The following is a 109,897-nucleotide window of genomic DNA, read 5'->3' on the forward strand; positions in this document are numbered from 1 at the left end:
GTCTTCGAGTTCGACCGGGTTCCCCTCGTGGAGTCGCGAGAACTTCGGGCCGACCGGCACGCCGAGTTCCTCGGCCCGCTCGCGGTCGAACCGGCCCTTGCGGTCGTCCTCGACCAGCGCGTACCCCACCGACGTGGTGCGGTGGTCGGTCCGGAACGTCCGTATCTCGTAGTCGTCGCGCCGGGCCGCGACCTCGCCGGGTTCGACCTCGTAGACGTGGATCGGGAACGAGGGCCGGTTGCCCGCGGCGTGGACGAGGTCGTCGATATCGTCGCCGGTTCCGCGGGGCGTGTAGATGGAGAGCGGTTCCTCTCGGTCGTTGAAGTCCCACGTCTGGACGAGGCCCGGTAGTCCGAGGACGTGGTCGCCGTGGAGGTGGGTGATGAACACCTCCGAGACCGTGAACCCGGTCCCGAAGCGCATCATCTGTCGCTGGGTCCCCTCGCCGACGTCGAACAACAGCCGGTCGCCTTCTCGGTTCACCAGCACGGCGCTCGGGTTACGCTCGGTGGTCGGTACCGCGCCGCTGGTTCCGAGAAACGTCACGCGCATCGACATCCTCGTTGGGGTTCGGGCGGCGAGGCGGAAAGCGCCTTCGAAACGCCGACCGAAGTACGCGCGATTGAACCCGCGGAAACACCGTGTTACGAACCGAACTCGACAACGAGAACTCGGGGATAGGTCCGACTTAAACCGACGTATCTGGATGTTACGCGCGTGAACAGTCGCTTCGGTTTATTCGCAGACTCGTTGTCCGATACTCTGCAGACTGGGGGTTACAAATGACACGAGACAGCAGGACACTTAGCGCCGTCTTCATGGCGGTGCTGTTGATTCTGGCGAGTGGGACAGCCGTCTCACTCGCGGTGACGGATAGTGGGAGTACAGTTGCAGATTCGAACGCATCAGTTCAGGACGAGACGACGACTGAGGCGGTAGAGACGACCGAAGACGAGGAGGAAACGGAGGTCGATGACGAAACGGAGACCACCACGAGGGAGGCCGACGAACCCGCGGAAGGTGACCAAGCCGACGTCACGATCAACGAGCAGGAGTCCGACGGCGAGCAGGTCGTCATCGAGTCGGCGACGTTGCCCGAGGGCGGTTTCGTCACCATCCACGACGAGACGCTCCTCGAAGGCGACGCGCTCGGGAGCGTCGTCGGGGTTTCGACTTACCTCGAAGCCGGAACTCACGAGGACGTGACCATCACGCTGGGTCGGCCGCTGGCAGAGACCCAGACGGTCATCGCGATGCCGCACTACGACGACAACGAAAATCAGGTCTACGACTTCATCATCTCCGGCGGTGGGGTCGACGCGCCCTACACCTCGGACGGTGAAGCCGTGGTCGACGACGCGACGGTGACCGTCGACGGCGTCGAAGAGACGACCGAAGAAGTCGAGGAAACCACGACTGAAGAGGTCGAGGAAACGACGACTGAAGAGGTCGTCGAGACGACGACTGAAGAGGTCGAGGAAACCACGACTGAAGAAGTCGAGGAAACCACGACTGAAGAGGTCGTCGAGACGACGACCGAGGAAGAAGACGAACTCGAAGAGACCACCACCGAGGAAATCGAGGAACCCGCCGACCAGCAACAGTTCATCTTCAAGGTCGAGCAGATGAACATCGACCGGTGGTCGTTCGTCCTCGGCGACGAGGAGGAACCCGACCGGACCGAGACCGTCAGCGACATCACGGTCCAGGACCGCCGCGTCGAGATCAACCTCACCGAGCTCATGCAGGAGCAGGCCGAGATGGAGGACGGCGAGCAGCTCACCACGCCCGGCCCCGAAGCTCAGGAGCAACTGGAGGAGAACCTCACCGGTGACATCGAGACGGTCCGATTCGTCATCGAGAACGTCAACGTCGAGAACGTGACGTTCGTCATCACGGCTCCCGAGGACATGGAGATGCCCGAGCCGCCGATGACCCCTGAAGAGACGACCACCGAGGAAGACGAGGTCATCGAGGAGACCACGACCGAGGAAGAGGAAGTCGAGACGACGACCGAGGAAGAAGAAGTCGAGACGACGACTGAGGAAGAAGAAGTCGAGACGACGACTGAAGAGGAAGTCGAGGAAACAACCACCGAGGAAGAGGAAGTCGAGACGACGACTGAAGAAGAGGACGAATTCGAGACGACGACTGAAGAAGAGGACGAATTCGAGACAACGACTGAGGAAGAGGAAGTCGAGACGACAACTGAGGAAGAAGACGTCGAGACGACAACTGAGGAAGAAGAAGTCGAAACGACCACCGAGGAACCTGACGAGGAACTCGAATCGTTCGACGTCACGGCACTCAACGCGCCTGAGAGCGCCGAGATCGGTGACACAGTCAACGTGAGCGCGGTCGTGACGAACCCCAACGACGCGGAGGCCACGCAGGACGTGGCGTTCCGCCTCGATGGGACCGTCATCGCGCGTGATACGGTCACGCTCAACGGTAGCACCGCGACCACCGTGTCGTTCGAAGTCGACACGACCGACGTGCCGCCCGGCGAGTACGTCCACGGCGTGTACACGCAGGACTTCGGCGAACTCGCGGTGATTATGCTGGAGGAACCGACCGCCGAGGAGACGACTGAAGACGACGACGAAGAGACGGTCATCGAGACCACAGCGGCTGAAGACGACGACGAAGAGACGGTCATCGAGACCACGACGGCCGAAGACGACGACGAAGAGACGGTCATCGAGACCACGACGGCCGCCGAAGAGGAAGACGAAGAGGAGTAGGGCAGAGCGACCGCGGCACGTCGCCGCACCCAACGATTTTTCGACCGGTCCGACACCGCGGCGCGAGCAACCGACCGATTCTTACCGCCCGACTCCCTAGGCGGGGGTGATGGACGCGCCGCTCTGGACCGAGAAGTACGCGCCCGGCCTCCGAGACCTCCCGCAGGAGGACGTCCGCGAGTACCTTCGGAAGGCAGTCGACGAGCCGATCAACCTCGTCCTCTACGGCCCCTCGGGTGCTGGCAAGACCGCCGCGGTCCGGGCGCTGGCCCGAGAGGCCCACCAAGACCCCGACAACGACCTCGTGGAGATCAACGTCGCCGATTTCTTCGGCATGACCAAGAAGGAGATCGCCGACGACCCGCGGTTCAGTTCCTTCATCGACTCCAAGCGCAAGCGCAACTCCTCGAAGGCCGACCTCATCAACCACGTCCTCAAGGAGTCGGCGAGCTACTCGCCGGTCTCGGGGACGTACAAGACCATCGTGCTCGACAACGCCGAGGCCATCCGCGAGGACTTCCAGCAGGCGCTTCGCCGGGTGATGGAGCGCCACCACCGGACCACCCAGTTCGTCGTCACCACCCGCCAGCCCACCAAGCTCATCCCGCCCATCAAGTCGCGGTGCTTCCCGGTCGCGGTCCGCGCGCCGACGCCCGACGAGATCGCCGCGGTGCTGGAAGGCATCGTCGAGGCCGAGGGCGTCGAGTACGACGAAAACGGTCTGGAATACATCGGCGGATACGCGGGCGGCGACCTCCGGAAGGCCATCTTGGGCGCACAGACCACCGCCGAGAAGGAGGGCGAGGTCACGATGAACGCCGCCTACGAGGTGCTGGGCGACGTGGGCGTGACGAGCGAGATCGAGGAGATGCTCGACGACGCGGAAGCGGGCGAGTTCCAAGACGCCCGCAAGACCCTCGACGACCTGCTCGTCGACGAGGGCTACAGCGGCGAGGAGGTCCTCCACGAGATACTCGAGGTCGCCCACGCCGGTCGGTACACCGGCGAGGACCTCGCGGAACTCACCGTTCTGGCGGGCGAGATCGACGCCGACCTCGCGGAGGGGACGAGCGACCGGGTCCACATCGGCCACCTGCTCGCGGAACTCGGGGCCGACGCGTAGTTCAACAGAGGAAGAAGAACAACCACGCGGGGATATGGATTATTCCGTCATCCTCCTTGAGTTCTTCGGCATTGTTGACTGCCAGACCGAACTCTGCATCCGTCTCTTCGACGAAGTTCCGAAGTCCGCGCAGGTCAGCTTTGGTCGAATCGCCATTCTTGACCTCGATTGGGAGGACATAATCTGTCCCTGACAGAACGAAATCGACTTCTCCGCGTCGGTCCCAGTACGCGATATCCCCGCTTTGAGCGTTAGAGAGGTAAAACTGGAGCCTTCGCGCGTGGTCACATACGGCAGTTTCGAGGACCGGACCCATTTTGTTTCCATCTCGTAGCGTCTTCGACGAGAGCGTTCCAGCGAGCGTATTGTAGAGTCCAACGTCCTGTACGTACACCTTCGGACGGCCACCCGAATCGTACTCCGAGGTCGTGTGTTTCGGGCATTCCGTTATCAAAAAGAACTCCTCCAGATAGTCGAGGTATCGCTCGACGGTGTCTCGACTGATACCGATAGTATCTGCGATGTTCTGAACGTTGAGTTTTGCCGCCGTCGAATCGGCGACGAGCGAAAGCACCCGAAGTACGTTTTCCGGAGACTGGACGTTGAAAACGGTCGCTAAATCGCCGATAACTGTGTATCGTAAATCGGTATCGAGGGTCGTGTACGCATCGACCGGTTTTTCCTCGATTACGCCGGGATAACCGCCTTTTAGGAGTCGTTCGTCTTTCAGCGCATCGAGCCGAGGTCTCGCGTCGTTGTAGCTCCCGTAGAAACGGGTCAGTGCTACCGTGAGCGCCCCGGTATCGCCTTGCTCTAGGCTTTCGTCGAGAGCGCTCCGAAGCTCCGTGGATTCGCTGGCGGTGTCGCCATCGAGAGCCCCGTGATAGGCAACGTAATCCCGATATTTCATCGGCATCATGATGTGCTCGGCGAGTCGCCCAACGAGGGTTTCACTCGCATCGGATTTTATAAGCGTACTCACCGAACCTGTCGTCACGAAGCGAAGGTTCGAATACGTATCCACGTAGTACTTGAGCTTCGAGGCCCAGCCGTCGATTTTTTGGACTTCGTCGATGAACACGTAGACCTCCGAATCCACGTTCCTGAACGACTCCCGCAACACGTACTGCTCGTACACTTCGAGCGAGTCGGTGATGATGTCGTCCGGTCCCGATAGAATCTGATTGTTCTCCGCAGTAAAATAGACGATTCGTTTTGCGGGAACTCCGCGATTTAACAACGATTCGATCAACTGTCCACACAGGGTCGTTTTCCCGACCTGTCTTGGGCCGCGAATCGTGAGAATACGTCTCTGCGCGTCGAGTTTGTCGCGTACCACGTAGAAGTCACTCCGGCGATACGGTGCCTTCCGTAGCGTCTGGGGAACGGGGTCGTCGTCCCACCAGACGTTGATTCTGTTTAGGAGTTCGAACAACCGGGTCTCGTCCATGTCAGTACGATGTTATCCGGTATCAATAAAACTTGGTATAGATACCCAGTTTCTAGGTTATATATTTGGGTCAGATACTGAACTTTACAGCCAAAAATTTGGCATCGATACCGAATTTTCGGTGAAAATCTCGGTGTTCGATACCCAACTGTCGACAGCAAAACCGGTTTCCGAACCCTCCCCGGGCTACTGAAATCTGGTGGACAACTACTTCCCACTTCGCTATGCATTATCGGTTATGCCAACCCTCTCGGACACCCACATCCGGAACCGCTATCGCGTCCAGCCGAACGACGCCAACAACTACGAGACGCTCCACGGCGGCGAACTCATGAAGTGGATGGACGAACTGGGGGCGATGGCCGCGATGCGGTTCGCGGGCGAGACCTGTGTGACCGCGGGCGTCGACGACTTCGGGTTCCACCGGCCGATTCCGGTCGGCGACACCGCGCTCGTGGACGCCTACGTCTATCGGGCCGGGAAGACGAGCGTCACGGTCCGACTCCGGGCGTGGCGCGAGGACCCCCGGACCGGCGAGACCGAGCGCACCACGGGGTCGAGTTTCACCTTCGTCGCCATCGACGAAGACCGGAATCCGGTTCGAGTACCCGAGTTGACGGTCGAGACCGACGAGGAAGAGCGATTGCTCCGGGAAGCCCTCGAAGCCGAATCGTAGCGACTCCCGTCAGTCGAGGACGACCACGTACCTGTCGAGCGACCGGTGGACTCGGCGCTCGAACTCGGCCTCGACCGCCCAGCCGACCGCGCTGGCCTCCCTCGCCCACGAGCGGTCGCCGACCACGACGCAGCGGTCGGCGACCCTCCGGGCCTCCGCGAGCGCGCCCGAGACGAGGTCGTCCAGTTCGAGGTTGGCTATCTTCGACTGGCGGCCGTAGGGCGCGTCGAACACCACGGCGTCCACGGAGTCCTCGGGGAACGGGAGGTGGGTCGCGTCGCCCTGCAGGGTCGCCCACTCGCCGGTCGCGCGGTCGTCGTCGTCGAGGTATTCGGCGAGGTTCTCGGCCGCGCCGCGGGCCATCTTGCGCTGGGCGTCGGCCCCGTAGACGGTCGCGCCCACGAGTCCGGCCTCGATGAGGACGCCGCCGGTCCCGCACATCGGGTCGAGCAGGGTCGCGCCCGGTCGCGCGCCCGCGAGGTTGACCAGCGCCCGAGCGAGCAGGGGGTCCATCCCGCCGGGCTGGAAGAAGGGTCTGTCGGTGGGCTTGCGGCTGCCGTAGTCGCGGACGCTCTCGGCTTCGAGCCACCCCAGCGCGCAGGTGTCGTTCGAAAAAATCGCCCGGAGTTCGTGGTCGGGGTCGTCTAAGTCCACCGGAAAGCCCCTGTCCACGAGGACCTGTCCCAGCGCGCGTTCCGCGCGCTGGGTGTCGGTTCCGGCGGTGTCGCGCACGGTTCGGGCCCGAACTGCCACCGTCCCCTCGCGGTCGAGGTCGGCGGCGTCGAGCAGGACGCGCGCGCTCTCGACGCTGGCGTCGGTCCGGCCGACCAGTTCGCTCGCGCGACGGGTGTAGGCGAGGTTCCGAACGCGGTCGGTGATGGCCCCGGCGGTGGCGAGACCGGGCGCGACCACCTCGACGCCGGTCGCGGCGCTCGCGGCCTCCGCGGCGGCGAACCGGTCGTCCTCGCCCCCGAGTTCCAGCGCGTACACGAGTCACCGGACTCCCCCCTCCGTCTTGGGGGTTTCGTCTCGGCGAGGTGGACTCGTCGGTCGCCGTCCCCGGAGACCGCCCGCGGGCGGTCTCCGGGATACATAAAACCCGACGGCGACGTGTCAGGGGAGAGTACCAACCTTTATAAACCTTAAATACGACATTTAAGTCGCACATGACTGACCCAAAGGAGACCATCAACATTGAAAACGTGGTCGCCTCCACCGGTATCGGCCAGGAACTCGACCTCCAGAGCGTGGCGATGGACCTCGAAGGGGCCGACTACGACCCCGAGCAGTTCCCGGGACTCGTCTACCGGACCCAGAATCCCAAGTCGGCGGCGCTCATCTTCCGGTCGGGCAAGATCGTCTGTACGGGCGCCAAGAGCACGGCCGACGTGCACGAGAGCCTCGAAATCGTCTTCGACAAGCTCCGCGAGCTCCAGATCGACGTGAACGAGGACCCCGAGATCGTCGTCCAGAACATCGTGACCTCGGCCGACCTCGGGCGTAACCTCAACCTCAACGCCATCGCCATCGGTCTCGGTCTGGAGAACATCGAGTACGAGCCCGAGCAGTTCCCGGGCCTCGTCTACCGCCTCGACGAACCCGAGGTCGTCGCGTTGCTGTTCGGGTCGGGCAAGCTGGTCATCACCGGCGGCAAGAAGCCCGAGGACGCAGAGCAGGCGGTCGACAAGATCGTCTCGCGGCTCGAAGAGCTGGGCCTGCTGGAGTAGCAGTTCGGTTCAGCCACGACTCGTTTTCGACGATTCCCGAGGACCTTCGATGGCGGTGGCTTTCGCGGCCCCCCGTCGTCTACGCACGAATCCACACAAGATTTAGATTATTAATTTATTTCTAGATTAGTAAGATAACTATATGTATTCGGTGTATGTAGGATAGTCTGCATGTCCGAAGACAACGATATCAATCGACGTTCGGTCCTTCGCGGGTTCGGCGCGGCGGCGATGTCCGTCAGCTTCATCGGCACGGCGACCGCCGAATCGGCCGACTCCGCGGCGACCACCCGGACCGACCCGTTCCGCGAGTTCGCCAGCGACGTCTCGACCGAGGTCGACGAGGGGACCCGTGCCGAACTCGTCGGCCGGTACGACGACCCCGAATCGGTGCGCGAGGAGTTCGCGGCCGCGGCTCCCGTCCTCGACGAACTCGCGGCGCGAGGCCACCTCGAATCCGCCTCGCTGTCGGCGTTCGCTCTCGACGAGGTCGAGACCGACGTGGCGCTCGAACCGTCCGACGCCGCCACCGGCGCGGGCGTCACCGCGGTCGGTCACACCGAGGGCGCGACCGCCCACCTGACCGCGACGACCGAGTTGGCCGACCACCGGGTCGCACTCTACCGGAATCCCGAACTCGACAACACTCACGCGTTCGTCGAGACCGACGACGGCCAACTCGTCGTCCACGACATGGGCGACGACGAGGTCACCACCACCAGCGGCGACTGCGCGTGGGAAGCCGTCAACTGCACCAACGATATCTGTCAGACCGGCGACCCGGCGTCCTGTACCGAGGAGCAACACTACTGCTGTTACGGCCCGAACTACGAGCGCGAGTGCTCGGACGTTCGGTGGGTGTGCGGGTGCACCTGCTAGGGTCGTTGCAGTTCGACCGAACCGCCATTTTTCGCGGTGGGACACCCGTTCGGAGCAGGCGCTCTCGTCGCTCGCGGCTCCCGGGTCTCCCAACCTCGGCTTGGGGTGAATCGGCAGGCACAAGCGCCCCCCGTCCCAACCCCCCGACATGGCGGCTCCCGTCGTTGCACTGATCGGCACGTTCCTGATAGCGGTCCTGTTCTACGCCGTGACCGCGCACATCGCAGCCCGGTACGTCCTCGGTAGCGTCCCTATCGGCCGGGCGCTCGCGGTGGGCGTCGTCCCGGCGGTCGTCTCGTTCGCGTTGCAGGCGTATCACCCGATATACGTCATCCCCCTCGCCGCCGGTGCCGACTTCTTCGCCATCCGGGCGGTCTACCGCCTCCGGTACCGGACCACGGGGCTGGTCGCGCTGGCCCACTACACCGTGAGCGCGATTCTGGGCATCACGATATACAACCTCGTCGCGTTGCTTTCGACCGCGCCGACGTGAACGTTGCTGTTGTACGAGGGACGCCACCCGTACGCTGGTGGGTCCGATGCGCTCTACTACGAGGGCTCAGGAGGCCTGACGGTGAACGTCGTCGGTCCGAAGTGACGTTCGACTACGACGGTCGAAACGGGTTCACTGGGGCGCTCAATCGCGTGATTCCCTCGAATCGGTCGAAATCGTCGTCGAAGCTGTAGATGTACTCGATACTTGTCCGGCGCATGTGCGCCACTGTCATCGCGTCCGAGAGTTCGACTCCCACGGACTGGCGAAAGAGTTCGCGGCCACGAACGAAGTCGCTCTGGGCGAGATAGCGGACTCGAAACCCGGCACTCCGTTCGAGAAACTCCAGCGTAGCAACCGCCGGGTCGTGACCCACGCGCTTCTGAATCGGGCTTAAAATCTCCGACAGCGTGGCGTTGGTTACCCGTCCCCGCGGAAGTTCGCCGTCGTCCATCGACCGAACGATTCGGGTAGCCGAGTCGTGCCACTGGTCTCTCGGCATCCGAAATCCGTACACGACGTTCGCGTCGATGAGGACCTCGCCCATCAATCGACCTCGTAGGCGAGTTCTTCGGTGTCTACGACGGCATCGGTCTCCTCCTCGATGTCGATAGGGTCGAGTTCTTCGGCGACACCGTACCGTTCACGAACGATTTCGCCGAGGAGTCGGCCATCGTTCGTGACGGTCCACCGGAGTCGATTCCCGGGTTCGAGGTCGAGACGCTCCCGGAACTTCGCCGGTACGGTGACCGCGTAGCGCTCGTCCAGTATCGTTTCGGCGTCGTTCGAATCTCCCACGGTCATGTGTCAGATTTGCTCGCTATCACTTAAATAATTACGCGGCAACGTCGAGACGCCCTCGGAATCGCAAAACAGTCGGACTACTCCACCAGTCGCTCGATCTCGGTCACCAGAATCCCGCTCGCACCGACCGCCTTGAGGTCGTTGATGGTCTCGAACACGTCGCGCTCGTCGACGACGGCGTGGACGGCTACCATCCCGTCTTTCTCGCCGCCCTCGCCCTCGACGTTCATCACGGTCGGGCCGCCGAGCCCCGGAATCACGTCCCGGACCTCGTCGAGGCGGTCCTCGGGCGCGTTCATCATCAGGTAGCGCTTGCCGTCGGCCGAGAGGACCGACCGGAGCGCCATCACGACCTGCTCGACCTTCTCGTTCTCGACAACGTCGTCGCGGGCGAACAGGTAGACCGAGCTTTCGAGCACCTCGTCGATGATGGCGAGTCGATTGACCTTCAGCGTCGTCCCGGTGGAGGTGATGTCGATGATGGCGTCGGCCATCTCGACGTGGGGCGTCAGCTCGGTCGCGCCGCTGACCTCCACGATGTCGGGCTCGACGCCCCGTTGCTCGAAGTACCGCCGTGCGACGTTGGGGAACTCGGTGGCGACGGTCCTGCCCGCCACGTCCTCGACCGCCGTGATGTCGCCGTCCTCGGGCGCGGCGAGCACCAGTCGACACCGGCCGAACCCGAGGTCGAGCAGCTCCTCGACGTTACCGGGGTCGGCCTCCCGGACCTGATCGAGGCCCGTGATGCCGACGTCGGCCGCGCCGTCGCTGACGTACTCGGGGATGTCGGCGGCGCGCGCGAACAGCAGAGTGACCTCGGGGTCCACCGTGTCGGCGTACAGCTTTCGGTCGGCACCGTCGACGGCGTGCAGGCCCGCGCTTTCGAGCAGTTCCATCGCCGGGTCGTGGAGTCGGCCCTTGTTCGGGACGGCGATTCTCATGGAGTTGCCTTCTCGTTCCCGGCGGAATTACCTTTCGTCCCGCCGCGATACCCGGTTTCGCCTTCCGACCGAGGGTTCAAGTACGAGAACGGACCCAACCCCGCCCGTGACCTGATTCAGGCCGGAGCGTGCCAGCGGTCGCGCGGCGCGCAACGTTCCGGACGACGCCTCGCGCGCCGCCAGTCAGCCACCCGAACCCCGCGTGTTCCGAGTCCAGCGACCGTCTCGAACGCGCGTTCGATTCCGGCGACCGTCTCGGGCCGGTCGGCGGCGCGCCGCCGACCGGCCCGGACCCAGATTCGGCCCCGAGGCGTTCCCCTCACGCAGGAGAGTCGGAGCTTTGAGGCACCCCGGGGGCGAACGTCCGGCCATGACCACGCTCCAAATCGCGGGCGGGCAGGTCCTCCGCCCCGACATGACCGTCGAGCGCGCCGACGTACTCGTGGACCGAGACGATGGCATCATCCTCGCTGTCGGCGACGACGTTCCCGAAGGCGACGACAGACTGGATGCCGAGGAGTCGCTGGTGATGCCGGGTCTCGTCAACGCCCACACCCACGCCGCGATGACCCTGCTCCGGGGGTACGCCGACGACAAGGAACTCGACGCGTGGCTCGCCGAGGACATCTGGCCGGTCGAGGCCGCGTTCACCGCCGAGGACGTTCGCGCTGGGACCGAACTCGGCCTGCTGGAGATGATCCGGTCGGGTACGACCGGATTCGCAGACATGTACTTCCACGTCCCCGAGGTCGTCGAGGCCGTCGAGCGGGCGGGCCTGCGTGCCCGACTCGGCCACGGCGTCGTCACGGTCGGCAAGGACGAGGACGGCGCGCGCGAGGACCTCGAAACCAGCCTCGAAGTCGCCCGCGAGTTCGACGGCGCGGCCGACGGCCGGGTGAAGACCGCGTTCATGCCCCACAGCCTCACGACCGTCGGCGAGGAGTACCTCCGCGAGTACGTCTCGCAGGCCCGCGAGGAGGCAATTTCGCTCCACTACCACGCCAACGAGACCGAAGACGAGGTCGACCCCATCGTCTCCGAGCGCGGCGAGCGGCCCCTCGAATACGCCCGCGACCTCGACATGACCCGCGACTCGGACTTCGTCGCCCACGGCGTCCACGTCGACGAGACCGAAATCGACCTGCTCGCCGAGACGGGAACCGCCGTGATTCACTGTCCGGCCTCGAACATGAAGCTCGCGAGCGGCATCGCGCCGGTCCAGCAGTTCCTCGACGCGGGCGTCACGGTCGGTCTCGGCACCGACGGCGCGGCCTCGAACAACGACCTCGACATGTTCGACGAGATGCGCGACGCCGCGATGGTCGGCAAACTCGCAGAGAGCGACGCCAGCGCGGTTCCCGCCGAGGCCGCGGTCCAGATGGCAACCGTCGGGAGCGCGTCGGCGCTCGGGTTCGCCAGCGGTCGCGTCGAGGAGGGAGCGAACGCCGACCTCGCCGTCGTCGACCTCGACTCCGCGCACCTCACGCCCCGCCATGACCTGGTGAGCCACCTCGCGTACGCCGCTCGCGGGTCGGACGTGCGCCACACCGTCTGCGACGGGCAGGTGCTCATGCGCGACCGCGAGGTGACGACGCTGGACGCCGACGCGGTGCGCGCGAAGGCAGAGGAGCACGCGAGGGCCGCGGTCGAGCGCGCCGACTGACGAGTCGGCGCGCTCGGGGCGCTCGGAATGGTCAGAGATACTGTAGGAAATGACGCGTTGAAGAATCGGATTAAACGATGAGCGGGGGCTTTAAACCTTCTTGGACGATTAGCTCCCGCAGTACGTTCGGATGAACTCCGCGAACCGAAGTGGACGGCAATCGGGGTTTAACGTGGCATTTCCCCTACGAACGAGTGCATGAGCTCAAAGAAACGAACCCTTACGCTCGCGATGACGGCGGCGATGGTCTTCGCAGTCGTCGCATCCGCGGGCGCAGTTGGAAGCGTTGCCGCGAACGATTCGGCCGCCAACGACTCGCTTTCGGTCGACGTCGAACAGGCAGGGAACGACGTGACCGTATCGGTCACGAGCAACGAATCGGCGGTCGACGGTGCGAACGTCACCGTCGAAACCACCGACGAAAACGCCACGTACGCGGGCGTGGGCAACTACTCGACCGACGAGAACGGAACGGTCGGACTGGCCGCCCCCGAGGAGAACGCGACGGTCGAGGTCACCGCGACGTCCGAGAACCGGACCGCGTCGACGACCGAGACGCTGATCGCCGCCGACGAAGACGAGGAGGAAGCCGACTCCTTCGGCCAGCGAGTCTCGATGTTCGTCCAGGACATGCTGAACTCCGGTGACGACGACGGCCCCATCGGACAGGCCGTCTCGGAGTTCGTCACGTCGAACAACCCCGGTAACGCGTCCGAGAACGCTGGCGGTCCCGACGAGACCGGAAACTCCGAGAGCGCCAAGCCTGACGACGCTGGGCCGAAGAACGCCTCCGACAACGATGACGACCGCGGCCCGCCCGAACACACCGGACAGGACGATAGCGATGAGGACGACACCGAAGCCAGCGACGAGGAGGACGACGGGAACGACGAAGCCGACGAGGAAGACGACGAGGACGATGACGACGACCGCGGAAACGGCAAGCAGAAGGGTAACGGCGGCGACAACGGCAACGGCAACGGCCGATAACTGATCTCCTTTCTCGCTGGCACTCGACGCCGCCAGCCGCCGCTCTCCGCTGGCGCGTCGGCTCGGCCTCCCGAGCGTCCTCCGCTGACCGTTCGGTTCCGGCTGACTTCCGCGCCCGCCTTCGGTAGCGTTTTGGGCGCGGTACCCGTCTTCTCGCGTATGGCAGACTATCCGACCATCAGCGAGCAGGTCGACGATCTGGAGACCGCTCGCGAGGATGGTCATCGGAAGATGGACTGGGCGCGCGAACACATGCCGATTCTGACCGCGATGCAGGCCGACTTCGACGAGAACCGCCCCTTCGAGGGCGAGCGCATCGGCATGGCGATGCACGTCGAGGCCAAGACCGCCGTGCTGGTCGAGACCCTCGCGGAGGCGGGCGCGGAGGTCGCGGTCACGGGCTGTAACCCCCTCTCGACCCACGACGACGTGAGCGCCGCGCTCGACGAGCATCCCAACATCACCTCCTACGCCAAGCGCGAGGTCGACGACGAGGAGTACTACGCCGCCATCGAGGCGGTCATCTCCCACGAGCCGACCATCACGGTCGACGACGGGATGGACCTCGTCGCGGCCATCCACGAGGACTACCCCGAACTCATCGACTCCATTGTCGGCGGGGCCGAGGAGACCACCACGGGCGTCCATCGCCTGCGGGCGATGGACGCCGACGGCGCGCTGAAGTACCCCGTGTTCGCGGTCAACGACACGCCGATGAAGCGCCTGTTCGATAACGTCCACGGCACGGGCGAGTCTTCCCTTGCTAATATCGCGATGACCACGAACCTCTCGTGGGCGGGCAAGAACGTCGTCGTCGCGGGCTACGGCGACTGCGGCCGGGGTGTCGCCAAGAAGGCTTCGGGGCAGAACGCCAACGTCGTCGTCACCGAGGTCGAACCGCGACGCGCCCTCGAAGCCCACATGGAGGGCTACGACGTGATGCCGATGGCCGAGGCCGCCGAGATCGGCGACGTGTTCCTCACCACGACGGGCAACCGCGACGTAATCACCCGCGAGCACTTCGAGAAGATGCAAGACGGCGTCCTGCTCGCCAACGCGGGCCACTTCGACGTGGAGGTCAACCTCGACGACCTCTCGGACCTCGCCGTGAACGAGCGCGAGGCCCGCGAGGGCGTCCGGGAGTACGAGATGGAAGACGGCCGCAGGCTCAACGTCCTCGCGGAGGGTCGGCTCGTCAACCTCGCCAGCCCAATCGCGCTCGGCCACCCGGTCGAGGTGATGGACCAGAGCTTCGGCGTGCAGGCCGCCTGCGTCCGCGAACTGGTCGAGAACGGCGAGCAGTACGACGCCGGAGTCCACGAGGTGCCCGACGAACTCGACGAGGAAATCGCGGAGATAAAGCTGGACGCCGAGGGCGTCGAGTACGACGACCTGACGCCCGAGCAGGCCGAGTACATGGGTAGCTGGCAGCACGGGACGTAGATTCGGTAGCTATTTGTTGGGATTTCGCCCTGCGATTAGTCGCAGGGTAACAATCTACACAAAGCATTTATCTTTCAGGACGCACAACCTGCACATGCGCAGGTGGCAAGGAAGACGATGATCCCTCAGTGAAGGGGTATGAGACTTCCAGCGCCACCTGCTTGACGGTGTGTGGTCGATGATCCCTCAGTGAAGGGGTATGAGACCTCTATCTCCGTCAAGTGGCGTTTTGTAGGCATCTATCCACGATATGATCAGCGGCATCTGCACAGGAACCGTCTTTCGTATAGCTTCTCCACGAGTACGCGACTAAATCTGCGATTTGAATGCCCGGAATTCGGCTACTGTCTCCCGTCTCGACGTTGATTTCTGGCCCATCGAGTTCTTCGAGCAGGGCACAAACGTTCTCCGCTGGGGTTTTCCAGACCTCTGCATCCGGAACAAGATGGATTTTATCTACCTCCTGTGTATTGACGAGGTCCGCCTCCGTTAGAGGACTCAAGATTCTTGCAAGAGATAATCGTTGGAGAACGTGTGGTGCATCCGTTTCAGACATGTAGTTGGACAGAATCCGCGTTCCTAACTCGGGATTGAGACTGTGGTAGGAGTATTGAACGGGAGTGTTCCGTTGCCATGGATACGGTGGGTCGGCAACCGTTCCGTCTTCGTATGCAAAGTTTTCCAACGTTTCGAGAAACGTACCGAGACGGTCTTTGGGTAGTTGGCTTCCCTTTAGTTCTCCTACGTCGCCAAGACCACGAGTGCCGGAGATATGTTTCGAAAGTTCAGCACGAGCGTTATCTAGTACGTACTGGGGAGAGTTGTTCGATAAACACCAGCAACTAGCGACCGTATAGTGTTCTCCCCGTGCGTGATGACCGCTCTCGTCGACGAAAATATAGAGGTCGTCCACCATATTCAGACGGTTCGTGTGTCGACTGTCGCCGCTTTGAGTTAATAATGACTACGAAGAGAGGTGGCGATTTTTCTACCCAACGGCCGAAGACACGCTCATGCCCCTCGACCACGCCGCCGACCCGAGCACCGAGGCCGAACCCTTCCTCGACGCGCTCGCCGACCTCTGCGACCATTACGACGCGACCGCCGAGTCCAGTTACGTCACTCTCCCCGACCCCGCCAGCAAGGTTCACTACCTCACCGCGGGCGAGGGGCCGCCCCTCCTGTTGCTCCACGGCCTCGGGAGCACCGCGCACGTCTGGGTGCCGCTGTTCGACGCGCTGACCGACCGCTTCACCGTCTACGCCCCCGACCGTCCCGGTCGGGGGCTCTCGACCGCGGTGGACTACCACGAGACCGGCTTCCGGGAGTTCGGCGTCGAGTACGTCGCCGACTTTCTCGACGCGCTCGGAATCGAGGAGACCGCGGTGATGGGCAACTCGCTCGGCGGGTTCCAGTCGCTCGCGCTCGCGGTCGACCGCCCCGAGCGCGTGCGTCGGCTGTGTATCGTCGGCGCGCCCGCCGGGCTGTCGCGGTCGATTCCGCACCTGTTCCGGCTGTTCGACCTGCCGGTGGTCGGCGACCTGTTGTTCGACCTGTTCGCGGTCGAGACGGTCGCAGACGCTCGCCGACAGTACCGCCGAATCAACGTCGAAGACGACTCTGCGCTGCCCGACGCGTACTTCGAACCCGGCGTCGTCGCCGAGGGCCTGCCCGGCCAGCGCGAGAGCCTCCGGTCGCTGATGGAGACGTTGGGGTCGTTCCGGGGGATGGCCCCCGAGTTCGACCTGCGCGGGGACCTCGACTCGGTCGAGGTCCCCGCGCGGTTCGTCTGGGGGACCGACGACTACTTCTGGGAACCGGAGGTCGGCCGCCCGGCGGTCGAGCGGATGGGCGACGCCGAACTGGTCGAACTCCGCGACCACGGCCACATGCCGTGGCTCGAACCGGGCGACGACGCCGAGCGCGCCGCGGTCGAGTTCCTGACCGAGTGACCGCCATGTTCACCGCGCTCCCGGGGGACTTAACATCCGGAAGGAACCACGATGGAGTATGACCGATGCGACGGGATCGCGGGGGTGTTCGCGTGTCCAACGCCAAGGGTAACCGCCGGGAGCGCGAACTCGTCAATCGCCTCGACGAGGCCGGATTCGCGGTGATGCGCGCGCCCGCCTCCGGTGCGGCGACCGAGCGCGAACTCCCGGACGTGCTGGCGGGCGACGGCGACGTCTTCTACGCCATCGAGGCCAAGTCGAGTTCGGGCGACCCCATCTACCTCACCGGCGAGGAGGTCGAGGCGCTGGTCTACTTCTCGCGGAACTTCGGCGCGAAGCCCAAGATCGGCGTGCGGTTCGACCGCGAGGACTGGTACTTCTTCCACCCCGCCGACGTTCACCAGACCGACGGCGGCAACTACCGCGTGAAGAAGGAGGCCGCGCGCGAAGGCGGCGACCCGATGGACGCCCTCCGGGACGACGGGGACGCCGGGGCCGACGCCGACGACGGACACGCCATCCGGGACGTGCTGGTCGCGGTCGAGCAGGGCGTCCTCTCGGTCGACGAGGCGGCGTCGATGCTCGAATAACGCCAATCCATATCAATATCTGGGGAAATGCCCGGTGATGTAGTACCTAAGAGTGGTTGCATCTAATCACCGATAGCGCGTTGACGAACCCTTTTAACTCTTGGACTGAAATCAAAAAGTAGCGTCTATGAGAGGAACTCTCGACACGTTCAATCGCCGAGAGAGTTGTCGGGCGATGTTCTGCTGGCGCGAGTCTCCTACTAATGGGGGCGCGCGAGGCCTGGTAACCCTCGCGTCTATCGGAAAGGACAATGAACGTCAACATACAATCGGGCCCCCTTGGTATGGGGGTCCTTGTTGGAGCAGAGTTGATAAGAACGGGGCTTGTAACCGGTAATATTCATGTTGCCGGTGCAGGTGCGATAATCTGCGGGTTGAGCTTGGTACTCGGCTACGTAGTAGCGAATTCCCGTTCGAAACAAGCCGAACGCCCGAAGGACGTGAAAGCGAAGTAGGGCGGATCGGTGTCGCTCTTCAGAGCGGCCAACCAACCGACTAATTTATCGATAAATAACTCTGATGAGCTTGAATTACGGAAATCGGAAAGGATGAACGCCAACTGTCATCACGACCGGTGGTAAGTCGGCCGCTCGTTTGTTGGACAGTCGATGGTAAGCCGACTGCTCTATTTGTCAGCCATTGGCGGAACGAGTTGGCATTCTGTCTTACACACGGACAACCCTAACCCCAGCCTGAGGTACGTTGTCCAATTTGGCCTAAGACCTTATAGTCCCTAAAGCTTACGGTGGCGTAACATTGACTGTAATTCCCCTTTTTAGACGCCTACGGAGCTAATTTCTGACCTATAATTCTGGATATATATAGCCCCCGCGAATTATTATCGACATCTAACTCTCTCAAAATATGCTTCCAATTACAATCCGCATTCAATGTGGCTGAGATTATTTTCTAGACTTATTTTCACTCCACGACCGCGAAGTCGGCCAGTTCCGACTGGTCGTCTGTGACCTCCCCGCGGCGGGCGAGTCGCCCCCGGGGGAACGAGTAGCGCCGCAGGTGGTGTGGCTTGAGGTCGTCGGGCCCGAGCCCTGCCGGGACCGGGTACATCGCCTCGACCACCGCGTCGTCGGCGCGGTACCCCTCGTTGGTCGAGTAGTCGGCGACCGTGACGCCGATTCCCGAGATTTCGACCTCGTCTGCGCGCCGGTCTGTGGTTCGGACCACGACGAGCAGGTCGCCGGTCTCGCGGTCCACGACCGGCTCGCCGGGTGCGAGCCAGCACGTCTCGCAGAAGTGTGGTCCCGGCGCGTTCTCCTCGACGAAGGTCTCCCCGCCGCAGTTCGCGCAGGCGACCGCCTCCTCGCCGGGCGGCGGGACGAGCCCCTCGTTGACCTCCATGGCGACCCGCCGGAGGTGCTTGCACCGGACCTGCCGAAACGTGTGGTCCGGGCAGGTACACCGCCCGCCGGGGAGGTCCACGGAGTAGACGTTCCCGCTCTGGCTCTCGACCTCGTAGACGCCGCCGCCGAGCGGCGTGACCGCCATTCGCTCCATGCGGGCGCGCTGGGACCTGACGTCGGTCAGGCTGGCCGCCGGAGCGAGCGATGCTCGCGTTCGTTCGGAAGCTGTTGTGTGTCCCATGGGCTTCCCTCTCTGGTGCGGTGACCGCGTCGACAGAATCGGCTTCTCCCACCCCCAGTCGTCGCGTCTGCAGTCGTTTCCGCGTGTCAGTTCGTAGGGCCCGGACGAACCTAAGTCTTGCACCTGTCGGAATCGCTAGACCGGTTCGAGAGGGCGTCTCGGCTCTGCCAACGGTCGAACGATATTCGCGGCGTTCCCGGAGAGGCGACAGCGAGCGAAGCGAGCGTCCCCGGAGATGCGGCGGCTTCGCCGCCGCATCTCCGAGAGAGGAGGTGGAGCCACGTTTCGACCGAGCGCTTGCCAGCGAACAAGCGCTTGCGGCGCTTCTGAGCGCAGGAAACGGTTGCGCTGAGCGGGCGTTCCGAAGCGCTTTTGCGGGTGCCCCGGAAATCCCCGGCCATGAACATCGAGCGGGAGACGTTGCGCGACATCGCCGTCTCCGTGGGCGCGGTCGGGCTGTTCGTCGCCTTGCTGTACTGGGTCGGAACGAACTACAGCAACGACGGACTCTCGGAGACCGGCGCGATAGCCGTCGTGGCCGTCATCGTCTTCTTCGTGTTGCTCATGACGGGAATCGGCGTCTGGATGGCGTATCAGGAGTAGTCTCGACCGAATCCCTTCTACGCTACTCTCGCCAGTCGTCGACTCCATCGGCCTCGGCCAGCGCCTCCTCGTAGTACGACAGCGGGTGCGAGATGGTCTCGCACCGCGGGTCGGCTATCGGGGCGGTCTCGTCTGCCACCGGGCACTCGCCGTAGGCCTGCATCGTCGCACAGGAGGGCGGAGCGTACTGGGCCCCGGCGTCGTCCCCGACGCGGTCGGCCCGGTACCGGAGTGCCGTGGCCTCCTCGGGGTCGTCGACGCCCCGGAGCGCCACCATCTCGTCGGGGTCAGCCCCGATACTCGCCAGGAAGGAGACGAGCGCGAACTCCGCGCGGGCCGGGAGGGCCTCGCCGTCCCGGGCGCGTTCGAGCAGGTCGGCCACGCACGGGGGGAACTGCCCGGGCGCGAGCACGTCGATGTCCCGCGAGAACTCGACCTCCGAGAAGGCGTCCTCCAGTTCGGCCATCTCGTCGGTCAGTCCCTCGCGAATCTCGTCGGGAACGCGGGTCGGCAACCCCTCGGCGACGCGCTCGCGGACCGCCTCCCGGAGGAGTTCGTGGAGTTCGTCTCGCGTCACCGTGACCGCTCCGTCGGCCAGTTCTCTGTTGACGAGTCGCCACGTTTCGCTCTCGAACTCCGAGGAGAGCGTTAGATACGCAGACACCGCTATCGAGAACCCCGACCCTCTCGGGGTGACTCGACTCGACAGGTCGAACTCGCTCAGGAAGTACCGGAGCGGGACCTTCCCGTCGTCGGGTCTGCGCTGGTCGCCGTCCAGTAGCTCGAAGTCGTCGGTGAACCGCTGGTAGGCCGTTCGGGCCTCCGCAGACGCGTACTTGTCCACCGCGCCCGGCACGTCGAGAACCGAAACGAGGACTCGCGCCACGGGGTAGGAGAGGAGTTCGGCCTGCACGCCCGGATGGGAGCCGTCGTCCGGAACGTCGATAGTCCCGTCGAGAAGCGCACGCTCGACCCGCTGGACACCCCGTTCGACCGCCGGGTGGCGAGTTTCCCCGCCTCGGTCTGCGGTTATAATCTCCGCGAGGCCGATGTCGGCCTCGCGGACCGCCTCTCGGGAGGAGTCGAGAAACGGGTAGTTCGCGTGAAACGGGTCCATACGACCCCAATCTGGGCGGACCCCGATAAACGCGACGAAGACCGACGGGGTTGATGGGGACGGGGGTCCTCGTCTCGCCCATGAGCGAAGCCACCGCGCTGGCCTACTACGACGCCATCGACGCGGGCGACTACGAGGGATTCGCCGACCTGCTCGCGCCCGGAGTCGTCCACGACCGGCCCGACCGGACCATCGAGGGCCGCGAGACGCTGGTCGAGTTCATGCGCGACGGCCGACCGAACACGGGGACATCGCACGAGGTCCGGGAGGTGTTCGGAGACGGAGCGGTATCCACGGACGGAGACACCGACGACGAGAGCGACCGCGCCGCCGGTCCGGAGACCGGCGGCGCGGTCGCCGTGGAGGGTCGCCTGTTCGATTCGGATGGAAGCGAGCTGTTCGGCTTCGTGGACGCCTTCGCGTTCGAGGACGGGAAAATTGCGGAGATTCGGACCTACACACGATAACGCTTTAGAACTCCATCCCACCACGTTTGCGGACGTACTCGGAAACCTCGTCTGGTTCGGTCAGCCAGACGGCCTGTTCGGCTTCGGTGACGTATTCGAGCGGACAGTCGTGGTCGGTAGCGAGGTCGTCAATCAGTTGGGACACGTCCTCGCGATCCGATTCCGCGAACCATGGACGGACCGTTTCGAGGCTGATTACCTTCTTTGGCCGATAAATTCCTCGGAGCGCGAGTTCGCGGAGGAGGTCGTGTTGCATATTCCTCCACTCGGTCTTCGTGTATCCGGACGGCATGGGGGTCCGTGCATTCTTTCGTTCGTCATCACTCATAAACTCTCGTCGAGAGCGAATTTGCCACGTCCATACATTAAAGTACGAACGAGTTCGTAATTCGGGTGGATGGCAACGGAACGACGCCGACCGAGCACAAGCGACGACGCCTACGCCGACAACGCGATGACGTGGCTCCTCGGCGACCACCCGAAGGCGAGGATGCTGACCGTCTTCGTTGGCAAGGAATACCGCGATTTGACCGCCGATCAGGTCTGTGACCTCGCGGGAATCCAAGGCGCGACGTTCGAGAATCACATCGGCGACTTGCTCGACTTTGGCGTCGTGGAAGTGCGCGAGTCGGCCGACTCGCGCACTTACCGACTGAACTCCGAAAGCGAACTCGCGGAGGACCTCAAAGAGCTACAGCTCGACCTTATCGAGGTCGTCGGAAAGAGCTAGTCCCGCTCGCCCGCGCCGAGCGCGCTCTCACCGACCTTCTCGTGGCCCTCGATGACCTCCGTGCCGCCCATGTAGGGCCGCAGGGCCTCGGGCACCGTGACAGTGCCGTCGTCGTTCTGGTAGTATTCGAGGATGGCGACCATCACGCGGGGCAGGGCGAGGCCCGACCCGTTGAGGGTGTGGAGGTACTCGGTCGACTCGTGGCGCTCGGGCCGGTAGCGCAGGCCCGCGCGCCGGGCCTGGAAGTCCTCGAAGTTCGAGACCGACGAGACTTCGAGCCACCGCCCGCCCTCCTCGGGACCGTCGTCCATGTCGTCGCCCGGTGCCCACACCTCGATGTCGTACTTCTTGGCCTGCGTGAACCCGAGGTCGGCGGTACACATCTCCAGAATCCGGTAGGGGAGGTCGAGGCGGCGCAGGACCTCCTCGGCCTCGTCGAGCAGGCGGTCGAAGGCCTCGTAGCTCTCGTCGGGTTCCACGAAGTTGACCATCTCGACCTTGTTGAACTGGTGGACCCGGACGATTCCGCGGGTCTCGGTGCCGTGTTCGCCCGCCTCCCGCCGGAAGTTCGGCGTGTAGGCCTGATGCTTGATGGGGAGATCGTCCTTGAGCAGGATGTCGTCGCGGTACATGTTGGTGACCGGTACCTCCGCGGTCGGGCAGAGCCAGAGGTCCTCGTCGCCGTACGGCTCGTCGTTCGACCCACCGAGTCGGTAGGCGTCCTCGACGAACTTCGGGAACTGGCCGGTCCCCTCCATCGACCTGCTGTTGACCGGAATCGGCGGGAACAGGTCGACGTACCCCTGCTCGCGGTGGAGGTCGAGCATGAACTGGAGGAGGGCGTACTCCAACTGCGCGCCCTCACCCTTCAGGAAGTAGAAGCCGCTCCCGGTCGTCTTGGCCGCCCGCGCCTCGTCGATGATGTCCAACTCCTCGCCGAGGTCGTAGTGTGGCGTCACCTCGTCGGGAAGCTCTCGGAGGTCGTCGAACCCCTCGCGTCGGCGCTCGACGTTGTCGTCCTCGCTGTCGCCGACCGGCACCTCCTCGTGGGGAATCTGGGGGAGTTCGAGCAGGCGCTCGTCGAGTTCGGCCTCCAGTTCGTCGGCGCGCTCCTCGACCTCCTCGATTTCGGCCTTGAGTTCCTGGGAGGTCTCGATAGCCTCCTCGGCCTCCTCGTGGTCTCCGGCCTGCTTGAGTTCGCCGATGCGGTCGCTGACCTGATTTCGCTCGTGGCGAAGTTCGTCGCCGCGGGCCTTGAGCTCGCGCCACTCCTCGTCCATCTCCAGAATCTCGTCGAAGTCCACGTCGGTCACGCCCTTCTGTTCGAGCGCGGCCCGGACCTCGTCGGGGTTCTCGCGGATGTAGTTCCGGTCTAGCATTCCTACTCTCCAAATCCCGCTCCCGGCAAAAAACCGTATCGTTCGTGGGATAACGGTTGGCAAGGGGTGACGGGGGTTCGGGCGGCGCTTGTGGGCTCGCAGGCCCGGTCACGCGGTGTTCTCGGGGCAAACTTTGATACACAACTGGAACGATTGTGTACACATGAGTCAGAAGCACGTGACCACCCGCGTCTCCGAGGACCTGTACGAGAAGATAGAGCGTATCCGCGAGGAGGAACAGACCGACCGCTCGACGGCTATCAAGCGACTGCTCGAACGCGGCGTCGGCGATTGGCAGGTCGAGACTGCCGTCCAGCGGTACCGAGACGGGGACGTTTCCGTCGGCCGCGCGGCGGAGTTGGCCGACCTCTCGGTGTGGCGTTTTCTCGACGTTCTGGAGGAACGAGGCGTCGAGATGAACTACGACGAGACGGACCTCGAAGCCGACATCGCGGCGGTACGCGACGATGAGTGAGGCCGTCGTCACCGATGCGACGGTCCTCATCTATCTCGCCAAACTCGGGGACCTCTCCTTTTTGGACGAACTGTTCGACGACACGTACGTTTCCGACCGTGTCTACGAGGAAGTCGTTACTCGCGGCAGGGCGGAGCAGTACGCCGACGCGCTCCCGGTCGAGGAAGCGGTCGAGAACTTCCTCGACGTGCGGAGCCTCTCGACGGAATTGACCGAGCGCGTAGACGAAATCCAGCGGTCGGCCGGTCTCGAACGCGGCGAATGCACGGCCATCGCGTTGGCAGAGGCCGGGGATGCACGCTGTCTCACCGACGACCACGCCGCACGCACGACCGCCGAATCGCTCGGCGTCGCGGTCGGTGGCACGATTTACGTCTATCTGGAGTCGCTCGACCGCGGTCGCATCTCGTACGAGGAGTACGTCGATACACTCGACGACCTCACGGACAACGGGTTCCGGATGAGCGCGAGTCTGTATCGGCGCGCGGTCGATGCGGGCGAGGAACTCACGGACTGAATCGCCGAGGGCGAACCCCTTTTGTTCCGCCCGCCCGCACTTCCGACCATGACGAGAGGCGACCTCCGCGAAGTGACGACCGGCAGTTGCTCGGACCTCTACTACCTCGACACCGGGATGTACGACACCGACGAGTACGGCGCGGTCTACGTCTACGACGCCGCCCGGCCCGCCATCGTCGAGACCGGAATCGGCACCCACCACGACCTGATTCTGGACGCGCTCGACGAACTCTCCATCTCTCGGGAGGACGTGGCGGTCATCGCGCCGACCCACGTCCACCTCGACCACGCGGGCGGGGCAGGCTTCCTCGCGGAAGCCTGCCCCAACGCCGAGGTGATGGTCCACGAGATCGGCGCGCGTCACCTCGTGGACCCCTCGCGACTCGTCGAGGGGACCAAGCGGGCGGTCGGCGACCAGTGGGAGTTCTACGTCGAACCCGAACCCGTCCCCGAGGAGCGCGTGGTCGAACTGCAGGCGGGCGACGAGATAAACCTCGGCGACCACCACCTCGAAGTCTACCACGCGCCGGGCCACGCGCCCCATCAGGTCGTCTACTACGACCGCGACGACGACGCCCTCTTCACCGGCGACGCGGCGGGCATCTGGGTGCCCGAACGCGGAGAGATCTTCGAGACCTCCCCGCCGCCGAACTTCGACCTCGAGGAGTGTCTCGCCGACCTCGAAACCGTCCGGGACCTCCACCCCGAGGCACTGTTGTACACCCACTTCGGCCCCCGCGAGTACGAGGTCGGCGCGATGGACGAGTACGCCGACGTGCTGACCGAGTGGGTCGAGCGCGTGGAGGAGAAGGACGAAGAACTGGGCGACCGCGACGCTGTCGTCGAGTTCTTCGCCGACCAGACTGACATGGCCGACGTGTGGGGCGAGCGCAAGGCCCGCGAGGAGGCGAAACTGAACGTTCGAGGGGTTCTGACGTACCTTCGAAATCGGGACGGCGAGTAGAGGGTCGAGTTTCTATCTAGTGCAGTCTTCCGGGCGAGGCCTGCGGTCGCGGTGCTGTGCGGTTGCGGTTTTCATCGGTGCCGGACACCGCTGGCGTCTCGCCGTTCGAATCGGTGCTTTCGGTTGCTCTCGACGAGTACGTCTCAGAAAGCCCCCGCCCGCTCGCCACCGGAGGACAAACCGCGTCCTCCGAGGCCTCGTTCGCTCCGCTCACGAGACGGTCGCTGACGCGGGATATTTCCGCGCCTCTCTGCACCGCCCGGCGCGGAAATAGCAGCCCGCGCAGACGACCACGGGCCTACGGCCCGCGAGCGGGCGGCCCCTTTCAGTCCCGCCCCGGTGGACTGATTCCCGGTCGATTTCCGGTGGAACGTCTCACCGACGATTTTCCGGTGGAAGTCTCACCGGCCGATACTCCACTTCCGCGACCGTCAGCGGTTTAGGCGTCGGCGACGACTGTCTCTCCGATTCTCAAATGGGGGAGGACAACGCTCGAACGGACGGGGACGAGGCGGTCCGAATCGGCATCGTCGGCGCGGGCAACCGGGGCCGGAACCACGCGCTCCGCTACGCCCGGATTCCCGGCGCGGAGGTGGTCGCGGTCGCCGACGTGGACGAAGCGAAGGCCCGCAACCTCGCGGACTCCCACGGCGCGGAGAGCTACGCCAGCCACGCGGAGATGCTCGCCGACGCCGACCTCGGTCTCGACGCCGTCAATCTCTGCGTCCACGCGCCGCTCCACGCGCCCATCGGGGTGGACGCGCTCGAAGCCGGAACCGACGTGTTCTGCGAGAAGCCGATGGCCGACAGTTACGCCGCGGCCCGACGACTCTCCGAGGCGGCCGAGCGGACCGGCCAGCGACTCGCGGTCCAGAACCAACTGCTCTACACGGTCGAGACGCGGGCCGCGAAGGCGGTCGCCGACGCTGGCGAACTCGGCGAGGTGTACCACGGCGTCGCTGGCCGGTCTCGCGGGTGGGCGTTCGACGTCGAGAACACCGAGGTGGCGATGGGCGCGCGCAGGCGGGGCACCCCCTACGTCGACGGCTACGGGTCGCCCGCGTTCGCCCGCGAGGAGTCGGCGGGCGGCGGCGCGGTCTACGACCTCGGGAGCTACACCATCGGCCAGATACTCTATCTGATGGGCTCGCCGACAGTCGAGCGCGTTCGCGGCGAGACGTTCCGGACCACGCCAGCGCGCGCTCGCGCCGCCGAGGACGACGAGTACCGCCGACGCGTCGAGCAGAGCGGCTACGACGTCGAGGACGTGGGCGTCGGACTCGTCACCTTCGAGGACGGGTCGGTGCTGTCGGTCCGGGCGAGCTGGTCGCGCTATCAGGAGGACGAGTCGAGCGCGGTCGTCGGGACCCGGGGCGGCGTCCGGCTCGACCCCTTCGAGTACTACTCGACCGTCGGCGACGTGGAGATGCGCGCGAGCGCCGACCTCGAAGAGTTCCGCTTCCGCCAGCAGTACCTCGACGGCGAGCGCGGAGAGATGGCCTACAGGTCGGGACTGGCGGCCGACCCGCTCTACCACTGGGTCGAGGGACTCGCCGGGAGAACCGACCCCCTGCCGACCGCCGAGCTGGGACTCGAAGCGATGCTCGCGATGGACGGCATCTATCGGTCGGCCGGACTCGGTCGGGAGGTCACCCGCGAGGAGGTGGTCGAGGACGCCGACCCGACCCCCGAATAGGCCGCCACTCGCCCCCCGATAAACCCGGATGAACGGCCCGAGAGTTCGGCAGTAGCTTAATATCGTCGGGTTCTGATGGAATGGTATGACGTGGCGTGACGCCGAACGGGCGTACGACGACGAGGTCATCGGACGGTCCACGCTGTCGCGCATGTTCGAGGAGAGCGCGGCACGGCACGCGAACCGCCCGGCACAGCAGTACAAGGGCGGCGTCTACGACCGGTCGCTGGTGGGGAGCGCGCTCGCGGCCGCTCCCGACGGCGAGTTCCGGGCCATCTCCTACGCCGAGATGCGCGATGTCGTCCGGTCGCTCGCCGCCGGATTCCGCGACCTCGGCGTCGGGGCCGACGACCGGGTGGGAATCTTCTCGGCGACCCGGATGGAGTGGGCCCAGTGCGACTTCGGCCTGCTGGCGGCGGGCGCAATCGTGACCACGGTCTACCGGGGCTCGTCGCCGAACCAGGTCGCACACCTGCTGGGCGACCCCGACGCCTCGGGCGTCGTGGTGGAGAACGCCGACCTGCTGGAGCGGGTGGTCCGAGTGCAGGACTCGCTCGACCTCGAGTTCGCGGTCCTGATGGACGACCCCGGCGACGGCGTCGAGTCGGGAGCGGGCGACGGCGGCGGGTCAGAGGCGGGCGACGGCGTCGCGTCCGAGGGGGCGGCCGCCCCCTCGGACGCGGAATTCGACGTGTACACCCTCGGCGAGGTGTACGAGCGCGGCGCGGCGGCGTTCGACGAGACCGAATACGAGTCGTGGCTCGACGCTCGGGACCCCGAGGACCTCGCGACGCTCATCTACACCTCCGGGACGACCGGCACGCCGAAGGGCGTCCGGCTCAGTCACTGGAACTTCCGGTCGAACGTCAATCAGTGTCGGCGGCGGTTCGGTCCCCGCCCCGACAAGGGCGACCTGCCGGTCATCGACGAGGGCTCCAGCACCGTCTCGTTCCTGCCGCTGGCCCACGTCTTCGAGCGACTCGCGGGCCACTTCCTCATGTTCGCCAGCGGCGCGACGGTCGCCTACGCCGAGAACCCCGAGACCCTCCGCGAGGACTTTCAGGCTATCGGGCCGACCACCGGAACGAGCGTCCCGCGGGTGTACGAGCGGATGTACGACGCCATCCGCGAGCAGGCCGAGTCGTCGGCGGTCGGCGAGCGACTGTTCTCGTGGGCGACCGACGTGGGACGGCGGTACTTCGAGGCCGACTCGCCCGGCCCGGCCCTGCGCGCCCAGCGCGCGGTCGCCGACAGACTCGTGTTCCGGAAGGTCAGGAACGGTCTCGGCGGCAACGTCGATTTCCTCATCAGCGGCGGCGGGAGCCTCTCGCCCGACCTCTGTGCGCTGTACCACGGCATGGGCCTGCCGATTCTGGAGGGGTACGGCCTGACCGAGACCTCGCCGGTCATCGCGGTCAATCCGCCCGAGGAGCCGAAGGTCGGTACCATCGGCCCGCCGGTCGCCGACGTGGAGGTCCGGGTCGACGACTCGATGGTGGGCGAGGAGTTCGCAGACGCCGAGGGCGAGGTCGGCGAACTCCTCGTGAAGGGGCCGAACGTCACCGACGGCTACTGGGAACTCCCCGAGGCGACCGAGCAGGCGTTCACCGAGGAGGGTTGGTTCCGGACCGGCGACATCGTCGAGATTCGCCCCGACGACTACGTCGCGTTCCGCGAGCGAGCCAAGGGAATCCTCGTGCTCTCGACCGGCAAGAACGTCGCCCCCGGACCCATCGAGGACGCGTTCGCCGCGAGCGAACTGGTCGAGCAGTGCATGGTGGTCGGCGACGGCCAGAAGTTCGTCTCCGCCATCCTCGTGCCGAACTTCGAGGCGGTCCGCAAGCGCGCCGACACCGAGGGCGTCGACCTGCCCGACGACCCCGAGGACCTCGTCGGCGACGACCGGGTGAAGGCGTGGCTCGACGAGGAGGTCGAGTCGGTCAACGAGCGGTTCGAGTCCCACGAGCAGATAAAGCAGTACCGGCTCGTCCCCGAGGAGTTCACCGAGGACAACGACCTGCTGACCCCGACGATGAAGAAGAAGCGCCGGAACATCCTGGAGCGGTTCGCCGACGAGATAGACGAGATATACGCGGCCCAGTACGGAGACGCCTGACGGACGTCCCCCCGATTCCGGTCCGACGGGACGTGTGCTGCTCGGGTCGCCAGCGCGTCGGTCGAAGGCGTCCGTTCTCGGAGAGAGCGACGACGCGATAGCGTTTCGACCGTACCTCGATACCGAACTCTAATCAGTGATACAAATATTATTTTATATAGGTAGTAGCAGATACTAAAATTTATCTAACAGTAATTTATTTTGTTACTTGATGGCTCCTGATAAACCCAATCGTCGTGACGTGCTGAAAGGTGTGAGCGGTGCCGGAATCGCTGGCGTGGCCGGGATGTTCTCCGTCTCGGTCGCCGCTGCGGAGGGCCCCGAGGACGAGCCCATCACGATGCTGGAGAAGGGTCGGAAGATGGCGCTCGCTCGACAGCTCTCGAAGACCGAGCAGTTCGAGACCCTCCTCGAAACGGCGAACGAGAGGGGCTACGAGTTCTCTTGGGACCTCGACGACCTCGACGCCGCGCGGGTCGAGGCCGGGGAGTTCCGGCGGGAACTCGTGGCGTACAACTTCGACACCGAGGGCGACCACCGCGCGGCCATCGTCATCGGCCGCGACCTCGACACCGACGAGGTCGAACTCGCGCAGATGGACTTCGAGTACTACCGGAGCGACGGCGTGCTCGACCGGACCGAGCGGTACGAGGCGGCGACCGACGTCGAGACGACTCAGCTCGGCCGGACCACCCCCGACTCGGGCGTCCGCCGTCGGACCATCGAACCCGACCCCGACGCGATCACCGCCTTCGTCGACCGAGACGCCGGTACCGCTGGCTGGACCGACTTCCCGGACTACCTGAACATCAGCTACTGTAGCGGCTGTTACTGGGCGACCAACAGGACGTGTCGGCTCCTCTGTAGCACCGTCGGCGCGTTCGCGTGCGGTGCCCTCGGTGTCACCGTCGTCGGTGCGGTCTCGTGTGTCACCTTCGTCAAGGCCGTCTGCTACGTCGCCAACTACACGAGCGGCTGCGGTGACGACCTCGGCGCGACGATCTGCAAGCATCCCGTGGTCGACGTCTGCGACGACGACGAGTCCGGCGACATCATCGACGTCGACATCCCGTACTTCTGACCGGCGACTCGGGCGGTCCGACGCTCGATCCGCCTTCGTCTACGAGATCGCGATCAGTGCGACCCCGAGGACACAGAAGACGAGCGCGACGGCGAGCGGAAGCGCGGCGGCCCGAAGCCGACGTCCGACGACCGCTCGCGGCGACCGGTCGGTTATCACGAGCGCTCCCGTGAGGACCGTTCGGCCGTCGGTCCGCTCGGGACGCCCCGCGATTACGTGGGGTTCGTCGAGGTCGATGCGCCGCTCGACGTACCGGCGAGTGCCGATACCGAGGACCGAGAGCGGTCCCGCCGACGCGGGCCCGACCCCCTCGCGCACCGCGAGGAACGATTCGATGCGCTCGGGCGGCCGTTCGCCCGCGGGCACGACGACGGTCTCGGGCTCCGTATCGAGCGCGAACCGCCGCGATTCGGGCTCGACGCGGACGCGGTCGCTGTCACCGCGCAACTCGAAGGGGACCGTGGCGACCCCGTCGTCGAGGTCCCGCCATGTGAACGGGACCTCGGACGGCGTGAGCGCCCGCTCGGCGATCTCGTACTCGACGCCCAGACAGGGCTCGCCCGTGAACGGCCCGTCGAGCGACTCGCCGACCGATTCGGCCCGACCGCGACAGACCACGAACCCCGAGTCGGCGGACACCTCCGCGGGAGCGACGACCTCCGACCGCAGGAGACGCGGGAGCACGGCGAGCGGCCTGAGGGCGTACCAGCCGAACCCGAGGCCCGAGACGACGAGAACGACGCCCAGCACCACGATTGTTGCCATGTGTGCCCGTTTTCCACCGACGAATCAAATAGCTTGTTCCCGTAAAAAACTCGCCGGTGGGGTCTCGCCCATGCAGGGGTGGGGTCTCGCTTGCGCCCGGGACGTCCCATCCCTCGTGTTTATTACTCGAAAAACGGAACCACTACCCATGATACACAGCGAGGGACCGCTTCTCGTCGTCGACGTCGGCGAGCGCGAGACCCACACCGAGGACATCGACGACGTGCTCGAATCGTTCGTCGGCGGCCGGGGCGTCGGGACGAAACTGGCCCACGACCGGGTCCCGTTCGACGCCGACCCGCTCGGGCCGGACAACCGCCTGTTTTTCACCACGGGGCCGATGCAGGTCTCGACCATGAGCTTCACGGGTCGGATGAACGCCACGGGCGTCTCGCCGCTGACCGAGGGGCTCCTGTCGTCGAACGCGGGCGGGTTCATGTCCCGGCACTTCGCCGACACCGGCTACGGCGCGGTCGAGATTGCGGGCGAGAGCGGCGACCTCCTCGCGGTCCACGTCACCGACGACGGCGTCGAGTTCGAGGAGGTCCCGGACCTCGACGGCGCGACCGTTCCCGAGACCTGCGAGTACGTCGAGGAGAGCCGAGGTCTCGACGCCGAGCACGTCGCCTGCATCGGTCCGGCGGGCGAGAACGAGGTCCGGTTCGCCTCCGTCATGACCACCGAGGAACGGGCGTTCGGCCGCGGGGGACTGGGCGCGGTGCTGGGCGCGAAGAAGGTCAAGGCGGTCACGTTCGAGGGCGACTCCCGGCCCGAGGTCGACATCGACCCGATCCAGACGGACGTCCACCGCGAGGCCGCGACCGCCGACCACGTCATGAAAGAGCAGGGGACGGTCGCGGTGATGGACCTCGCCAACGAGATGGACGGCCTGCCCTCCTACTACTTCTCCGAGCAGTCGTTCGAGGGCGCGGAGGGCATCAACGGCTCGGCGGTCGCCGAGAAGAAGTACAAGAAGGGGACCTGCTCGGCGTGCGCGTTCGCGTGCAAGCTCCCGACGCGCGACGAGGAAGCTGGCGTCGAGACCGAGGGGCCGGAGTTCGAGACCGCGATGGCGTTCGGGTCGAACTCCGGCATCGACGACATCGTGGACGTGATGAAGTCCAACGAGCGCTGTGACCGCTACGGCATGGACACCATCTCGGCGGGCAACACGGTCGCGGCCTACCTCGCCAGCGAGGACGCCTTCGGCGACGAGGAACTCATCCTCGACCTCCTCGATAAAATCGCCCACCGCGAGGGCGTCGGCGACCTGCTCGCGGAGGGCATCGACCGGGTTCACGACGAATTGGGCGTCGAGAACTGGACGGTCAAGGGCATGGACTTCGCGGCCCACGAGGGCCGAATCCTCCACGGACAGGGCCTCTCCTACGCGGTCGCCAACCGCGGGGCCGACCACATGTACGCGACCTTCTACTCGGTGGAGTACCCGCTGGTCGGGAAAGACGAGGCGATGGAGCCTAGGGGACTGGAAGGCAAGCCCGAGCGACTGGTCGAGCGCGAGAACCTGATGGCGCTCAACGACTGCGGGGTCGTCTGCAAGTTCTCCCGGGACTTCATGAGCCCCGAACGCTACGAGGCCCTGCTCGACGCCGACTTCGAGGACCTGCTCGCGGTCGGCGAGCGCACCGTCGAACTCGAACGCCACTTCAACAACCGCCGAGGTATCGACCGCGGGGCTGACCGCCTGCCCTACGACCTGCCGGGCTTCGAGGACGCGCTCTCGGAGTACTACGCGGTCCGGGGCTGGAACGACGACGGCACGGTGCCCGACGAGAAGGTGTCGGGCGGATTCGGAGACCAGGGTGCGGCGAGCGCGGACGACTGACTTCCGGTCTCAGCGCTTCACCAATTGGTGACGCCTAGTATCGCGTCGCAGTCCGGACAGACGAGTACGCCCGACCGCTCGTCGAACCCGACGCGTGTATCCCGAAAATCGCAGTAGGGACACCGCATTTCTTTCGATGCCATATCTCAGGCTCGTCGCCCGGACATGATGAACGTTGCCAAAAAGGCGGAACACCCGGCGCTATTCCAAGAAGGTCGGCTCGACCGCCTTCTCCGCGACCTCCCCGCCGAGGTGGTCGCGGAACGCCTCGATGGCCACGTCCTTCTCCTCGCGCTCCTCGCGGTCGCGGACCGAGACGGTTCCGGCCTCCTCCTCGTTGTCGCCGACGACGAGCATGTAGGGGACGTTGTCGTCGTGGGCCTGCTGAATCTTCTTGCCGACCGTCCACGACCGGTCCTCGATTTCGACCCGGAAGTCGCCCAGATAGCGGTTCTGGAGCTGTTTGGCGTAGCCGAGGTTGTCGTCGCTCACGGGGAGGATGCGGACCTGCTCGGGCGCGAGCCACGTCGGGAAGTTGCCATTGAAGTGCTCTATCATCACGCCCATGAAGCGCTCGAACGACCCCAGCAGGGCGCGGTGGACCATCACCGGGCGGTGGTCCTCGTTGTCCTCGCCGGTGTAGGTCAGGTCGAGGCGCTCGGGGATGTTGAAGTCGAGCTGGACCGTGCCGATGGTCCACTCGCGGCCGATGGCGTCGACGGCGTTGATGCCGACCTTCGGGCCGTAGAAGGCGGCTTCGCCCTCCTCGATTTCGTAGTCGAGGCCCTCCGAGGAGAGCGCGTCCTTGAGGGCTTCGGTCGCCTCGGTCCATATCTCGTCGCTACCGACAGCGTCGTCGCCCTTCGTCTCCAGCTTGTACTTGACTTCGAGGTCGAAGTGACCGTAGATGTCGTCGATGGCGTCGAGGACGCTCACGATCTCGTCGCGAATCTGGTCGCGGCGGATGAACGCGTGACCGTCGTCCTGGGTGAACCCGCGGACCCGGAGCATGCCCGAGAGTTCGCCCGACTGCTCGTTGCGGTAGCAGGTCCCGAACTCCGAGAACCGGACCGGGAGGTCCCGATACGACCGGCTCTGTCGGTCGAAGATGTGGGCGTGGTTCGCGCAGTTCATCGGCTTCAGGCCGTACTCGGTGTCGTCCTGTTCCCACGCGAACATCTCGCCCGCCTCCTTGAAGGTGTCGTAGTGGCCGGTGGGCTTCCAGAGTTCGGCCTTGTTGAGTTCGGGCGTCCACACCTCGTCGTAGCCCAACTCGTCGTTCTTCGACCGGATGTAGTCCTCCAGCTCGCGCCGGATGGCCATCCCGTCGGGGTGAAAGTGGACGCACCCCGGCGAGTGGTCGGGGACCGAGAACAGGTCCATCTCTCGGCCGATCTTGCGGTGGTCGCGCTCCTCGGCCTCCCGTCGGCGTTCGAGGAACTCCTCCAGTTCGGCCTCGGACTCGAACGCGGTGCCGTACACCCGGGTCAGCATCTCGTTTTCCTCCTCGCCGCGCCAGTAGGCCCCCGAGATGGAGAGGAGGGCGAACCCGCCGATTTCGCCGGTCGACTCGACGTGGGGACCCCGACAGAGGTCCTCGAACTCGCCCTGCCGGTAGAACGAGACCGACTCGGCGTCGGCGGCTTCCTCGTCGAGGATCTCGCGCTTGAAGGAGTTGTCCTCGTACACCTCGAACGCCTCCTCGCGCGAGCGCTCGAACCGCTCGATGTCGAGGTCCTCCTCGATGACGTCGTAGGCTTCGGCCTCTATCTCTTCGAGGTCCTCCTCGTCGAGGTCGACGCCGTAAACGTCGTAGTAGAACCCGTCGTCAGTCCACGGACCGATGGTCAGCCGGGCGTCGGGGTAGAGCCGCTGGAGGGCCTGAGCGAAGACGTGGGCCGCCGAGTGGCGAAGCACGTCGCGGTACTCGTCGCTCGACGGGGTGACGATCTCTATCTCGACGTCGCCGTCGAGCGGCGTCGCCTTGTCCACGAGGTCGCCGTCGACGACGCCCGCGACCGTGTCCCGGCCGAGGCCGGGACCGATCTCGTAGGCGACGTCCTCGACGGTCGAACCCGCCGGTACGTCGAGCTCTGACCCGTCGGGAAGCGTTACGACTATCTCACCGTCTGCGGTTTCGGACATGATGAAACACCTCTGAGAGTGCGCTGTCGGGGTGACCGAGCGACGACAGTAGGTGGATAAATAGCGGGCTCACGCCCGGCCTGTAAAGTGGTCACCTACTGCCATAGTCATCGACTGGTAGCCGACCCAGGTATTTAGGCGTACCGATGCGGGCGACGCGAGGGAAATCCGGCGATGCGGGACGAGTCGGTCGGGAGGGCCGAATCGAACCTCGCCCCGAATCGGGGGTCGCTCGCGAGCGACCCCCGATTCGGCGTCCGGCGGAGACCCGGGCCTCGACCCTTCCCCGCTCCCGTAGATTTATAATCAAGTGTAAAGTAGACTTTACTGTAAAGGACGCTTTACAGATGGTGTCCTCGACGTGATACCCATGACGGCAACCGAAACACGCGGTCGAATCACGTACAGGCGGGCCTACGCTGGCCTGTGGATACTCGCTGGCGTCCTGTTCGGGACCCTCATCGGGTTCGGGTACGAACTCTGGGCGGTCGCGGCGTTCTTCGCGCTCGCTGGCGCGACTCTCGTCCTCGAACGCAGCCACACCGGGACGCTGTTCGACGAGCGCGACGAGACCATCCACCGAATCGCCAGCGCGAAGACCATCGGCTTCTACGGCGTCCTCTCGGCGGTCGTCTTCCCCGCGCTGGTCGCGCTCGACGCGCTCGGAATGTACGAGTGGGGACCGATGGCGGCCGGAGTCGCGTGGGCGGTCGCGGTGCTGTACGTCACCTACGCCGCGATGACAGTCGTCGCGGGCCGCAAGCGATGAAGACCCGCCTGCCGGAACTACGCGACGAACGCGGCCTGAGTCAGGCCGACCTCGCGGCCGACGTGGACGTGACCCGCCAGACCATAAACGCCATCGAGCGCGGGCGCTACGACCCGTCGCTCGAACTCGCGTTCAAGCTCGCCGACCGATTCGACTGCAGAATCGAGGACGTGTTCGACCCCGAATTCGAGTGAAGCGGGCGGGACGCTCGCTCCGCTCACGGTTCCACCGTTCGCAATTCCGCGGCGCGTAGCGCCGCGCTCCGCTCGCGGCGATTACCGGCGCTCGAACGTGATGGCCGCACCTTGGCCGAAGCCGACGCAGAGCGTCGCGAGTCCCTTCTCGGCGTCGCGCTTCTGCATCTCGTGGACGAGCGTCACGGGCAGGCGCGCGCCCGACGCGCCGAGCGGGTGGCCGATGGCGATGGCCCCGCCGTTGACGTTGAACTTCTCGGGGTCGACGCCGAGCTCGTCTCGGGAGTAGACGCACTGACTGGCGAACGCCTCGTTGAGTTCCACGAGGTCGAACTCCTCTACGGACTCGCCGGTGCGTTCGAGCAGGCCCCGCGTGGCCGGAACTGGGCCGATGCCCATCACGGTCGGGTCGACGCCCGCGACGTTGTTGTCGCCGACGTAGGCCAACACGTCGAGGCCGTGGTCCTCGGCGAACGCCTCGCTGGTGACGAGCGTCGCGGCCGCGCCGTCCGAAATCTGGGAGGCGTTGCCGGGCGTCACGGTCCCGTCGCCCTTGAACACGCTCGGAAGCTGGGACAGCGCCTCCATGCTGGTGTCCCGGCGGATGCCCTCGTCCTCCTCGACGAGTCCCTCGTCGGTCTCGATGGGGACGAGTTCGTCGTCGAACCGACCCGAGTCGGTGGCCTCGGCGGCCCGGCGCTGGCTTTCGAGCGCGTACTCGTCCTGTTGCTCCCGAGTGATGCCGTACTCCTCGGCGACCTTCTCGGCGGTCATCCCCATCTGGAGTTCGCCGACGTTGTACAGCTCCGCGAGCCTCGGGTGGACGCTGCTGTAGCCCTGACTCATCGGAATCCGGCTCATGTTCTCGACGCCGCCCGCGATGATGGCCCGTCGCTGGCCCGCGCGGACGGCGTCGCTGGCGCTGATGATTGCCTGCATCGAGGAGGCACACCACCGATTGATGGTCGCGGCGGGCACGCCCTCCCCGAGGTCCGAGAGCAGCGCGATGACCCGCGCGACGTTGTTGTCCTGCTCGTCGCGCTGCTGGGCGACGCCCCACATCAGGTCGTCTATCTCCTCGCCCGTCAGCCCCGTCTCGTCGAGGATGGTGTCGACGAGCGGGACCGAGAGGTCCTCGCTGCGCACGTCGGCGTACACGCCGTCTTCCTTGCCCTGCGGCGTCCGGACGGCCTTGGCGATGACTGGAGTGGTGTCGCTTCCCATACCACTCCTTCGGGTCTCGACGGTCTTAAAGGACCGTAGAACTCCGCCCGCGTCGAGACGAGTTTCCGAGGGCGTGCGACGCCGACGCGTCGGCGTCGCACGTCGGGTCAGTCGACCCTCCGAACGCGTCGGTCCAGAAACTATTTGTCCGGACCGCGGGCAATAGCGTGTAATGAGTCCCCTCTCTCGCGTCGTACACAGATCGACTCCCGCCCGTCGCCCGGTAAGCCATGGCTTCGGAAACTGAGTCCCCCGTCTCGACCCGGAAGGCCCGCGAGACCCTGACCGGCTACGCCTCCCGGGCCGAGTTGGCCGTCGTCGGCGTCACCCTGTTCGCGCTGGCGGTCCGCTTCGTCGGCCTCGGCACTCGAATCGCGCATCAGGACGAGGCTCGGGTCGCCTACTGGGCGGCACGATACCTCGAGACCGGCGTCTACGAGTACCGACCCATCGTCCACGGGCCGTTCCCCCAGATCGTGAACGGCAACCTCTTCGGCGTGCTCGGGCCGTCGGACTTCACGATGCGGCTGGTCGTTGCGGTCCTGAGCGGCCTGTTCCCGCTGGTGGCGCTCCTCCTGCGCGACCGCCTGCGCGGCTCGGAGATGGTGGCGCTCGCGCTCCTGCTCGCGGTCAACCCCGTCGTGCTCTACTACTCGCGGTTCTACCGCAACGACGTGTTGCTCGCGGGGTTCATGCTCACGGCGTTCGCCTTCTACGTCCGGGCCTACGACACCCGGAAGGCCCGCCACCTCTATCTGGGCACCGCCGCGTTCGCGCTGGCGTTCACCACCAAGGAGAACGCGCTGGTCTACCCGGTCTGCTGGGCGGGCGCGGCGGTCCTGCTGTGGGACCACCGACTGCTCGTCGAGCGCGCGGGCGACCGGGGCGTCCTCGGACTGCTCCGAGAGGACATCGCGAACCGCCTCCGTGGTCTCGCTCACTGGGTGCCACACCTCGCGCTCGCGGCCGTGGAGTTCCTCGCCATCGTGGTGTTCTTCTACGCGCCGCGGAACACCGACCGACTCGCCGACAACGACACGCCCGGTCTCTACGAGGCGCTCGGGAATCCGCTCTTGCTCCCCGCGGTCGTCGAGGAGGCGCTCGTCGGGTCGTGGGACGCGTTCGCGGGCCAGTGGGGAAGCGGGAGCGAGGACTCCTACCTGACGATGTTCATGGACCTCGTGCCCGCGTACGTCGAGGGCGCGAGCGTCCTGCTGGTGCTCGCGCTCGCCGGGTTCGTCGTGGACCGCTACGCCGACTCCCGGCCCCGCGACGTGGTCGCGTTCGCGACCTACTGGGGGGCGTTCAGCATCCTCGGCTACCCGGTCATCGTCTCGAACCCCTTCCCGTGGGAAGTGCTCCACGCCGTCGTCCCCCTCGTGGTTCCGGCGGCGGTCGGCCTCGCGCTGGTCGCTCGGCTCGGACTCGCGAGCGCGGTCGACGGCGACGCCGTCGCCGCGACCGCCGCCGCGCTCGTCCTGCTCGTCGTCGCCGCGCAGGTCGGTGCGACCGCGTACGCCACGTCCTTCGAGAGCCCCCAGAGCGACGACAGCGACCTCGTCCAGTACGCCCAGTCGTCGAGCGAGATGAAGCCCCTGCTCGGTGAGATGCAGACCGTCGTCGAGGCCAACGGCGGCATCGACGTGCTGTACTACGGCGAAGACCTCGCGGGCGAGGAGTCGTCCCACGACGTACCGCCCGCTGGCTCGGGGTGGTTCGAGCGACTGCCGTTCGCGTGGTACATGGAGGCCTACGACGCCGAGACCGACAGCACCGACCGGGCCGACCTCCTCGGGAACATGGACGAGAAGCCGCCCATCGTCATCGCGCTCGGCGAGACCGACACCTGCTCGGACCCCTACGACAGCGCCGCCGACATCGACCAGCACATGGACGGCTACGACCGCCACGAGGTCGACCGGTTCCTCCACGACAGCGGGTGTACCGTCAGTAGCGTCGTGGTCTACGTCGACGAGGACGCCCCGCGCGAGTGACGCACGTCGGCGTGCGCGAGTGACGCACGTCGACGTAAACGCCCCGCGAGAGTGACCCGGCGGTCGCTGGCGACGACCGGGCCGCAGGCCCGCGGCCCGGTCGTCGGCTCTCGAACGACCTCGCCGTCCCGCCTTCGACGCGCTTAAGCACCTCCCACGCCAATTCTCGTGAGAATGAGCGACGCGGCCCTGGAAGTCGTCGAATTCCTGCTCACCGCGAGGGTCTACAACGACGACCGCGAGCTGGACGAAAACGACCTTCCCCCACGCTATCGACAGGTGTTCTGGCCCGACGCCACGGCCGACCGCGACCGGCCGGGCAGCGACGACGGCCCGCCGGTCGGCATCGAGCGCCCCCTCACGCCCACCATCGAGACCGCCCGCCGGGCGACCGGGGTCGAGAACCCCTGGAGCGCCATCTCGGGGCTGATGTTCACCGACCGCGACGAGTTCACCGGGAAGCTCGAACTCACCCAGCCCGACATGGCCGAGGAGTGGTTTCTCAAGCGCGGCGACGAGCGCGTGCTCCACAACCCGGTGCTGGCCCGCGCCTTCGAGGGCGAGGTCGACGGGGCCGACTACGAGGCGGCCCGCGATGCCAACCGGCCGGTCCAGGCCGACCGGGCGTGGATAGACGGCCTGCTCGCCGAGTACTTCGCCGACGAGGACGAAGAGGAGATGCTCGACCTCGTGGACATCCGCGCGCCCGAGGAGATAGAGACCACCCTCGACGACCTCGTGCTGACCGCCGACCAGGAGTCAGAGATACAGAAGATAGTCAAGGCCATCGAGCACCGCGACTACCTCGCCCAGATCGGCCTCCGGGAGATCGGCAAGCTCCTGTTCGTCGGCCCGCCGGGGACGGGCAAGACCTCGACCGCGCGGGCGCTGGCCTACGATCTGGACCTCCCGTTCGTGGAGGTCAAGCTCTCGATGATCACCAGCCAGTACCTCGGCGAGACCGCAAAGAACGTCGAGAAGGTGTTCGAGGTCGCCAAGCGCCTGTCGCCGTGCATCCTCTTCATGGACGAGTTCGACTTCGTCGCCAAGACCCGCGCGAGCGACGAGCACGCCGCCATCAAGCGCGCCGTCAACACCCTGCTGAAGTCCATCGACAACATCAGCCTGATTCAGGACGACGTCCTGCTCATCGGCGCGACCAACCACCCCGACCAGCTCGACGCCGCGGCGTGGCGGCGCTTCGACGAGATCGTCAACTTTCCCAAGCCCGACCGCGGGATGCGCTCGGACATCCTCCGGCTCATCACCCGGCCGATGGACATCTCGGACTTCGACCCCGACGAACTCGCCGAGGCGACCGAGGGGCTGACCGGGAGCGACCTCCGGATGGTGCTCCGGGAAGCGGTGCTGGACGCCTTGACCGAGGGCAGGACCGAACTCACGCAGGACGACTTCCTCGACGCCATCGAGGACTTCGAGGAGCGCGACCACCTCAAAGACATGGACATGATAGAGGGCGACCACGACGCGCTCGTCGCGGGCGGCGACATCTCCGGCGGCGCGAGCGCCGACGGCGGCCACTCTCACGACCACTGAACCGCGACGAACGTGCGACCCGTCTATATTCGGTGGGTGTGTTAAGGTGTATCGCACCCAAGGGGCTGATGGCGACGCCGATGCCACCTGTCACTGTCGTCCCGGGCTGGCACCCCGAACCACTGCCGTCCCGAACTGGATTTGTCGTCCGGACCCGAACTGGATTTCGCCACTCGGCTCCCCGGAAAGCTTTGTACCCCGCACGACAACCCCCGCGTAGATGGAGGTCACGCTACTCGGAACCGGCGACACGACCGGGACGCCCACGCCGGGCTGCGACTGCGACACCTGCGAGGAGGCCGAAGAACGCGGCGTCGAGCGCACCCGCTTTTCGGTCCACGTTCGCAACGAGCGCACCGACGAGTCGTTGCTCGTCGACGCCAGTCCCGACTTCCGACACCAGTTCCTCCACCGGGACGTTGCCCTGCCCGACGAGGCCCTGATCACCCACATCCACTTCGACCACCTCGACGGTCTCGGCAACGCCTACCGGCTGTTCGACGACCTGCCGGTCCACGCCGCGAGCGAGGTCGACCCCGTGACCGGCGAGAGCGTCGCCGACACGATTCGCTCGAAGTACGACTACCTCGACCGGGTGACAGTCCACGACCGCGAGCCGTTCGAACCGTTCGAGACCTGCGGGCTGGAGGTGCGGCTGGTGCCGGTCGAGCACCCGCCCCTGCTGTGTTACGGCGTCGCAGTGTCGGACCCCGAGACGGGCGCGAAGCTCTCGCTGACCGGCGACACCAGCTACGCCGTCCCCGACGAGAGCCGGGCGGCGCTGGCCGACCCCGACCTGTTGCTCGCCGACGCCATCGTCCCCGCCGACCTCTGCGTCCATCACCCCGAGGGCGGGGACCACCACGGTCCCGACGGCGTGGCCCGGACGTTCGGCACCAAGCACATGACCCGGGAAGGCGCGCTCGCGCTCGCCGACGAGCTAGACGCCGCGGAGACGCGGCTGGTCCACCTCGCTCACTACTACCCGGTCGAGGAGGCGTTCGAGGAGCCGCTGGCGGTCGACGGCGAGCGCTACCGGCTCTGACGCCCGCGAAGTCCACCGATTCCGACCGCGAGCAGTAGCCCCGCGAGCGCCGCGACCGGGCCGAAGCCCGGCACGTCGGAGGCGGCGTCGGCGTCGTCGGTCGGCTCGGCCGACTCGCCGTCGGTGGCGTCGGTCTCCTCGCCCAGCGCGTCCTCGGTGGTCGAGCCGTCGGCGTCGCTCGTCGCCTCGTCCGGCGACTGGCCCTCGGCCCACCCGGTCACGTTCTCGAGCTTCTCGTGGCAGGGTTCGAGGTCGTCGCCGCTGTCGTGGGTGGCCTCGCTTCCCGTGATTTCGGCGGTACCGGTCGCGCCGCGGTCGGCCATCGTCGGCCCACCGCTCTCGTTGGTCTGGCTCACGCGCGCGGCGTCGTAGACCAGCCACGGGGCGTACACCTCCCAGACGATCTCGCCCTGTGGGTTCACCTCGACCACGCGGTGGTTCGAGGAGTCGCTGACCAGCGTGTTGCCGTTCGCGAGTCGGTCGGCGTCGCGGGGCCACGCGAGGTCCCCCCGGAGGGTCCACGTCCGACTCCAGTCGCGTTCGCCCTGCCGTTCGTACTCGGCGATGCGATTGTTCTCGCTGTCGGCCACGAGGATGGTGGGGTCGCCCTCCTCGCTTTCGAGGTAGTCGGGGTTGTGCTGCTCTCGGAGGGTGTCGTAGTCCTGGTCCTCGCCGAGTTTCATGTCGATCTCGTCGGTCGAGCGGTTCACCACGATGGCCTGATCGAAGTTCCGGGGCGAGAGGAGGTACTCGCCGTCGTCGACCTTGTCCACGTCGTTGAGGTGGGTCCAGTCGTCGGTGTAGTTCTCGGCGAGGTCGTCGGGGTCGTAGTGGTCGTCGAAGTGCCACTCCCACTCGATCTCCTCGGTGGTGCGGTTGTAGACGAACACGCGGTCCTCGTTCTCCCCGCTGTCCTCGTCGTAGTTGCGCATGTTAGCGACCAGAATCTCCTCGTTGCCGTTGATGAGGTCGGCGTCGTGGGTGTCGGCGATGTCCATCCGCTCCTTCCAGACGGTCTCCTGCGTGCGCGGGTCGAACTCGTAGAAGATGGTCTCGTGACCCTTCACGGTCGCTGTCACGAAGATGTTGCCGTTCTCCATCGGGTCGACGTCGTAACTCCACACTACGTCGTGTTCGTCGGCGCTGTCGTGGACCCACTGGACCTCGCCGTTCGGGCCGAAGCTGACGAGTTTCGCGGGGCGCTTGCCGCCGTCGTCGCCGAACCGCATGCCCTGCACGCTGACGACCGTCATCCCGTCGGCGGGCTCGTCGACGGTGCCGACGCAGGGGTCGTCCGGGGCGGTCTGGGCCACCCCGAGGTCGGCGGCGGAACCGCCACCGGCGGCCCCGACCGCCCCCGCGGTCGCCGGAGGGGTCATCGTCCAGAGGCAACACAGCAGGGTGACAGCGACGGCGACTCGCCGCCGCGAGGATGCTCGCATACCTTCCGCTATCGTCCCTCTCGCTTTTGAATGTTGAGAAACGTGACAGGCGACGGACGTTCAGTCGGCGACGCCTCACCCGCTTTGGGTCATCCGCCTCGCTCGCCCGCGGGCGAGCGAGGCGGTCGGGTACTCGGGGAGGACGAGTAGCCCCTCGATGGGGACGAGATGGGGACGATGCCGGGCGTCTACTCGCCGATGCGCGCGACCCGCGCCTCGCCCGAGGAGGCGTCGATGTGGACGTTGAAGGTCGCGCCGTCCTCCGCGACCGCCCGGACCAGCCACGTATTGCTCTCGCGGTACGGGGCCTCGGGAATATCGGCGACCTCGTGGCCCTCGTCGGCGAGCACCTCCCTCGCCCGCTCGACGGCGGTCTCGTCGTCCTGGACCGACCGGCGCTGTTTCGCGAGGTTGACCGTCAGCACCGGCACCTCGCTGGTTCGGACGACCTGCTCGGTGACGCTCCCCAGGACGTAGCGGTCGACGCCCGAGCGGCCGTGAGTGCCCATCACGATCATCTCGGCGTCGTTCTCCTCGGCGTAGTCGACGACCACCTCGGCGGGCGTCCCCTCCTCGATGGCGGTCGCGACCTCGACGCCGCGGTCGGCCCCCCTCTCGGCGATGCGGTCGGTCGCCTCCTCGCCCTCTTCGAGGCGGGTCCTCCGGGTCTCCTCGCGCCCGGCCTCGGAGGGCTGGTAGTTCAGCGCCTTCTGGTCCACCACGTAGAGCGCGTGGACCGTGGCGTCGCAGAGTTCGGCGACGTTGAGCGCGTGGGTCGTCACCGCGGCCTGCTCGGTCCCGTCGGTCGGGACGAGAATTCGGTCGTACATGCACGGTCGTTCGGCCTTCAGAGCAAAAATACCTCCGTCGTTCGCGCTATCGAGGACGGAGTGGCACGCCGTCGACGCTGGGGGATGACTCTCGGGGATATCCCGGTTCGTTCACCGGAGGATGGCTATCTCAGTCACCGAAGGCTCTTTATACACAGTCCATGTATTGTGTACTCAGATGAGCGCCGAGATTCACGATATGGCTGGTGACCTCCACGAGAGCGAAAATGCGTTTCGGGAGTTCTTCGTGGCGAACGACCTGGTTCGTGACGCTGGCCGCGCTCGTGTCTACACGGACGTGCTACTCAATCAGCCCACGACCGTCAGCGAACTCGACTCCCGTCTGGATATGTCGCCCAGTTCGGCCTCGAAGTTCGTCAACGAACTCGAAGAGACCGGTCTCGTCGAGGACGTGAGCGACAGCGCTCGGAAGAAGCAGCTGACGACCGACCCCGTCATCTTCACCGTGACGACCGGCGAGGACGAGCAGTTCACCGTCACACCGACCGTGATCGCCGCCGCGGGAGCGCGAGCGGTCGACGACGACATCGACAGGTTCATCGAGCGAAACGGATACACGAAACTCGCCGCCGCGGTCGCCGGAACGGTCGCGTATCTGAACGGCGACCTGACGCGGCGTGGCGTCGCCAGAGAACTCGACCTTCCCGAAGTCGAGGCGATTACCATCACCATCGCTCTGGAGGGAATCGTCGGTCTGTTGGGCGATGCCGACCCGGTGTTGACCGCGTACGACTTCGACGTTCACGACCTCGACACCGCGGATGCAACGTACGTCCGAGAGCCGACCGACACGCACGATTAGATTCGATGAATCGAGACGCTACTCCCGCGCTCGTAGAGACGCCTCCGTTCGCGGAGCTTCCGGATGCGCTCGTCTCGGACACGAGCTTTCTGAGCATGGTGGGTCGCTCCGGCAACCGGAAACGAGAAGCCGTCGTCGAGTACGTGACCGACAACGACAAGACGCTGTATCTGACCGAGCGGGTCGCCGAGGAACTGAAACGGGACGACGCCGACGAGTACGGCCGGGGTGACTGGCTGTACGTCGCTCGGCGCGAAGACTGGATGGTTCGGCTCCCCGCGATGAACGAGGGTATTCGAATCCACGACGGCCCGCGAGCGAGCGAAATCATCGACCGGACACACGAACGGATAGCGAAACTCGAAAAGGTCCCACAGGACGAGGTGAAACGGACCGACCCGGCGCTCGGTGGGCGCGCAATTCAACTGCTCGGAGCCTACGACTACGACCGCGTCGGAATCGTCATCAAAGATAGGAACGCCGAGCGCGCGCTCTCGGCCGTACTCTCGGAAACCTTCTACGAGGAACTCGTCCACATCTTCAGAGGTGAAGACGTGGTGATGGAACTGAAACGGGAGTACGAGGAACTGTAGCTTCTGTCGGCCTCCGGACCGAACTGCTCACCCGAACCGGTCGAGCCCCGACTGCCTGCGTGCCCGCCCTTCGGGGTCGGCGACCCACGGCGTCCGGCCCTCGCGGGCGCTCGCGAGGTCCACGTCGGGCGGGTCGGCGGGGTCGTGGCCCGGACACTCCGGCCCGCACGCCGCGGGGTTCACGACCCGCCCCTTCCAGGCGCAGAACGGGAGGCCGTCGCTCCCTTCGCGGGTCGCCGACTCCATCTCGGCGCACCCCGGCAAGTCGTATGTCCGCCACCCCTTGCCGTAGGCGCGCTCGGCCATCCGCCTGCGCTGGCGGGCCTTCTCGTCGGCCGTGACGAGTGCCACGTCGGCCCGCAGGGGGCGTTCGGCGAGGAGTTCGACGCCCGGTTCCGAGACGGGCAGGGGCTCGGCTTCCCGGACCACCTCGCGGTCGCCCGTCTCGGAGTCGAACCGCCAGACGCCGACCGCCTCGGGGATGCGGTTGAGGTGTGCGCCCGTGACGTAGCTCTCGGTCGCGAGCACGACTTCGTCGACCACCCCGAGGCTCGCGTCCTTCCGGAGTTGAAGGTCGAGGTCGCCCGGCGAGTCGAGGTCGGGCTTGTTCTCGATGCCGACGAGCCGCCCGAACCACTCGTCGGGGTACCGGGCGACCCGCCGGACGCCCCCGCCGACCGCGCGCTCGAAGAACCCGATGTCCACTGCGCGGTCGGCGAGGCCGCGGGCGCGCTCGGGGTGACAGTCGAACGCCTCGCGGGGGTCGCGGGCGCGCCCGACGCCCACGTCGCTCTCGATGGCCGGGTCCGGAATCGTCTCGGGCGTCAGGGCCGCCCGGGCGTCGAACGCCGGACCGGGTTCGACGCAGACCACGTCGAGGATTCGGTTGGCGGGCGCGCGGACGCCGCCGCCGATCTGACGCCCCACGACCCAGTCCTCGGTGGCTTCGAGGTGCGCGCACAGCGCCAACTCGAAGGGGAACTCTCGCACGCTCTCCGTTCGGGACTCCGACGAGAAAAAGCCGCCGTTCGCGGAGTCGGCCGTCGGTCGGGGCGGGCGGTTCAACCGTCGGTCGGGGCAAGCGATTCCTCGCGCTCGCGCTCGCGGTCGCCGTCGTCGGCCGGGTCGCGCGCCCTCGTCACCAGCGCGACCGCGGGGTACTCGGGGGTTGCCGTCTCCGATTCGTCCCCGTCGCGCGGGTCATCCCCGGCGTCCACGGCGCGGAGCGACTCCGGGCCGTGGACGCCCCACCACGACACTCGTGTCGGTCGCTCCTCTCGGTCCCGTTCGGAGTCGCCCGCTCGGTTCGACGCTCGGTCTCCGCCTCCGGTGTGGTGTCACATGCTAGTACACCACATAGTCTCTCGTGCGAGTTAACGATTGTCGCCGGATGCGCCCCTTTCCGGCCGAAAGAATCCGTGGCTACTGTCGGCGTTCGAGCAGTCCGACGACTCCGCCGACGACGACCAGCGGAGTCGCGAACGCGAGTCCGACGGTGGCGGCCCAGCCGACGACCAGCAGGGGCACGCCGACCGGCGCGGTCGTCGCCGCCGCGGCGACGACCGCGCCCCCGAGCAGGACCGCCGCCATCAGCACCAGCGCGGTGACCGAGAGCGCGAGCGTCTCGGCGAATCGGCCATCGAGCGGTCCGGGACGGAACCGTCGGACCGTCGGTGTGGTCCGTCGAAGTCGAGTCGATTTCATGGGTTCGTTCCTCACTCGAAGAGTGGACCCCCGCGCCCAAAAATATAATCTGAAATACATTTCTGTAGGCGGCGTTACTGGACTCGAATCCTGTAACGAACGTGTCAGGTGTGGCGCGGGGAGACGAAGTCGTTCCGGACCCGCGGTCGAGAAAACGCGGTCAGGCCACCCGGGCGCTCTCGGAGGAGGTCGAGCCGCATTCGCGTTCCAACTCGACCACGTCGAGGTCGCCGTCGAGGGTCACCGCCAGCACCTCGTCACCCAGCGGAATCTCGACCCGAATCCGCCACGGGTCCTCCGAGAGAACGGTGGTGTGCTCGTCGGTGACACACCACGCGAGGTCCCAGTAGGGTTTCGTGCAGACGTCGACGCCGTGGTCGCGGTGGAAGGTGACCACGTCCGACTGGTCGAGCAGAGAGAGGCCGACCGCCGAGTAGAGCCGGTGGCGACACTGCTCGCATCGGTGGTCGACCCGGACTCCGAGGCCGAGGTAGTCCTCGGTGTCGTGGGTGATGGCGGTGCTCATCCGGCCGTTGCACTCCGGACAGACGCCGTCGGCCGCGAGGCAGTGGAGGTGGCGCACGCGCTGATTGAACGCGTCCATGATCTCTCCGCGGGTGCGGTCGTTGAGGCCGCCCGGCGGGAAGGGATAGCGACCGTGGTTCTTGGCGCAGTCGAGGCAGTCGATGGCGAGCATCTCGTCGTCGTAGGAGGCTTCGAGGCTCCCGCCGCACAGCGCGCAGGTCTCGTCGAGCTCGAACGGTTCCATCTCGGGATGTTCGTTGAACGACCCCGCCAGTATCGACCGCACGACCTTCTTGCCCGCCTGCCGGAAGTCGTAGCCCTCGTCGGTCCCGACGACGAAGTGGTCGGTGAGTTGCTTGAGGTGGTAGTTGAACTGCGCGCTGTCTCGCATGCCGACCTCCCGCCGGAGCTCCGAGAAGCTCACGGGGCGCTCGTCGGCCTTCCACAGCGCCTCCAGAATCGACAGCCTGCTCTCGTTGGCGATGACCGAGAACGCCTCCTCGGGAGCCACGCAGTCCTCGCAGTTTCGGAGGGCCGACTCCTCGGCGCTCGGTCCGGTCGTTCCACTCATACCGAAGAGTAGCGGCCGCATCCGGCTAAAGTGTTGCCTTAATCGCGATTTTGTAGAATGTTCTACATTAGGTCTATTGAGGGTAGTTCTTTTATTTGTTGAAGAGCAACTTATCCATAATGAAAAACTGTGCAATCTGCGGCAAACCTACGAAGAGCCATGTGGAACATGAAACGGCAATTTGCCACTCCTGTTATCAGGAACATCCTGCAAAAGCGCGAAGTATGCTAGCTCAAGCAAAAGGTGAAGAGGAAGAAAATGAGGATATACTTGATTCAGTTCCTACAATGGAAACGGATAATGCATTCTATGCAGATATCTCAGAATATTTTTCTTCGGTAGAACCTACAGACATTGACGGACCTAATGTCGAAGAACTAATCGATGAACTGCTAGCTCTACTTTCAGAATCTGATACAAAGAAGTTAGTCGTTTCTCTCATGGAGAACTATGTCGGGTCTGCAATGATTTCTGATGATCCAGATTTTCAAGGTGATACTGTTGGAATTCCACCTAAAATGATTGAGTATCTATTAGGCCTAATTTCTACGACCGATGTATCTTCAAATGGGGAAATAGAATATGAAGAAATACAGGACAAATCGGAAGAGCTCATCTTCGCCTATCTTTTTAGAGACTTTCCTTCCTCACCGAAAGACCTATCCGAAACAGAAAGAACGAAACAAACATTAAAACATCAACTATTAGGTCGTGAGTTAGCTTCAGGAAGATTCGTCTATGCCGGTCAATATCTTGAAGCTGCGAAAAGAGCGTATTCACCACACAATCGAATATTCCAACAAGAATTAGGATTCACAATTGACGACGCTATCCGTTTTTCAAGAGAACTTATAAAGATATTCTCTATGAGAGTGAAAAGTATGATGGAGCAAATGGCAGAGTTTTCAAAAAAGGCAAGAATCGGACATGGCCAATTTCTGTTATTCTTAGAAGAACACGGTGAGGACGAAGAAGCCATTTCTAACTATTGGAACTCAGAGCAGTTCAGGGAATCCCAAGAAATAGTCGGTAGATCATATGAAAAGTATCTAGCAAGAAGGCGAGAATTATGGATTAGTGAGGAAAAGCTGTCAGAACATTTCCAGAGCGAAGAATTTGACTGCTTCTTAAATCGGATGACAACCACAATCGGTGCTCAGAAAGACTTCCGATATCCATACAAGCATAATCCCATCCATGAAAGTCCAATTTTAGAGACTGACGGTGAATATATCATCCCTCATTTCAAGGCGTTTTACCGGGCAATAGCAGAAACCTTCTACTACGACTTGCGAAATATTGATGATTACGAATTTGGTAATGAATGGGGAGAGTATGTGGAAGAGTGGGCATATGAGAGCATCCAGAGGCTCTTCCCTGAGTCAGAGGTTCTTCTAAATCCTAAATACGAAATTAATGGGGAAGACGGTGAGTCAGATATAGTTGTTTTCCATAAGAATAAATGCTTAGTAATAGAGTGCAAAACTCAAGGACTAACTCTGCCAACAAGAGCGGGTGATTATGAAGAAACCAGGAAAAACGTCATGAGAGGTATCGGTAATGCACGGGATCAAGCAACAAAACTAATCGAGGGTATTAAAAACAATACTGTAACTGAATTCCAAGTCTCTGGGGAGGAAACTAGGATATCACCTGGAAAATATGATGAATTTGAATCCATGGTGATTCTCAGAGAACAATATGACTGGATTGCGACAACAGAATATAACCGGATTACCGACTTTGAAGACAATATACCCTATGTACTAAGTGTATACGATCTTCAAGTAATTTCCGAGTGCTTTAAATCTCCGGATGATTTCTTCCAGTTCGTTTCAAAAAGAGTAAGATTACTTGAAGGTCAGACACTAGCTAGCCCCGACGAATTAGACTATGTTGGTGCTTACTTGAGTAATGGTCTTGAGGTAGTTCGTTTCGCTGATGATGACGATATCCGTGTATTCACAGACAGCTTTGCTCACGAAGTCTATCAGATTGTCGGTGACCGGTTCTACCCGGATGAACTGAAAGTAGAACTCAATCCAGATGGAAATGGTTTATAAAGAACTCTCTGTCCGCCCTCGGACCAGAACAGTAGGTTTATCAGTCGTTCGGGGCGAAACTCCCAACAGGATTACTCTCAGGAGGTAACCTTGACAGGAAATCATACCCAACCGGAGGTGAACATCGGACTGGTCGGCCACGTCGACCACGGGAAGACGACGCTGGTGCAGGCGCTCAGCGGCGAGTGGACCGACCAGCACTCCGAGGAGATGAAGCGTGGCATCTCCATCCGGCTCGGGTACGCAGACGCCACGTTCCGGCAGTGCCCGGGCATGGACGCGCCGGAGTGTTACACGGTCGAGGAGACGTGTCCGGACGGCAGCGAGAGCGAGCCGCTCCGGACCGTCTCGTTCGTGGACGCGCCCGGTCACGAGACGCTGATGGCGACGATGCTGTCGGGTGCGGCCATCATGGACGGCGCGGTGCTCGTGGTGAGCGCCAGCGAGCCCGTCCCGCAGGCCCAGACCGAAGAGCACCTGATGGCGCTCGACATCATCGGCATCGACAACATCGTCATCGCCCAGAACAAGGTCGACCTCGTCGACCGCGAGCAGGCCGAGGACAACTACCGCCAGATACAGGAGTTCGTCGAGGGCACCGTCGCCGAGGACGCGCCGGTCGTCCCCATCTCGGCCCAGCAGGAGGTCAACATCGACCTCCTCATCGACGCCATCGAGCGCGAGATTCCGACCCCCGACCGCGACCCCGACGCCGACGCGCGGATGTACGTCGCGCGGAGCTTCGACATCAACCGTCCCGGAACGACGTGGGACGGGCTGGTCGGCGGCGTCCTCGGCGGCAGTCTGGTCGAGGGGAAGCTGACCGCGGGCGAGGACATCGAACTCCGTCCCGGCCGCGAGGTCGAAGAGGGCGGCGAGACCAGCTGGGAACCCATCCAGACCGACGTGCGCTCGCTTCAGGCGGGCGGCGATCAGGTCGACGAGGTGACCCCGGGCGGCCTGCTCGGGGTCGGTACCGGTCTCGACCCAAGCCTCACGAAGGGCGACGCGCTCGCGGGACAGGTCGCCGGACCGCCCGGCACGCTGCCGCCGACGTGGCGACAGTTCACGATGGAGGTCGACCTGCTCGACCGCCTCGTGGGCGTCGACGACGAGGACGTCGAGGACATCTCGACCGGCGAGCCGCTGATGCTCACCGTCGGCACCGCGACGACCGTCGGCTCCGTCACGAGCGCCCGCGCGGGCGAGTGCGAGGTCGCGCTCAAGCGTCCGGTCTGCGCGCCCGAAGGTGCGAAGATCGCCATCAACCGCCGCATCGGTGCGCGCTGGCGGCTCATCGGCGTCGGCACCCTGCGCGAATAGATGACGGTGGTCGGCATGGACACGAGCGCGCTCATGATGCCGGTCGAGTGCGACGTGCGGATCTTCGAGGAGGTCGAACGCCTCCTCGGCGATTTCGAGTGCGTCGCTCCCCGCGCGGTCGTCGACGAGCTATCGAAGCTCGCCGACGGCGCGGGGCAGGAAGCCGTGGCCGCGAGCGTGGGTGCCGACCTCGCAGACCGCTGTCGGACGATGGACCACGAGGAACCGTACGCCGACGACGCGCTGGTCGAACTCGCGCCCGAGTTCGACTACGTCGTCACGAACGACGCCCCGCTCAAGCGACGCCTGCTCGACGCGGGCACACCGGTAATTCATATAAGGGGCCGGAACAAACTCGCAATCACTCAACCATAGCATGTACAAACGGGTCAGACTCAAAGATACGGTCGAGGTACCCCCCGAGCATCTCGCGGAGGTCACGCCGGAACTGGTGCAGCGACTCCTGCAGGACAAACTCGAAGGGCGGATGGACGAGGACGTGGGGAGCGTCGTCAGCGTCGTCGACGTCCACGACATCGGCGACGGCGCGGTCCTCCCGAACCGCCCCGGGGTCTACTACGAGGCGGAGTTCGACGCCGTCACGTTCGACCCCCGGATGCAGGAGGTCGTGGACGGCGAAATCGTCGAAGTGGTCAACTTCGGCGCGTTCGTCGGCATCGGGCCGGTCGACGGCCTGCTCCACGTCTCTCAGATCTCCGACGAGTACCTCGCCTACGACGAGGAGAACCAGCAGCTCGCCTCCCGCGAGTCGAACCGGACGCTCGGCGTCGGCGACTCGGTCCGGGCGCGCATCGTCACCAAGAGCATCGACGAGCGCAATCCGCGCGAGAGCAAGATCGGACTCACCGCCAAGCAGGTGGGCCTCGGCAAGCACGGGTGGCTCAAAGAGGACCGCGAGAAGCGCCAAGCGGCAACCGAGAGTGAGTAACCATGGCCGGTGACCGCCTCGCCTGCCGGGAGTGTCACGCCGTGACCGACCCCGACGAGGATACGTGTCCCATCTGCGGGTCGACCAGCCTCACCGAGGACTGGGCCGGATACGTCATCATCACCCATCCCGACGAGAGCGAGATCGCCCGCGAGATGGAAGTGACCAAGCCGGGCAAGTACGCGCTGAAGGTCCGATAGGGCAACCGTGAGCGACGTCCTCGTCTCGCTCCCGCTCGAACTCCGCGGGGAGCTCAAGCAGCCGCTCGGCCCCGTTCTGACCGACGCCGAGCGACTGCTCTCGGACGTGGACGGACCGCTCGTCGCGGTCGGCGACGTGGTGACCTACCACCTCGAACGCGCGGGCGTCACGCCCGACGTGGCGGTCGTCGACGGCCTCACCAAGCGCGAGGCGGTCGACGACGATGTCGCCGAGGGGGTCGCCCGCGCGGGCGAACGCGCCCGCGAGGTCCGGGTCGAGAACCCCGCGGGGACGCTGACCCGCGAGATGGTCGCCGCGCTCCGGGACGCGCTCGCCGACCCGGAACCCACGGTCATCGTGGTCGAGGGCGAGGAGGACCTCGTCGCGCTCCCCGCCCTCCTCGCCGCGCCGGTCGGCGCGAGCGTCGTCTACGGCCAGCCCGACGAGGGGATGGTCCACGCGACGGTGACAGACGACCGGAAGGAAGCGATGCGCGACCTGCTGGGGCGGATGGACGGGGACCCCGAGGAACTGTTCAAGGTGCTGGAATCCACCTGAGGTTTCGCACCGGCTGGACTTTCTGAGTGTAGCGCGCGAAGCGCGCGCAATACGTTCTGTACCGCGAGCGAAGCGAGCGGACCAAGGAACCCTCGACCGAGAAGTGCGACGGCTTCGCCGCCGCATCTCCGAGGAGGAGGTGACGCCGTGTCGTCGTGAGCGAAGTGAACGACGGCTCGTCAGAGCTTCGCTCTGACGGTGTTTTGGTCCAGCTTTTCCTGCGCTCGAACGCGCGGCGACGCCGCGCGTTCGAGCGCAGGAAAAGGTGGGTTCGAAATCCTTTTACACGCTACGAGGAGAATAACAGAGTAACTGAGCACACATGGAAGTCGAAATCCTCTCCGAGGAGCAGAATCCGATGCTCCACCGGTCCGAAGTGCGGTTCCAGATCGTCCACGACGAAGCGACCCCCTCGCGGCTGTCGGTCCGCGACAGCCTCGCCGCGAAGCTCGACAAGGACTCCAGCGAGGTCGTGGTCCACGAGATGAACACCAAGTTCGGGATGCGAAAGACCGTCGGCTACGCCAAGGTCTACGACAGCCCCGAGCACGCCCGCGACGTCGAGCAGGACCACATGCTCGAACGCAACAAGATCGCGGCCGACGCCGACGCCGAACCCGAAGCCGAGGAGGCCGAATAATGGCGCGATACGAACTCTACGACGAGGACGGCACCACCGACAATGAGCAGTGCACCCGGTGTGGCGACTCGTTCCTCGCCGACCACGGCGACCGCCTCCACTGCGGGCGCTGTGGCTACACCGAGTGGAAGTAGGGCGATGCGCGTCCTCGGTATCGAGGGCACCGCGTGGGCCGCGAGCGCCGCGGTATACGACACGGACGACGACCCGACTACCGCTTTTATCGAGACCGACGCCTACCAGCCCGAGAGCGGCGGCATCCACCCGCGCGAGGCGGCCGAGCACATGAGCGACGCCGTCCCGCGCGTGGTCGAGGCCGCGCTCGCGGAGGCCGACGGGCCAATCGACGCCGTGGCGTTCTCGCGCGGTCCCGGACTCGGCCCCTGTCTGCGGACGGTCGGGACCGCCGCGCGCGCGCTGGCGGGGACGCTCGACGTGCCGCTGGTCGGGGTCAACCACATGGTCGCCCACCTCGAGATCGGCCGCCAGCAGTCGGGGTTCGACTCGCCGGTCTGTCTGAACGCCTCGGGCGCGAACGCTCACGTCCTCGGGTATCGCAACGGCCGGTATCGCGTGTTGGGCGAGACGATGGACACCGGGGTCGGCAACGCCTTGGACAAGTTCACCCGCCACCTCGGGTGGTCCCATCCCGGCGGCCCGAAGGTCGAGGAGGCCGCGAGAGACGGCGAGTACGTCGACCTCCCCTACGTGGTCAAGGGGATGGACTTCTCCTTTTCGGGCATCATGAGCGCCGCGAAGGACGCCCACGACGAGGGTGTCCCGGTCGAGGACGTCTGCTTCTCCCTGCAGGAGAACGTCTTCGCCATGCTCACGGAGGTCGCAGAACGCGCCCTCTCGCTGACTGGGAGCGACGAACTCGTCCTCGGGGGCGGCGTCGGGCAGAACGCCCGCCTCCGGGAGATGCTCGCGGAGATGTGCGACCAGCGCGGGGCCGACTTCTACGCGCCCGAACCTCGATTCCTCCGCGACAACGCCGGGATGATCGCGGTGCTGGGCGCGGAGATGCTCCGGGCGGGCGACACCCTCGACATCGACGAGTCGGCTGTGGACCCGAACTTCCGGCCCGACGAGGTGGCGGTCGGGTGGCGCTCGGACGAGGAGTCCGTCGCGGTCCGGCGCGAGGAGAGCGACGAGGTGACCGGCGCGGAGGCGACGGTCGAGATCGGCGCGGAGACCGTCACCAAGCGCAGGCTACCCAAGAGCTACCGCCACCCGGAGCTCGACGACCGCCTCCGGCGCGACCGGACGGTCCTCGAAGCCCGCCTGACGAGCGAGGCCCGCAGGCAGGGCGTTCCCACCCCGGTCGTCTACGACGTGGACCCCGCGGAGGGGACCCTCGTCTTCGAGCGCGTGGGCGAGACAGACCTCCGGGAGGGGCTGACTCCCGAGCGCGCCCGCGACGTGGGCCGCCACCTCGCCGCGATTCACGCCGCGGGGTTCGTCCACGGCGACCCGACGACCCGAAACGTCCGGGTCGGACGGCGCGGCGCGCCGTCCGACCCGAGCGAACGGGCCGAGAGCGACGCGACCACCGACCGGGCCGACCGGACCTACCTCATCGACTTCGGCCTCGGCTACTACACCGACGACGCCGAGGACTACGCGATGGACCTCCACGTCTTCGGTCAGAGCCTCGATGGCACCGCCGACGACGCCGAGGCGCTCCGCGAGGCGTTCGAGGACGCCTACGCCGAGGCGGGCGACGAGGCGGTCCTCGACCAACTCCGGGAAGTCGAGGGTCGGGGTCGGTATCAATAGAGCGAAACTAATCTGGTTGCACCGATACGATACCGACCAGCCTCTTGTTGCTTTAATTGCTTAGACCGGGACGATTTGTCCACCAACCACAAAAATTGTCAAAAGCGACGCAAGTATCGTTGCCCATCGTAGACCCTTCCACAGATAGGGATGCAACTTCTTGTTCGATAGCCGTATGAGCGTATACGGATGAAGATAGTCGATAATGCTCTTTAGTATCGCACTGAGTATCAGACCACCAAAACCCATGACGAACACGTCACCAGACTCATCGACATTAAAGTGAGTCCCCCACCCGGTACCTATAGCTATCAATCCGACCCCGACACTGAGGCCGATTACAGTTATCGCAAGCCGCTTCTCTACGAATGTTCGTATTTTGTCACCCCGGTGGTCGAAGTAGTCCTCAATCTGACTCTGTTTCCGTCTCACCCAACCTTGCTTGCCACTTATCCAGAGTTTAATTTCATTTTCGTCCTCATCTGCTGTAATTTTAATCTTTCCATCGTCTGACTCCGCGGTAAACTCGAATGAGTGTACGAAGTCGGGGAGGGTATTATCGGCTAAGACTTCGTCTGTATTCGAGTATTCGTACGTGAATTGCCCATTGTGAATTTTCAATTCAATTTCGGAGTTTTCTCCATTCTGCCGTAATAACTCCTCGATGTCTGCGAGATCGTCTTCCTCGAAGTGAATCGATGGTAGATTTGCTTGATACTTGGCTCTCGGCACATATACATAGAATAACTACTATAAAATAAGTCAAACTATACAATCAAGATAGATGGCCGGTCTGTAGAGGGATTCTCGTCCGAACAGCCAAAGCACTTTATTCCCGTCCGACGTACTTTTCTCACATGGCAGACAGACCCAGCACCGGAACCCTCTTCGGCGTGCCGTACAACTTCGAGCGTCCGAGCATCGGGCGCATGCTGTCGGCGTACTGGAAACCCGGCGACGGGATGCTCGTCGAGAAACCGTTCGGCGTCGGCTACACGCTCAACCTCGCCAACTGGCGGTCGTGGCTCGTGCTGGCGGTCGCTGGCGCGCTCCTCTGGCACGAGCGTCAGGGCGACGCCGCGGAACCCCGAGACCAGCCGGTCGAGGTCGTCGTCGACGACGACTGATTCTTCGGCGGTTCGTCTCTTCGTCGCGGGGATTGGTGTCGTCACGAGCGGCTTCGCCGTTCTGCGTAGGGATTGGAACGTGCCGAGTTGGAACGTTCTCATCCACGACGAACCGGAGGTGATTGACCGCGACCGTCCAGAAAGCCCTCGTCCGCTCGCCACCGGCGGACAAACCGCGTCCGCCGAGCCCTCGCTCGCTCCGCTCACGAGGAGGCCGCTCAGCGACATATCTGCGCCTCACCGCAACGCACCGCATCGGCGCAGATAGGGGTCGCTGAGGCGACTAAACTGCACGCGAGCGGACGGCCCCTTTCAGTCCCACCCTGAAGATTGGCCCACCGGCTATCGCGCGGTAGATGATTCACGAGCCGAAACGAACACTCGAACTCCGGAAAACAGGCCTCCGCGACCTCAGTACGCGTAGCTCGGGAGCGACCCCTCGGTGACGATACCGGTGTCGTCCTCGGAGTCGAGTTTCTCCATGGCGTCCTCGAAGTCCCCGTGAGTGACCTCGGTGCGGCCGTCGCGGATGGCGAACATCCCCGCCTCGGTCGTCAGGCTCTCGATGTGCGCGCCGCTGTAGCCGTCGGTCTCGGCCGCGAGCGTCTCGAAGTCCACCTCGTCGGCGACGTTCATCTCGCGGGTGTGGATGGCCAGTATCTTCTCGCGGGCCTCCTGACTCGGCTCGGGGACCTCGATGAGCCGGTCGAAGCGACCGGGCCGGAGGATAGCCTGATCGAGCATGTCGAAGCGATTCGTGGCGGCGATGATGCGAATCTCCCCGCGGTCCTCGAAGCCGTCCATCTCCGAGAGCAGTTGCATCATCGTCCGCTGGACCTCGGCGTCACCCGAGGTCTTCGAGTCGGTCCGCTTGGCGGCCACCGCGTCTATCTCGTCGATGAAGACGATGGCTGGCTCGCGCTCGCTCGCCAGCTCGAAGAGGTCCCGGACCAGCTTCGCGCCCTCGCCGATGAACTTCTGGACGAGCTCGGACCCCGCCATCTTGATGAAGGTGGCGTCGGTCCGGTTGGCGACCGCCTTCGCCAGCATCGTCTTGCCGGTGCCGGGCGGGCCGTGGAGGAGCACCCCGCTCGGGGGCTCGATGCCGACCGTCTCGAACTGCTCGGGGTTCTCCAGTGGCTGTTCGACGGTCTCGCGTACCTCCTGAAGCTGGTCTTCGAGGCCGCCGATGTCCCCGTAACCGACGTCGGGCGACTCGTCGACCTCCATCGCCTGCGCGCGGGCGTCGGTCTCGGCGTCCAGTACGGTCTGGACCGTAAAGGAGTCGTTGACCGCGACGCGGTCGCCCGACTCTATCTCCTCGCGGAGCCGCGGAGACACCTCCGTCAGCACCTCCTGGTTGTTGCCGTGCTGTTTGATAACGACGCCGTCGTCGGTGAGTTCCTCGGCGGTCGCGACGTACAGCGAGGTGGTCTTGAGCGTGTCGTTCTCGCGCTCGATGCGGTCGACCTCCTCGCGGAGGCGCCCGCGGCGTTCGCGGGCGGCGTCGAGGCGCTCTTCGAGCGTGGCGTTCACGTCCACGAGGTCGGCGAAGTGGTCCCGAAGCGCCGCGAGCCGCTCCCGCTCGCTCATGTCGGGGTCGAGTTCCAGCGTGGGTTGGTCGGGGACGGGTGGACTGCGCGACATCTTGCTGTTCGCCCATAGGCCACCGGCTTAAAAGTGCCTTTGGGTCTCGGCCGTTTAACCGCGAAAAAACCTTTCGACCGGTTCGGTCGGTATCGAAGGCGGGTGAGGAAAACGCAGGTAGGAGCCGATCAGTCGGCGCGGGTCTGTGCGGGTTCCCGGGCCGGGGCGACCCGGGAGGACTCGTCGGGGAGCGTGAACGTCCCGAGGACGGCGTCGAGTTCGTCGGCGGTCGCCGACAGCGACTCCAGGCGCTCGGAGATGGCCGACAGCGACCGGGCCTGCTGGTCGCTCGCCGTCGCCGCGGTCTGGGCCTCGGCGGCGGTCTCCTCGCCGATGGCCGCCACCTCCTCGACCATCGCGACCACGTCGGTCGCCGACTCGGCCTGCTGGTCGGTCGCGTCGCTGATCTCGCGGACGCTCGCGTCCACGTCGCCGACCACGTCGGCGATGTCCTCGAAGTCCCGGAGGGCGTCCTCGACGGTCTCGACGCTCCGGGAGACCTGTTCGCGGGTCTCCTCGACGTCCGAGAGGGTCGCCTCGGACCGGTGCTGTATCGACTCGATGCGGCCGGTTATCTCGTCGGCGGCCTCGCCGGTCTCCTCGGCGAGGTTCTTGACCTCGTCGGCGACCACGCCGAAGCCGTCGCCGCGCTCGCCCGCGCGGGCCGCCTCGACCGAGGCGTTCAGCGCGAGCAGATTGGTCTCGGTCGCCACCTCGTCGATGAACGACGCCACCTCGTCGATCTCCTCGATGTCGGCGGCGAGGTCGGCGACCGCCTCGGCCGCGCGGTCGATGCCCTCGTCCACCCGGTCGAGTTCCGCGACCGCCTCGCGGGCGGCCTCGCGGCCGGATTCGGCCCGGTCGGTGGCGGTGCCCGCGGTGTCGGCGACCTCGTCGGCCGACGCCGCAATCTCCTCGACCGTCGCCGAGAGGGTGCTCATCTCGGCGACCACCTCGTCGAGGCGGTCGGTCTGCTCGGCCGCGCCCTCGGATATCTCGCCGACGGCTTCGGCGACCTCGTCGCTGGCCTCGCTGACCTCGCGGGCGTCGGTCTCGGCGCGCTCGCTCGCGGTGGCGACCTCGTCGGCGAACGCCGCGAGGTCGCCCACCGTCCCCGCGAGGGTCGCGAGCAGGGCGTTGTAGTTGTCGGCGACCTCCTCGTGGAGGTCGCTCTCCGCGGCGTCGGGTTCGACGGTCGCGGTCAGGTCGCCGCCCTCCGCGCGCTCGGTCGCGTCGGCGAACGCCGCCACGAGCCGCTGGAGGCTCTCCGAGCGGCGTTCGAGGTCGTGGGTCATCGATTCGAGTTCGTCGGTGGTCGCTTCGAGGTCTTGGGTGTAGGCCCGGAGGCTCCGTGCCATCCGGTCGAGCGACGCGCCGAACTCGCCGGGCACCTCCCGGTCGAGGGCGGGGTCGTCGAACTCCTGTCTGGAGAGGGCGTCGGCCTGGTCGGCCACGACGCGGAGGTACGCCCGCATGTCGCGGAACGACTCGACGAGGCGGCCGAGTTCGTCGTGCTGGTCGGCCTCGGGGAGGCGGGCGTCGAGGTCGCCGCTCGCGATGGCTTCCGCCCCGCGGTCGAGCGCCGTGATGGGGCCGACGAGGTCCCGGCGGGCGACGAGGAAGGTGTTGAAGAAGGCGACCGCCGACGCCGCGAGCAGTCCGACCGCGACCGCGACTCGCGCGAGTCCTCCGACGAGTAGCGGGAGCAGAGCCAGCGCCACCGAGATGCCGAACTGGATGGCGACCGCCGCGACGACCTTCCGTTCGACCGATTCGGTCACTCCGAGGCGGTCCATCGACCACCACAGCGCGTCTTCGTACCGGGCGAGGAGTCGGCGTTCCATATCTCGAACACGTTCGTCCAGTTAGTTAAAAGCAAGCCAGCATTCCCGCGAACTGAGAATTGGAGACCGACTCGGAATCGGGGTCCCGACGCCCGCGGTCAGGACCGCGGGCGTCGGACAAAATCGCTGGATCCGGGCCGGACGAAATCGCTGGGTCCGGGCCGGACGAAATCGCTGGGTCCGGGCCGGACGAAATCGCTGGGTCCGGGCCGGACGAAATCGCTGGGTCCGGGCCGGACGGAATCGCTCAGTCCCGGATGAGCGCCGCCATCTCGTTGAGGTGGTCGTCGTACACGTCGAGCGCGCGCTGGATGGGTTCGGGCGAGGACATGTCGACGCCCGCGATTTCGAGGAGGTCGAGCGGGTACTCCCGCGAGCCGCTCTGGAGGAACCGGAGGTAGTCCTCGACCGCGGGTTCGCCCTCCTCCAGTATGCGGTCGGCGAGCGCGACCGCCGCACTCATGCCGGTGCTGTACTGGTAGACGTAGTAGCTGTAGTTGAAGAAGTGAGGGATGCGCGACCACTCGCGGGCGATTCGGTCGCCGACGACCGCGGGCTCGTAGAACTCCGCCTTGAGGTCGCCGTATATCTCGTCGGCCTTCTCGGGGGTCAGGGCGTCGCCGTCCTCGACGACCTCGTGGGCCCGGTGCTCGAAGTCGGCGAACATGGTCTGGCGATAGAGCGTCGAGCGGAAGCGTTCGAGGTACTCGTTGAGGACGTGTCGCCGGAAGGTGGGGTCCTCGACGGTTTCGAGCAGGTGGTGGGTCAGCAGGGTCTCGTTGACCGTGCTGGCGACCTCCGCGACGAATATCTCGTAGCTCCCGTAGACGTACGGCTGGTTCTCGCTGGTGAGCTGGGAGTGAAGCGAGTGGCCCAGTTCGTGGGCGAGCGTGAACATCGAGGAGATGTCGTCCTGCCAGTTCATCAGGATGAACGGCTGGGTGTCGTACGTGCCGCTGCTGTACGCGCCCGACCGCTTGTTCGCGGTCTCGTACACGTCCACCCACCGGGACTCGAAGCCCTCCTTCACGCGGTTCTGGTAGTCGTCGCCGAGCGCGTCCAGCGCCGACACGACGTACTCGCGGGCCCGTTCGTACTCCACGTCCGGGGTCTCGGTCTCGGTCATGGGCATGTAGAGGTCCCACATCCGGAGCTCCTCGACTCCCAGGCTCTCGCGCTTGAGGTCGGCGTGGCGGTGGAGCTTGTCGAGGTTGTCGCGAACGGTGTCCACGAGGTTGTCGTACACCTCGACCGGGACGTTCGGCCCGTCCATCGCGGCCTCTCGGGCGGTGTCGTAGTCGTGGATTCGCGCGAGCTTCACGTCGGTCTTCACGTTGTTCTTGTACGCGGTGCCGATGGTGTTGTGGACCTCACCGAGCCGGTCGTAGAACTCCTCGTAGACGGTCCGGCGGAACTCCCGATCCGGATTCTTCTGGAGCGTGGTGAAGTTGCTCTGGGTTATCTCGATGCCCTCGCCGTCGGGCTTCTCGACGGTCGGGAAGTCGAGGTCGGCGTTCAACAGCATGTTGTAGATGTCGCCCGACGCGCCCGTGACCTCGCCGAGCTCCGCCAGCACGTTCTCGACCTCGGCCGACCGGGTGTGCTCGGCCATCCGCAACACCTCGTGGAGGTAGTGGTCGTAGGTCTCGAGCCCGTCGGTCGACTCGAGCATCCGGTCGAGTTCGTCGCCGTCGAGCTCCTGAATCTCGGGCCCCATAAAACTCGCGGCGCTGCTTGCCTTCGATGACAGGGAGCTCGAACGGGATTTCAGCGCCTGATAGTGCTGATTCGCCGTGTCCTCGTCGCTCCGCATCCGGGCGTAGGAGATGATTTTCTTGGCCTCCCGCATGATGTCGTCGCGGAGTTCGAGCGCCGAGAGGAGCGTCTCGCCGTCCTCGGTGAGTCGGCCCTCGTAGGCCGTCAGCTCGTCGAGACGTTGCTCTACCTCGTCGTAGGCAGCTTCCCAGTCGTCGTCGGTCTCGTAGATGCTCTCCAAGTCCCACTTGTACTCGGGGTCGACATCCGACCGTTCGGGAACCGAACTCATACCATTCCGTAGGGAAACCGACCCCGTAAGCCTTCCCTATTCGGAGCCGTCTTCCGGAAACGGGTGGGACGGCGTCCGGAAGCGAGTTCGGGAGCGCGGAGAACGGCGAGGCTCTGGCGCTCGGTTGCCCCGGAGGCTACCTTTTTGACTCGGGCCGGTCACGTTCGGGCATGAGCGACATCGACCGCTTGCTCGGCGAGACGTGGCGCGACGACTATCCCTGGGAGTTCATCACTCGGCTGACCGAGATCGAGAACCGGATGGGCGGCCACCCCGGCGAGCGCCGGGCCGCCGACCTCGTGGTCGAGGGGTTCGAGCGCGCAGGCGCTCGGAACGTCGGCGTCGAGTCGTTCGAGATGCGCCGGTGGTCGCGCGGCGACGCCGAACTCGCGGTCACCGACCCCGTCGAGCGCTCGTTCGAGACAATCGCGCTCCCGTACTCGCCGCCCGGCGAGGTCCGGGGCGAACTCGTCGACGCCGGATACGGCACGCCGGAGGAACTCGACGAACTCGACCTCCGGGGTAAGATAGTCGTCGCGTCGACCACCACGCCCGAGGGGTCGCGGTTCGTCCATCGGATGGAGAAGTTCGGTCACGCCGCCGCTGCGGGCGCTGAGGCGTTCGTCTTCCGGAACCACAAGCCCGGACAGCTTCCGCCCACGGGGTCGCTGGAGTTCGACGCACAGGCCGCGGTCCCGGGCGTCGGCGTGAGCAAGGAGACCGGCGCGTGGCTCACCGACTACGCCGACCGGGGGGCGACCGCATCGCTGCGGGTGGACGCGACCACCGAGCGCGCCACCAGCCACAACGCGGTCGCCGAACTCGGTCCCGACACCGACGAGGAGGTCGTCGTGGTCGGCCACCACGACGCCCACGACATCGCGGAGGGCGCGCTCGACAACGGCTGTGGCATCACCACGGTCGTCGCCGCGGCCCACCTGCTCGCGGAGATGGACCTCGACACCAGAGTCCGAATCGCTGGCGTCGGCTGCGAGGAGATCGGCCTGCTCGGAGCCGAGGCGCTCGCCGAGCGCCTCGACCTCGACGACGTCCGCGCCGTCGTCAACGTCGACGGCGCGGGCCGGTTCCGCGACCTGCTCGCGTACACCCACGGCTCCGAGGCGATGGCAGACCTCGTTGAGGCGGTCGCCGACGAGGCCAACCAGCCCGTCGACACCACCGACCGCGTCCACCCGTTCAGCGACCACTGGCCCTTCCTCAAGCGCGGCGTGCCCGCGCTCCAGCTTCACAGCGTCTCCGGCGAGCGCGGCCGCGGGTGGGGTCACACTCACGCCGACACCCGCGACAAGGTCGACGACCGCAACCTCCGGGAACACGCGATGCTCACGGCACTCCTCGTCCGCAAACTCGCGGGGACCGACGAGGTGCCCCGCCGGAGCCCGGAGGCGGTCGCGGCCGAACTCCGCGCGGACGATTACGAGGCGGGGATGAAGGCCGCGGGCATCTGGCCCGAGGGCTGGGACTGACCCGAGAAGCGGGATTGAGGCGGAGAATAGGACTGACGTCCTCCTCGCCGAACGGCGAGGAGGACGTCAGCCGCGGAGTCGTCCGACAACCTCGTCGGCGACCCGCGCTCCCGTCGCGCGCTCCTCGCGCAGTTCCTCGAAGGCATCGCGAGCGCTCGCCGCCCCGTCTTCGTCCACCGAGAAGTCCAGTCTCGGATACCCCACGTCGGCCAGCACCAGCGGATACGCCGGGGCGGGGGCCACGCCCTCGGGTCCTTCGACCCGCTCGGGTCCAAGCACGCGTGCCACCTTCTCGAACTCCGCGTCCCCGGTCGCGACCGCCCGCACCAGCGAGACCACCCGCCGGACCATCTCGCGGACGAACCCGCCCGCCCGCAGGGTGAACACCAGATAGTCGCCGTCGCGACGAACCTCCCCGTCCAACGACCTGACCGTGTTCTCGTCGTCTGGCGTGAGGTTGTGGAAGTCGTTCTCGCCCGAGAGCCGCGACAGGGCGGCCTCGGCCCGCGCGAAGTCTTCGTCGGGCGCGTACAGGTGATAGACGTACTCCCGATACCCGGCGTGGTGGGTCGCGTGAAAGTCCGGAGGTGCCTCGGCGCTGGCCCACGCCCGGATCGAGGCCGGAAGCTCCGAGTTGAGCGCCGCGGGGGTCAGCCAGTCGGGGCACTCGAACGCGACGGTCTGGGCGACCGCCGAGACCCCGGCGTCGGTCCGGCCCGCGGCGGCGTAGCCCTCGGGCTTGCCCGCCGCGACCCCGAGCCCGGCGAGGGCGTCGAAGAGTCGGCCCTCGACCGTGGGCACGTCGGGCTGGCGCTGGAAGCCGTGGAACGGGCGACCGTCGTAGGCGACCCGGAAGGCGCGCATGCGACGACGTTGGGACCCGCGCTACTTAACGCCGGGTCACGCGCGTCGACCCTGCGAACGTTTAAATCCGAAGCCGGGACCAACCCGGGCCGTGACCTGACCATCGCCGCGAGGGGCCCGCGGGAGTACGGCACACCCCCTCGCTCGCGGCGCGGGCCGAACCGCCACGCGGTTCGGCCCGCACTCGTGCCGTCTGTTCGCCCTACTCGTACTCGACGGTCCGGTCTCTCCTCGCTCCCTCGTCGAGTTCGGATTCGAGGTGTCGTTCGAGTTCCTCGGTCTCCAGCAGGCGTTCGAGTCGGCGCTCGAACTCCTCGTCGGATAGCTCGCCTCTCGCGTACCGCGACCGGAGTTCCTTCAGCGGGGCGTCCTCGGTCCGGGCCGCCGTCTCGCCGACCGCCGTAGCGTCGCCACCGCCGCTCTCGACGAACGGGAGCGAGTCGCCGAGCAACGCGACCAGCGGCACGACGATGAAGAACCCGAGGACGAAGGTCGTCGGCACGAGGAACTCCAGCCCCACCACCGCGAAGAACGCCGTCAGGCCGAACGTCAGCACCGACAGCACCGCGAGAAGCGTCTTCTTGTCGAACCGTACCGAACTGTCTCGCATGTCCGGGGGTACGTGAGGCGGTACCAAAAAGATTGAACCGCGCGACTACTCGACGTCCCCGGGAAATGAGACCGAGAGACGGAGCCGAACGAGGACAAAAAACATAGGAACACGGATGTAAATACCCACATATGGGTACAAAGAACATCAGCATCCGTGACGACGTGTATCGGAAGCTCAAGGACTCGAAGCAGGAGGACGAGAGCTTCTCCGACGCCATCGACCGGCTGATGGCGTCCCGCGAAGGGGACCATCCGCTCTACGACCTCGTGGGGATGCTCGACGACGAGGACGCCGAGCGACTTCGCGACCGCACCGAACGCTTCCGCGAGCGAGTCGAGGAGGACATGCGTCGGCACGAATGATCCTGGACTCGTGTTTTCTCATCGACCTGATGGCGAACGACGAGTCGGCGGTCGCGAAACTCGACGAACTGGTCGAGACCGCGACGCCCACGAGCGTCTCGACACTGACGGTCACCGAGGTCGGAAGCGGCCTGCGAGACGAATCGGAGCGCGACGAGTTCGACGGGATTCTCGACCGAGTCGATCTGATCCCGTTCGGCGTGGCCGAGTCACGTCGTGCGGCGCACCTACAGCGACGACTGCGGTCCGAAGGCCATCCGGTCGGAGCAATAGACGTGATGATCGCGGCGACGGCGCTAGAGCACGGCACAGGGGTCGTGACCCGCAACGTCTCGGAGTTCCGGCGAATCGACGGGGTTCGGGTCTCGCCGTACTGACTACTCGAAATCCTCGTAGGTCGGCCGTGACACGTCCTCCGGCGGGAACGCCTCTACCGGAACCTGCGTCTGGTCGCCCGATTCCATGTCCTTGACCGTCACGTTCCCGTCGGCGAGGTCCTGCTCGCCGACGATGACGACCGTCTCGGCGTTGATTGAATCGGCGTAATCGAGCTGTGCCCCGAAACTCCGGCCCGACACGTCGGTCTCGACGACGAAGCCGCGCGAGCGAAGGTCGCGGGTGACCTCGGCGGCCACGTCGCGGGTGTCGCCGACCTGCAGGACGTAGTAGTCGGTCGACACCTCCTCGTCGGGCCAGACGCCCGCGCGCTGGAGCAGGAGCGTGAGCGTGGCGTCGCCGACCGCGAAGCCGACCGCGGGCGTGGGCTGGCCGCCGAAACCCTCGATGAGGTCGTCGTAGCGCCCGCCGCCGAAGACCGAGCGGTTCACCTCGCCGGTCGAGTCGAAGCACTCGAAGACGGTGCCGGTGTAGTAGTCGAGCCCGCGGGCGGTCTCCAGCGAGAGCGTGCAGAACTCGCGCGCGCCGAAGTCGGCGGTCGCCGCCAGCACGTTCGATAGGTTCTCGACCGCGCTCTCGACGCGGTCGGTCCCGGCGAACGCCACGAGGTCGTCGAGGTCGTCCTCGGGCGTGTCGAGCAGTGCCTCGAACTCCTCGGCCTGTTGGTAGGAGAGTCCGGCGTCGGTGAGCAGGCCGTAGAACTCCTCGTCGCTGACTTTCTCGCTCTTGTCCACTGCCCGAATCGCCGCCTCGGTGTCCACGTTGGCGTCGAACGCTTCGAGCAGGCCGCCGAGGATGTCGCGGTGGCTGACCCGGAACTCGAAGTCCTCGCTGGTCAGTCCGAGGCCGGTCAGCGCGTCGGCAGCGCACGCCAGTAGCTCGGCGTCGGCCTCGGGTTCCGACGAGCCGAAGATGTCGACGTTCGTCTGGTAGAACTCGCGCTTGCGGCCGCTCTGGGGTTCCTCGTACCGCCAGAACGGACGGGTCGAGAACCACTTGATTGGCTTGGCGAGCTCCTGCTGTTTGGCCACCACCATCCGAGCGACGGTCGGCGTGAGCTCGGGAGTCAGCGCGACGTCGCGACCACCCTGGTCCTCGAAGCTGTAGAGTTCCTCGACGATTTCCTCGCCGCTCTTGTCGACGTACATCTGGGTGCGTTCGAGCGCGGGGGTGCCGATCTCGCGGAACCCGTACCGGCGCGCGGTGTCTTCGAGCACATCGAACATCTCGCGTCGCGCGCCCATCTCCGCCGGATAGAAGTCCCGGAATCCCTTGATTCGGTCGTACATGCGAGGGCCTTGGGCGAGCGCGCGCTTGAAACCTTTTACTCGGCGTCGGCGCGCGAGAACCCCTCGACGTACGTCTGGGTGTGGTCGGGAAACACCTTCGCGACCGCCTTTTCGTCGTGCTCGCGGGCCAGTAGCGCCCGGAGTTCGTCCTCGTAGTCGGCCTTCGGAATCTCCTCGCTCGGCCCCGTCCGGACGTCGAGCGTCTCGTCGACCAGCGCGTCGACCGCCCCCCGGCCGAACCCCGACAGCGGGACGATGTAGTCGACGCCGTGGCGGTCCTCGAGGCTCTGGGCCTGCGCGCGCGAGACCGAGGGGACCCGGTCGTCCCTCCGGGTCCCGTCGGCGACCGCGTCGAAGTCCATCCCGGCGACGGCTTCGAGCGCGTGGAGATGGACGTGCTGGATGCCGTTTCGGGGGTAGCCGTCCTCGACCATCTTCTCGACGGCCTCGGCGGCGACGTCGTCGTCCAGCTCGACGGTCTCGAAGTCGAAGCCCGTGGCGTCGGCGGTCCGGCTGGCGTACTCCCACGAGTCGGTGACGCCGAAGCTCGCCGTGACGAGCGTCACGTCGTAGAAGTCTTCGAGCAGGAGCGCCGCGAGCGTCGAGTCCTTGCCGCCGCTGTAGAGCAGACCGAGGTCCATCTCAGCGCCGTCGGATGTTGAAGCTCTTGGAGTCGGGCTTCAGCTCCCGGAGGAGCTCCTTCATCTTCTGCTCGTCGATCTTGCCGTTGACTCGGCCGCTTTGGGCGAGCGCGAGGACCTGCCGTTCGACCTGATCTGCGAAGTCGGGCTTGCTCATCCGGACGGAGTTGAGCCGCTTTCGCGCGCCGTCGGTGAGGTGCTGGCGGAGCATGGCCTGCTTCTGGGCGTCGGCCTGTTGCTGGGCCTGTTCCTGGGCTTCCTCCCGGCCGCCCTGCTCCTGAAGCTCCTGCATCTTCTGCTTGCGGAGTTCTTCGAGCCGCTCGTCGTCGGGCTGTTCGCTCATGGCTATCTGGTTCATTGACGCGCACGGCCAAAAACCATTACGGAGCGCTCGGAAACCGGTTCGGCTCGTAGCCACGCCCGAAAGGACCGTCGGCTCTCCCGACGTACGAGCGAACGGAAAACGGCGAGCGCGAGGCCGCCGCAGGCGGCCTCGCGCGAGGAATCTCGGGCGTCGCGTTTCAGGCGTAGCGTTCGAGCTCCGGCCGGTCGAGGTCCTCCATGACCTCGCCAGCGGTGTCGTCGAGGAGACTGCGACCGTCGCTGGTCACGATGCGGCCCGCGCTCCCCTCGGTGTCGACCAGGTCCTCGTCTTCGAGCTGCTGGAGGATGGTCCGGATGACGTTTCGGCTCCCGTCGGTGCGGTGCTCGGGAGCGACCTGATAGCGGTTCGAACCGCCCTTCTTGCCGCCGTACTCGGTGGCGAGGCGCTCGACGCCGACCGGGCCGTCGACGGCGACCTTCCGGAGGATGCTCGCGGCGCGGCGCGCCCAGAAGTCCTCCTGCTCGGGCGGGAGTTCGCGGCCGTCGCCGGTCTTGGCGTACTCGGCCCAGTCGGGTTCGTCGAGTCGGTCCTCGAGCTTCGCGGCGACCGCGTCGTTGAGGTCGTCCGCGGGAACGTCGTAGAGCGTCGTCATACCCACGAATTCCGTTCCGCGGCGTTTAAACCCATCGTTAGCGAACCGCCGCGGCAGCGTCGGGTTCGTCAGTCGCTCGCGGATTCGAGCGCGCCGTTCGCGCCAAGCATCGCGGTCGCGCTCGCTCCGAGGAGTATCGGGAACCAGTAGGTCGCCCCGCGGTGGATGACCGCCGCCGCGCCCGCAGTCGCGGGGTCGACGCCCGCGACGGGAACGACGAGCAGGACGAGGGCGGCCTCGACGCCGCCGAGGCCGCCCGGGAGGGGGGTCACCCCGGCGACGCTCCCGAGCGGGACGATGAACAGCGCGGCCGCGAACGGGACGGCGTGGCCCAGCGCGAGAAGCGACAGCCACAGCGAACTCGACAGCAGGAGCCACCCGAGCGCCGAGAACGCGAGTGCGACCGCCAATCCGCGGCGGTCGTCGGCGACCCGCTCCAGCGCGGCGAAAAAGCCCTCGATTCGGCGGCGAACTCCCGCCTCGTCGGGCGTGTCGGCACTCGGGACGACTCGCCCGAGCGCGCGACTCACGGGAACGAGGAGTCCGACCGCGAGCGACGCCACCCCGTCGCGTGACCGCCACGCGAGGTACGCCGCCGCCGGAATCCCGAGCGCGAGCGCCGCGAGCGCGAGGACCGCGAACTCCACTCGCTCGCCCACCGTGAACCGGGTCGCGTAGTAGCCGACCCCGACCAGCGCGAACGAGACCGACGGCACGAAGTTGAGCGTGTCCACGCTCGCGACCGCCGCCAGCCCCTTCTCGTAGGGGACGCCGGTCGAGCGCGAGACGAGCAGGGCGCTGAACGGCTCGCCCCCGGCCTGTCCGAACGGGGTCACGTTGTTGGCGAAGGTCGCGCCCGCGAACAGCAGGAACGCCTGACGGACCGACACCTCGACCGCGATGACCCCGAGGACGGTCCGGAGCGCGAGGCTCCACGCGGTCAGCCAGCCAACCGCAACGACCCCGACTCCGGCGACTACGACCGGGTCGGCCCGGGACAGCGCCGCCGCCACGTCGCCGAGACCGACCACCGAGTACAGCCCCACCAGCACCGCGAGACCGGCCGCGAACCCGACGGCGACCGACCGCGCGTCCCCGGCGTCTACGTCCATGGCGTCCGCGAACGGTCGGTCGCGGCTTGAAGTCGGCGGGCGTACGCGGCGTTAAGCCACGGATACTCGACTCGCGCACGGCCGCGACCCCTCGCGACGCAGACGATACCAGAGCGCTTTCACGTCGGGGGGTCGAGTTCGGGATATGGACGAGCGGGACGCACTGTCGTTGCTCGCCGACCGACTCGCCCCCGCGGGCGACGACGCGGCGGTCGTCGACGGGCAGGTGCTGACCACCGACATGCTCCACGAGACGACCGACTTCCCCGACGGGACGACCCGGTACACCGCGGGGTGGCGCGCGGTCGCGGCGTCGCTGTCGGACGTGGCCGCGATGGGTGCCGAGGCGACGGCGGCGGTCGCGGTGTACGCCGCCCCGGCGTTCGACCCCGATGAGCTGGCCGACTTCGTCGCGGGCGCGAGCGACGCCTGCGAGGTGGTCGGCGCGGAGTACGTCGGCGGCGACTTGGACGAGAGCCGGGAGTTCACCACCGCGACCACGGCGCTCGGCCGGACCGACGACCCCGTTCTCCGGTCGGGCGCGAGCCCGGGCGAGCGCGTCTGCGTCACGGGCACGCTCGGCCGGAGCGCCGCCGCGATTCGGCTGTTCTCGCGGGGAGAAATCGAGCGCGCGAACGAGCTGTTCCGGTTCGAACCCCGGGTTTCCGCGGGGCGCGCAGTCGCGCCCCACGCCACCGCGATGATGGATTCGAGCGACGGCCTCGCGCGCTCGCTCCACCAGCTCGCCGAAGCGAGCGACTGCGGCTTCGCGGTCGAGTCCGAGGCGGTCCCGGTGGACGAGGTGGTCCGCGAGGTGGCCGACGACGGGGCCGAGGTGCGCGAGCTCTCGACGTTCTTCGGCGAGGACTTCGAACTGGTGTTCACCGTGTCTGAGGATGACGTTCCGGCGGCCCGCCAGGCGTCGCCGACGCGGATCTCGGTCATCGGCGAGGTCACGGAGGTGGGCGTCGAGATGGACGGCGAGGCGTTGCCGGACCGGGGGTTCACGCACGGTAAATAGCGGGCGCTGACAGTCGGAACTTCGCCGAAAATCCCTGTCGCATCCGCGCTACCGGCCGTACTCTTTGTGGGCTTCCTCGATGGTCATCAGGTCGGTCACGCGCACTTCGCCCTCGTCTTCGAGGACGACGTAGAACGCCGTGTACGTCCGACCGACGTGTATCCGATATATCTCCTCGTCTTGGGCCTTCAGCTTCTTCTTGTCGCCCTGTCCGCGATCCGGATACGGGTTCTCTTCGAGGTGGCCGAGCGTCTCCGCGCAGATTCGCTGGCTCTTCTCGTCGAGGTCGGTGAAGAAGCCCTCCGCTTCTTCACTCAGAAGCACCTCGTAGCTCATCGAGACTCGTCAGCTCCTCCCGGTCCGCGTCGCGGACCTCGCGCGCTCGCTCGGCGAGCCGACGTTCTCGATGCTCCTGAATCAGCTCCGCCAGGAGTTCGTCGAATGTCTGTCCCGGTTCCTTTAGAGCGTGCAACTGTCTCCATGTTTCTTCGGTGGTGGGGATGCGTTTGTCAGCTGACATTCGCATCCTCCTTGCCTCGAAGATTGAGAATCGCGCTCCATGTGGCGTGGGTCTGGTTTTGGGTTCCAACCATGGTTCTGTGGGAATTTCACTCACAGCGAGTTTCATGCCCGGTGTCGAGGCGTTTTAGCTCCACGGCAGTCCCCATCGCTGTAAGTACAACACAGACTTACAACGCTTACAGTATAAACCTAGGGAATCCGCAGAGAAAAGCGACATCCAAATCAAACAGACGACTTCGAAAGCCCCCGCCCGCTCGCGGTCGCTCAGCGACATATCCTCCGCTCACTTCGTTCGCTCCGGATAGAGGTCGCTGAGGCGACTAAACTGCACGCGACCGGGCGGCCCCTTTCAGTCCCGCCCCGTTGGAACGGTTCGTCAGCCGATCCACGGCGGTTGATTCACCAGCCGATTTCCGGTAGAACTTCCCACCGAGCAATCTGAGACGGCCGTGAACCGGGTGACAGAACTCGGAGAAAGCGGTCACGCGATTATCTCGATGGGGACCGGCGTGAAACACAGCGCGCCGACCACGAACGTCAGGACGCCCACCAGCTTCCGCTTGGCGTCGAGTCCCTCGTCGTCGATGGGCCGCGCTGGACCGACGTAGGCGACCCACGTCGCCAGCAGGCCCCAGAACACCCACAGCACCGAGGCGTTGCTGACCTGCTCGACGTAGAAGACGTAGGCCGCGAGCGCGAACAGCGCGACCGGGACGAGCGCGGCGACCCGTTCCTGTTGCTCGCCGAGCATCGCGCGGACGATGTGGCCGCCGTCGAGCTGGCCGACCGGGATGAGGTTGAGGAAGGTGATGAACATCCCGACCCACCCACCGATGACGACCGGATTGATCGCCTTCGCGGGGTCGGCGTAGGTGGTGGGTTGGCCCACCGCCCACGCGATGAACTCCAGCAGGGGCGGGTAGCCGAACTCGACCTCGATGGTGTTGGCGCTGTCGAGGGTCGCCTGAGACACCTCGACCGGGTCCATCGCGAGTCCGATGGCGGTCACGACGACTGTCGCCACCAGTCCCGCAATCGGCCCGGCGACCCCGATGTCGAAGAGGGCTTCGCGGTCGGGCATCTGGCCCTTCATCCGGATGACCGCGCCCATCGTCCCGATGAGCGAGGGCATCGGGATGAAGTACGGCAGGGTCGCGTCGACGCCGTGGTACCGGGTCATCACGTAGTGGCCGAGTTCGTGGGTGGCCAGCACGCCCAGCACCGCGGCCGCGAAGGGCCACGCTTCGAGCATCGCGAGCGGGTCGGCGGCCACGTCGATGTGGTACCACGCGCTCCCGGCGTACAGCGTCGAGACCACCGTCAGGAGCAGGAGGACGACGTTCGTCCACGGAATTCCGTCGACGCCGGTCTCGGCGGGTTCGGCCACGAGGACGTACTCGCCGGTCTTGGTGGTCAACTGGACTTCGTAGCCGTGTTCGCGGAACAGCGGCCACACAGCCTCCATGAGCCGGTCCCGGGGTACCAGCGGCTCGCCGTAGTACACCAGTTGCTCGCCGTCGTGGCGGGTCTCGTACACCCGGAAGACCGAGCGGAGTCGCTCCAGCGCCGGACCGTCGACTGGCGGGTCGCTCGAACCCATTCGGCTGACAGTACGTCGTCGGCGTTGATAAACCCCCGGACGCGGGCGGGTCGTGCGTACTGGGGCGGTCCGGCGAGTGCGGGGCGACGGTCCGGCACCCGCGGGGCCGCTCGCGCGGCCCCGCGGGACTCACACGACCAGTTCCGCCTGCAACACCGCGATGAGGGTGGTGAGCGTGACCACGCTGGCGAGCGTGCTGGCGAAGATGGCGGTGCTGATGTACTCGGGCCCGGTCAGCCCCTCCGCGCCCTCGTCGTACTCGATGGAGAGGATGAGCGGCGTGACCGCCGCGGGCATCGCGCATTCGAGGACGAACACGCGCGCGACCGTGGGGTCCTCGGGGAGTCCGACCGCGAGCGCGACCCCGACCGCGACCACCGGCGCGACCACGAGCTTCAGCCCGTTCGAGACCGCGACCCGCGAGAGCGACGCGCCGTGGCGGGTGTTCGCGAGCTGGATGCCGAGGGTCAGCAGCATCACGGGGATGGCCGAATCGCCGACGAGCCGCAGGGTCTCCATCGCGGCGATGTCGGTCGGGGGCACGACCCCAAACCACCGGGCCAGCCCCGCCGCGAGGACGGCGTACACCAGCGGGAGCTTGAACACCTCCGTGACGGCCGCGCGCGTGGTGATCTCCTCGCCGCGGGAGGCGAGGTACACCCCGACGGTGTACATCAGCACCGACTGGACCGCGATGAACAGGACCGCGGTCGAGCGACCCACCGCGCCGAACGCGAACGCCGCCAGCGGGATGCCGTAGTTGCCCGCGTTCGGGAACGACGACGAGAGGACCAGCGACCCCAAGACGGGCTCGGTCTCGCCGAGCAGGCGGCCCACCCCCTCCGAGAGCGCCACCATGGCGAGCGTGAACCCGGCGACTCCGGCGACGAGCCTCGCCGCGAGCCCGCCCGACAGCGACGAGGTCGCGAGGCTGTAGAAGACGAGCGCCGGGGTGAGGACGTAGATTGTTATCGTCCCGAGCGCGTCCACGTCGACGTCCCGGACCCGTCCGAGGAGGAAGCCCACCGCGGCGACCGAGAGGACCGGCAGGATGGCCGTGGTCAGCGCCGAGACGAGTGACACGACCGGAACGTGTCGCGGGTGGACTACAAACCTGTCGAAGGCGGCGACCCGTTCGGGTCGCTCGCGGAGCGGTTCGAGAAGGGAAACGTCCGAAAGGGGACCAATCGGACGCGAAGCGCGCGATTCGGTTCGGGGCTCGATTCGGAGCGGGCGGGGACTTCTTACGCGGGCGAGACGCGCCAGGTGGTCGCGCTCGTGTACGACCACTTCTCGATCTCGAGGTCGGCGGCCGACTCTTTGAGCTTCACCATCAGCGCGCCGATCTCCTTGGCCGAGAGGCCGACCTCGTCTGCGATGAACTTGCTCTTGAAGTACATCTCCCCGTCGTCGGCCTTCCGGCGGAGGAACTGCTGGAGGCGCTGTTCCTTCGACTGCGGTTCGGGGGTTTCGGAGGGCTTCGTCGTTGCGCTCATGCTTCGTTCCCTCTTTGGAGACGGGGGGTGTTATAAAGGGGAGACGGTTAGTGTCGTTTTCCGAATATTCACCTTCTGGAGCCGACACGAAACCCGAAAATGGGGTAAAAGTAACGTTTTACGACGTTTTCTGCGGCGCTTAGATAGTTTAAAACCGGTCCTGTGGTTTTGTTCCGCCTCTGTCCGTGTTGGCTCCAACGTCTTGCGAGAAGCTGACACGGATTCGCCGATTCGGGGGTCAGGACCGCTCGTGGACCCAGAACTGCTCGTCGGTCGTGACCTCCTTCTTGAACAGGGGCACCTCGTCCTTGAGGCGATTGATGCCGTCCTCGACCGTTCGGAAGGCCTCCTCGCGGTGGCCCGCCAGCACCACCACGAAGACGATGTCCTCGCCGTACTCGACGACCCCGGTCCGGTGGTGCAGTAGCACCTCGAAGACGCCCTCGCGCTCCTCCAGTTCCGCGCGGATGGCGTCCATCCGCTCTTCGGCGACGCCATCGTACTTCTCGAATTCGAGGAATTGGGTCGGCTCGTCGTCGGGGTCCTCCTTCGCGCGCACCCGGCCGGTGAAGGTGGCGATGGCACCCGAGTAGGGCGCGTCCTCGGAGCGCTTGGTCTGGGCGACCAGCGATTCGAGGGTCTCGTGGGGTTCGGTGGCCGCCAGCTTCGTAGCGACCTCGGCGGGGTCGAGCGCGTCTGCGTCCTCGACTTCGAGCAAGGTCTCGCCCGCGGGGTCGGTCTCGGGGTCGCCGACGACGACCGCGGGGACAGCGGCGTCCGGATAGTTCGCGAGGAGCGCGTAGTCGTACTCGGGCGCGAGGTCGTCGAGGAGGTCCGGGAGGTCCCGGTCGCGCCCCGAGGCGGTCCAGCCCTGCTCGGAGAGTCGGTACGTCACGTCTGCCCCGGAGCCGTCGGCTTCGTCGGTGTCGGTCGAGTCGCGCTCGACGAGTGCGACCCGGCCGTCCGCGCCGAAGTGGTCGGCCAGTTCGTCGGCGACCGCTCGCGTCTCGCGTTCGGGTCCGACGACGCCCAGCACGTACATGGTCGATACGATGGTCGGGCTGCGCTTGTAGCCTTCGGTGGAAGGGTGTGAGTCGGTTCGGTCGAAGTCTCCGAGACGGCGCAGTGAAGCTAGCTACTCCCGGTACCTATGAGACCGCACCGCGACCGCGAGCCACACGCCTCCCCAACCGACTGCGTTTCTCGGCGACTCGTTTCACTCGTCGCCTGCGATACTCGTCCCTCGCGCGCCTTGGCGCGGCCTCAAACAGCGAGACCGCGCCAGCGCGCGCCGGGTGGACGGTTCGCGCGGCGACGGGGAGTGTGAAGTTCGCCCGGCGACGGTCCGTGTGAACGTGTCGGCAAGCGACCCTCCCCGAAGTTGGCAATCCTTAAGGCCGCGACCGGGCAATAGCGCGACAACATGAAAGTAGTCGTCTCCATCGGCGGGAGCGTCCTCGCCCCGGACCTCGGCTCCGAACGAGTGCGCGACCACGCCGAGGTCATCGAGGACCTCGACGCCGAGGGCTGTACGGTCGGAACGGTCGTGGGCGGCGGGGGAGTCGCCCGGGAGTACATCGGCACGGCGCGCGAACTGGGCGCGAACGAGATCGAACTCGACGACATCGGCATCGACGTGACCCGGCTGAACGCCCGCCTGCTCATCGCCGCGCTCGGCGAGGGGGCCGCCCCGAGCCCGCCCGAGGACTACGAGTCGGCGGGCGCGGCGATGCACCGGGGAGACATCGCGGTCATGGGCGGCGTGACGCCCGGCCAGACCACCGACGCCGTGAGCGCGGCGCTGGCGGAGTACACCAACGCCGACCTGCTGGTCTACGCCACCAGCGTCCCCGGCGTGTTCAGCGACGACCCCAACGAGACCGACGACGCCCGGAAGTACGACGAGATCACCGCGAGCGAACTCGTCGACGTCATCGCGGGCATCGAGATGAACGCGGGGAGCTCCGCGCCCGTCGACCTGCTCGCCGCGAAGCTCATCGAGCGGTCGGGCGTGCGCACCATCGTCCTCGACGGCACCGAGCCCGAGCGCATCGCCGACGCGGTCCGGTTCGGCGAGCACGATGGCACCGACATCATCCCCGAGGGCACCGACGACCAGATGACCTACTGGGCGACCGACGAGCGATGACCGACGCCCCCGAACTCCACCCCGACGACGACCCGTACGTCCTTCAGGGACCCCAGCCCCACCCGTTCTGGGCCGAGTCGGTCGCCGAGAGGATTCTGGACCGCGACCCCGACGACCCCATCGTCATCAAGGGCGGCATCTCGCCCTCCGGGGTCCCGCACCTCGGCAACATGAACGAGATCGTCCGGGGCTACTTCGTCGCCGAGGCCCTGCGCGACCGGGGCCGGGAGGTCCGGCAGGTGTTCACCGCCGACGACCGCGACCCCCTCCGAAAGCTCCCCCGGAAGCTGGCCGACCTCGACGGTAACGTCGTCGATTTGGGCGAGGTGAACGCCGGAGCCTTGGGCCGGAACCTCGGCAAGCCCTACACCGCGATTCCCGACCCCTTCGGATGCTGTGACTCGTACGGCGAGCACTTCTCGAACCTCATCGAGCGCAGCGCCGAGCTTCTGGGCATCCCGGTCGAGATGATCTCGAACACCGACCTCTACGAGTCGGGCGAACTGGAAGACGTTACTCACTACCTGCTCGAAAACCGCGAGACCGCCCGCGAGGTCCTCGCCGAATATCAGGACAAGGTCGACGAGGAGTACGTCCCCTTCAACCCCGTCTGCGAGGAGTGCGGTAAGATAACCGAGACCGTGACCGCGGTGAACCTCGGCGAGACCCCCGCGGAGACCACCGTCGAGTACGTCTGCACCGACATGGAGGCGGGCGACCGGACCATCGAGGGGTGCGGTCACGAGGGCAGCGCGACCCTCCGAGAGGGCAAGCTCCCGTGGCGCTTCGAGTGGCCCGCCCAGTGGCGCGTGCTCGGCGTCGACCACGAACCCTTCGGCAAGGACCACGCCGAGGGGTCCTGGCCCAGCGGGAGCGACGTGGCCCGGAACGTGCTGGGCGACACGCCCCCGGTGCCGATGGCCTACGAGTGGTTCACCCTCGACGGCGAACCGTTCTCGTCGTCGTCGGGCCACGTCATCATGGTTCAGGACACACTGGAGATGCTCGAACCCGAGGTCGTCCGGTACTTCTTCACCAAGGACCCGAGCAAGGCCCGGGACTTCGACGTCTCGCACCTCGACCAGCTCGTCGACGAGTTCGACGGCTTCGAGCGCGTCTACTTCGGCGAACGCGAGGCCGACGAGACCGAGGCCGAAATCGCCGACGCCGCGTACCCGCCGGTCGTCCGGCCGACGGTGGCCGCGCGGTTCGACGAGGACGGCGACCCCGTCTCGGGGCCCGACCGCGAGAGCGTCGCCGTCACCGACGACATCCGGCGGGCGCAGGCGAACGAACTGGCGGACGGCCGGTTCGCCGACCGCATCCGGCTCCCCTACACCTTCGCGGCGGTACTGGGGATGACCGACGACCCCGACCTCCGCGAGGACATCGCGCGCAGGGAGGGCCACGTCGCAGAGGCCGACCCAGAGTGGGCGGTCGCGTACGCGCTCGACCGCGTCGAGCGCGCACAGGAGTGGGCGCGCAGGACCGACAACGCCTACAACTACGACTTGAAGCGGACCGAGATGCCCGACGTGGACCTCGACGCCGACACCGAGGCCGCGCTCGACGAGCTCGCCGACTTCGTGGCCGAGGGCCGCGGCCCCGAGGAGATTCAGGGCGAGATATACGAGACCGCAAAGCGCCACGACATCGCTATCGGGGAGTTCTTCTCGGTGGGCTATCGGCTCTTTTTCGACGACGACGAGGGCCCGAAGCTCGGACCCTTCCTCGCCAGCCTCGACCGCGAGTTCGTCCTCGCGCGGCTCCGGCGCGAGGGGTAATCGCTCACTACCTCGCGGAAACGACAGCATAACAAAGTATCTGACTCCCGTTAATCGGGGTGTGAAGTCGACCGACGAGCCGTCGTCGGCCCGACCGAACGGAGCGTTACTATGGCCCTCATAGAACTCAACCTCGAGAAACCCGCGCTAAAGCGGGTCGAATCGGTTCCAGACGAATCGTCCGCCGAGACCGGCGAGATGACCGCCGATATCGGCACCGAGAAGACCACCGGTGAGAGCGAGACGACCGAGACGACCGAAGAGACCGGCGACGAGTCCGACGAACAGCAGTCGGGCGGCGGCCGCGTCCGACGGTACGGTCGCCGGATGGCGATACTCGGCGGCACCGCGGCGGGCGTCGCCGCCGCGCGAAAGCTCCGCCAGCGCCGCAAGGGGTCCGAACAGCAGGAACTCGAAGAGGACTGGCAGACCGCCGAGTAGCCGCCCGGATTCTCGCCGTCTTCCTTTTCGCCCTTCTTTCGCGGCGCGTTCCCAAACGCATTTGACCGCCGCGTCCCTTCTTTCGCGCGATGAACGGTACGCTCGTGTGGGTACTCGTCGGGCTCGCGCTGTACTGGTTCGCGATGCTCGCGCTCGGTTCGCGAGGCCTGTTGCCCTCCTACATCGGGACGCAGGGTCCGATCACTACCATCCACACCACACGCGGACGGGAGTTCCTCGACTGGCTCGCGACCCCCAAGCGGTTCTGGCGCGCGTGGGGCAACTTCGGGCTCGGAATCGCGCTGGTCGTGATGTTCGGCACGTTCCTCCTGCTGGTGGTACAGGCGGTCCTCGTCGTCCAGAACCCGCCCGCCGCGTCCCCGGCGAACCAGCCGCGGAACGTCCTCGTGATTCCGGGGGTCAACGACTTCCTCCCGCTGTCGGTCGCGCCAGAGATACTGTTCGGCCTGCTCGTCGGTCTCGTGGTCCACGAGGGCGGCCACGGCCTGATGTGCCGGGTCGAGGACATCGACATCCGCTCGATGGGGCTCGCGACGCTGGCGGTCCTCCCCATCGGCGCGTTCGTCGAACCCGACGAGGAGAGCCGTCGAAACGCCGACCGCGGGGGCCAGAGCCGGATGTTCGCGGCAGGGGTCACCAACAACTTCGCGGTGACCCTGCTCGCGTTCGTCCTGCTGTTCGGCCCGGTCGTCGGCTCCATCAGCGTCGCGTCGGGCGCAGCGGTCGGGGCCGTGTTGCCCGGGTCGGCCGCCGCGTCGGCCGACCTCGGCGCTGGCGACCGAATCGTCGCCGTCGACGGCGCGACCGTCGAGACCAACGACGACCTCCGGGAGGCCCTCTCGGCGAGCGACGAGCGGAGCGTGGAGGTGACGCTCGCGAACGGCGACACCCGCAACCTCGAACGGTCGTTGCTGGTCAGCGACTTCCACCCCGACTCGCCGTTCGAATCGGCGCTCTCGGTCGACCCCGAGAACCCGACCACCGTCACGTCGGTCAACGGGACCGCGGTCCACACCGAGGACGGCTTCGAGCAGGCGGTCGCCGACCGCACGGTCGCCACGCTCGAAACCGAGTCGGGCGAGACGGTCACCGGACCCATCGGTGCGCTGGCAACCGTACAGGAGGGCGGCCCGGGCGACGACGCCGGGATGCCCGCCGACGACGCGGTCGTCATCACGGCCATCGACGGCGAGCGGACGGCCGACACCGCCGCCCTGACCGCCGCGCTCGACGAGTACGAACCGGGCGAGACCGTGACGGTCGAGGCCTACGTCGACGGCGCTCGCGAGGAGTACTCGGTCGAACTCGGGACCGGGAACGACGGCGAGGCCATCGTCGGCATCCTGCCGATTCAGGGCACCAGCGGCGTGACGTTCAGTAGCGTCGGGGTCGACCTCTACCCCGCGGGCCAGTACCTCGGCCTGCTCGGCGGCGAGTTCGGCAACGTCATCCCCGGAGCCGTCTCCGGACCCATCGCGTCGTTCCTCTCGGGCGTGCTCGGGGTCCTCCTGCTCCCGTTCGCGAGCGTCACGCTGGGCACCGGGCACAACTTCGCCGGGTTCGTGGCGTGGAACAGCGGCTTCTTCGTCGCCGAGGGCGGCCCGCTGTCGTTCCTCGGGACCGGGGCGCTGTTCCTGCTCGCGAACCTCCTGTTCTGGACCGGGTGGATAAACCTCAACCTCGGCTTCTTCAACTGCATCCCGGCGTTCCCGCTCGACGGGGGCCACATCCTCCGGATGGGGACCGAGGCGGTCGTCTCGCGGCTCCCGACGAGTCAGGGGCGGCAGGTGACCACGATGGTCACGACCACCGTCGGACTCGTGATGCTGGTCAGCCTGCTGTTGATGGTGTTCGGCCCGCAGTTGCTGGCCGGGTAGGCCGCGTTCCCGGCGCTCCCAACGCTCGTTTCGCCGCTCATTCTCGTATCGTAGTCTCATCACTCGGGCCATCGCTTTACACGAGGCGTCATCACTCACACGAGGCGTCACCAGCCACCGGCGCGCGCGAGCAACGCGCGCGAGGGAGACGGCCGCGCGGAACCGCGCGGCCGTCGAGGTTGGGGAGGGGTGAGGCCTGCGGTCGCGGTGCGGTTCTCACTGGTGACGGCAGTAGCTAGAGACGCGCCATCCGTGACTCCCGGGAGAGGCGACTCGGCACCCGCAATCTCAGCCCGAACCGCCCCGCCAGCACGACGCTCGACGGCAATCGCTCTCGACCGAAACCCGCTATTCGCCCTCGCCGTCGTCCAGTCCCATCCGCTCGTAGAACTCCTCGGGCGTGTCGGGAATCCGCTCGAACTCCTCGAAGTCGCGCTCGTGGTGGCGGATGAGCTGTTCGAGCATCCACGCGCTGAACTCCTCGTCGAACTGCCACTCCCCGGGTCGGCGCTCGACCTCGAAGCGGTCGTCGGTGGCGAACGCGACGAAGACGTGGTAGAATCCCAGAATCACGTCGGCGAACTCCCGGCCCTTCCCGCCGGTCTCCTCGCGCTTGTCTTCGAGTTCCTCGCGGCCCGCGTCGGTGAGCTCGAAGTACTTGCGGTCGGGTTCGTCGGCGCGCTCGATGCGCTCGGCCCATCCCTTCTCCTCGAACTTGTAGAGGATGGGGTAGACCGACCCGTAGGAGGGCTCCCAGTGGCCGCCGCTGATGGACTTGATCTCCTTGAGTATCTCGTATCCGTACCGCGGTCTCTCGTCGAGGAGTTCGAGCACGAGGTACGAGATGAGGCCTTTCGGCGGGCCGCTTTTCCGCATTGCTGAAACGTTCCGACCCGGTTTTTGAAAGGCTTTCGGTCGGGGAAACCGCCGCCTGCGCCTGTGACGCCCGGCGCGAGTGCCGACACCGCCGTCTACCGCCCCACTCGGCGAGGAGTTCGCCGAGGTGCGCGACCGCGACCGACTCAAAAACCTATTACCGCCGCGGGCCCGAGTTCCGTGCATGACGAGAGAACCCCCGGCGACCAACGAGGGCTGGTACGCGCTGCACGATTTCCGGACCGTGGATTGGGACGCGTGGCGGGCCGCGCCCGAGCGCGACCGCGAGGCCGCGCTCGCGGAGGGCGTCTCGTTCCTGCGCGACCGCGTGGACGTGACCGACGCCGAGGAGGGCTCCTCGGCGGTCTTCTCGATGCTGGGCCACGAGGCCGACCTGCTCGTGGTTCACTTCCGGCCGACGATGGCCGACCTCGACACCGCCGAGCGCGCGTTCGAGGACACCGCGTTCGCCGAGTACACCGAGCGCTCGGACTCGTACGTCTCGGTGACCGAGGTCGGCGGGTACACCAACGAGGAGATGACGAACGACCCCGAGGACATCGAGGACACCGGCCTCGCGCGCTACGCCGAGAGCAAGCTCTACCCCCAGATTCCCGACAGCGAGTTCGTCTGCTTCTACCCGATGGACAAGCGCCGCGCGGCGGGCGAGAACTGGTACGACCTGCCGTTCGACGAGCGCGCAGAGATGATGGACACCCACGGCGAGATCGGCAAGACCTACGCGGGGAAGGTCACGCAGGTCATCACCGGCTCCATCGGCTTCGACGACTACGAGTGGGGCGTCGACCTGTTCAGCAACGACCCGGTCCACATCAAGGACCTGCTGTACGAACTCCGGTTCGACGAGAGCAGTTCGAAGTACGCCGAGTTCGGCCCGTTCTACTTCGGCCGCCAGTTCCCGCCCGAGGACCTCCCCGCGTTCATGGCGGGCGAGGCGGTCCCCGCCGAGGGCGGGGACGCCTCGCCCGAGGGCGGCCATCCCCACGGTGAGAGCGACGGCCATCCCCACGGCGAGGGCGACGGACACCCCCACGGCGAGAGCGACGGCCATCCCCACGGCGACGCCGAGAGCCACCACGGGCACGGCGACGAGTCGGGCGGAGACGACTCGGGGTCCATCCGGGGCGAACTCCAGGACCTCGACATCTACGCGGGCAAGCCCCACGGCGAGGACGTGTACGCGATGGTGCTCTACTCGGAGGCCGACCCCGACGACCTGTTCGAGGAGGTCGACGGCCTGCGCAAGAACTTCGACCACTACGACACCCACGTCAAGACCGCGGTCTACGAGAATCCCCACGGCGGCCGCTCGGCGGTCGTGAGCATCTGGGAGACCCAGAGCGCCGCAGACACCGCGGGCGGGTTCCTCGCCGACCTGCCGGGCATCGTGGGCCGAGCGGGCGAAGAGAGCGGCTTCGGCACGATGGGGATGTTCTACACCGTCAAGCCCGACCACCGCGAGGACTTCGTCGAGAAGTTCGAGACGGTCGGCGGCGTGCTCGAAGACACCGAGGGCCACCTCGAAACCGACCTGCTGGCCAACCGTGAGGACGAAAACGACATGTTCATCGCCAGCCAGTGGGAGTCCCGCGAGGACGCGATGGGCTTCTTCCGGAGCGACGCCTTCTCGGACACCGTCGAGTGGGGCCGGGACGTGCTGGCCGACCGGCCGCGCCACGTCTTCCTGGCCTGAGAGCGGGGCCCAACTCCGCTCTCGGGCCGACCGGGCTGCACCCTCGACCCGAGTCCTCGCCACACCCTCGACCCGAGCCCTCGCCACACCCTCGACCCGAGCCCTCGCCACACCCTCGACCCCACCGCTCTCGCCGCGCGCTCGCGCCGCGAGCGCGCGGCGAAAGTGAAATAATCGACGACTGTCCCGACGCTTGCTCGCGGTTTCCGGACGAAACGAAGGGGTTCGGCCGGTATCGACCCGTACCGCCGCAACCAAAACCCCCATCAAGACTCGATGACAACTATCGGGTAGTAGATTCGGAGGACCCCACATGACAAAACGACACGTACGCCTCCCCGACGAGATGGAGGACTCCCTCGAAGCGTTCATCGCCGAGGTAGACGACCGACTCGCTGGCGAAGAGGACATCTGCGGCGTGGTCGAGGAGGTGCTGGTGGACCTCCACGGCGACCGGGACGCCTACGACCGCTGGACCGACGGCGAGCGCGTCTCGCCCGCCGAGGAGGTCCGACTGCGGAGCTACGACCCCTGCAACGCCACGCTGGAGAGCGAGTACTACGCCGAGAAGGACGAAGAGCGGTTCCGGCGCTCGAAGCACCTCCAGTGGCTCTGGCGGCAGTTCGACGCCACCCCGATGGCCGACAACGTCGAGTTCGCGCTCCGGTTCCGCGCGATGCTCGCCGACCACCTGTTCGCCGAGTGCGGCGACGACTGCCGGTTCTTCAAGGGCATCACGTTCACCTACGGCCACAACATCTCGGTCGGGGACAACGTCGTGGTCCACGACGACGTGCATCTGGACGACCGCGGCGAGCTGACCGTCGGCGACCGGGTCTCCATCTCCGACGACGCTCACGTCTACACCCACGACCACGACGTGGTCGACCAGACCGAGGTCACGAACTACCGCACCGTCATCGAGGACGACGCGCGCATCACCTACGATTCGATGATTCGCGCGGGCGTGAGGGTCGGCGAGAACGCCATCGTCGGCGCGAAGTCGGTGGTCCAGCGCGACGTGCCCGCCCACCACATCGCGGTCGGCCAGCCCGCAAAGAGCGTCAAGGTCAAGCCCGGCTGGGAGGACGTCGCCGCGCCCCTCGACGCCGAGGGCGGCGACAAGGAGGACAGACGGATCGAGTATGAGCTCCCCGAGGACCTCGAGGTCTTCGACGAGTTCCAGCGCGACCTGAACCCGCCGAACTGACTCGGCTCGCGGGGTCCGACCATCGGACTTTTCTCTCGGCGCGTCGTCCGTCGGGTCCATGCAGCGGCGCGCGTATCTGGGGGCGCTGGCCGCGGGGATGGCCGGGTTCGCGGGATGCAACGGGAGCGCGGGGGGACGGTCGGCGACCACCGGGGGGACCGAACCCGCGGCGGTCCGGTTCCGGACCGAGACCGTGACGATGGACCTCGAAATCCCGTGGGGGGCCGCCTTCGACCCCGACGGGGTCCTCCACCTCACGGAACGACCCGGCCGCGTCCGGCGGGTCGACCCCGACGACGGGTCCCGGGCGGAGGTCGCCGACTTCTCGGACGCCATCGCCCACCGCGGCGAGGGCGGCCTGCTCGGGCTCGCCTTCCACCCCGACGACCCGAGCCTCGCGTACACCTACGGGACGTACGAGACCGACCACGGACTCGAAAACCGGGTGGTCCGCCACGACGCGGGCGACGACTTCGCGGTCGAGACGGTCGTCCTCGACGGGATTCCGGCCGGAACCGTCCACGACGGCGGTCGAATCGCGTTCGGTCCCGAGGGGGCGCTCTACGTCGCGACCGGCGACGCGGGCGAGGGCCGACGCGCACAGGACCCCGACTCGCTCGCGGGGAAGGTGCTCCGGGTGACCCCCGACGGCGACCCCCACCCCGACAACCCCGAGGGCGGCGACCCCCGGGTGTTCACCACGGGCCACCGGAACCCTCAGGGGCTGGCGTGGCGCGACGGGACCCTCTTTTCGACCGAACACGGCCCGGACACCGACGACGAGGTGAACGTCCTCCGGGCCGGGAACGACTACGGCTGGCCGGAGGTGACGGGACCGAGCGACCGCGAGGCGTTCACCGACCCCGTCGCGTCGTACACGCCGACCGTCGCGCCCGCCAGCGCCGCCTTCTACGACGGTCCCATCGACGAGTGGCGCGGAGACCTCTTCTTCGGGACGCTCGCGGGTCGACACCTCCACCGCGCCCGCATCGACGGCGAGTCGGTAGTCGAGGACCAGCGCCTCCTCGACGACGAGTACGGTCGGCTTCGGACCGCCCTCGTCGGGCCGGACGACCACCTCTACGTCACGACCAGCAACCGGGACGGCAGGGGGATGCCAGCGCCCCAAGACGACCGCGTGCTCCGGGTCCTGCCCGCGTGACCCGACCGACGGCGACGCCGTCGGTCGGACGCGTTCGAGCCCCGACCGAAAAGCAAAGTACCATGATACCGTATACCATGATATGGACGTGTGGGGATGGATCGTCCTCTACGTCGTGTTGTTCTCCCTCCTTCAGCTGTTCATCTACCGGTACCTCCAGCGCGACGACGACAGCGCCACGCTGTTCCGCTCGACCCCGCCGAACGGCGACCCCGCGGCTGTCGAGGAGATTCGCGAGTTCGACGACCGGCCCCGGAACACGGACCCCTCGGTCGTGGTCTGCCCGCGCTGTGGCACCGAGAACGAGACGGGGTTCACCTACTGTCGCAACTGCGTGAGTCCGATGACCGCTCGGTGAGTTCCTCCGGACCCCTCCCCGCCTCGCGTCCGGCATTCCGCCCTGCGTCCGGCATTCCTCCCTGCGTCCGGGACCTCTCCTCGTCGGTCCGGGCGCTTCGCTCGCGCCCGCTCGGATTTCGTGCTACCGTTTCCGGGCGCTCAGCGAGACGCTCTTCACGCCGTATTTCCGGCACGCGTTCGTTGCGCGCCCCGAGACGAACTCGTACTGGGGGTTCTCCCGGACCTGCCTCAGTTCGAACCCGGCGGCTTCGACGAGCGACGTGTAGCTATCGATTTGAGCGGCCCCACCGATACAGGCCGCCCAGAGGTCCGCATCGTTCTTGATGGTGTCGGGCATCCGTTGCTCGCTGATGATGTCGGCGACCGCCACCCGCCCGCCGGGTCCGAGCACTCGATTCGCCTCCTCGAAGACCCGGCCCTTCTCGGCCGAGAGGTTGATAACGCCGTTCGATAGCACCGCGTCGAACGTCCCGTCCTCGAACGGGAGGTCCTCGACGTACCCGCGGCGGAACTCGACGTTGTGAAAGCCGTTGTCGGCCGCGAGGATGCGGGCTTTCTCGACCTGTTCGTCGGTCATATCGATACCCGTCACCGTGCCGGTCTCGGTGACGTGGACCCCCGCGACGAAGGCGTCCATTCCCGACCCGCTACCGAGGTCGAGCACCGCCTCGCCCGGTTCGAGTTCGGCCAGGTCGAAGTGATAGCCGACACCCGCGAACGAGTCGACCGCCGCGTCGGGAACGTAGTCGAGGTCGTCGGGGTCGTAGCCCAGGCGGTCGGCGAGGTCCCGACCCGTCTCGAAGTGGAACTCCGCGTCGGCCGACTCCGCGACGTCCCGGTACATCGACTTGACCTCGCGTTCGAGCTTGTCCGTGTCGAGTGATTCGCTCATCGGTGGTCACCGGTCAGTCGTCGCCCGCCACCTCGGCGGGCGTCTCGATGGTCATCTCGACGTCTTGGGCGAGCGAGACGAACGTGTAGACGGGTGCCCGCCGCGCCCACTCGTCGATCAGGTCCCGGTCGAGGTCCTCGCCGTCGATCTCGACCTCGGCGGTGAGGTTCTCGAAGACCGAGTCGGCCTCCTTGAGTTCCGCGAGGCCGAAGAGGACTGCCGGGTCGAAATCGGTCCGGACCCGCGTCCGGAGGTGGTCGAGGTCCACGCCGTTGGCGGCGGCGTTGATGGTGATGCCGACGTTGATGCAGGCCGCCAGCGCCGACAGCGCGGCCTCGACCGGTTCGAGTCGGTCGGTTCCGCCGACCCATCCACCGGCGTCCAGTACCTCCTTCCAGGCACCGTACGGGATGGTGTACTCGCGGGTGTCGCGGCTGATGGTGTCGCCGCCGAGTTCGTAGCTGTCGACCTTCGCCAGGCTGTGGGCGGCCGTCCCCTCGTAGGTCGCCGACGCTCCCAGCCCGAGCCGAACTGCTTCGGGATTCTCCGCGGCGTGTTCGGCGAACCCTTCGAGCGTTCCGAGGTCGATACCGTGCGATAGCCGTCGTTGTTCTGTCATGGCGTCGTCTCCTGTGCCGACCGGGGAACCGTTCGTCCCCCCGTTCGGCGAGTACCAGTACGAATCCGAAGATAGTGTAGCTATTTCGTGGAAACCCGGCAGTCTCTGGCATTCTCACACCCACTGCAACAGGACCAGCGACTGGAGTCTGCTACTCACTGGGCCAGCGACTGCAATCCACCCACTGGACCAGCGACTGCAGTCTACCATCCGTCCTCGGCCCGGTAGACGCCACGCGTCGCTCCCGGACGGAAACGCCGAACGGAATCGGTCGAATCGCGTCGTCGGGGCCCCTACTCGGCGCGCTGTCGCGGTTCGACCGGGCGTGCACTCGACCGGTAGGTCTCGTAGACGGACTTCGCCCACTCGCGGACCGCCGGTGCGTCGGTGTCGATCACCGCGTGCACCGTTCCGCTGTCGCGCTCGTAACAGCTGATCGCGACGCGTTCGTCGAGCAGACCGATTCCGTACGGAGGAAGGTCGTCGTGCTCCAGTACCGTGAAGTTGTCCTGTCGAACCATCTCCGAACTGCGGTCGGGGTACGTCGAGAGGAAGTACGCGTGACAGTCGGGTCGGTCGATCAACGTCGCGTCGACGCCCTCGCCGACCAGTCGATGGAGCAGGTCGAAACACAGGTCCATCAGCGCGACTTCGGGGCGAAGGAATCGGACGGTGGTCGTCTGCCCGAGAAGCGACTTGACCCGCGCCACCGGCCGATACGGGGCGTCGGGCTCGGCGACGGTTATGGTCAGGTCCGACCACATCTCGAACGGAAACTCGCTGATCTCCTCGGGGAGCCAGTTCCAGACGGACCGAAGCTCTCGTTCGGTTTCGACGCGGTCGATCAGCTCTTCCATCCCGGATGCGACCGCCTCGCCCAGACGCGTCGTCACGTACTGGTAGCCGTCTTTACGGACCCAGAGCCGGTCGCCGAACTCGTCCAGCGTCCGGCGCATCGTGGAAGACGAGACTCCGGTCAGCTCACAGAGCTCGGAGCGACTCCGGGGGCGCTCGGTCAGTGCGACGAGCGTCGAGACGCGGTGCTCGGACCGCGCGAGATACGCGATGTCGACGAACGGCGAGTCCCCCGTATAGTGGTCCACGGTAACGCACCTCAATCACTGGAGTAGGTCGGGGAACGTGATAACGATTGTGACCTCTCACTCGACACTTGGGTAGGTCGGCCGGGTATCTGTGGAACACCGACACGAACCGTAACGACACCTCTTTGCCGCCAGCGCTCCTCGAAACGCCCGAATGCCCCGCGCCGTCGCCATCAACGTGGGAGCGAACACGAACGCGCCGGGCGTGCGCGGCCCGGTCTTCCCCGACGGGTCGTTCGAGTTCGTCCCCATCCCCGAGGAGTCCCCGACCCGCGAGTCGGTGTCGGTCCCGACCTACGCCGACCTCGACCTCGAAACCGAGATTCCCCCGGCGGCGCTCGACTCGCCCGTCCACCTCGACCCCGAGTTCGCGGAGTACCCCGAGTGCGAGCGTCACACCTACGGCGACCCCTTCGGCGTGAAGGCCCGGCCCCTGCTCGAACTGGCGGCGGGCGACTACGCGCTGTTCTACGCCACCCTGACCGCGCGGGGCGACCCCGAACGGGAGTGGATCGCGCCCGACTGGGGCGCGTACCTCGTCGGCGGGTTCCGACTCGCGCGCGACCCCGTCGCGGGCGAGGACTACCCGGACCTCCCGGCGGAGGTGCGAGCGGAGTTCGGGAACAACGCCCACGTCAAGCGCGAGGAGTTCGACGCCGCGGTGTTGCTGTTGGGCGAGGAGGACGAGTCGGGCCTGTTCGAGACCGCGGTCCCGCTGAGTTCCCCCGAGACGGGGTCGGAAGCGAATTGGGTGGTGACCGAGCTATCGAGCGATTCGGGGAAGGGGCCGTGGTGGCGTCGACCGATGAAATTTGGTGTCGAGGAGACCGAGGCGGTTCTGGGGTTGGTGGAGGAGGGGTACGAGGGCGTTTGAGGAGTGGTCCTCGCTGACTCCTCGGAAGCAGTAGGAATACTTTCGTGTTTCCGATCACAGTCGCCGATATGTACCAGTACGAGGCCGTCGAGAAGGTGATGCGCGAGAACGACGGCTACGCGACGCTCAAGCACCTGTATCAGCACGCGCCGCGGGTCGAGGGAAGCGAGTGGGGGACGAAGACGCCCAACGCCAGCATCCGGAGAATCGTACAGGAACGCGACCGGTTCGTCAAGGTCCGGCCGGGACTCTGGGCTCTGCAGGACCGATACGACGAGCTACCGGCGCATGTGACCGCCGCGTCGGTTCCGAATGAGAAGCGCGAGCAGTACGATCACTGGTACTTCCAGGGGCTACTGGCCGAAACCGGGAACGCGCGACGGGCCGACACCTGGGTGCCCTCTCAGGACAAGAACCGGAAGTTTCTGGACCGAACACTGGGGGACGTTCGGACGCTGGACTCCCTTCCGCAGTTCGGCTACCGGGAACTGGTCCAGCGCGCCAGCACGGTCGACGTGGTCTGGTTCAACGACCGTCGGATGCCAGCCAGTCTCTTCGAGGTCGAGTTCTCTACGGATTTCCAGAACTCGCTCCACAAATTTCTGGACCTGCAGGACTACTACGCGAACTTCGTCGTCGTCGCCGACGAGACTCGACGCGGGCAGTTCGAAAAGCGAATCGACCAGACCGGATTCGGCCCCATCCGCGACCGCGTCGATTTCCTCGACTTCGAGACGGTCTCGGAGTTACACGCCGCGACGAACAAAACGCCAGACCTACCCTGCCTGTCGTAATCGAGAGAATTCGAGTGCGCCGGCCGGGAATTGAACCCGGGCTATGAGCTTGGGAAGCTCATGTCCTACCACTAGACCACCGGCGCGTTGCGCTCACTTCGTTCGCTTACGCGCCGAGCCCTCGTTCACTTCGTTCACGAGGACACCGGCGCACTGCGCTTCGCTTGTGCGCCGAGCCTGACCTCGCTTCGCTCGGTCAGACACCGGCGCTTCATCCGTCATTTCTCCCGCCCGGCACTTCAACGTAGCGCTTCAGCCCGACCCTCCGGAGACCGACCATTCGTCCACAAATTCGCCCGTGCCACCCGTATTTTAGTCGAGCCCCCTCCAACACCCTCTCATGGTAGACCTGCGCTTCTCCGACGACGAACTCGAAGCCCAGCGCGAACACATCGTCCAGTTCATCCGGGACGCCACCGACGCGGCCGGAACCGACGAGGCGGTGCTGGGGCTCTCGGGCGGCATCGACAGCACGCTGACGGCGTACCTCGCGGTCGAGGCGCTGGGCGAGGACAAACTCCACGGGCTGGTGATGCCCGGCGCGGTCAGCGACGACGACAACATGAGCGACGCCGAGTGGGTCGCCCAGGAGCTGGGAATCCCCCACGACGTGTTCGAGATCAACCCCATCGTCGAGACGTTGCTCGACACCTACCCCGAGGCAGAGGACGACCGGATGGCGGTCGGCAACGCCCGGGCCCGGACCCGCGCGGTGCTGAACTACCTCGTCGCCAACCGCGAGGGCGCGCTGGTGCTGGGCACCGGCAACCGCAGCGAGGCCGCGGTCGGCTACTTCACCAAGTACGGCGACGGCGCGGTCGACTGTCATCCCATCGGCAACCTCTACAAACAGCAGGTCCGCCAGCTCGCGGGCCACGTCGGTGTCCCCGACGAACTGGTCGAGAAGCCCCCGACCGCCGGGCTCTGGGCGGGCCAGACCGACGAGGAGGAACTGGGCATCGGCTACGACGAACTCGACGCGGTGCTGGCGCTCCACGTCGACGGCCCGCTGTCGGCCGCCGCGACCGCCCGGCAGGTCGACGCCGTGACCGAAGACGAGGTCCGTCGCATCCGGGGGATGTACGAGCGGAGCGAGCACAAGCGCACGGTCCCGCCGTCGCCCGACCCGCTCGACTGAACTCCTCAGCCGGTCTCCTCGGCGACGATTCGTATCTCGTCGTCCTCCTGCAGGACGTACTCCTCGGGCGTCACCGACTCGCCGTCGACCTCGACGACGACCCGCGCGCCGTCGCCGTCGCGGTAGGTCGTGTCGTCGTAGGTGACTTCGTCCTCGCTCACCTCGATGCCGAGCGTCCCCATCGCGTATTCGAGGGTCACGTCCCTCGCGTGGCCGTGCCAGCGGTCGCCCTCGCCGTTCTCGAAGTGGAAGGGGTCGGCCTGAAGCTGGAACCGATCCCGACTGAAATCGAGGTCGTCGCCGCCGATCTCGACGGTTATCGCGCCGTGGTAGTGGACCGCCCCGACGTCGCTGGGCGTCGTCTCTGCATCCACGTCGGCGCTACCGCCGCCCGCGGAGAACAGGAAGTACCCGAGCAGGCCGAACGCGACGACGACGCCGACGACCCCGGCGTACACCGCGACGCTCCGGCCGTCGTCGGATTCGAGGGTCGCGACCCGACGCTGTTCTATCGACCCGAGGTCGTCGCCGTGTTCGCCCTGCAGGTGGCGCAGGTACGCCTCCTCGTCGTCGAACTCCCTGCCGCAGTGGCTACACTCCTCCGAACCCATGGCGACGAAGTAGGCCTTCGAGCTTTTCAGTCTTTGGCTCGGTCGGCGCGCGGTGACGGGTCGGCCGTCTCAGTCGCGGTCGGTCGGCCGTCTCAGTCGCGGTCGGTCGGCGGCCTCAGTTCCGGTCGGTCGGCGACCTCAGTTCCGGTCGGTCGGCGGCCTCAGTTCCGGTCGCGCGGGTCGGCGACCTCAGTCCCGGTCGCGCGGGTCGGCGACGCCGTCGCCGACCCGCGCGACCAGACGGCCGAACGCCTCGGCCTCGCGGGCCCGCTGAGTGGCGGGGTCGCTCCGGTCTCGGACTCGCTCGGCGATGGTGCGCAGGGTCTCGGGGTCGTTGTCGGCGAGTTCGTCGGCCACGGCTCCGGGGTCGTCGGTCACTCTGGAGACCAGCCCCATCCGGAGCGCCGCCTCGGCGTCGACGGTCCGGCCCGACAGCGCGAGGTCGAGCGCCTCGCCCTCGCCGACGATGCGGGGCAGGCGGACGGTCCCGCCCCACGCGCCGAACAGGCCGAACTTCGCGCCCGGCTCGGCGAACGTCGCCTCGGGCGTTGCGACCCGGAGGTCGCAGGCCAGCGCGAGTTCGACGCCGCCGCCCCGGGCCGGGCCGTCGATACCGGCGACCACGACGGTGTCGCACGTTTCGATGGCGTCGGCGACTCGCTGGCCGCGCTCGGCGAACGCCTCGGCTTCCTCCCGGGTGAGGTCGGCGACCACGTCGAGGTCCGCGCCCGCGCAGAACGCCGAGCCCTCGCCCCGGAGGGAGACCACCGGTCGGTCGGCGTCGGCGACCGCGGCTTCCAACTCGTCGAGTCCGTCGGGGGTGAGCGCGTTGCGCCGCTCCGGCCGGTCGAGGGTCACGACGCGCACCCCGGGTCGGTCTGCGGTTCGTATCACGTCCGAACCTCGGAGCGGGTTTCCAAAGGTCTTTGGCGGTTCCGTCACAAGAGTCGGCCAATGGAAGCGGCCGCCCGGGCACGACGAGCGGGACGACGAGCGGTGCGAGACGTTTCGCCGGACCCCCTCCGCGAGCGAATCCACGCGCTCCTGGACGAGTCGGCGATGGTGCCGGGCGTGTTGACCCTCTCGTCGGCCCGCGCCGTCGAGGGGCCGAGCGCGAGCACCGCCGGAATCGAGGACCGCGCGGCGGGGGTCCAGCTCATCTACGAGGGACTCAGGCTCACCCGCGCGCTCGCGGCCGACGTGCCGTGGGACCGCGACCCGCCCCACACCGACGGCAACGTCGCCATCCTCGCGGCCGACGTGATGGTCGCCCGGGGGTTCTCACTGCTCGCGAGCACCGAGGCCGCCGACAAGGCGGTCGAGACGGTCAAGTCGTTCGGCCGCGACGAGACCGACGACCAGCAGGGCCGCGAGAGCCGCCCCCACGCGCTCGAAGTAGACGTGTTCGAACTCGCGGTGCTGGCGGGCACGACCGCCTTCGGGGTCGAGCCCCCCGAGTCCCTGCTGGCCTACGTCGAGGACCTCGCGGCCTCGCTCGGCGGCGACCGACCGGACCCCCCCGAGTCGGTCCCCGAGGAGGTCGCGAAGGCGATGGCCGACGTGCCGACCCCCCGGCGGTTCGAGTCGGCCGACGAGGCCCGCCCGTCGGCCACCGATCCCTGACGCGAATCGAAACGCCTAAAGAGGATACCGGGCCTATCATGGAATGCGCGGCGACGTAACGCGCCTGGGTAGCTTAGCGGTAAAGCGCGTCCTTGGTAAGGACGAGAGCCCGGGTTCAAATCCCGGCCTAGGCTTGTAACGACTCCTCCGTATCCTTCCACCTCGTTCAGTCCTACGTGGGGCCGTCGGACCGTGTTGAACTCCCATCGGTGAAGAACTTCGAAGCCACGGACGCGGAATCCCGGGTGGATGGACCGTTACTCTCCCCCGGTACCGGTATCTAACGTTCCCTCTTGCGGTGTCTGGGCGTCACGCCACCAGACTAATTCGAACTCGATGCTCTGTTTGGCCTCCGTATCGCCCTCCGACCAGTCGGACTCGCCTTCCAACTTGAAGGTCACCGGATTCGTCGGGTTCAACGCCACCTGCTGACCGCCGAGTTCGAGCGTCACATCCCCGCCACCGTCGAGTTGGTCTGCGAACTCCCGGAGGTACGAAGCGATCTCGGACCGCGTTTTCTCTGCTTCAGTTTCGAGTTCTCCCATCGCAGATTGTACGCTGGGAACCTCCATAAACGAAGGGGCCAATTCCCGGTCGCGAGGAATAACCGCCTCCTGCTCCGTCGAAATCCATGACCGCCGTGGTTTTCAAGAGCGTATCAGACTGGCATGAAGAGTCGGTCAGCCGATGTCTCGCCTGTCGAGCCGGGACCAGTTATCCAAGCCGACGCGGAGGGTGGCCTTGAGCGCGCCCAGGACGACCGGGCCGAAGAACAGTCCCATGATTCCGAATGCGTACGCGCCTCCGAGGATACCGATGAGGATGACGGCGGGATTGAGTTTCGCATACCTGTCGACGGCGAATGGCCGGAGATAGTCGTCGGTGAGTCCGACCACGATGACGCTGTAGACGAACAATCCGACGGCGAGCAACGGTGCGCCCGTGAGATACAGGTAGACCACCGCCCCGCCCCAGACCGGGATCGCACCGACGAGCGGAACCATCGCGAGAACGATCATGACGGCCGTCCAGAACACCGCGTTTGGAACGCCAGTGACGGCGAGTCCGACCCCAGCGACGACCCCCTGGACGATGCCGACAAAGATGTGTCCGACCAGAACGCCCCACATCACGTCGTCGATCTCGGCGTAGAGGTCGCGCTGGATGTCTCTCGGGAGGGGAATCGTCCGGTAACACCAGTCGAGCAGTTCGCTGCCGTCTTTGAGGAGGTAGTAGACGAGAAAGAGCGCCAGCGCGACCCCGATGAGGTGGAAGGTGATCGTCCCGAATGCTTCGGTCGACCGTTCGAACACGACGGTCCCGATTTCTCGCCCTGAGCCGACGAGTCCCTCGGCGATATCGACCTCTCGTCCGGTGAGCTCCTCGATTCGGGCCTGTAGTAACTCGGTCTGCATCGCGTCAGCGTCGAAGTCCTGGAGGATTCGCTCGGCACTATCCGCCACGGTCCAAAAGACTACGACGAACGGTGCGACGAACCCCGCAACTGCCAGCACGACGAGAGAGAGCGCAGCCACCATCGGCGACGTGTACGCTTCGAAGCGGACTTGGAGCGGATAGAGCACGTAAGCGAGGAGTACGGCACCGAGGACGTACTGGAGAAACGGGTGAACCAGTAGGACCGACAGGACGAGGAGGACGGCAACGAGAGCGAGGAGAAACCCCTTACTGAGATTCACGACCGCAAATTCGGTAACCGATGACAAAAAGAGTACCGTTCGGTCCGAAACCATCGTCGCGGGTACCGACGGTGGCGTACATACGCGAATTCCAGTTCGGCACATAAAGCCACCAGCAAGTCCCGAGGGTAACGCCCTCTCGGGGTGGATTTATGGTCTCCAAGGTCGTGGAAATCGTGGGGGAGAACCGATGCACTTCGATGAATTTACAGGCCAAGTACAGCATCGACTCGAACTTCCGGGGACTGCCGAGACGTTGCGGGCGATTCGGGCGACCCTCATGACGGTCGGGCAACGAATACCGGAGGGGGCGGCCGAGGACCTCGCCGCTTCGCTTCCGATGGAGATCAAGTGGTACATGACGGGCGCTGTGCACGAACACGGCCAGCGGTTCGATTGGCGGGAATTCCTCTCGCGAGTCAGCGAGATCGAGGGCATAGACCGGCCGGAGGCGGCGTACCACGCCCGAGTTATCATGGACCTCGTGAGCACCGCGGTACCGGAGTCCGATTTCTGGCAGTTACGCGACCAACTCCCCGAGAGCGAAGACGACGAGGACTGGGGACAGCTGTTCGAGGTGACCGACGCGGGTGGCTGGGGCGAGGCACAGGAGAAACAGACGGGCGGCGGTCCGCAGTCCGACGCCGAAAGCGAAGCCGAACCGGGGGAGACGCCCGAGTGACGACCCCGGGGTCCGAAAACCGACCGCCGGACCTTCGAAAGCAGTACGCTGTCGTGAGGTTCGCCCCGAGCCTGTCAGATGGGCAGAGTTACTGATTAACCCGCCGAGCGCATACGTAGTCGTGGGGGAACGCACATGGATATCACAGACATCGTCACCAGCGATTACACCGCGTTCGACGTGGGGACACCGATCTCGAAAGTCTCGGGGGCCTTCGACGACCCGTCCCTGAAGGCGGTCGTGATCACGGACGGCGACGAGTACGAGGGCGTACTCACGCGACGCCAACTGGCGTCGTCGCATCACCAGCCCAGCGAGAAGGCCAGATCGCGGGTGTGGCACGCACCAACCGTCGAACGAACCGAGGACGTGCGCGAGGTCGCCCGCCTGATGGTCGGGAGCGACGCCAAATTGCTCCCGGTCGAGGACCGCGATGGCGCACTGATCGGGGTCGTGACGGGCGACGACCTCCTGAAGAAGGTCACGCCCTATCTCAACGTCATCTCCGTGGACGACGTGAGTAGCGACGACCTCGTGACGCTGGGGCCCGAGGAGACCATCGGCAAGGCGCTTCATGTGTTCCGCGAACACCGGATCACCCACCTCCCCGTGATGGAGGATGGCGACCTCGCGGGAGTCGTCAGTCTCCACGACGTTATCGGCTTTACCACCCGAGAGGTGCGACGGAGTCAAGGCGGCGACCCCGGTGGGACGGACTCGTTCGGCGGCGATATTTCCGACAGCTCCGGCCGCTCGCGCCGGGGTGGCTTCGGTGCTCGGGAAGGCGACCGGGCGCGCCTGCTCGATCTCCCGGTCGAGGACGTGATGACCGAGACGGTCGGGACCGTCAGTCCGGGGCGGCCCCTCGACGAGGCCGTCGAGGAGATGTTCGAACTCGGTGGCTCGTCGCTCGTCGTCGAAGCGGACGACGAACCAGACGGAATCGTCACCAAAACGGACGTGCTGGAAGCGCTGACGTGGACGGGCGAAGAGCGCCGCCCCGTTCAGGTGTTCGGCATCGAGCACATCGACGATATCACTTACGACGAGATCGCGGACATGATCGAGAACGTGACTCGGAAGTACGGCGACATGACCGTTCTCGAAGCCAAGATTCATCTCCACGAGCACAAAGAGACGTTCCGCGGAACGCCACTCGTGCTCGCGCGCATTCGACTCTACACCGACAAGGGGCACTTTATCGCGTCGGACGAGGGGTTCGGCGCGAGCCACGCGCTCCACCTCGCGCTGAACATGGTCGAGCGTCAGATACTCGAAGGAAAGACCCACGGACAGACCAAGAAACACCCCGATGCGGAGTACTGGGAGCGGATGTACGGCTGGTGGCTGACCGGCGAATGACAGCGGGTGAAAAACGAACGTCTCGAACACTGAGTATCGGCCCCTCGTTTTTTCTCGTGGGCGTGGTAGACCGGGTGATGGTCAGCAACGAACGAAACGTCTCGCGGCGCCGAGTGTTGCGCGTCGGAGGGGGCGCGGTACTACTTGGAATCGCAGGCAATCGGGGAGTGCGAGGAATCGAACCGGAGTCGGTCGGTGAGCCTCAAGAGCAAAGAGGCGGTGACGGACAGGGGACTACTCTCGTCGCCACAGAAGGTCGGGTCGAGGTTGCGCCGGGCGAGACCAGCGATACGTGGCTGTACGACGACCGGTATCCCGGACCGGAGCTCCGCGTGAGCGAGGGAGACACGCTACGCGTCTCCGTCGAGAACCGGTTGCCGGAGGAGACGACGGTTCACTGGCACGGAGTTCCCGTCCCGAACCCGATGGACGGCGTTCCGAACGTCACGCAGGACCCGGTCCCGCCCGGTGAGACGTTCACGTACGAGTACGAGGCGTCGCCAGCGGGCACCTACGTCTATCACAGCCACGTCGGTCTACAACTCGACAGGGCACTTAACGGGCCACTGATCGTCGAGGAAGAGTCACCCCACGTCGAGTACGACCGGGAGTACACGCTGGTGATCGACGACTACCTCTCTGGGGACCCGATACTCGACTCCATCGAGGCGCCGCCCGGGGGAGGCCGCGGTGGCGGACCTGATGGCGGCGGTGGCGGACCTGGCGGCGGTGGTGGACCCGGCGGCGGCGGGCCCGATGGCCGCGGTCCGGGCGACGGAGGGCGAAACGGCGGGATGAGAGGTGGCGGTCCGATGCAGGGCCGCCGTCCCCCGTACGAGGGGATGGTCGTCAACGGTCGGCTCCCCTCGGACCCGCCGGTGTTCGAGGTCGAAGAAGGCGAGCGCGTCCGACTGCGGTTCATCAACCCCAGCGGCGCAACGACGTACCGCGTCGGCGTCGGCGGCCACTCGATGGCCGTCACGCACGCCGACGGACGACCGGTCGAACCGACGGACGTCGACTCCTTCTACATCAGCATGGGCGAACGCTACGACGCGGTCATCGAAGCCGACTCCCCGGGGCACTGGGCCGTCGTCGCCGCGCCCGTCGTCGGAAACGAGCGACCCGGGGAAGCCGTACTGCGATACGAGAACGCGACCGGAGACGGCTCCGCGGGACGACCGCAATTCGACGGTCGAACGCTCCAGTACGGCGACCTCCGGGCGCTCGAACCGCTCGATGTTGGGGGTTCACCGGACCGGACGTTCGACCTCTCCCTCTCGGGTGGGATGATGCGGGATTCCGGAGCGTGGACCATCGACGGCCAGGCGTATCCGGACGCCGACCCCCTAGAGATTCGCGAGGGCGAACACGTCCGGGTGCGGATGACGAACCATAGTCCGGCGATCCACCCGATGCATCTTCACGGCCACTTCTTCCAGGTCGGAGATGCGGTCAAGGACACCGTCCTCGTCCCACCCCACCGGGGACAGATTTCGTTCGACTTTCTGGCGGACAATCCCGGGGACTGGCTCTTCCACTGTCACAACAACTATCATCTGGAACGAGGGATGGCTCGCGTCTTCGAGTACGTCTGAGGAGCATCCCCGGTTTTCGGGCGTACGTGTTAGAACCGGTCGGACGGAGCAATTGCCCCTGCGCGTTACCCGATCACCGGACGACGGTCACCGGTACTTCAGCGCGGCGAACCACCCTTTCTGCGACACTGCCCAAGACGACGCGTTCGATTCTCTGCCGACCGTGGCTCCCGATGACGATTTGGGAGACGTCGTGTTCGGCAGTGTACTGGAGTATCGTCCGAGCGGGTCGTCCGACCTCCGTCACCGTCTCTATCTCGATGTCGAATTCGTCGGCGCGTTCCTCTGCCTTCGCGTGAATCTCGGTCGCGCGGTCCTGTGCGTCGTCGTACCAGTCCTCTGCGACGGGCAACCCTCCGGCTTCTGCGGCATAGACGGAATCAATCGGGTCGATGACATGGATGGTCGTGATAGTCGCGTCGGGAAACGTTTCGAGCGCGTATTCGAGCGCCCGGTCTGCAGGCGGTGAACCGTCAATCGGGACGAGTATACGCCGGGTCACGTCGGGGCCAACGACGACCATCGAGAAATAGTCTTGGCTACCGACGGTTCGGTAGCTCTGAGAACTGAACAAGGCTTGTAGTCGTTCGAGTCGAAAGCCAGTGCACGAATGCTTACAGAACTCCTCGAAGACGAAGTGGAAGCGTCTGGCGAGTACGTGGCCGAAGTGATTTACGGTGCGAACGACGGTATCATCACGACGTTCGCCGTCGTCTCGGGAGTCGCGGGGGCCGCATTGCAACCGTCTATCGTCCTGATCCTCGGGATAGCAAATCTGTTGGCAGATGGATTCTCGATGGGGATGAGCAACTATCTCAGTCGTCGCTCGGAAATAGCGTATCGAACTTCCGTCGAGAACACGGGCCCTGAGACTGACGAGGGCAAATCGCCGACGAGTACGGCCGCCGTCACCTTCGTGGCGTTCGTCGTTGCCGGGTGGGCACCGCTGTTTCCGTACATCTTCGTCCTCGAACCGCTGTTTCCGGTATCGCTCGCAGTTACCGGCGTCGCGTTCTTCGCCGTCGGTGCGAGTCGGAGCATCGTGACCGACCGACGATGGTACGTCAACGGCGGTGAGATGTTCGCCGTCGGCATGCTCGCCGCCGCCGTCGCCTACGCCGTCGGAACTCTCCTGAAGGGTATCGCGTAGCGTGATTGGCTTGCCAATCGATACTCAGCGACCGCCCTACTAGCTCGTCTCATCTCTCCTCGCGTAGGGAGGCTCCGCCACGTTTCCATCTCCGGTCGAGGGGGCGAACGGAACGTCTCTCCGGCTATTCGAGTCCGTAAACGCCACCGTAGTTCGAGAACAAGTGGCCCTGTCCGTCAGTCCATCGTCTTGGCCTCTTTCTTCCCCGTCACGTCGGCCGACGTCAGTCGGAAGAATCGGAACTGGAGTTCGACCGGATGTCTGTCGTAAACGTCCACGAGCGGAATCTCCACTCGTTGCATCGCTTCGGCCACCTCGGGATCGAGCGCCGACTTGGTAATCTCTTCGAGATGACCCGTCGCTACAACGCTCCGCCAGCCGCTCTCGGTGTCCTCGTACGTAACGAACGAAACTGGACGGTCTTCATCGACGACGTCGTTCTTCCCCGTTTCGGGGCCGAACGCGAGCCGGAAGGTGAACGTCCCCGTCTCGGCGTCGTATCCGTACGAGATCGGGAGTGAGTACGGCGGTTCGTCGTCGTCCGTATCGAACGAGACGACACCCGTTCCACCCCGACCCAGAAATTCGTCGCGTTCCTCGTCGCTCATCTGAACTGAACGGACATCTTCCATACTGAAAGATAACTCCTGCCCGGGCAATAAGGTATTCTCTCACCTTCTGATAGCTTTGGGGTGGACCGGGGTCCTCACCCGCATCTACCCCGCCGGTACTGTCGTCACCTCCCCGTTCAGGAGTCGTGCTTGACTTCCTTGCGCCCGGTGAGCCTCTGCGGGTCGAGACGGAAGTGACGGAAATCGATATCCTCCGGCGGACGGTCGAAGATATCCACCTCCGGGATATCGACTGCCCACATCGCTTGGACGACAGTTGCATCGTACGGCATGTCAGACACTTCCGTCAGTCGACCGGACGCGACGACGCTCCGCCACCCATCGTCGGTCCGCTCGTGGGTGGCGAAGGTAACCGGGTTGTCGAGTAACGCCGTCTTCCCGCTCTCGGGCGGTAACGCGAGTCGGAAATAGAAGGCCTCTCCGTCCGTGTCGTATCCGTACGACACCGGCACCGAAAACGGCGGATCTCCGCTCTCGGTCGAAAACGACAGTATCCCGGTCCCACCGGTGCCGAGGAACTCGTTCATCTCGCCCTCGCTCAGTTGCACCCATCGAAGCCCCTCCATAATCGATGATACACCCTCGAAGGTGGTAAATGGCCCTGCTGCGACATCCATCGATAGTCGAGTCCGGGTGGGGTAACAGTCGACCCTTTCCTCGGAAAATCGCTGGTGAACGTTATGTGATTGCTCACCGTAGTCCTCATATGGAGCATGTGGACTACAGATACATCGGGGGGATGAGTGAGGAGAGGGTCGATCAGTACCTCCGGAACCACGGTCACGGTGTTCTCGCACTTGCCGACGACAACGACAGCTACGCCGTGCCGCTCGACTACTACTACGACGGATCGCGCCTGTTCCTCCGGGTCAGTACCAAGCCAGATAGTGAGAAGGTCGCGTTCGCGGAGACCACCGAGACCGCGACGTTCGTCGTCTACGATGTCGACGAAGACACCACCTGGAGTATTCTGGTTCGCGGAGCGGTCCGTCGACTGTCAGAGGCTGAACAGCAGGAATTCACGGACACGGTTATCAACGAGACGTTTTCTCCGTTCCGCCTCTTCGACGAAGACGTCGAAGAAGTCACGATGACCATTTACGAACTCGACCCCGAGCGGATTACCGGACGCCAGTCGGTCGAATCGAGTTAACACAACCGTCTGCCTTCTTCGTCCGTGCCTCCGAATCCCGAAATCGGGTAGCGGTGGGTGCCGTTCCTGCGGTCGAGACGGAGTAGCCCCCGTCCGGGGGCAGCAGGGGTGGGTGGCCGGAGGGACACGACAGGGGTCATGAGGCGCGACCCTCGGGATTCTGCCGCCACGTCGGAACTCACACGACCGGTAATTGTGTCGATAGCCTAGTATATTCGGGAGAAGCGAACGGCGGGGTGCGTATAGCGAGACCGCGCTGACTGGCGTCGAACCCAGTAGGAGCCGTATAACTTTACTCCGAACTCCCTTCCGTCGGTGACGAATGACCGACGGAATCCGGCGGCGTCTCGCCAGCGCCTGCACCGAGGTCGGACTGCCGAACGCCCTCGACCGGTGGGTCGAGCCCGCGGTCGGCGACTCGCGGGCCTACTCGAAGCTCCGCTGGAGACTCGCGTCGCGGTACTACCGGGCGACCTGCGCGAACGACGTTCGGGAGTACGACGCCGCCCCCGACCCGTTCAAGCTCGAAGCGGTGGCCCCCGACGCGATACGTCGGAACACCCGGCGTCGGTATCCGGCGTGGCAGAACCGCCACGAGGACTTCGGTGCGGTCCGGGACGGCGAGTGGGACCGCCGGGAGTTCCCCGACCTCGACCCCGACTACGACGGGACGCCGCCCGAACTGTACCTCGCCGACCGCTTCGAGGAGACGACGCTCCACCGGTCGCTCGAAGCTCACTTCGAGCGCGGCGTCCCGTGGGACGACACCGAGTTCGTCTCCGAGGCCCACCGACTCCTCGAAACCCGCCGCTGCCAGCGCGTCTGGAACGGCTGTCGGTCCCCCGAGCAGTTGCGCGACCGATGTCGGTCGCTCGACCGGCTGTACGAGACCATCCGGCGGTCGGGCTATCGCAGCCAGCGCGAACTGGTCGCCGCCGACCCGGCGGCGACCTTCCGCGACTGGATTCGAGAGGAGGTGCTGGTCGACGTCGGCCGCGACGGCGACCTGTTGCTGGTCAACGGCCGCCACCGGCTCTCGCTCGCCAGACTGCTGGGAATCGACCGGATTCCGGTGCTGTTCGTGGTCCGGCATCCCGAGTGGATGGCGCGCCGCGAGTCGGCGGCCCGAGACGGCGGGTCCTCCGACATCGGCGAGCGCCCCGGTATCGGCGAGCCCTCCCGAATCGGCGACCCCGCCGCTCGCGGCGGGGTCGCCGACCATCCCGACCTCCGAGACCTCGTCTGAGTTCCGGGACCTCGCCCGACCTCCGAGACCGTTCGGTCCCGCCGACCTACTGGGTCGCGTACAGGTCGGCGTACGTCCCGTCCTCGTCGACCAGTTCGTCGTGGTCGCCCTGCTCGGTTATCCGACCGTCTTCGAGGGCGTAGATGCGGTCGGCCCCCCGGACCGTCGAGAGCCGGTGGGCGATGGCGACGATGGCGTACTCGCGGTCCATCGACTCTATCTCGCGCTGAACGTCGGCCTCGATTCGGGTGTCGAGGTCGCTGGTGGCCTCGTCGAGGACGAGCACGTCGGCGTCCTTCAGCAGGGCGCGAGCGAGCGCGATGCGCTGGCGCTGGCCGCCCGAGAGCCGGACGCCGTCGTCGCCCAGTTCCGTGTCGTAGCCCGCCGGGAGGTCGTCGAGGAACTCGGTGACCTGCGCGATTTCGCAGACGCGGTCGATCTCGTCCCGGGAGGCGTCGCGGTTGCCGACCGTGACGTTGTACTCGACCGTCTCGTTGAAGATGAACGGGTCCTGGCGAACCACGGCGACCCGCTCGCGCCACTCGCGGACGTCGAACTCCTCGATGGGCTCTCCGGCCGCGGTCACGCTCCCTTCGTCGGGTTCGTACAGCCGCGCGAGCAGGGCCGCGACGGTCGATTTCCCCGCGCCCGACTGGCCGACGAACGCCACGAACTCCTCGTCGCCGACCTCGAACGACACGTCCCGGAGGACGCGCCCCTCCTCGGTCTCGTAGGCGAACGACACGTCCTCGAAGGCGACGGGCGTCGGGTCCTCGGGGACGGGCCGGGAGCCGCCGGTCGGCTCCCGGTTGCGCTTCAGTTCCGCGATGAACGTCTGGGTCCGAACGAGGTGGGGCAGGCGACCCTCGAACTTGTAGAACCGGTAGTTCATCGAGCTGACCCGCGGGCCGAGCTGGAACATCGCGAACAGGAACACCCCGAGTTCGCTCAGCCCCATCCCGGTGAACGTTATCGCGCCGTAGATGAGCGCGAACACCATCACCGCGGTCAGGAGATTGTAGAAGTTGTCGATGGCGGCCTCGTTGCGCCCCAGCGCGACCGACGACTCGGTGTAGGTGTCGATGTGGGTCGAGAAGCCCGAGAACAGCTCCTCGCCCATCGTGAACAGCTTCACGTCGCGGACGGCCTGTGTCCCGGCCTGCACGCTCTCCTGGATGCGCTCGTTTGCCTCCGCGACCCGGTCGCCGATGGTGTAGCCCGGTTCGAGGACGTGTCTGAAGACGTAGGTCAGCCCGCCGAGGAACGCCGCCGAGACGAGGGTGAGCTCCCACGAGAGGTAGAGCGCTATCCCGAGGTACATCAGGCACAGCAGGAGCTGCTGGAAGAAGTCCACGAAGTCCCGGATGACCTTCCCGGCGTACTCGGCCTGAGTCACGATGGCGTTCAGCACGTCGTCCGAGCCCTCCCTGTCGAAGTACGCCACGCGGGCGTCGAGGGCGTTCCCGAACGACTCGGTCTGGAGGTGTCGCACGTAGTAGGTCTTCAGCGCGACCTGAAGCCACGACACGACGAAACTCGACGTGAAGCGAGCGACCATCACGCCCGCGACCCCCGCGACCAGCGTGCCGATGGTGAACGGGACGCCCAGCGTCTCGTAGAGCCGGACGAACGCCAGCGCGTAGCCGTCTGCGGTCTCGGCCGGGTCGCCGGGAGCGCGCGCGACCTCGACGATGGGGACGATGAAGCTGATACCGACTCCCTCCAGCACCGCGGCGAAGACGCTGAAGGCGACGATGAACGCAGTCAGCGCCGGTCGATACGTCGCGACGCGGTACAGCCCGCGGAGTTTCTCACGACGAGAGATGTCCGTCTCGCGCATTCGATACGATGGATGGGTCGGCTCGCGTATTGTTATGCCCGTCGTACTCCCGGGGTACGGGGCGGTACGCGGCGATTGGGTCCGTCCTCGGAGCGGTCGAGTCCCGGAGCCGGGACTCGACCGCTCCCCTCTCCGCGTAGGCTCCCCATTACTATGGGCGAACGCCCCGACGAACCGACAACGCCGACTCACCGATGCCCACCGACCAGTCCCCGTTCGACGCCGACCGGCCGCCCCTCGTCTCGGTCGTCGTCCCCGTCTACAACGACCCCGAGGGCCTCCAAGACACGCTCGACTCGCTCCTCGCCCAGACGTATCCCTCGACCCGGTACGAGGTCGTCGTCGTGGACAACGACTCCGAGGACGAGACGCTCGCGGTCGCACAGTCGGTCGCCACCGCCCACCCCGACCTCGTCCGGGTCGAGCGCGAGACCGACGTGCAGAGCTCCTACGCCGCGCGCAACACTGGCATCGAGGCGGCCCACGGCGACCTCCTCGCGTTCGTCGACGCCGACGTGATTCCGGACCCCGACTGGCTGGCGACCGCAGCGTCCTCGATGGAGTCCCGCGACGCGGTCTACGCGGGGTGTCGCGTCGCGGTCGAACCCGCCGAGCCGACCCTCGCGGGGCGCTACGACGCCTACACAGGCTTCCCGGTCGAGCGCTACGTCGAGGACAACGGCTTCGCACCGACCTGCGCGTTGCTCGTCGCCCGGTCGGTCGTCGACGACGTCGGCCCGTTCGACGAGGGCCTCGTCTCGGGCGGCGACGTGGAGTTCGGCCACCGGGTCGCCGCGTCGGGCCGGGCGCTGGACTACCTCCCCGAGGCGCGGGTCGTCCACCCCGCCCGCACGTCGCTGAAGTCGCTGCTCGACAAGCACGTCCGGGTGGGTCGGGGCATCACCCAGCGCTGGCGCAGGTACCCCGAGCGCTACGACGAGTCGCTCGCCTCGTACGTCCGGGGACTCCTCCCGAACCACCCGCTCCGGTTCCCCGGCCACTTCGACGCCGAGTGGAGTCGGCTCTCGGACGCCGAGCGCGTCGGCCTCTACGCGGTCGCCTACCTGGTCCGACTCGCCAAGACGACGGGGCGGGCGCTCGAACGCGCCCGGCCCGGGTGAGAGAGCCGAAACGGCGGCTCGCCCGCCGGAGACCTACGGCCCGACCGCCCGTACCAGCGCGCCGATTCCGAACCCCAACGTCCCGAAGACGGCGGCGGAGACGAGCCCGCCGACGAGCGCGAGTCCCGCCAGTTCCAGCGGACCCGGAGCCGAGGCGGTCACCCCGACGCCGCCGTAGTTCAGGACGACGCCGACCGCGGCCGCGAACCCGAGTAGCCAGCTCACCGCGAGTCCCCCGTTGCGTTGCGCCTGTACGGTGATGAGCCCCACGAGGAGGAGCGCGTAGCCCTCCCACCAGAGGAGCGGGTGGAGCGCCGGACGGTCGACGGCCGTGACGACTCCGAAGTAGCCGAACGAGACCGGCAGGAGCGCGACCCCGGCGACTGCCCACCGCTTCGTCCGTCGTCCGTCCCGGCCGAGCAGGAGGGCACGCGTGCTATCGGCGACCATAGGGGTACTCGTTCGGCTTCCGGGAAAATACCGCTGGTGAACCGATGGCCCGAGAACGGGAGTTCGACGGGGGCGCGTCAATCCGGCGCTCGCGATAGCGGGGAGGTCAATCGAACGCCCGCTTGAGGCGAACGGCGGCGTTGTACGTGTATCGGCCGCCCAGCGCCAGCGCGAGGTAGATGTAGGCCGTCGTGAGCAGGGGGTCGGTCCGTATCGCTCTCGCCGCGAACCGGCGGGCGTCGCGGTAGTAGCCGTTGGCGAGGCCCTCGGAGGCGATGCCACACGAGAGCCACGCCTCGAACCGGCTTTCGAGGCCGTACTCGGCCGCGAGGTCGCTGTGCTTTTCGAGGAACAGGGGGTAGGTCACGTCGCGTTTGGGTTCGAACGAGTCGCCGATCTGGTCGTACTCGCCGACCCGCCGCACGACCAGCGGGCGCTGGACGGTGGCGAACTCGCAGTGACACGAGAGCCTGACCAGCCACTCGCGGTCCTGCCACGCCGGGAGCCGCTCGTCTGGGAGTCCGGCCTCCTCGACGACGCTCCGGCCGACCGCGATGGTCGAGAACGACCCGCCGATGCCGTCGGTCATCAGTTCGGGGGTCGCGTTCCCCTCGACGTCGGGCATCCGGGTGACCGCCTCCCGGCCGTGGTCGACGAACTGCTGGCCGACCAGCACGACCCCGACGTCGTCGCCGCGCTCGCGGAACGCCGACACCTGCGCGTCGAGCTTCTCGGGCTTCCACCGGTCGTCGTCGTCGAGGAACGCGACGATGTCGCCCTCGGCCGCCTCGATGCCGGTGTTCCGCGCGGCGTTGGCCCCGCGATTCGACTCGTGGCGCAGGCAGCGCCACCGGAGTTCCGGCGGCGCGGCCTCCGCGACGACCTCCTCGACCGGCGTCGGCGACGCGTCGTCGACCACGACGAGTTCGACCGCCGAGTACTGCTGGGTTGCGACGCTCTCGACCGCCTCGGCGAGCATCTCCGGGCGGTCGTACGTGGGGAGGACCACGCTCACGAGTGGGTCCCCGGTCCCGTCGGTCTCCATGCTCGTACGATTCGATTATCTCGTGTTTGTTATGTTCCGGATACTGGTGTGTCAGGCGTCGGATACCCGGAAATCAGGTCGCGATTATCCGACGCCGACCGGGCCGACCGACGACCGGTCGACGCCGACCGGCGCGGCGGCGCGGGCGCGTGCCGCGACGCGGCACGCGCCCGCGTCGGTGAGGCCCGGCGTCGGGGCCGACCGTACGGGCCTCACCTGCTGGAATCGAGGTCGGCCGTCCGGGAATCACTCGCCGGGTTCGGGGTCGAACACCTCGGGGTTCTCCTCGCCCTCGGCCGCCACGACCGCCATACAGCCCTTCCGGGCGACCCGGCTCAGCGCGTGGTCGACCAGCTTGTAGGGGCCGGGCACCTCGAAGCCCATCGTGGCGACGGTCGTGCTGCCCGGCGCGACCGGCTTGGTCTGGATGTGGGTCTGCGGGTCGCTCGACAGCGACCCCTCGGGCCAGAGTTCCTCGAAGACGTTGCCGATGGGGTGGAAGTTGCTGGTGAGGTTCGGCCCGCCCGTGACGAAGTACACCCGCGCGGTGTCGCCGGTCTCGACGCCCATCGCGCCGTAGCCGTCGGGGGTGATGGCGTACTTCTCGGCGTTCATCACGACGTAGCTCGGCTCCTCGCGGGCCATCGCCGACATGTCGAAGCCGTGGTGGCCCTCCTCGCCCGCGCGCTTGTCGGTGTACAGTTCGTGCTGGCCGAGGTAGAGCTCGTGGTCGACCTCGGGGAGGCCGTCCTCCGGCTCGACGAGGATGATGCCGAACATCCCCGCCGAGATGTGCATGTCCATGTTCGGGACCGCGCAGTGGTAGATGTACGCGCCGGGGTAGGTCGCCTTGAACTTCAGGCGCGCGGTCTCGCCCGGCGCGGTCATCGTCGCCTCCGCGCCGCCGCCCGGCCCGGCCGCGGCGTGGAAGTCGACGTTGTGGGGCAGGTCGTTCTCCGTGGGGTTCTCGAACGTGAGGTTCACGGTGTCGCCCTTCCGGACCCGGATGAACGGTCCGGGGGCCTGCCCGTTGTAGGTCATGTAGTCGAAGGTGACGCCGTCTTCTACCTCCGCGGTCACCTCCTCCGCCCGGAGGGTCACGTCGACCTCCGCGGGTTCGCTACGGTCGATGGGGTCGGGGATGTCGGTCGGGTCGGCCGCGACGCGGTCGGCGTCGGTTTCGGTGTCGGTCTCCTCGGTCGTCTGGGTGGTCGTGTCGGTCGCGCTCGGCGCGCTCTGGCCCGCACAGCCCGCGAGCGAGGCCGCGCCGCCGATTCCGAGGCCCTGCAGGACGATCCGCCGGGAAGTCGCTGGCATTGGTGGTCACCTCACAGTTGCAGATAGGGGACCGATACCCTTCAACCGAGATTACGATTCTCGGGCGTCAGGAACGCTGACGAACACGTTCGCGCCGTTCTCGGAATCCGGGAATCGGCGGGGGACCGCGCCGCACACGTTCGGCCGGAAACCACCCTCGGCCGGAAAATCAGTCGGGACCGCGGCTCAGTCGTCGCCGTCCGACACCGACCGGGTCGCCGCGGGGAACTCCTCGTCGGCGGGCGCGTCCGAGGGCGTGGTCTCGCGGCGCGCCAGCACCTTCTTGACCACGTCGTAGCCGAAGATGGCGGTTCCGACGATGACCAGCGTGTCGCCCGGCATCCGCAGCCAGAACAGCAACTGGACCAGTTCGCCCTCGTAGAACGCGAGGCTCCGGGCGGCGTCGTAGGTCTGGGTGAACGCGACCTCCAGCTGGAGGAAGCCGACCGGGAGCAGCGAGAGGCCGACCATCAGCGCGAGCCCGACGTTCCACGTCCAGAACGCCCACCGGAGGTTGCGCTCGCTCCACTTGGTCTCGGGCACCGCG

115 protein-coding genes and 2 tRNA genes (2 of these 117 only partly in view) are annotated in these 109,897 nt (G+C 66.1%); 62 read left to right on the plus strand and 55 right to left on the minus strand.

What is annotated here, in order from left to right:
* Nucleotides 1-558 carry the 5' portion of a ribonuclease Z gene (rnz, locus tag NGM10_RS10265; protein ID WP_253478218.1) on the minus strand. It extends 369 nt beyond the left edge of the window, so 558 of the gene's 927 nt are visible here — the first part of the coding sequence; its start codon is at nt 556-558; its stop codon lies beyond the left edge, outside the window.
* Between the two features lie 224 nt (nt 559-782).
* Here rnz and NGM10_RS10270 point away from each other — a divergent pair, with 224 nt between their 5' ends.
* Complete coding sequence (locus NGM10_RS10270) at nt 783-2,744, plus strand: DUF7282 domain-containing protein (RefSeq protein WP_253478220.1); 1,962 nt, start codon at nt 783-785, stop codon at nt 2,742-2,744.
* 109 nt (nt 2,745-2,853) lie between these two features.
* Complete coding sequence (locus NGM10_RS10275; protein ID WP_253478222.1) at nt 2,854-3,867, plus strand: AAA family ATPase; 1,014 nt, start codon at nt 2,854-2,856, stop codon at nt 3,865-3,867.
* A gap of 1 nt (nt 3,868) precedes the next feature.
* Here the strand turns inward: NGM10_RS10275 and NGM10_RS10280 are convergent, their stop codons facing one another.
* Nucleotides 3,869-5,317, minus strand: coding sequence for an ATP-binding protein (locus tag NGM10_RS10280; protein ID WP_253478224.1), 1,449 nt, complete (start codon nt 5,315-5,317; stop codon nt 3,869-3,871).
* 238 nt (nt 5,318-5,555) lie between these two features.
* On the opposite strand from NGM10_RS10280, the gene NGM10_RS10285 reads away from it, so the two are divergent.
* Nucleotides 5,556-5,993: an acyl-CoA thioesterase gene (locus tag NGM10_RS10285; RefSeq protein ID WP_253478226.1), complete on the plus strand. Its 438-nt coding sequence runs from the start codon at nt 5,556-5,558 to the stop codon at nt 5,991-5,993.
* A gap of 9 nt (nt 5,994-6,002) precedes the next feature.
* On the opposite strand, the gene NGM10_RS10290 is transcribed toward NGM10_RS10285, so the two are convergent.
* Nucleotides 6,003-6,983 (minus strand): methyltransferase domain-containing protein, encoded by a 981-nt coding sequence (locus tag NGM10_RS10290; RefSeq protein WP_253478228.1) that lies wholly within the window; start codon nt 6,981-6,983, stop codon nt 6,003-6,005.
* Between the two features lie 176 nt (nt 6,984-7,159).
* Here NGM10_RS10290 and NGM10_RS10295 point away from each other — a divergent pair, with 176 nt between their 5' ends.
* The 3 genes from NGM10_RS10295 (at nt 7,160) to NGM10_RS10305 (ending at nt 9,092) form a co-directional block, all read left to right on the plus strand.
* Nucleotides 7,160-7,720 (plus strand): TATA-box-binding protein, encoded by a 561-nt coding sequence (locus NGM10_RS10295; protein WP_115797963.1) that lies wholly within the window; start codon nt 7,160-7,162, stop codon nt 7,718-7,720.
* A 171-nt stretch (nt 7,721-7,891) separates the two neighbouring features.
* The gene (locus NGM10_RS10300; RefSeq protein ID WP_253478230.1) at nt 7,892-8,599 is read left to right on the plus strand and encodes a hypothetical protein; all 708 of its coding nucleotides are present in this window, start codon (nt 7,892-7,894) and stop codon (nt 8,597-8,599) included.
* 148 nt (nt 8,600-8,747) lie between these two features.
* Nucleotides 8,748-9,092: a DUF7473 family protein gene (locus tag NGM10_RS10305; protein WP_253478232.1), complete on the plus strand. Its 345-nt coding sequence runs from the start codon at nt 8,748-8,750 to the stop codon at nt 9,090-9,092.
* 112 nt (nt 9,093-9,204) lie between these two features.
* On the opposite strand, the gene NGM10_RS10310 is transcribed toward NGM10_RS10305, so the two are convergent.
* The 3 genes from NGM10_RS10310 to hisG all read right to left on the minus strand — a co-directional run bounded on the left by NGM10_RS10310 (nt 9,205) and on the right by hisG (nt 10,837).
* Nucleotides 9,205-9,639, minus strand: a complete 435-nt coding sequence (locus NGM10_RS10310) for a type II toxin-antitoxin system VapC family toxin (protein ID WP_253478234.1) — start codon at nt 9,637-9,639, stop codon at nt 9,205-9,207.
* A complete protein-coding gene (locus NGM10_RS10315; RefSeq protein ID WP_253478237.1) occupies nt 9,639-9,896 on the minus strand; it encodes an AbrB/MazE/SpoVT family DNA-binding domain-containing protein in 258 nt (85 codons plus the stop codon). The genes NGM10_RS10310 and NGM10_RS10315 overlap by 1 nt, the downstream gene beginning before the upstream one ends.
* Nucleotides 9,897-9,973: 77 nt before the next feature.
* On the minus strand, nt 9,974-10,837 hold the full coding sequence (gene hisG, locus NGM10_RS10320; RefSeq protein WP_253478240.1) for an ATP phosphoribosyltransferase: 864 nt from the start codon (nt 10,835-10,837) through the stop codon (nt 9,974-9,976).
* Nucleotides 10,838-11,207: 370 nt separating this feature from the next.
* On the opposite strand from hisG, the gene NGM10_RS10325 reads away from it, so the two are divergent.
* The 3 genes from NGM10_RS10325 (at nt 11,208) to NGM10_RS10335 (ending at nt 14,933) form a co-directional block, all read left to right on the plus strand.
* On the plus strand, nt 11,208-12,500 hold the full coding sequence (locus NGM10_RS10325) for an amidohydrolase (protein WP_253478242.1): 1,293 nt from the start codon (nt 11,208-11,210) through the stop codon (nt 12,498-12,500).
* A gap of 198 nt (nt 12,501-12,698) precedes the next feature.
* Nucleotides 12,699-13,490 carry a hypothetical protein gene (locus NGM10_RS10330; protein WP_253478245.1) on the plus strand — a complete coding sequence of 264 codons (792 nt, stop codon included), beginning with the start codon at nt 12,699-12,701 and terminating at the stop codon, nt 13,488-13,490.
* A 159-nt stretch (nt 13,491-13,649) separates the two neighbouring features.
* Nucleotides 13,650-14,933, plus strand: a complete 1,284-nt coding sequence (locus NGM10_RS10335) for an adenosylhomocysteinase (protein WP_253478247.1) — start codon at nt 13,650-13,652, stop codon at nt 14,931-14,933.
* A 217-nt stretch (nt 14,934-15,150) separates the two neighbouring features.
* Here NGM10_RS10335 and NGM10_RS10340 read toward each other — a convergent pair whose 3' ends face one another.
* The gene (locus NGM10_RS10340; protein ID WP_253478249.1) at nt 15,151-15,849 is read right to left on the minus strand and encodes a DUF3800 domain-containing protein; all 699 of its coding nucleotides are present in this window, start codon (nt 15,847-15,849) and stop codon (nt 15,151-15,153) included.
* Nucleotides 15,850-15,946: 97 nt separating this feature from the next.
* On the opposite strand from NGM10_RS10340, the gene NGM10_RS10345 reads away from it, so the two are divergent.
* Complete coding sequence (locus NGM10_RS10345; RefSeq protein WP_253478251.1) at nt 15,947-16,885, plus strand: alpha/beta fold hydrolase; 939 nt, start codon at nt 15,947-15,949, stop codon at nt 16,883-16,885.
* 92 nt (nt 16,886-16,977) lie between these two features.
* A complete protein-coding gene (hjc, locus tag NGM10_RS10350; RefSeq protein ID WP_438267137.1) occupies nt 16,978-17,475 on the plus strand; it encodes a Holliday junction resolvase Hjc in 498 nt (165 codons plus the stop codon).
* 921 nt (nt 17,476-18,396) lie between these two features.
* Here hjc and NGM10_RS10355 read toward each other — a convergent pair.
* The gene (locus tag NGM10_RS10355; protein ID WP_253478255.1) at nt 18,397-19,077 is read right to left on the minus strand and encodes an SWIM zinc finger family protein; all 681 of its coding nucleotides are present in this window, start codon (nt 19,075-19,077) and stop codon (nt 18,397-18,399) included.
* 399 nt (nt 19,078-19,476) lie between these two features.
* Between NGM10_RS10355 and NGM10_RS10360 the strand changes: the two genes are divergently transcribed.
* The gene (locus tag NGM10_RS10360; protein WP_253478257.1) at nt 19,477-19,680 is read left to right on the plus strand and encodes a DUF7472 family protein; all 204 of its coding nucleotides are present in this window, start codon (nt 19,477-19,479) and stop codon (nt 19,678-19,680) included.
* 22 nt (nt 19,681-19,702) lie between these two features.
* On the opposite strand, the gene NGM10_RS10365 is transcribed toward NGM10_RS10360, so the two are convergent.
* A complete protein-coding gene (locus NGM10_RS10365) occupies nt 19,703-20,797 on the minus strand; it encodes a DNA primase large subunit PriL (RefSeq protein WP_253478259.1) in 1,095 nt (364 codons plus the stop codon).
* Nucleotides 20,798-20,877: 80 nt separating this feature from the next.
* On the opposite strand from NGM10_RS10365, the gene NGM10_RS10370 reads away from it, so the two are divergent.
* Complete coding sequence (locus NGM10_RS10370; RefSeq protein ID WP_253478261.1) at nt 20,878-21,264, plus strand: nuclear transport factor 2 family protein; 387 nt, start codon at nt 20,878-20,880, stop codon at nt 21,262-21,264.
* Nucleotides 21,265-21,268: 4 nt separating this feature from the next.
* On the opposite strand, the gene NGM10_RS10375 is transcribed toward NGM10_RS10370, so the two are convergent.
* Nucleotides 21,269-21,592, minus strand: coding sequence for a hypothetical protein (locus NGM10_RS10375; protein ID WP_253478263.1), 324 nt, complete (start codon nt 21,590-21,592; stop codon nt 21,269-21,271).
* 69 nt (nt 21,593-21,661) lie between these two features.
* Here NGM10_RS10375 and NGM10_RS10380 point away from each other — a divergent pair, with 69 nt between their 5' ends.
* Nucleotides 21,662-21,994 carry a helix-turn-helix domain-containing protein gene (locus NGM10_RS10380; RefSeq protein WP_253478266.1) on the plus strand — a complete coding sequence of 111 codons (333 nt, stop codon included), beginning with the start codon at nt 21,662-21,664 and terminating at the stop codon, nt 21,992-21,994.
* Here NGM10_RS10380 and serS read toward each other — a convergent pair.
* Nucleotides 21,991-23,373, minus strand: a complete 1,383-nt coding sequence (gene serS, locus NGM10_RS10385) for a serine--tRNA ligase (protein ID WP_253478267.1) — start codon at nt 23,371-23,373, stop codon at nt 21,991-21,993. The genes NGM10_RS10380 and serS overlap by 4 nt on opposite strands.
* A gap of 163 nt (nt 23,374-23,536) precedes the next feature.
* Here serS and NGM10_RS10390 point away from each other — a divergent pair, with 163 nt between their 5' ends.
* The 6 genes from NGM10_RS10390 (at nt 23,537) to NGM10_RS10415 (ending at nt 30,224) form a co-directional block, all read left to right on the plus strand.
* Complete coding sequence (locus tag NGM10_RS10390; protein ID WP_253478269.1) at nt 23,537-23,848, plus strand: UPF0175 family protein; 312 nt, start codon at nt 23,537-23,539, stop codon at nt 23,846-23,848.
* Nucleotides 23,841-24,365 carry a PIN domain-containing protein gene (locus tag NGM10_RS10395; protein WP_253478273.1) on the plus strand — a complete coding sequence of 175 codons (525 nt, stop codon included), beginning with the start codon at nt 23,841-23,843 and terminating at the stop codon, nt 24,363-24,365. The genes NGM10_RS10390 and NGM10_RS10395 overlap by 8 nt, the downstream gene beginning before the upstream one ends.
* A 48-nt stretch (nt 24,366-24,413) precedes the next feature.
* On the plus strand, nt 24,414-25,331 hold the full coding sequence (locus tag NGM10_RS10400) for an MBL fold metallo-hydrolase (RefSeq protein ID WP_253478276.1): 918 nt from the start codon (nt 24,414-24,416) through the stop codon (nt 25,329-25,331).
* 475 nt (nt 25,332-25,806) lie between these two features.
* Nucleotides 25,807-27,027 carry a Gfo/Idh/MocA family protein gene (locus tag NGM10_RS10405; RefSeq protein ID WP_253478279.1) on the plus strand — a complete coding sequence of 407 codons (1,221 nt, stop codon included), beginning with the start codon at nt 25,807-25,809 and terminating at the stop codon, nt 27,025-27,027.
* Nucleotides 27,028-27,112: 85 nt separating this feature from the next.
* A complete protein-coding gene (locus NGM10_RS10410; protein WP_253478282.1) occupies nt 27,113-29,143 on the plus strand; it encodes an AMP-dependent synthetase/ligase in 2,031 nt (676 codons plus the stop codon).
* Between the two features lie 211 nt (nt 29,144-29,354).
* The gene (locus NGM10_RS10415; RefSeq protein WP_253478286.1) at nt 29,355-30,224 is read left to right on the plus strand and encodes a halocin C8-like domain-containing protein; all 870 of its coding nucleotides are present in this window, start codon (nt 29,355-29,357) and stop codon (nt 30,222-30,224) included.
* A 39-nt stretch (nt 30,225-30,263) separates the two neighbouring features.
* On the opposite strand, the gene NGM10_RS10420 is transcribed toward NGM10_RS10415, so the two are convergent.
* Nucleotides 30,264-30,989, minus strand: a complete 726-nt coding sequence (locus NGM10_RS10420) for a hypothetical protein (RefSeq protein ID WP_253478289.1) — start codon at nt 30,987-30,989, stop codon at nt 30,264-30,266.
* Nucleotides 30,990-31,137: 148 nt separating this feature from the next.
* Between NGM10_RS10420 and NGM10_RS10425 the strand changes: the two genes are divergently transcribed.
* Nucleotides 31,138-32,835, plus strand: a complete 1,698-nt coding sequence (locus NGM10_RS10425; protein WP_253478294.1) for an aldehyde ferredoxin oxidoreductase family protein — start codon at nt 31,138-31,140, stop codon at nt 32,833-32,835.
* A 17-nt stretch (nt 32,836-32,852) separates the two neighbouring features.
* Here NGM10_RS10425 and NGM10_RS10430 read toward each other — a convergent pair whose 3' ends face one another.
* Nucleotides 32,853-32,978: a transcription initiation factor IIB family protein gene (locus tag NGM10_RS10430; RefSeq protein ID WP_253478298.1), complete on the minus strand. Its 126-nt coding sequence runs from the start codon at nt 32,976-32,978 to the stop codon at nt 32,853-32,855.
* Nucleotides 32,979-33,036: 58 nt separating this feature from the next.
* Complete coding sequence (gene thrS, locus NGM10_RS10435; protein WP_253478301.1) at nt 33,037-34,980, minus strand: threonine--tRNA ligase; 1,944 nt, start codon at nt 34,978-34,980, stop codon at nt 33,037-33,039.
* A gap of 370 nt (nt 34,981-35,350) precedes the next feature.
* Between thrS and NGM10_RS10440 the strand changes: the two genes are divergently transcribed.
* Nucleotides 35,351-35,749, plus strand: coding sequence for a DUF2178 domain-containing protein (locus NGM10_RS10440; protein ID WP_253478304.1), 399 nt, complete (start codon nt 35,351-35,353; stop codon nt 35,747-35,749).
* Nucleotides 35,746-35,943, plus strand: coding sequence for a helix-turn-helix transcriptional regulator (locus tag NGM10_RS10445; protein WP_253478307.1), 198 nt, complete (start codon nt 35,746-35,748; stop codon nt 35,941-35,943). Before NGM10_RS10440 ends, NGM10_RS10445 begins: the two co-directional genes overlap by 4 nt.
* Before the next feature lie 81 nt (nt 35,944-36,024).
* Here the strand turns inward: NGM10_RS10445 and NGM10_RS10450 are convergent, their stop codons facing one another.
* Nucleotides 36,025-37,167, minus strand: a complete 1,143-nt coding sequence (locus NGM10_RS10450; RefSeq protein ID WP_253478310.1) for a thiolase family protein — start codon at nt 37,165-37,167, stop codon at nt 36,025-36,027.
* A 230-nt stretch (nt 37,168-37,397) separates the two neighbouring features.
* Between NGM10_RS10450 and NGM10_RS10455 the strand changes: the two genes are divergently transcribed.
* The 3 genes from NGM10_RS10455 to NGM10_RS10465 all read left to right on the plus strand — a co-directional run bounded on the left by NGM10_RS10455 (nt 37,398) and on the right by NGM10_RS10465 (nt 41,763).
* Complete coding sequence (locus NGM10_RS10455) at nt 37,398-39,161, plus strand: flippase activity-associated protein Agl23 (RefSeq protein ID WP_253478313.1); 1,764 nt, start codon at nt 37,398-37,400, stop codon at nt 39,159-39,161.
* A 174-nt stretch (nt 39,162-39,335) separates the two neighbouring features.
* Complete coding sequence (locus NGM10_RS10460; RefSeq protein WP_253478316.1) at nt 39,336-40,718, plus strand: ATP-binding protein; 1,383 nt, start codon at nt 39,336-39,338, stop codon at nt 40,716-40,718.
* A 220-nt stretch (nt 40,719-40,938) separates the two neighbouring features.
* Nucleotides 40,939-41,763: an MBL fold metallo-hydrolase gene (locus tag NGM10_RS10465; protein ID WP_253478319.1), complete on the plus strand. Its 825-nt coding sequence runs from the start codon at nt 40,939-40,941 to the stop codon at nt 41,761-41,763.
* On the opposite strand, the gene NGM10_RS10470 is transcribed toward NGM10_RS10465, so the two are convergent.
* Together NGM10_RS10470 and NGM10_RS10475 are read right to left on the minus strand one after the other, a co-directional pair.
* Nucleotides 41,751-43,205, minus strand: coding sequence for an aryl-sulfate sulfotransferase (locus NGM10_RS10470; protein ID WP_253478322.1), 1,455 nt, complete (start codon nt 43,203-43,205; stop codon nt 41,751-41,753). The two genes, NGM10_RS10465 and NGM10_RS10470, sit on opposite strands and share 13 nt — an antisense overlap.
* A 188-nt stretch (nt 43,206-43,393) precedes the next feature.
* On the minus strand, nt 43,394-44,035 hold the full coding sequence (locus NGM10_RS10475) for a universal stress protein (protein WP_253478325.1): 642 nt from the start codon (nt 44,033-44,035) through the stop codon (nt 43,394-43,396).
* A 178-nt stretch (nt 44,036-44,213) separates the two neighbouring features.
* Between NGM10_RS10475 and NGM10_RS10480 the strand changes: the two genes are divergently transcribed.
* Nucleotides 44,214-44,858 carry a DUF7437 domain-containing protein gene (locus NGM10_RS10480; protein WP_253478328.1) on the plus strand — a complete coding sequence of 215 codons (645 nt, stop codon included), beginning with the start codon at nt 44,214-44,216 and terminating at the stop codon, nt 44,856-44,858.
* Nucleotides 44,859-44,863: 5 nt separating this feature from the next.
* Nucleotides 44,864-45,451: a PIN domain-containing protein gene (locus tag NGM10_RS10485; RefSeq protein ID WP_253478331.1), complete on the plus strand. Its 588-nt coding sequence runs from the start codon at nt 44,864-44,866 to the stop codon at nt 45,449-45,451.
* A gap of 27 nt (nt 45,452-45,478) precedes the next feature.
* On the opposite strand, the gene NGM10_RS10490 is transcribed toward NGM10_RS10485, so the two are convergent.
* The 4 genes from NGM10_RS10490 to NGM10_RS10505 all read right to left on the minus strand — a co-directional run bounded on the left by NGM10_RS10490 (nt 45,479) and on the right by NGM10_RS10505 (nt 48,251).
* Nucleotides 45,479-46,441, minus strand: a complete 963-nt coding sequence (locus NGM10_RS10490; protein WP_253478334.1) for a DUF5787 family protein — start codon at nt 46,439-46,441, stop codon at nt 45,479-45,481.
* Nucleotides 46,442-46,512: 71 nt separating this feature from the next.
* On the minus strand, nt 46,513-46,710 hold the full coding sequence (locus NGM10_RS10495) for a hypothetical protein (RefSeq protein WP_253478337.1): 198 nt from the start codon (nt 46,708-46,710) through the stop codon (nt 46,513-46,515).
* Between the two features lie 163 nt (nt 46,711-46,873).
* Complete coding sequence (locus NGM10_RS10500; protein WP_253478340.1) at nt 46,874-47,155, minus strand: hypothetical protein; 282 nt, start codon at nt 47,153-47,155, stop codon at nt 46,874-46,876.
* Between the two features lie 160 nt (nt 47,156-47,315).
* On the minus strand, nt 47,316-48,251 hold the full coding sequence (locus tag NGM10_RS10505) for a winged helix-turn-helix domain-containing protein (protein ID WP_253478343.1): 936 nt from the start codon (nt 48,249-48,251) through the stop codon (nt 47,316-47,318).
* 119 nt (nt 48,252-48,370) lie between these two features.
* On the opposite strand from NGM10_RS10505, the gene NGM10_RS10510 reads away from it, so the two are divergent.
* The 9 genes from NGM10_RS10510 (at nt 48,371) to NGM10_RS10550 (ending at nt 55,764) form a co-directional block, all read left to right on the plus strand.
* A complete protein-coding gene (locus NGM10_RS10510; protein WP_253478346.1) occupies nt 48,371-50,314 on the plus strand; it encodes a hypothetical protein in 1,944 nt (647 codons plus the stop codon).
* A gap of 90 nt (nt 50,315-50,404) precedes the next feature.
* Nucleotides 50,405-51,637, plus strand: coding sequence for a translation initiation factor IF-2 subunit gamma (locus NGM10_RS10515; RefSeq protein WP_253478349.1), 1,233 nt, complete (start codon nt 50,405-50,407; stop codon nt 51,635-51,637).
* Nucleotides 51,638-52,012: a PIN domain-containing protein gene (locus NGM10_RS10520; RefSeq protein ID WP_253478352.1), complete on the plus strand. Its 375-nt coding sequence runs from the start codon at nt 51,638-51,640 to the stop codon at nt 52,010-52,012.
* 1 nt (nt 52,013) lies between these two features.
* On the plus strand, nt 52,014-52,586 hold the full coding sequence (locus NGM10_RS10525) for a DNA-directed RNA polymerase (protein ID WP_253478355.1): 573 nt from the start codon (nt 52,014-52,016) through the stop codon (nt 52,584-52,586).
* 2 nt (nt 52,587-52,588) lie between these two features.
* Nucleotides 52,589-52,786: a transcription elongation factor subunit Spt4 gene (gene spt4, locus NGM10_RS10530; RefSeq protein WP_253478358.1), complete on the plus strand. Its 198-nt coding sequence runs from the start codon at nt 52,589-52,591 to the stop codon at nt 52,784-52,786.
* Between the two features lie 7 nt (nt 52,787-52,793).
* Nucleotides 52,794-53,345, plus strand: a complete 552-nt coding sequence (locus NGM10_RS10535; RefSeq protein ID WP_253478361.1) for a GTP-dependent dephospho-CoA kinase family protein — start codon at nt 52,794-52,796, stop codon at nt 53,343-53,345.
* A gap of 322 nt (nt 53,346-53,667) precedes the next feature.
* Complete coding sequence (locus NGM10_RS10540; RefSeq protein WP_253478364.1) at nt 53,668-53,985, plus strand: 30S ribosomal protein S24e; 318 nt, start codon at nt 53,668-53,670, stop codon at nt 53,983-53,985.
* On the plus strand, nt 53,985-54,119 hold the full coding sequence (locus NGM10_RS10545) for a 30S ribosomal protein S27ae (RefSeq protein WP_253478367.1): 135 nt from the start codon (nt 53,985-53,987) through the stop codon (nt 54,117-54,119). The genes NGM10_RS10540 and NGM10_RS10545 overlap by 1 nt, the downstream gene beginning before the upstream one ends.
* 4 nt (nt 54,120-54,123) lie before the next feature.
* The gene (locus tag NGM10_RS10550) at nt 54,124-55,764 is read left to right on the plus strand and encodes a bifunctional N(6)-L-threonylcarbamoyladenine synthase/serine/threonine protein kinase (protein ID WP_253478370.1); all 1,641 of its coding nucleotides are present in this window, start codon (nt 54,124-54,126) and stop codon (nt 55,762-55,764) included.
* A gap of 60 nt (nt 55,765-55,824) precedes the next feature.
* Here the strand turns inward: NGM10_RS10550 and NGM10_RS10555 are convergent, their stop codons facing one another.
* On the minus strand, nt 55,825-56,496 hold the full coding sequence (locus NGM10_RS10555; RefSeq protein ID WP_253478373.1) for a hypothetical protein: 672 nt from the start codon (nt 56,494-56,496) through the stop codon (nt 55,825-55,827).
* 125 nt (nt 56,497-56,621) lie between these two features.
* Here NGM10_RS10555 and NGM10_RS10560 point away from each other — a divergent pair, with 125 nt between their 5' ends.
* Nucleotides 56,622-56,891, plus strand: a complete 270-nt coding sequence (locus NGM10_RS10560; protein ID WP_253478376.1) for a DUF5808 domain-containing protein — start codon at nt 56,622-56,624, stop codon at nt 56,889-56,891.
* Between the two features lie 411 nt (nt 56,892-57,302).
* Here the strand turns inward: NGM10_RS10560 and pan2 are convergent, their stop codons facing one another.
* The 3 genes from pan2 to pepF all read right to left on the minus strand — a co-directional run bounded on the left by pan2 (nt 57,303) and on the right by pepF (nt 62,429).
* Nucleotides 57,303-58,538, minus strand: a complete 1,236-nt coding sequence (gene pan2 / locus NGM10_RS10565) for a proteasome-activating nucleotidase Pan2 (RefSeq protein ID WP_253478379.1) — start codon at nt 58,536-58,538, stop codon at nt 57,303-57,305.
* 128 nt (nt 58,539-58,666) lie between these two features.
* Nucleotides 58,667-60,382 carry a methyl-accepting chemotaxis protein gene (locus NGM10_RS10570; RefSeq protein WP_253478382.1) on the minus strand — a complete coding sequence of 572 codons (1,716 nt, stop codon included), beginning with the start codon at nt 60,380-60,382 and terminating at the stop codon, nt 58,667-58,669.
* A 247-nt stretch (nt 60,383-60,629) separates the two neighbouring features.
* Nucleotides 60,630-62,429, minus strand: coding sequence for an oligoendopeptidase F (gene pepF, locus NGM10_RS10575; protein WP_253478386.1), 1,800 nt, complete (start codon nt 62,427-62,429; stop codon nt 60,630-60,632).
* Between the two features lie 170 nt (nt 62,430-62,599).
* Between pepF and NGM10_RS10580 the strand changes: the two genes are divergently transcribed.
* Nucleotides 62,600-63,916, plus strand: coding sequence for a M28 family metallopeptidase (locus tag NGM10_RS10580; RefSeq protein ID WP_253478389.1), 1,317 nt, complete (start codon nt 62,600-62,602; stop codon nt 63,914-63,916).
* 66 nt (nt 63,917-63,982) lie between these two features.
* Here the strand turns inward: NGM10_RS10580 and truA are convergent, their stop codons facing one another.
* Together truA and NGM10_RS10590 are read right to left on the minus strand one after the other, a co-directional pair.
* Nucleotides 63,983-64,780, minus strand: a complete 798-nt coding sequence (truA, locus tag NGM10_RS10585) for a tRNA pseudouridine(38-40) synthase TruA (protein ID WP_253478392.1) — start codon at nt 64,778-64,780, stop codon at nt 63,983-63,985.
* A 202-nt stretch (nt 64,781-64,982) separates the two neighbouring features.
* Complete coding sequence (locus tag NGM10_RS10590) at nt 64,983-65,390, minus strand: SHOCT domain-containing protein (protein ID WP_253478395.1); 408 nt, start codon at nt 65,388-65,390, stop codon at nt 64,983-64,985.
* Between the two features lie 131 nt (nt 65,391-65,521).
* Here NGM10_RS10590 and NGM10_RS10595 point away from each other — a divergent pair, with 131 nt between their 5' ends.
* On the plus strand, nt 65,522-65,755 hold the full coding sequence (locus tag NGM10_RS10595) for an antitoxin VapB family protein (RefSeq protein ID WP_253478398.1): 234 nt from the start codon (nt 65,522-65,524) through the stop codon (nt 65,753-65,755).
* Complete coding sequence (locus NGM10_RS10600) at nt 65,752-66,132, plus strand: PIN domain-containing protein (protein WP_253478401.1); 381 nt, start codon at nt 65,752-65,754, stop codon at nt 66,130-66,132. The genes NGM10_RS10595 and NGM10_RS10600 overlap by 4 nt, the downstream gene beginning before the upstream one ends.
* Here NGM10_RS10600 and hisS read toward each other — a convergent pair whose 3' ends face one another.
* From hisS to NGM10_RS10625, 5 genes are all read right to left on the minus strand, one after another.
* A complete protein-coding gene (gene hisS / locus NGM10_RS10605) occupies nt 66,133-67,440 on the minus strand; it encodes a histidine--tRNA ligase (protein ID WP_253478404.1) in 1,308 nt (435 codons plus the stop codon). It abuts the gene before it with no gap.
* Between the two features lie 35 nt (nt 67,441-67,475).
* Nucleotides 67,476-68,081, minus strand: coding sequence for a DUF7411 family protein (locus NGM10_RS10610; protein WP_253478407.1), 606 nt, complete (start codon nt 68,079-68,081; stop codon nt 67,476-67,478).
* 1 nt (nt 68,082) lies between these two features.
* Nucleotides 68,083-68,424, minus strand: a complete 342-nt coding sequence (locus tag NGM10_RS10615; protein ID WP_253478410.1) for a DNA-binding protein — start codon at nt 68,422-68,424, stop codon at nt 68,083-68,085.
* 178 nt (nt 68,425-68,602) lie between these two features.
* Nucleotides 68,603-69,058 (minus strand): 30S ribosomal protein S19e, encoded by a 456-nt coding sequence (locus tag NGM10_RS10620; protein WP_253478413.1) that lies wholly within the window; start codon nt 69,056-69,058, stop codon nt 68,603-68,605.
* 68 nt (nt 69,059-69,126) lie between these two features.
* Nucleotides 69,127-70,170: a lysylphosphatidylglycerol synthase transmembrane domain-containing protein gene (locus NGM10_RS10625; protein ID WP_253478416.1), complete on the minus strand. Its 1,044-nt coding sequence runs from the start codon at nt 70,168-70,170 to the stop codon at nt 69,127-69,129.
* A gap of 145 nt (nt 70,171-70,315) precedes the next feature.
* Between NGM10_RS10625 and thiL the strand changes: the two genes are divergently transcribed.
* The gene (gene thiL, locus NGM10_RS10630; protein WP_253478419.1) at nt 70,316-71,191 is read left to right on the plus strand and encodes a thiamine-phosphate kinase; all 876 of its coding nucleotides are present in this window, start codon (nt 70,316-70,318) and stop codon (nt 71,189-71,191) included.
* Between the two features lie 48 nt (nt 71,192-71,239).
* On the opposite strand, the gene NGM10_RS10635 is transcribed toward thiL, so the two are convergent.
* From NGM10_RS10635 to NGM10_RS10660, 6 genes are all read right to left on the minus strand, one after another.
* A complete protein-coding gene (locus tag NGM10_RS10635) occupies nt 71,240-71,527 on the minus strand; it encodes a type II toxin-antitoxin system RelE family toxin (RefSeq protein WP_253478422.1) in 288 nt (95 codons plus the stop codon).
* Nucleotides 71,502-71,711 (minus strand): hypothetical protein, encoded by a 210-nt coding sequence (locus tag NGM10_RS10640; RefSeq protein WP_253478424.1) that lies wholly within the window; start codon nt 71,709-71,711, stop codon nt 71,502-71,504. Before NGM10_RS10640 ends, NGM10_RS10635 begins: the two co-directional genes overlap by 26 nt.
* Before the next feature lie 483 nt (nt 71,712-72,194).
* Nucleotides 72,195-73,313, minus strand: coding sequence for a site-2 protease family protein (locus NGM10_RS10645; protein WP_253478426.1), 1,119 nt, complete (start codon nt 73,311-73,313; stop codon nt 72,195-72,197).
* Nucleotides 73,314-73,442: 129 nt separating this feature from the next.
* Complete coding sequence (locus NGM10_RS10650) at nt 73,443-74,396, minus strand: AEC family transporter (RefSeq protein ID WP_253478428.1); 954 nt, start codon at nt 74,394-74,396, stop codon at nt 73,443-73,445.
* Nucleotides 74,397-74,557: 161 nt separating this feature from the next.
* The gene (locus tag NGM10_RS10655) at nt 74,558-74,809 is read right to left on the minus strand and encodes a DUF7123 family protein (protein ID WP_253478430.1); all 252 of its coding nucleotides are present in this window, start codon (nt 74,807-74,809) and stop codon (nt 74,558-74,560) included.
* 238 nt (nt 74,810-75,047) lie between these two features.
* Nucleotides 75,048-75,851, minus strand: a complete 804-nt coding sequence (locus NGM10_RS10660; protein WP_253478432.1) for a molybdopterin synthase — start codon at nt 75,849-75,851, stop codon at nt 75,048-75,050.
* A gap of 381 nt (nt 75,852-76,232) precedes the next feature.
* Between NGM10_RS10660 and pyrH the strand changes: the two genes are divergently transcribed.
* The 4 genes from pyrH to NGM10_RS10680 all read left to right on the plus strand — a co-directional run bounded on the left by pyrH (nt 76,233) and on the right by NGM10_RS10680 (nt 81,081).
* The gene (pyrH, locus tag NGM10_RS10665) at nt 76,233-76,958 is read left to right on the plus strand and encodes a UMP kinase (RefSeq protein WP_253478434.1); all 726 of its coding nucleotides are present in this window, start codon (nt 76,233-76,235) and stop codon (nt 76,956-76,958) included.
* Nucleotides 76,955-78,742 carry a lysine--tRNA ligase gene (gene lysS, locus NGM10_RS10670; protein ID WP_253478436.1) on the plus strand — a complete coding sequence of 596 codons (1,788 nt, stop codon included), beginning with the start codon at nt 76,955-76,957 and terminating at the stop codon, nt 78,740-78,742. The genes pyrH and lysS overlap by 4 nt, the downstream gene beginning before the upstream one ends.
* Before the next feature lie 111 nt (nt 78,743-78,853).
* Nucleotides 78,854-79,183: a hypothetical protein gene (locus tag NGM10_RS10675; protein ID WP_253478439.1), complete on the plus strand. Its 330-nt coding sequence runs from the start codon at nt 78,854-78,856 to the stop codon at nt 79,181-79,183.
* Between the two features lie 89 nt (nt 79,184-79,272).
* Nucleotides 79,273-81,081, plus strand: a complete 1,809-nt coding sequence (locus NGM10_RS10680; protein ID WP_253478442.1) for a site-2 protease family protein — start codon at nt 79,273-79,275, stop codon at nt 81,079-81,081.
* Between the two features lie 348 nt (nt 81,082-81,429).
* Here NGM10_RS10680 and NGM10_RS10685 read toward each other — a convergent pair whose 3' ends face one another.
* Nucleotides 81,430-81,957, minus strand: a complete 528-nt coding sequence (locus tag NGM10_RS10685) for a helix-turn-helix transcriptional regulator (RefSeq protein WP_253478445.1) — start codon at nt 81,955-81,957, stop codon at nt 81,430-81,432.
* Between the two features lie 184 nt (nt 81,958-82,141).
* Between NGM10_RS10685 and NGM10_RS10690 the strand changes: the two genes are divergently transcribed.
* From NGM10_RS10690 to NGM10_RS10705, 4 genes are all read left to right on the plus strand, one after another.
* Nucleotides 82,142-83,671 (plus strand): heme-binding protein, encoded by a 1,530-nt coding sequence (locus NGM10_RS10690; protein ID WP_253478448.1) that lies wholly within the window; start codon nt 82,142-82,144, stop codon nt 83,669-83,671.
* 313 nt (nt 83,672-83,984) lie between these two features.
* On the plus strand, nt 83,985-84,881 hold the full coding sequence (locus NGM10_RS10695) for an acyltransferase (protein ID WP_253478451.1): 897 nt from the start codon (nt 83,985-83,987) through the stop codon (nt 84,879-84,881).
* A gap of 58 nt (nt 84,882-84,939) precedes the next feature.
* Complete coding sequence (locus NGM10_RS10700; protein WP_253478454.1) at nt 84,940-86,043, plus strand: PQQ-dependent sugar dehydrogenase; 1,104 nt, start codon at nt 84,940-84,942, stop codon at nt 86,041-86,043.
* A gap of 82 nt (nt 86,044-86,125) precedes the next feature.
* A complete protein-coding gene (locus NGM10_RS10705; RefSeq protein WP_253478457.1) occupies nt 86,126-86,401 on the plus strand; it encodes a DUF7577 domain-containing protein in 276 nt (91 codons plus the stop codon).
* Nucleotides 86,402-86,524: 123 nt separating this feature from the next.
* Here NGM10_RS10705 and NGM10_RS10710 read toward each other — a convergent pair whose 3' ends face one another.
* The 3 genes from NGM10_RS10710 to NGM10_RS10720 all read right to left on the minus strand — a co-directional run bounded on the left by NGM10_RS10710 (nt 86,525) and on the right by NGM10_RS10720 (nt 89,017).
* A complete protein-coding gene (locus NGM10_RS10710) occupies nt 86,525-87,295 on the minus strand; it encodes a methyltransferase domain-containing protein (RefSeq protein WP_253478460.1) in 771 nt (256 codons plus the stop codon).
* 13 nt (nt 87,296-87,308) lie between these two features.
* Nucleotides 87,309-87,914 (minus strand): OsmC family protein, encoded by a 606-nt coding sequence (locus NGM10_RS10715; protein WP_253478463.1) that lies wholly within the window; start codon nt 87,912-87,914, stop codon nt 87,309-87,311.
* Nucleotides 87,915-88,207: 293 nt separating this feature from the next.
* Entirely contained in the window at nt 88,208-89,017 is an 810-nt protein-coding gene (locus NGM10_RS10720; RefSeq protein WP_253478466.1) for a helix-turn-helix transcriptional regulator, read from the minus strand.
* Between the two features lie 154 nt (nt 89,018-89,171).
* On the opposite strand from NGM10_RS10720, the gene NGM10_RS10725 reads away from it, so the two are divergent.
* A complete protein-coding gene (locus NGM10_RS10725) occupies nt 89,172-89,891 on the plus strand; it encodes an Nmad3 family putative nucleotide modification protein (RefSeq protein WP_253478469.1) in 720 nt (239 codons plus the stop codon).
* Between the two features lie 68 nt (nt 89,892-89,959).
* A complete protein-coding gene (locus NGM10_RS10730; protein WP_253478474.1) occupies nt 89,960-90,685 on the plus strand; it encodes a type II restriction enzyme NmeDI-related protein in 726 nt (241 codons plus the stop codon).
* A 15-nt stretch (nt 90,686-90,700) separates the two neighbouring features.
* Here NGM10_RS10730 and NGM10_RS10735 read toward each other — a convergent pair.
* A tRNA-Gly gene (locus NGM10_RS10735) sits at nt 90,701-90,771 on the minus strand.
* Between the two features lie 254 nt (nt 90,772-91,025).
* Here NGM10_RS10735 and NGM10_RS10740 point away from each other — a divergent pair.
* Entirely contained in the window at nt 91,026-91,823 is a 798-nt protein-coding gene (locus NGM10_RS10740; RefSeq protein WP_253478477.1) for an NAD+ synthase, read from the plus strand.
* Nucleotides 91,824-91,828: 5 nt separating this feature from the next.
* On the opposite strand, the gene NGM10_RS10745 is transcribed toward NGM10_RS10740, so the two are convergent.
* Together NGM10_RS10745 and NGM10_RS10750 are read right to left on the minus strand one after the other, a co-directional pair.
* Complete coding sequence (locus NGM10_RS10745; RefSeq protein WP_253478481.1) at nt 91,829-92,434, minus strand: hypothetical protein; 606 nt, start codon at nt 92,432-92,434, stop codon at nt 91,829-91,831.
* A 189-nt stretch (nt 92,435-92,623) separates the two neighbouring features.
* The gene (locus tag NGM10_RS10750) at nt 92,624-93,328 is read right to left on the minus strand and encodes an enoyl-CoA hydratase/isomerase family protein (protein ID WP_253478484.1); all 705 of its coding nucleotides are present in this window, start codon (nt 93,326-93,328) and stop codon (nt 92,624-92,626) included.
* A 60-nt stretch (nt 93,329-93,388) separates the two neighbouring features.
* On the opposite strand from NGM10_RS10750, the gene NGM10_RS10755 reads away from it, so the two are divergent.
* Both NGM10_RS10755 and NGM10_RS10760 read left to right on the plus strand, forming a co-directional pair.
* Nucleotides 93,389-94,057, plus strand: a complete 669-nt coding sequence (locus tag NGM10_RS10755) for a DUF7114 family protein (protein WP_438267138.1) — start codon at nt 93,389-93,391, stop codon at nt 94,055-94,057.
* Between the two features lie 62 nt (nt 94,058-94,119).
* Nucleotides 94,120-94,191, plus strand: a tRNA-Thr gene (locus tag NGM10_RS10760).
* A gap of 123 nt (nt 94,192-94,314) precedes the next feature.
* Here the strand turns inward: NGM10_RS10760 and NGM10_RS10765 are convergent.
* Both NGM10_RS10765 and NGM10_RS10770 read right to left on the minus strand, forming a co-directional pair.
* A complete protein-coding gene (locus NGM10_RS10765; RefSeq protein WP_368408664.1) occupies nt 94,315-94,602 on the minus strand; it encodes an amphi-Trp domain-containing protein in 288 nt (95 codons plus the stop codon).
* A 135-nt stretch (nt 94,603-94,737) separates the two neighbouring features.
* Nucleotides 94,738-95,754, minus strand: a complete 1,017-nt coding sequence (locus tag NGM10_RS10770) for an AI-2E family transporter (protein WP_253478494.1) — start codon at nt 95,752-95,754, stop codon at nt 94,738-94,740.
* 190 nt (nt 95,755-95,944) lie between these two features.
* Between NGM10_RS10770 and NGM10_RS10775 the strand changes: the two genes are divergently transcribed.
* The 3 genes from NGM10_RS10775 (at nt 95,945) to NGM10_RS10785 (ending at nt 99,396) form a co-directional block, all read left to right on the plus strand.
* Complete coding sequence (locus tag NGM10_RS10775) at nt 95,945-96,436, plus strand: DUF2267 domain-containing protein (protein WP_253478497.1); 492 nt, start codon at nt 95,945-95,947, stop codon at nt 96,434-96,436.
* A gap of 135 nt (nt 96,437-96,571) precedes the next feature.
* Entirely contained in the window at nt 96,572-97,798 is a 1,227-nt protein-coding gene (locus NGM10_RS10780; RefSeq protein WP_253478500.1) for a CBS domain-containing protein, read from the plus strand.
* Nucleotides 97,799-97,875: 77 nt separating this feature from the next.
* On the plus strand, nt 97,876-99,396 hold the full coding sequence (locus tag NGM10_RS10785) for a multicopper oxidase family protein (protein WP_253478503.1): 1,521 nt from the start codon (nt 97,876-97,878) through the stop codon (nt 99,394-99,396).
* Nucleotides 99,397-99,469: 73 nt separating this feature from the next.
* On the opposite strand, the gene NGM10_RS10790 is transcribed toward NGM10_RS10785, so the two are convergent.
* Entirely contained in the window at nt 99,470-99,919 is a 450-nt protein-coding gene (locus NGM10_RS10790; protein ID WP_253478506.1) for a universal stress protein, read from the minus strand.
* Between the two features lie 87 nt (nt 99,920-100,006).
* On the opposite strand from NGM10_RS10790, the gene NGM10_RS10795 reads away from it, so the two are divergent.
* Nucleotides 100,007-100,546, plus strand: a complete 540-nt coding sequence (locus tag NGM10_RS10795) for a VIT1/CCC1 transporter family protein (RefSeq protein ID WP_253478510.1) — start codon at nt 100,007-100,009, stop codon at nt 100,544-100,546.
* Between the two features lie 176 nt (nt 100,547-100,722).
* Here NGM10_RS10795 and NGM10_RS10800 read toward each other — a convergent pair whose 3' ends face one another.
* Entirely contained in the window at nt 100,723-101,205 is a 483-nt protein-coding gene (locus tag NGM10_RS10800; RefSeq protein WP_368408626.1) for a pyridoxamine 5'-phosphate oxidase family protein, read from the minus strand.
* An 89-nt stretch (nt 101,206-101,294) separates the two neighbouring features.
* The gene (locus NGM10_RS10805) at nt 101,295-101,744 is read right to left on the minus strand and encodes a pyridoxamine 5'-phosphate oxidase family protein (protein ID WP_253478513.1); all 450 of its coding nucleotides are present in this window, start codon (nt 101,742-101,744) and stop codon (nt 101,295-101,297) included.
* 29 nt (nt 101,745-101,773) lie between these two features.
* Here NGM10_RS10805 and NGM10_RS10810 point away from each other — a divergent pair, with 29 nt between their 5' ends.
* The gene (locus tag NGM10_RS10810) at nt 101,774-102,331 is read left to right on the plus strand and encodes a pyridoxamine 5'-phosphate oxidase family protein (protein WP_253478516.1); all 558 of its coding nucleotides are present in this window, start codon (nt 101,774-101,776) and stop codon (nt 102,329-102,331) included.
* Between the two features lie 322 nt (nt 102,332-102,653).
* The gene (locus NGM10_RS10815; protein WP_253478520.1) at nt 102,654-103,577 is read left to right on the plus strand and encodes a hypothetical protein; all 924 of its coding nucleotides are present in this window, start codon (nt 102,654-102,656) and stop codon (nt 103,575-103,577) included.
* Between the two features lie 46 nt (nt 103,578-103,623).
* Here NGM10_RS10815 and NGM10_RS10820 read toward each other — a convergent pair whose 3' ends face one another.
* Nucleotides 103,624-105,417, minus strand: coding sequence for an ABC transporter ATP-binding protein (locus tag NGM10_RS10820; protein ID WP_253478523.1), 1,794 nt, complete (start codon nt 105,415-105,417; stop codon nt 103,624-103,626).
* Between the two features lie 194 nt (nt 105,418-105,611).
* Between NGM10_RS10820 and NGM10_RS10825 the strand changes: the two genes are divergently transcribed.
* Complete coding sequence (locus NGM10_RS10825; protein ID WP_253478526.1) at nt 105,612-106,538, plus strand: glycosyltransferase family 2 protein; 927 nt, start codon at nt 105,612-105,614, stop codon at nt 106,536-106,538.
* A 33-nt stretch (nt 106,539-106,571) separates the two neighbouring features.
* On the opposite strand, the gene NGM10_RS10830 is transcribed toward NGM10_RS10825, so the two are convergent.
* The 4 genes from NGM10_RS10830 to NGM10_RS10845 form a co-directional block, all read right to left on the minus strand.
* Entirely contained in the window at nt 106,572-106,988 is a 417-nt protein-coding gene (locus NGM10_RS10830; protein ID WP_253478529.1) for a hypothetical protein, read from the minus strand.
* 106 nt (nt 106,989-107,094) lie between these two features.
* Nucleotides 107,095-108,033 carry a glycosyltransferase family 2 protein gene (locus tag NGM10_RS10835; RefSeq protein WP_253478532.1) on the minus strand — a complete coding sequence of 313 codons (939 nt, stop codon included), beginning with the start codon at nt 108,031-108,033 and terminating at the stop codon, nt 107,095-107,097.
* A 246-nt stretch (nt 108,034-108,279) separates the two neighbouring features.
* A complete protein-coding gene (gene nirK, locus NGM10_RS10840) occupies nt 108,280-109,350 on the minus strand; it encodes a copper-containing nitrite reductase (protein ID WP_253478535.1) in 1,071 nt (356 codons plus the stop codon).
* 186 nt (nt 109,351-109,536) lie between these two features.
* Nucleotides 109,537-109,897: the end of a nitric-oxide reductase large subunit gene (locus NGM10_RS10845; protein WP_253478538.1), read on the minus strand. The gene runs 1,940 nt beyond the window's last position; the window shows 361 of its 2,301 coding nt (coding positions 1,941-2,301); the start codon falls outside the window, past its right edge; the stop codon is at nt 109,537-109,539.

The organism is Halorussus salilacus (genome assembly GCF_024138125.1).
Lineage (GTDB): Archaea > Halobacteriota > Halobacteria > Halobacteriales > Haladaptataceae > Halorussus > Halorussus salilacus.

What these genes read in the sequence shown, in the direction of transcription:
- NGM10_RS10835 (WP_253478532.1), bottom strand. Translation starts at nt 108,033, where the DNA reads ATGGAGACCGACGGGACCGGGGACCCACTCGTGAGCGTGGTCCTCCCC.
- NGM10_RS10430 (WP_253478298.1), bottom strand. Translation starts at nt 32,978, where the DNA reads ATGGCATCGAAAGAAATGCGGTGTCCCTACTGCGATTTTCGGGATACA.
- NGM10_RS10785 (WP_253478503.1), top strand. Translation starts at nt 97,876, where the DNA reads ATGGTCAGCAACGAACGAAACGTCTCGCGGCGCCGAGTGTTGCGCGTC.
- NGM10_RS10695 (WP_253478451.1), top strand. Translation starts at nt 83,985, where the DNA reads ATGACAAAACGACACGTACGCCTCCCCGACGAGATGGAGGACTCCCTC.
- NGM10_RS10730 (WP_253478474.1), top strand. Translation starts at nt 89,960, where the DNA reads ATGTACCAGTACGAGGCCGTCGAGAAGGTGATGCGCGAGAACGACGGC.
- NGM10_RS10360 (WP_253478257.1), top strand. Translation starts at nt 19,477, where the DNA reads ATGAACATCGAGCGGGAGACGTTGCGCGACATCGCCGTCTCCGTGGGC.
- NGM10_RS10400 (WP_253478276.1), top strand. Translation starts at nt 24,414, where the DNA reads ATGACGAGAGGCGACCTCCGCGAAGTGACGACCGGCAGTTGCTCGGAC.
- NGM10_RS10790 (WP_253478506.1), bottom strand. Translation starts at nt 99,919, where the DNA reads ATGGTCGTCGTTGGCCCCGACGTGACCCGGCGTATACTCGTCCCGATT.
- hisG (WP_253478240.1), bottom strand. Translation starts at nt 10,837, where the DNA reads ATGAGAATCGCCGTCCCGAACAAGGGCCGACTCCACGACCCGGCGATG.
- NGM10_RS10520 (WP_253478352.1), top strand. Translation starts at nt 51,638, where the DNA reads ATGACGGTGGTCGGCATGGACACGAGCGCGCTCATGATGCCGGTCGAG.
- NGM10_RS10825 (WP_253478526.1), top strand. Translation starts at nt 105,612, where the DNA reads ATGCCCACCGACCAGTCCCCGTTCGACGCCGACCGGCCGCCCCTCGTC.
- serS (WP_253478267.1), bottom strand. Translation starts at nt 23,373, where the DNA reads ATGCTAGACCGGAACTACATCCGCGAGAACCCCGACGAGGTCCGGGCC.
- NGM10_RS10425 (WP_253478294.1), top strand. Translation starts at nt 31,138, where the DNA reads ATGATACACAGCGAGGGACCGCTTCTCGTCGTCGACGTCGGCGAGCGC.
- NGM10_RS10455 (WP_253478313.1), top strand. Translation starts at nt 37,398, where the DNA reads ATGGCTTCGGAAACTGAGTCCCCCGTCTCGACCCGGAAGGCCCGCGAG.
- NGM10_RS10415 (WP_253478286.1), top strand. Translation starts at nt 29,355, where the DNA reads ATGGCTCCTGATAAACCCAATCGTCGTGACGTGCTGAAAGGTGTGAGC.
- NGM10_RS10525 (WP_253478355.1), top strand. Translation starts at nt 52,014, where the DNA reads ATGTACAAACGGGTCAGACTCAAAGATACGGTCGAGGTACCCCCCGAG.
- NGM10_RS10295 (WP_115797963.1), top strand. Translation starts at nt 7,160, where the DNA reads ATGACTGACCCAAAGGAGACCATCAACATTGAAAACGTGGTCGCCTCC.
- NGM10_RS10500 (WP_253478340.1), bottom strand. Translation starts at nt 47,155, where the DNA reads ATGAAATCGACTCGACTTCGACGGACCACACCGACGGTCCGACGGTTC.
- NGM10_RS10795 (WP_253478510.1), top strand. Translation starts at nt 100,007, where the DNA reads ATGCTTACAGAACTCCTCGAAGACGAAGTGGAAGCGTCTGGCGAGTAC.
- spt4 (WP_253478358.1), top strand. Translation starts at nt 52,589, where the DNA reads ATGGCCGGTGACCGCCTCGCCTGCCGGGAGTGTCACGCCGTGACCGAC.
- pepF (WP_253478386.1), bottom strand. Translation starts at nt 62,429, where the DNA reads ATGAGTTCGGTTCCCGAACGGTCGGATGTCGACCCCGAGTACAAGTGG.
- NGM10_RS10765 (WP_368408664.1), bottom strand. Translation starts at nt 94,602, where the DNA reads ATGGGAGAACTCGAAACTGAAGCAGAGAAAACGCGGTCCGAGATCGCT.
- NGM10_RS10615 (WP_253478410.1), bottom strand. Translation starts at nt 68,424, where the DNA reads ATGAGCGAACAGCCCGACGACGAGCGGCTCGAAGAACTCCGCAAGCAG.
- NGM10_RS10710 (WP_253478460.1), bottom strand. Translation starts at nt 87,295, where the DNA reads ATGAGCGAATCACTCGACACGGACAAGCTCGAACGCGAGGTCAAGTCG.
- NGM10_RS10820 (WP_253478523.1), bottom strand. Translation starts at nt 105,417, where the DNA reads ATGCGCGAGACGGACATCTCTCGTCGTGAGAAACTCCGCGGGCTGTAC.
- NGM10_RS10485 (WP_253478331.1), top strand. Translation starts at nt 44,864, where the DNA reads ATGAATCGAGACGCTACTCCCGCGCTCGTAGAGACGCCTCCGTTCGCG.
- NGM10_RS10365 (WP_253478259.1), bottom strand. Translation starts at nt 20,797, where the DNA reads ATGGACCCGTTTCACGCGAACTACCCGTTTCTCGACTCCTCCCGAGAG.
- NGM10_RS10660 (WP_253478432.1), bottom strand. Translation starts at nt 75,851, where the DNA reads ATGTACGTGCTGGGCGTCGTCGGACCCGAACGCGAGACGCGAGCGGTC.
- NGM10_RS10745 (WP_253478481.1), bottom strand. Translation starts at nt 92,434, where the DNA reads ATGGGTTCGGAGGAGTGTAGCCACTGCGGCAGGGAGTTCGACGACGAG.
- NGM10_RS10285 (WP_253478226.1), top strand. Translation starts at nt 5,556, where the DNA reads ATGCCAACCCTCTCGGACACCCACATCCGGAACCGCTATCGCGTCCAG.
- NGM10_RS10645 (WP_253478426.1), bottom strand. Translation starts at nt 73,313, where the DNA reads ATGGGTTCGAGCGACCCGCCAGTCGACGGTCCGGCGCTGGAGCGACTC.
- NGM10_RS10340 (WP_253478249.1), bottom strand. Translation starts at nt 15,849, where the DNA reads ATGGTGGACGACCTCTATATTTTCGTCGACGAGAGCGGTCATCACGCA.
- NGM10_RS10355 (WP_253478255.1), bottom strand. Translation starts at nt 19,077, where the DNA reads ATGGGACACACAACAGCTTCCGAACGAACGCGAGCATCGCTCGCTCCG.
- NGM10_RS10305 (WP_253478232.1), top strand. Translation starts at nt 8,748, where the DNA reads ATGGCGGCTCCCGTCGTTGCACTGATCGGCACGTTCCTGATAGCGGTC.
- NGM10_RS10690 (WP_253478448.1), top strand. Translation starts at nt 82,142, where the DNA reads ATGACGAGAGAACCCCCGGCGACCAACGAGGGCTGGTACGCGCTGCAC.
- NGM10_RS10395 (WP_253478273.1), top strand. Translation starts at nt 23,841, where the DNA reads ATGAGTGAGGCCGTCGTCACCGATGCGACGGTCCTCATCTATCTCGCC.
- NGM10_RS10545 (WP_253478367.1), top strand. Translation starts at nt 53,985, where the DNA reads ATGGCGCGATACGAACTCTACGACGAGGACGGCACCACCGACAATGAG.
- NGM10_RS10390 (WP_253478269.1), top strand. Translation starts at nt 23,537, where the DNA reads ATGAGTCAGAAGCACGTGACCACCCGCGTCTCCGAGGACCTGTACGAG.
- NGM10_RS10540 (WP_253478364.1), top strand. Translation starts at nt 53,668, where the DNA reads ATGGAAGTCGAAATCCTCTCCGAGGAGCAGAATCCGATGCTCCACCGG.
- NGM10_RS10270 (WP_253478220.1), top strand. Translation starts at nt 783, where the DNA reads ATGACACGAGACAGCAGGACACTTAGCGCCGTCTTCATGGCGGTGCTG.
- NGM10_RS10380 (WP_253478266.1), top strand. Translation starts at nt 21,662, where the DNA reads ATGGCAACGGAACGACGCCGACCGAGCACAAGCGACGACGCCTACGCC.
- NGM10_RS10370 (WP_253478261.1), top strand. Translation starts at nt 20,878, where the DNA reads ATGAGCGAAGCCACCGCGCTGGCCTACTACGACGCCATCGACGCGGGC.
- NGM10_RS10550 (WP_253478370.1), top strand. Translation starts at nt 54,124, where the DNA reads ATGCGCGTCCTCGGTATCGAGGGCACCGCGTGGGCCGCGAGCGCCGCG.
- thrS (WP_253478301.1), bottom strand. Translation starts at nt 34,980, where the DNA reads ATGTCCGAAACCGCAGACGGTGAGATAGTCGTAACGCTTCCCGACGGG.
- NGM10_RS10590 (WP_253478395.1), bottom strand. Translation starts at nt 65,390, where the DNA reads ATGCGAGACAGTTCGGTACGGTTCGACAAGAAGACGCTTCTCGCGGTG.
- NGM10_RS10450 (WP_253478310.1), bottom strand. Translation starts at nt 37,167, where the DNA reads ATGGGAAGCGACACCACTCCAGTCATCGCCAAGGCCGTCCGGACGCCG.
- NGM10_RS10595 (WP_253478398.1), top strand. Translation starts at nt 65,522, where the DNA reads ATGGGTACAAAGAACATCAGCATCCGTGACGACGTGTATCGGAAGCTC.
- hisS (WP_253478404.1), bottom strand. Translation starts at nt 67,440, where the DNA reads ATGTACGACCGAATCAAGGGATTCCGGGACTTCTATCCGGCGGAGATG.
- NGM10_RS10780 (WP_253478500.1), top strand. Translation starts at nt 96,572, where the DNA reads ATGGATATCACAGACATCGTCACCAGCGATTACACCGCGTTCGACGTG.
- NGM10_RS10635 (WP_253478422.1), bottom strand. Translation starts at nt 71,527, where the DNA reads ATGAGCTACGAGGTGCTTCTGAGTGAAGAAGCGGAGGGCTTCTTCACC.
- NGM10_RS10725 (WP_253478469.1), top strand. Translation starts at nt 89,172, where the DNA reads ATGCCCCGCGCCGTCGCCATCAACGTGGGAGCGAACACGAACGCGCCG.
- NGM10_RS10830 (WP_253478529.1), bottom strand. Translation starts at nt 106,988, where the DNA reads ATGGTCGCCGATAGCACGCGTGCCCTCCTGCTCGGCCGGGACGGACGA.
- NGM10_RS10625 (WP_253478416.1), bottom strand. Translation starts at nt 70,170, where the DNA reads ATGGACGTAGACGCCGGGGACGCGCGGTCGGTCGCCGTCGGGTTCGCG.
- NGM10_RS10510 (WP_253478346.1), top strand. Translation starts at nt 48,371, where the DNA reads ATGAAAAACTGTGCAATCTGCGGCAAACCTACGAAGAGCCATGTGGAA.
- NGM10_RS10405 (WP_253478279.1), top strand. Translation starts at nt 25,807, where the DNA reads ATGGGGGAGGACAACGCTCGAACGGACGGGGACGAGGCGGTCCGAATC.
- NGM10_RS10775 (WP_253478497.1), top strand. Translation starts at nt 95,945, where the DNA reads ATGCACTTCGATGAATTTACAGGCCAAGTACAGCATCGACTCGAACTT.
- NGM10_RS10600 (WP_253478401.1), top strand. Translation starts at nt 65,752, where the DNA reads ATGATCCTGGACTCGTGTTTTCTCATCGACCTGATGGCGAACGACGAG.
- lysS (WP_253478436.1), top strand. Translation starts at nt 76,955, where the DNA reads ATGACCGACGCCCCCGAACTCCACCCCGACGACGACCCGTACGTCCTT.
- NGM10_RS10315 (WP_253478237.1), bottom strand. Translation starts at nt 9,896, where the DNA reads ATGACCGTGGGAGATTCGAACGACGCCGAAACGATACTGGACGAGCGC.
- NGM10_RS10740 (WP_253478477.1), top strand. Translation starts at nt 91,026, where the DNA reads ATGGTAGACCTGCGCTTCTCCGACGACGAACTCGAAGCCCAGCGCGAA.
- NGM10_RS10675 (WP_253478439.1), top strand. Translation starts at nt 78,854, where the DNA reads ATGGCCCTCATAGAACTCAACCTCGAGAAACCCGCGCTAAAGCGGGTC.
- NGM10_RS10610 (WP_253478407.1), bottom strand. Translation starts at nt 68,081, where the DNA reads ATGGACCTCGGTCTGCTCTACAGCGGCGGCAAGGACTCGACGCTCGCG.
- pyrH (WP_253478434.1), top strand. Translation starts at nt 76,233, where the DNA reads ATGAAAGTAGTCGTCTCCATCGGCGGGAGCGTCCTCGCCCCGGACCTC.
- NGM10_RS10640 (WP_253478424.1), bottom strand. Translation starts at nt 71,711, where the DNA reads ATGTCAGCTGACAAACGCATCCCCACCACCGAAGAAACATGGAGACAG.
- NGM10_RS10700 (WP_253478454.1), top strand. Translation starts at nt 84,940, where the DNA reads ATGCAGCGGCGCGCGTATCTGGGGGCGCTGGCCGCGGGGATGGCCGGG.
- pan2 (WP_253478379.1), bottom strand. Translation starts at nt 58,538, where the DNA reads ATGTCGCGCAGTCCACCCGTCCCCGACCAACCCACGCTGGAACTCGAC.
- NGM10_RS10715 (WP_253478463.1), bottom strand. Translation starts at nt 87,914, where the DNA reads ATGACAGAACAACGACGGCTATCGCACGGTATCGACCTCGGAACGCTC.
- NGM10_RS10420 (WP_253478289.1), bottom strand. Translation starts at nt 30,989, where the DNA reads ATGGCAACAATCGTGGTGCTGGGCGTCGTTCTCGTCGTCTCGGGCCTC.
- NGM10_RS10335 (WP_253478247.1), top strand. Translation starts at nt 13,650, where the DNA reads ATGGCAGACTATCCGACCATCAGCGAGCAGGTCGACGATCTGGAGACC.
- NGM10_RS10480 (WP_253478328.1), top strand. Translation starts at nt 44,214, where the DNA reads ATGAGCGCCGAGATTCACGATATGGCTGGTGACCTCCACGAGAGCGAA.
- NGM10_RS10325 (WP_253478242.1), top strand. Translation starts at nt 11,208, where the DNA reads ATGACCACGCTCCAAATCGCGGGCGGGCAGGTCCTCCGCCCCGACATG.
- NGM10_RS10810 (WP_253478516.1), top strand. Translation starts at nt 101,774, where the DNA reads ATGGCCCTGCTGCGACATCCATCGATAGTCGAGTCCGGGTGGGGTAAC.
- NGM10_RS10440 (WP_253478304.1), top strand. Translation starts at nt 35,351, where the DNA reads ATGACGGCAACCGAAACACGCGGTCGAATCACGTACAGGCGGGCCTAC.
- NGM10_RS10465 (WP_253478319.1), top strand. Translation starts at nt 40,939, where the DNA reads ATGGAGGTCACGCTACTCGGAACCGGCGACACGACCGGGACGCCCACG.
- NGM10_RS10705 (WP_253478457.1), top strand. Translation starts at nt 86,126, where the DNA reads ATGGACGTGTGGGGATGGATCGTCCTCTACGTCGTGTTGTTCTCCCTC.
- NGM10_RS10345 (WP_253478251.1), top strand. Translation starts at nt 15,947, where the DNA reads ATGCCCCTCGACCACGCCGCCGACCCGAGCACCGAGGCCGAACCCTTC.
- NGM10_RS10300 (WP_253478230.1), top strand. Translation starts at nt 7,892, where the DNA reads ATGTCCGAAGACAACGATATCAATCGACGTTCGGTCCTTCGCGGGTTC.
- NGM10_RS10620 (WP_253478413.1), bottom strand. Translation starts at nt 69,058, where the DNA reads ATGACGACGCTCTACGACGTTCCCGCGGACGACCTCAACGACGCGGTC.
- NGM10_RS10460 (WP_253478316.1), top strand. Translation starts at nt 39,336, where the DNA reads ATGAGCGACGCGGCCCTGGAAGTCGTCGAATTCCTGCTCACCGCGAGG.
- NGM10_RS10680 (WP_253478442.1), top strand. Translation starts at nt 79,273, where the DNA reads ATGAACGGTACGCTCGTGTGGGTACTCGTCGGGCTCGCGCTGTACTGG.
- NGM10_RS10580 (WP_253478389.1), top strand. Translation starts at nt 62,600, where the DNA reads ATGAGCGACATCGACCGCTTGCTCGGCGAGACGTGGCGCGACGACTAT.
- NGM10_RS10375 (WP_253478263.1), bottom strand. Translation starts at nt 21,592, where the DNA reads ATGAGTGATGACGAACGAAAGAATGCACGGACCCCCATGCCGTCCGGA.
- NGM10_RS10685 (WP_253478445.1), bottom strand. Translation starts at nt 81,957, where the DNA reads ATGCGGAAAAGCGGCCCGCCGAAAGGCCTCATCTCGTACCTCGTGCTC.
- nirK (WP_253478535.1), bottom strand. Translation starts at nt 109,350, where the DNA reads ATGCCAGCGACTTCCCGGCGGATCGTCCTGCAGGGCCTCGGAATCGGC.
- NGM10_RS10445 (WP_253478307.1), top strand. Translation starts at nt 35,746, where the DNA reads ATGAAGACCCGCCTGCCGGAACTACGCGACGAACGCGGCCTGAGTCAG.
- NGM10_RS10805 (WP_253478513.1), bottom strand. Translation starts at nt 101,744, where the DNA reads ATGGAGGGGCTTCGATGGGTGCAACTGAGCGAGGGCGAGATGAACGAG.
- NGM10_RS10505 (WP_253478343.1), bottom strand. Translation starts at nt 48,251, where the DNA reads ATGAGTGGAACGACCGGACCGAGCGCCGAGGAGTCGGCCCTCCGAAAC.
- NGM10_RS10475 (WP_253478325.1), bottom strand. Translation starts at nt 44,035, where the DNA reads ATGTACGACCGAATTCTCGTCCCGACCGACGGGACCGAGCAGGCCGCG.
- NGM10_RS10470 (WP_253478322.1), bottom strand. Translation starts at nt 43,205, where the DNA reads ATGCGAGCATCCTCGCGGCGGCGAGTCGCCGTCGCTGTCACCCTGCTG.
- NGM10_RS10275 (WP_253478222.1), top strand. Translation starts at nt 2,854, where the DNA reads ATGGACGCGCCGCTCTGGACCGAGAAGTACGCGCCCGGCCTCCGAGAC.
- NGM10_RS10815 (WP_253478520.1), top strand. Translation starts at nt 102,654, where the DNA reads ATGACCGACGGAATCCGGCGGCGTCTCGCCAGCGCCTGCACCGAGGTC.
- NGM10_RS10570 (WP_253478382.1), bottom strand. Translation starts at nt 60,382, where the DNA reads ATGGAACGCCGACTCCTCGCCCGGTACGAAGACGCGCTGTGGTGGTCG.
- truA (WP_253478392.1), bottom strand. Translation starts at nt 64,780, where the DNA reads ATGCGCGCCTTCCGGGTCGCCTACGACGGTCGCCCGTTCCACGGCTTC.
- NGM10_RS10560 (WP_253478376.1), top strand. Translation starts at nt 56,622, where the DNA reads ATGGCAGACAGACCCAGCACCGGAACCCTCTTCGGCGTGCCGTACAAC.
- NGM10_RS10655 (WP_253478430.1), bottom strand. Translation starts at nt 74,809, where the DNA reads ATGAGCGCAACGACGAAGCCCTCCGAAACCCCCGAACCGCAGTCGAAG.
- thiL (WP_253478419.1), top strand. Translation starts at nt 70,316, where the DNA reads ATGGACGAGCGGGACGCACTGTCGTTGCTCGCCGACCGACTCGCCCCC.
- NGM10_RS10410 (WP_253478282.1), top strand. Translation starts at nt 27,113, where the DNA reads ATGACGTGGCGTGACGCCGAACGGGCGTACGACGACGAGGTCATCGGA.
- NGM10_RS10310 (WP_253478234.1), bottom strand. Translation starts at nt 9,639, where the DNA reads ATGGGCGAGGTCCTCATCGACGCGAACGTCGTGTACGGATTTCGGATG.
- NGM10_RS10755 (WP_438267138.1), top strand. Translation starts at nt 93,389, where the DNA reads ATGGAAGCGGCCGCCCGGGCACGACGAGCGGGACGACGAGCGGTGCGA.
- NGM10_RS10280 (WP_253478224.1), bottom strand. Translation starts at nt 5,317, where the DNA reads ATGGACGAGACCCGGTTGTTCGAACTCCTAAACAGAATCAACGTCTGG.
- NGM10_RS10330 (WP_253478245.1), top strand. Translation starts at nt 12,699, where the DNA reads ATGAGCTCAAAGAAACGAACCCTTACGCTCGCGATGACGGCGGCGATG.